Here is a 115,343-nt window from a genome sequence, read left to right as displayed (position 1 = left end):
GTACAATTCTATCAGCGAAGTTCGCTGACGTTTCCGCAAGAGTACAATTTCATCAGCGAAGTTCGCTGGCACTTTCGCAAACCAACAATAGGTTCGGCGAAGTTCGTGGAGGGGTTTTATCTTGGTATTCTTCTTTTTTGCTGTTGTTTTTAAGGAGTACTTGATGTGATAGTATCAAATCGTCATTGCGAACGGAATGAAATGAAGTGAAGCAATCTCAACTTCGAAAATGGAAGATTACTTCGTCGTACCTCCTCGTAATGACGTTATTATTGTTGTCATTGCGAATTGAATTCTGTCGATAATAAAACATCTTATTCATTCTTTTTTCTATTGATGAAAAATGAAATCGACGCAAGAAGATTCATGAACACTTAATCCAATAAAAATGAAGTGAACTAAACAAAAAAATCTAGTCTGCATAGATTTTCTCTCTTAAAAAACTCATCCTCGAAACGAAATGAAAAGAACTCACACTCCCCTTGGTCGTGTTCAAACAACTTTTCATTTTTTCCGTTCCTTGCGGTGGATTTTAAGGTTCAATCTCTGTATGACGTTTTATTCAGGTATTCGTCATTGCGAACGAAGTGAAGCAATCTTAACTTCGAAAACAAAAGATTACTTCGTCTTGTTACCAAACTAAATTTGGTACAAGCCTCGTAATGACAAATGATCATTCTTTTTTCCATTGATGAAAAAAGAACCAAAAAAATCTAGTCTTCATAGATTTTCTCTCTTAAAACCTCATCCTCGAAACGAAATGAAAAGAACTCATACTCCCGTTGGTCGCATTCAAACAGCTTTTCATTTTTTCCGTTTCTTGCGGTGGATTTTAAGGTTCAATCTCTATATGACGTTTTATTCAGGTATTCGTCATTGCGAACGAAGTGAAGCAATCTTAACTTCGAAAACAAAAGATTACTTCGTCTTGTTACCAAACTAAATTTGGTACAAGCCTCGTAATGACAAATGATCATTCTTTTTTCCATTGATGAAAAAAGAACCAAAAAAATCTAGTCTTCATAGATTTTCTCTCTTAAAACCTCATCCTCGAAACGAAATGAAAAGAACTCATACTCCCGTTGGTCGCATTCAAACAGCTTTTCATTTTTTCCGTTTCTTGCGGTGGATTTTAAGGTTCAATCTCTGTAGGACGGTTTCTACAGCTTCGTCATTGCGAGCGGAATGGAATGAAGTGAAGCAATCTTAACTTCGAAAACAAAAGATTACTTCGTCGTACCCTCCTCGTAATGACGTGTTCATTCGTAATTAAAAATTCATAATTGATTCTGAAAATCCCGAAACTTCGGGACAGAATGAATTTCCCTCAATGAAATGGAACATTTACTTTAAATATTGTATCGTTTACTTGCTTTTAGATTTTATTAACATTCTGTATATCATTTACTTGCTTATTTCTCCGTTATCTTAGTAGTGCTACAAAGTTGATTTTCAATCGGCTTTTGCAAAAAGAAAATGTTTAATTTAAAAAATTGTAATTATGACAACACCGTATGTAACGCGTTATCGCAATGGAGAATATCTACAATACATGAAAGATGTTCTAGAATTAGTAAACAAACAAGATGTTGATACCTTATTATTAACGAATCAACGTAATGCACTTACAGGCATTGTTTCCCAAATTGACAATGCTTTTCAGCAAAGTTTAGGAAGCTCTTTAACACAAGGAATTATTGAACTTGACGATAGAAGAGACAAGGCTTTTATGGGATTTAAATCGGTGATTAACGGGTTCAGCTATCATTACGATGCAGCAAAAAAAGTGCATGCTTTAAATGCGCTAAGCGCTATTGAGAAATATGGCAAAGATATTACCCGTAAAAGTTACCAAGAGGAAACGGCTATTATAAGCAGTTTAATTACCGATTTTGAGTCGCAACCCGAATTGGTCACTGCTGTAACCGAACTTAGTTTAACAGATTGGTTGACCGAATTAAAAACAGCAAATATTGCATTTGCTTCTAAGTATTTAGAACGAGTAGGAGATACTGCAGCAAATCCGCTTGCTAATTTAGTAGAGTTACGTTCGCAAGCTACTGTAGCATATAGAGTTTTAATTAGTCATATTCAAGCACATCAAGTTTTGAATACCAATGCTGCTTATAGTATTATTATTGATGAGATTGATGTATTAACAAAGCAGTATAATCTCGTAGTGGATAATCGTACTTCTTCTGGTACTGATAGTCCGATTGATTTACCTATTGATGATGATATTACTGGTGAAGCTGTGTAATCATATCAGTTCTTCTCGTTGTTTATATTGACCGTAGTGTAATGCTACGGTTTTTTGTTTTTTTTTATAATGATCCTAGTGTCAGTTCGAGTGAAATTGATTGGAACACAGTGGAAAACAATTTTGTATCGAGAACGAGTTTGGAGTTCCTAATTACATCTCGATACAATTCTTTTGCTGCTGTCGCACGTAAGAATCACTCAATGTGACAGTGGAGTTCAACTGTCAGTTCGAGTGAAATTGATTGGAACGCAATGGAAAACAATTTTGTATCGAGAACAAGTTTGGAGTTCCTAATTACATCTCGATACAATTCTTTGTTGCTATCGCATCTAAGAATCACTCGATGTGACAGTGGAGTTCAACTTTCAGTTCGAGTGAAATTGATTGGAACGCAATGGAAAACAATTTTGTATCGAGAACAAGTTTGGAGTTCCTAATTACATCTCGATACAATTCTTTGCTGCTATCGCATCAAAGAATCACTCGATGTGACATTGGGCTACTAAAACCCTCATAACAATCACTCGATGTGATATTAAATTAATAATAGTACTTTTGTTATGCTATGAAAAAATACTTTGTCTACATTTTAAAATGTTCTGATGACTCATATTATGTTGGAGTTACATCTAATTTATCTAGAAGAATTGAGGAGCATCAAATAGGAAAATATAAAAACAGTTATACTTTTAAACGGCGTCCTGTTGTTTTAGTTTTTTACACTGAATTTAAAGAGGTTGCTTTAGCAATTATAAAAGAAAAGCAAATCAAGAAATGGTCTAGAGCAAAAAAGGAAGCGTTGATTAATAATATGTTCGAGGAGTTGCCTAATTTATCGAAGAAATTGTTCAAATAGCATCTCGATACAAAATCATGATACATTTCATTTCTCATGATTTCACTCGATGTGACAAAGGAATTCAACTGTCAGTTCGAGTGAAATTGATTGGAACGCAGTGAAAACAATTTTGTATCGAGAACGAGTTTTGTATTCCAAATTACATCTCGATACAAAATCATGATACATTTCATTTCTCATGATTTAACTCGATGTGACAATTCGTAATTAAAAATTCATAATTGATACTGAAAATCCCGAAACTTCGGGACAGAATAAACCTATATCGTCATAGAAAACAACTTTGTCTCGGGTTGTTTACGTTGTAATCGCATATCAAAAGCCATGCAAATATTTCTTATAAATGGACGTGCTTCTTTTCGTACTTGAATGGAATCATTCTTGATATCAATAAGTTTATCTGCCGCGATTTCTTCCAATAAATTTAAAGATTTTGGTAGTTCTGTGAACATCTCATTTTCTTGTTTCCAATCTGTTTGAAAATGACACATAATGTTTAAAATATGCTTGCGAATTACTAAATCTTCCTCATTTAATATATGTCCACGAAATACAGGAATTTCTCCTTGTTCTACCAACGATTGATACTCCTTTACCGTTTTTACATTTTGAGCAAATCCGTACCAAGAATCGCTAATAGATGACATTCCTAAACCAATCATTAATTGCGTTTTGCTAGAGGTATATCCCATGAAATTACGATGCAAGGTTTGCTCTTCTGTAGCTTTGTATAAAGAATCCGATGGTAAGGCAAAATGATCCATTCCGATTTCGTGATAACCAATATCTGTTAACAGCTGTTTACCCAATTCATACAACGCACGTTTCTCATCATCTTTCGGTAAATGCTCTTCACTAAATCCGCGTTGCCCAACTCCTTTTACCCAAGGCACATGTGCGTAACTGTAAAACGAAATACGATCAGGTAATAATTCCTTGGTTTTTAAAATGGTATCGGTAATGCTTTCACGCGTTTGAAATGGTAATCCGAAGATTAAATCGTGACTTACCGAAGTATATCCAATTTCTCTTGCCCATTCTGTAACCAATTGCACTTGCTGGTAGGACTGAATCCTATGAATGGCTTTTTGAACTTGAGGATTGTAATCTTGTACTCCATAACTCACACGAGTGAATCCAACATCATACAAAGCTTGTAATTGTTCTTTGGTTGTGTTGTTCGGATGTCCTTCAAAACTAAATTCAAAATCTGGATGTTTGATACTTTCTTCTAACAATCCGTTCATTAATTTTTGCAGTTGACTGCTTGCAAAAAATGTCGGAGTTCCACCACCTAAATGAATTTCTTTAATTACAGGAGCTTCATTCATATAAGCTTTGTACAAATCCCATTCTTTTAACAGAGTGTTGATGTATGGTTCTTCTACTTCGTGGCGTTTGGTAATGTGTTTATGACAGGCACAAAACGTACATAAACTTTCGCAAAAAGGTAAATGAATATATAAACTAATTCCTTCTTTTGTATTGCTCTCTTTAAACGATAGTTTGAAACTTTCAATCCATTTTTCTTTTGAAAACGTAGTTTCATCCCAATAGGGAACGGTTGGATAACTAGTGTAACGTGGGCCTGGAATATTATATTTTTGAATTAGTGATTTCATGTGAATTATATCTTTTTGTTTGCTTTTTTGTTGAACTCACGCCAATTCCAAAGCAATCTCAATCATTTCTTTAAAGGTTTGTTCTCGTTCGTCTGCCGTGGTTCTTTCTTTTGTAACCAAGCTATCCGAAATTGTTAAAATACTAAGTGCATTTACTTTGTGTTTCGCCGCAACTGTGTATAATCCGTTGGTTTCCATTTCAACACACAACACACCATAAGCTGCCCACTTTTTATAGCTTTCAAATTCATCCGCGTAAAACTCATCTGAACTTAAAATATTCCCTGCTTTTAGGGGAATTCCTTTTTCTTTAGCTACTTCTATCGCTTTTTGAAACAATTCAAAACTAGCTGTTGGCGCAAAATCAGCTCCGTTAAATCGAATGGTGTTTAATCCGGAGTTTGTAGAAGCCGCCATGGCAATTACGATATCACGAATCTTAACTTCCTTTTGATACGAACCTGCCGAACCAACTCGAATTAAGTTTTTCACTCCGTAATCATTAATAAGTTCATGCGCATAAATTAAGGCAGAAGGAATTCCCATTCCTGTTCCTTGTACAGAAATTCGTTTTCCGTTATAGGTTCCTGTAAATCCTAACATTCCGCGTACATCATTATAGCAAACTGGATTTTCTAAAAAAGTTTCAGCAATCCATTTTGCTCTCATCGGATCACCTGGTAACAATACTGTTTCTGCGATGTCTCCTTTTTTTGCTTCTATATGTACGCTCATTTTTATTTGTTTTTTTGTTGGTTTATAGATTGCTCTTATTATGTCATTACGAATGAAATTGATAAGGAATACCGAAATCAATTTTATATCGAGAACTAATTCCGAAATCCTGAACACTTCTCGATACATTTTGCCTTTCAGTCAAAATACTCGAAGTGACAGAATCAAACTTAGATCCTTAGAATTCCTTATTGTTATCTAGAACACTTAAATGTCAGTTCGAGTGAAATTGATAAGGGTAACCGAAATCAATTTTATATCAGAAACTAGCTTCGAACTCCCAAACACTTCTCGATACATTTTGCCTTTCAGTCAAAATACTCGAAGTGACAAAATCAAACTTAAATCCTTCGAATTCCTTAGTATTATTTAGAAAACTTAAATGTCAGTTCGAGTGAAATTGATAAGGGTAACCGAAATCAATTTTATATCGAGAACTAATTCTGAACTCCTGAACACCTATCGATACAATCTTTATTCTCTTACGTTCATAAAACTCACTCGAGGTGACAATAAATTAATACCCTTTTGAATCCGAAACTCCTGAAGTAACTAACGCAACACCTGATGATGTTCCTAATCGAGTTACTCCCATTTCAATATACTTCTTAGCTGTAGCAATATCTCGTATGCCTCCAGCAGCTTTAATTTGAACTTTATCTTTTACTACCTCTTTCATTAATTGAACATCCTCGAAAATTGCGCCGCCAGTTCCAAATCCTGTGGATGTTTTGATAAAGTCTGCACCCGCATTTAAGGCTAATTCACTCACTTTTTTAATTTGTTCTTTCGATAGGTAACAGTTCTCAAAAATGACTTTCAGAATGTTCCCTCCAATTGCTTCTTTAATCAAATAAATTTCTTTTTCTACATACTCATAATCACCTTCTAGTAGTTTTCCTACATTGATAACCATATCAATTTCTGATGCCCCGTTTTCAATACAATTCTTTGCTTCAAACAACTTTGCCTCGGTAGTCATAGCTCCTAATGGGAAACCGATAACCGCGGCTACTTTCACGTTAGTTCCTGCTAATTCTTCAGCGGCTAATTCTACATAAGAACCGTTCACGCAAACTGCATAAAAATTATATTGTTTTGCTTCTGCGCAAAGTGTTATAATTTCTGATTCTGTTGCTGTAGCTTTAAGTAGCGTATGATCGATATATTTATGTATTTCCATATTCATTATTTGATTTTTCTTCCTAAAATATTTGTTGCAATGGTAGTAAATACTACAATACTAATTGAACTTAACGGCATTAAAATTGCCGCAATAACTGGAGATAATTGTCCGGTTACCGCAAAGTACAACCCGATAATATTGTAAAATATAGAAATAATAAAACAATAATGAATAATTTGAACAGCTTGTTTTGATGCTTTTATAAAAGCAGGCAATTGCTCAAATTTCTTCCCATCTAAAATAGCATCGCAAGCTGGTGAAAACACGTTGATATCTTCAGAAATAGCAATACCCACATCACTCTGTTGCAAAGCTCCTGCATCATTCAATCCATCACCAATCATGGCTACTTTCTTTTCATCTTGTTGCAACGCAGCGATGTATTTTAATTTATCTTCTGGTTTTTGATTGAAAACTAACTTGGTATCCTTTGTTAGCAATGCTCCTAATCGTTTTTGTTCTCCATCATTATCACCAGAAACAACTGACAAATCGTACGAAGAAAACTCATTAAACACTTTATCTACATCTTTTCGATAGCTATTCTTCAAAGTAAACTTTCCCTTGTATCCGTTTTGCATACTTACATGCACCGAAGTATCTGTATTCTGATTCCCTTCATTCTTCACAAAAGGAGCAGAACCAACTTTTACCAAGGTATGTTCTACAACCGCTTCAATTCCTTTTCCTACATGTTCTTTTACTATTTTTGGAACTACCGTTTCTACGGTGGTTAGAGAATTATATATCGTTCTACTTAACGGATGATTTGAGGTTCGTAAAGTCGATTTTAATTGTACTTTTTCTTCAGTATTCAATTCAGTTCCTTCATAACGAATTGCTGTATCTTTATTGGTTGTTAATGTTCCTGTTTTATCAAAAACCAACGCATTTATTTCTGCCAAACGTTCTATGACTGATGCATTTTTTAAATAGAACTTTCGCTTTCCGAAAATATGCAACATATTTCCTAATGTAAACGGAGCAGCCAAGGCAATTGCACAAGGACAAGCTATGATTAATACCGCCGTAAACACATTTAGTACTTTTGCAGAATCAACTACAAACCAATATAAACTCGCCAATAAAGCAATTGACAATACTATTATTGTAAAGTTTTTGCTGATTTTATTAGTAATACTTGTGTATGATGAAAGTTTGTCTTTTTTAAAAACATCGTTACTCCATAATTGCGTTAAGTAACTTTGTTCTACCGCATGCATGGCTTCAATTTCAATGGCACCTGAAACCTGTTTTCCACCTGCGAATAATTTATCTCCCGATTGTTTTGCTATCGGAACAGCTTCACCTGTTACAAAACTATAATCAATCTCGGTATGTTTACTCATTAGCACACTATCTACCGGAATGATTTCTTGATTACGGATTAACAATCGATCTCCTTTTTGAATATCAAAAATTTGAATATTCTCTTCCTTATTATTCCCAACAATTCTAGTTACTGCAATTGGGAAATATGATTTGTAATCACGTACAAACGATAAATAGCTGTAGGTTTTCTGTTGGAAGAATTTCCCTAGCAATAAAAAGAAAACCAACCCAGTTAAACTATCAAAAAAACCACTTCCAATATCTAGGATAATTTCCGCAGAACTTCGAACAAATAACACGATGATTCCCAAGGCAATTGGAATGTCTATATTCAATAATTTCGAACGAATTCCTTTATAAGCCGAGATAAAATAATCCTGAGCTGCATAAAATACTACTGGTAATGAAAAAGCAAACATCAACCATCGGAACATATGTTTGTACTGTTCTAACCAAAACTCGTTTACTTCAAAATATTCTGGAAACGACATTAACATCACATTCCCAAAGGCAAATCCAGCAACTCCTAATTTGTATATAATACTTCGGTCTACTTTCTTATTTTCTGCACTATAATCTTCTAAAGAAATGTATGGTTCATAACCAATAGAACTTAATAATTCTACCGTTTGCTTTAGAGAAATTTCATCTTTAGAAAAAGAGATTCTTACACTCTTTTTAGGGAAGTTTACTTGAGAGCTTTTAATGCCAGCATGCAATTTTTGCATGTTTTCTAAAATCCAAATACAAGAACTACAGTGAATGTGAGGAATGTACAAGTTTACAACTTGAATAGTAGCATCATTGAATTCTAGTAACTTCTCAATAATATCCTCATTATCTAAGTAATCGTACTTGCCTTTGATATCTTCAGGAGTTGCTCCAGGACTATTTTGTAAGTCGTAATAACAGGTTAAATCATTTGATGAAAAGATTTCATATACTGTTTTACAACCGTTACAACAAAAACTTTTTTCGTCAAAAGTAATTGTTGCTTTAGATTCACAATCGTCTCCACAATGGTAACAAGTTGATTTCATACTATCCGTTTAACCATGGCAAAGATTTGAATTGTTGCAATGATAAACTATGATATTTGTCAGGCTTCAAATTGAATTGAATTTTAGTTCGGTTTTAAGTGATGGAATTCGGTTGCTTGGTAATTGATTCTGAAATAAATTCAGAATGAAATACTTCTCGATACAACCTTTATTTACTTTAGGTTCATAAAGCTCACTCGAAGTGACAAATGAGAACTACAACTTGTCTTTAATTACGAATTCTATGTCCTTCAAAATAAATTCAGGATAAAGGTTCTCGGAATGATAGTTTCGCCTAATGCATCATTACAAATGAAATGATGTAATCTCGATAATTACCTTCTTGATTCTCAAATAAATTCAGCATGAAAAAAGGGTTTAACCCCTTCGATTAAACCCTTTCACTAACACAAAACTATGTTACTAACTATCAACTATTAAAAACTAATTACGTGTTGTCCTAACACTTAACTATACTTTTATTTCTTTTTTAAAAAAATCTTTTACATATGACTTAATTTGATTTTCAGTAATGTTATCTTCCTCTCTAATTGCAATAACTTTATTAAATAGGTTTTTATTGGTGCTTTCAATATGCTTATGAAAATGTTCTAGCATTTCTTCTTGACCAACAAGTACTAATTCTTCTGTGTTATCAACTTCATGTAGTATAGAATTAGAATACTCTTTTAACTGATTCAAATCCTTTTCGAAATCTTTATTATCTAATTCAGATTTTAGCACTACTAAACTCTCTACATCTTGGTCTATTTTTACAATGAATGCATTTTGCCTATCTAACCAAATTCCCGTTCTCATTTTTTATGCTTTAGATTAATTGTTTTGTGGAACTACCATTAATGGTATTTTTATAGTATGCCCAAGTTTTTCAATAACTGGCTCTCTAAAAATCTTTTCAATAAAGCTATGTTCATTTTTAGAGATGACTAATAAGTCTATTTCAACATCCTCAATAAAATCTAAAATCTCATCTGTAATTTTATTATACATCGGCATTACATGAAAATAATGATCTACTCCTTCAAACTCTTTCTTTAAATATTCTAACTTTTCAAATTGTTCTTCAGTTAAGTTTTCAGCATCTGTAATATGCATAATCATAATGGTAGCATTGTGTAATTCTGCTAAAAACTTTACCTCTTCAATAATTTTAGGAGATATTACTTTTAAATCGGTAGGAAAACCAATTTTTTTAATTTTTTGGAACTCTATTTCGTCTGGCACAATTAAAGTGGCACAATCTTCTGATTTATTTATAACATTTACCGCATTACTTCCAAAAAGCATAGTGCGCAAACCGGTCATTCCTTTAGTTCCCATGACTACTAAATCGATATTATGCTTTTTAGTATTTACTTTAACAGCATCTACCAAACTATCAAAGCTTAAAATTGTTTTTTGTCTATTAGTAAACTTACTATCTGTAATAGTGAAATACGATTTCAACTTATTTAACTTAATCAATGCTTCTTCTCTAATAGATTGTGTAAACTTATGAGTTAAGTTATTCAATTTAGATACTTCTACATCTACAGAATGAAGATGATAAAACTTACAGTTTTCATTTTCAAACAAGTTTAACGTGTATTTAGCTGCATCTGTGGCATTCTTTGAAAAATCGGTAGGTATTAAAATGTTTTTCATTTTTAGTAAGTTTTAATAGATGAGTAATTAAAATTAAGCTGCCTTATGTTTATCTAACTGTCTTTTAACTTGATCTACTGCTTTAGTAACAGCAACTTGATAATCTTCTTCATTTGCAGATGCAAATAAATGTAGTCCTGGTTGTTTCATTTCAACCTCACAAATCCTTCCTTTATTTTCTGAACTATTTTCGTATTTGATATATACATTAATATCAATAAGATTATTGTAAAACTTAGTAATCTTTTCTAGCTTTTTTAAAATGAAAATTTCCAAATTATCACTGGTTGTCATTTGAATGAACTGAATATTAATGTTTGCCATAACGTTTATCTTTTTGTTTTAAACAAAGCTATTGACAATTTGATTTTTGTGTAATGATATAAATCAGTTTATCGATTTTTTTAGTTTTTTTAATAAAAAAAGCAAGATGATAAACATCTTGCTTGGTATTTCTAGCTGTAGAATTTGAACAATGCTTATCAAACTCCTAGTTCTTCTATTATTTCCTTTTTTAGTATCGGTTTAAAACGTTCTAATGGAATTTCTATTTCATACGTTCCTACAAAAGCAGGGCACATAACACAATCGTTAAAATAAAATATGATGCTATTGTCTTTAAACACAAAATCGTTTTTTGCGTTTTCAAAATCTTCTTTACTTACTGTAAAACACTCGTAAAACATATCTCCATTTCTAATAGAAGTACTAATTTCCATATTGATAATATCTAGTGCTTCTTGGGTATCATCAGTATCAAAAAAATCCTCAAAGTTTAATAACTTCCCATTAACCATATCAAAATTTACCGTTTTAAAAGTATAGTAAGTAGACTTCGTATGGGTGTAATGATTTTCTAAATAAAACAACACACTTAACTCCTTTTCATTTTGGAGAAACACTTTATAATCTGCAACTCTGTGTTCGTTAGTTAATTTAACATTTAAAGTATCACATAACAATTCTTGACTCTCAATAATGTTTCTTTCAATCTCTGGTAACTTTAAAAGATCATTCTTAACATACTCATTAAAAAGCTTGAATTTAGGATTTACGTCTTCTTTTAAGTAAGGATAACAAAAATCAATTATATAAGTTTCTGTCTCTTTTCTAAAACGTCTGCTTTCAAGATATTTTTGAACTACTAATGCATCATCTTTTACTTCTTTAATTGGAATAACCTTTAATTCGTTTCCTTTTAAATATAGAGAATCGGTTTCCATCATTGGCGTATCTACATCATGTACTATAGAATCGTGCATAACCGAATTAACCTCATCTTTTTTTTCAGAATTTGGTTTACAAGAAAATATAACAGCTGAACCGAATAGAATTGAGAAAATTATTTTTGTGTTTTTCATTTTTAAACTTTATTGATGTAAAATTAGGATTGGCTTTAGTAAACTCTTACTAATTTTTGTAGTAGAATTATCTGTAAACAAACGCTCTAAAACCGATGATTCTTGTACCAACAGCACCGATAAATCGATACTTTTAGTTTGCATTTCATACGATTTCACATATTCCATTGGAATATTAGCGATTACCTTATAATCTACATTTGAATGCTCTTTTACTAAAAATTGATCTTTACTTGCTTCGCTATAATTACCATTGTTTACAATGCGAACAATGTTTAACTTTTTATCTTTTAAGAACGGTTTTTTTAAAACAATACGTAAATTATCTTGTTCATCTAACAAACAAAGCACTGAATTTGTTGTTGCATGGGTTACTTCTTGCGGTACGATTAATGTATCCGTCTCTAAAGAACGAATAAGATTAAGTGTATTGCTTCCAAATATTTTTTCTTCAATACTATTGGCTCCGTCAAAACCAGAAACAATTAAATCGATATTATGTTTCGAAACATACTCTTCAACCGCGTCAATAAAACTATTAAAACGGATACTTACTTTAAAGTTAGTTTTGTATTGCTCTTCTAGCGTATGTTTGATGATCTTTAACTTCTCCTTGTTATCTCGAATTACCGTATCATAAATACTCTCAGAACTCATCAAGCTTGATAAAGATAGACTTCCTGCTTTACTAACATTAAGTATAAAGTAGTTTTTATCTTCTTTAGAAAACATTGTACATACATAATGTATTGCTTCCATTGAAGATTCGGAAAAGTCGGTTAAAAAAAGAATGTTTTTCATGGTAAACACTTTTAATCACTTAAATATTACTAGGTAAAAGTATCCATCCAAGATAGGTTAAAAAATGACAAAAATCATCATTCAACTAATTTCAATGCTTCTAAATCTAAAATTTTAATATTTCGTCCTTCAATAGCTATTAATCCTTGTTTCTTTAATTTAGAGATACTTCTAATTAATGTTTCGGTAGCTATACCGGCAACACTTGCCAAGTCGTAACGTGAAATTTTTATTGGATCTTCTGGTTTTCTATTAATTCTCTCTGCAAACATTAATAAGGTATCTGCCGTTTTTTTATGAACGGAATTATACGCCATATCTAATAATTGATCTTTTACATCTGTTAAATTATCTGTAAGTAAATCGACTAATTCTAGTACAACTTTATGATTGTTTTGAAGTACGTTTACTAACTCAGACTTTTTAATTCCAACCAATTCTGTTTTACTAATGGCTATTGCCGTTTCTTGGTACGCTTGGTTTTGTAAAAAAGAAGTATATCCAAATAAATCGTCTTCTTTGTATAATGAGGTGGTTAAATTCTTTCCTTGCTCATTTAATTTTGAACATTTTACCGCTCCTTTTGTAACCAAATAAATGTAGTTTGAGTTATCTCCTTCCTTATAAACTAACTCATCTTCTTTAAATTCAAATACTTTTCCATTATCATCAAAGAAATTTTTTAAATCGTTTAAACTTCTTAAAACTCCTTCTTCTTCTGTAGGCTGAGACGACTCTCTTCTTTCTTGTAAAATTGACGACTTAGCCAATCTACTCTCAATTGCTTCTAATAGTTCTTCCTCTGTAAAAGGCTTAGTAATATAATCATCGGCACCCAAATTCATTCCTTTTCTAATATCACCTCTTTCCGTTTTGGCAGATAAAAAGATAAAAGGTATAAACTGCGTTGCTGCATTTTCAGATAAAGCTTCAAGAACTCCATAGCCATCTAACTCTGGCATCATAATATCACAAACAATAATATCAGGAACTTCTTCAATAGCTTTAGCAACACCTATTTTACCATTAGCAGCTGTAATGACTTTATAATACCCAGAAAGTTCTAGAAGTTCTTCCGTATTTTCTCTTAACGTAACATCATCTTCAATTAGTAAAATGGTTTTCATACTCGGGCTTTATTTGGTAGTTTTATAGAGAAGGCTGAACCTTTATTTTCTTCGCTTACAAATGTAATTGTTCCTCCTAAATTTTCTAAATGACTTTTTACGATATTCAATCCAATTCCTGTTCCTTGATTTAATAAGACATTCTCTGCTCTAAAATAGCGTTGGAAAATATTTTTTTGATCTTTTTCTGGAATACCAAATCCGTTATCAATAACTTGTATTAATGTTTCTTGTTCGTTTTGAGCTAACGTAATAGTAATTGTTGCGTTTTCAGGTGAATATTTGATAGCATTACTCACTAAGTTAGATAACGTAAGTTCCATAATCTTTTCATCATGATAAATTAGGGCTTCATCAGCTGTGCTTTCTACAACAATAATTTGTCCGCTTTTTCTTAATAATCCTAAGTTCTCAATTGTTTTTTCAATAGCGCCTTTTACGCTAAAACTAGAAAGATTGTAATTTACTTCTCCTTTTTCTAATTTTTCAATAGAAAGAAAATCATTTAAAATGTTATTTAAATAATGAACCTTATTGTTAATTACAGACAAATGCTTCTCTCTTTTATCTTGTTGCTCGGTAAGTTTATATTTTGCTAATAACATACTAGAAGTAAGTATACCACTTAGAGGCGTTTTAAACTCATGAGATACTAAAGACAAAAACTTAGTTTTTAATTCATTCAATTCTCGCTCTTTCTTTAATGCAACTTTAGCTTTTTGTTCAGCTTCTATCCTTCTTTTATTCTCTTTATCTAGCTCTATATTAATTTTTTCTAACTCTTCTACAGTTGTTTTTAAATTTCGTGTACGCTCTTTTACTTTGTTTTCTAGCTTCGTATTCAACTCTAAAATTTCAAGTTCTTGATGCTTTCTTAATGAAATATCTACCACTAACGCCATAATGTATTTTTCTCCTTGTATTTCAAGCGGATTTAAACCAACTTCAATGGGAAAAACATTTCCTTCTTTGTGAACTGCATATAAATCTCTACCTGTTCCCATTTGTCTTTTTTCTTTTGTACCAAGAAAACTTTTAAAATGAGTACCATGATGTTGTTTATACTTTTGAGGAATTAGTATTTCTAAATGCTCATTCAATAACTCTTCTTTTTTATAGCCAAACATTTGTTCGGCAGAGGAGTTAATTACTGTGATTTTCTGGAATTCATCTACTACAACTACAGCTTCAGAAACTGCTTCAAAAAGGGTATCAAAAACGACTTTATCTTCTTTTGAAAACATTAATTATTTGTATTTCCAGTAAAGATAAGTTCTTTCTAAAAAATACAAAACTGACTTTTATCATTTCTCATCCTTTAACCCTGCTTTAGTTTTGTAACTAAATATCTAGAAATGAATGCCAAAAACCTAAATATTACATTTTATCAAAATATTGCCAAAATATTTTATGCTGTTGCTAAGGCCGATAATATTGTTGCTCCTGAAGAGTTAAAGGTTTTAAAAAAAGTAGTAAAAGAAAATTGGTTACAAGTTGATGAAACGTTTGATGTTTTTGGTACGGACACAGTGTATCAAATAGAAATTGTTTTTGATTGGTTGTTTAGTAAAAATGCAACATCGGAAGATTGTTATAACGATTTTATAGAATACTATCAAAATCATTCGTATTTCTTTACACCAGACATTAAAGCTTTAATTATAGAAACCTCTGGTAAAATTGCAAGCTCTTTTTCTCAAAAAAATAAATCCGAACTCGTTTTACTTGCGAAACTCAGTGTAGAGTTTAACAAAGAAATCGCGTGATATTAATAAAACGACGTCATGATAAAATCAATTTTTAAAATTAGCTTATTATTATTATTTATTATTACAGGATGTACTTTAGAATCTAAATTTGGACTTCCTAAAAAAGATAAAATAGATAACGATTTATTAGGCACTTGGACAACTCCATGTATCATTAATCAAGATAGCGATACCTTAAAAATTAAAGCTCTTGACGATTTCAACTATCAACTGGTTTTCGATACGAACGAAGTACTAAAAGCGTATTCCCTAAAAATAAAAGAGTATAACATAATCAACATTATATCAACTACGGGAAGTAACAATCTTTTTTACGGATATGAAGTTGAAAAAGACACTTTACGTTTTTACGAGGTAAATCCTGAACTACTTAAAGGTGAGATTACATCTGAAAAAGAACTTAACGATTTCTTTATAGAAAATATTGACAAGGATAATTTCTTTATGAATGCTTGTATAATGGTAAAACCCTCTAATTAATTCTATTTACTAGAAATTAATTCAAGGGGTTAAATTATCATTTTCTTTTATTTTAGATAGCATTCTTATTCTAAAAATCTAAAATCCTTTTCAATCCTATTGCAATATTTCTTTCTACTATAGAAAAGTCTTTATCAGCATTAAAAACCTCTTCAACATCATAGAATAAATTTTGAATTTCATTTTTGGTAAGATTTAGACTTTTAATTGCTGCGTTAATTTTTTCTATTCTTTGATGATGTTTATCATTATCAAACTCATTATGCACCTTTATAAATGTTTTAGGACTCACATAACGTTTAATCACTTCTACTTCCTCTTGCGTTAATTTTTTATCTGCATTCATAGCATAAATAAGCAAGTATGCTTTAAGTTCTTCTAGTGTCCATTTATCTCTCATTTTTTTATTTATTTAGGTTCGCTAATCGATTTTTATTACAAGGCATAACAAAATTCACTTATTCATTTGGTAGAATTAAAAAAGGAAGTTTCGTACGATATCCTAATTTATTAATAACTGGTTCGTTGGTCCAGTTATAAAAATCATCATGTCCGTACTTAATCATAACCAAAAGATCAAAATCTAGACCTCCGACATACTCTCTAATATGTTTTTCTGTAGATTTAGTCTTATCTACAAACGTAAAGTTATAGTTAACACCATCTAAAGCTTTTTCTAAAGTCTTTTTATTTTCTGTTTCCTCTGAAGTTAATGGCTCTTGATTATCAAGATAAACTATGTCTAGTTCAGACTTAAATAGATCACAAAGCATGCTGAGAGTAGCTAATGAACTTTCTTTATACCCATTTTTAAAAGCTGTAGCAAATGCTATTTTATTTAATGTGAATTTATCAGCTTCCTCAGGAACGATTAATAATGGCGTATTATATATTGATTTTAATACTTTCACAGTATTACTACCAAATAATACTTCTTTTAATCCACTCGCTCCTTTGGTACCCATTATCACCAAATCAATATTTCTCATTTCTATTGTTTTATGAATAGTTTGTATTAATGGTTTAGTAATAGCTAAGGTTTTAAATGAGTGGTTTTCTGCTTCCGGAATTTCTGAAATATCCATCAATAAATCATTGAATTGATCCTCTACTGATTCTAGATTATTTTCATACGTTAATCTTCCTTTCTCCTTATTAAGTCTACTCGTAAAAAACGGTGTTTTTACTTCAAATGTGTGTAAAATATAAAAATTACAAGATCTATCTTTAAATAACTTTATTGTATAGAACAAAGCATCTAGAGAATTTTTTGAAAAGTCGACAGGTAGTAATATATTTTTCATTAATTAATGTGTTTGCTCTAATATAAGATAAAACTACTATAAACGACTTTTAGTAACAATGATTTATATCAGCAAAAAGGAAGCTAAAAACCTCTATATCAAAAGTGTTAATTTCTATAAAGCTGATAAATATCATTTTAAAAATAAGATTGTCAGGGTAATTTTATTACAAATATTATTCACAACTCCTAAATCTAAAACGTACTATTATGAAAACTTCTACATCAATAAAAACAAACTGGAATGGTCAAGAATTTAAAGCGTATTTGTTGATTTATGCGATGAATGCTGACTTAACCCAAAGAGAAGAGGAAATTGAACTAATTAAGAATCAAGTTTTCGAAGACATCTTTCTTAAAATGCAAGAGGAATTTAACAATGATAATGATTATGAAGCTATTACTAAAATTATAAGTACTATAAATGATTTTAACTATTCAGAAGAAGAAATCCAATCACTAACTAATCAAATGAAAGAAGTATTTAAAACAGATAACGATTTTTCGATAATGGAAAGAAATTTAGCTCTTGGTCTTAAAAGATTATTAAAACAATAAATGATTCATGAAAAATATCATATTAATTACCTTCGTTGCTCTTTTAACTACTAGCTGTGCTACTACGTATTTAATCCATCAGTATAAAGATCCAGAAACTGGTTTTTTCGAATCGAACAAACTTTTTATCATTGGGTTAGAAGGAGATTTTAAATTAAGAGAACAATTTGAAAAAAGTCTAGTACATGCTTTTGAAGAAGAAAATGTTAGAGCAGTAAAAAGTATCGACTTTTTTGAAGATTCTTTTACGAAGGAGAAGAAAACCATAGAAGAACTAAATGAAATTGAAAAGACCTTATTGAATGCCGAATTTGATGCCATTCTTCTTACCAAAGTTACTGGCACTGAGAAAAGATATTACACCGCCAGTATGCTTCATCAATTTATGACAAGTAATCAAACTTTTGAAGATTACTACTATGGTAATCAGTATGAATATTTACGTGAAAAAGGAAAAAAAGAAGACTATACGGTTTATACTGTCGAAACTTCATTGTATTGTATTTGTCCTGAAAAAGAAAGACAACTTCTTTGGAGAGGTGAAATAGAAGTTACAGATACAGACAATACTAAAAAGAACATTCATAATTTTATAAAAACATTATTCAAATCATTAAGAAACAATGATCTTATTTTAATTCATTAGTATATAAGTTATTCTAAAGGAAATGAGTTAACATTAATACTAAATGAACTAAAAAATAACATGTTAATGTGTAGATTATTAGAGAACAATTAATAATTTAAAAACACATTATATTATGAACGACATTAAAGATAGTTTTGAAAAAATAGTTGAATTTTTTGAAGAAATGGGAGAAGCAGCAAGCTATGCCATTAAACATTAATATATTATAAGAGAGAGCAACTTTACCAAGTTGCTCTTTTTATGATTTTTTTAAATTCGTTCTCAAATAAAAAACTGTACCTTTCGTTACATATTATTATAAACTCTAAAAACCAAACACATACCTATGAGAAAGCTTATGTTAGGGTTACTAGCCCTTAGTTTTGCTTCATGCAACAATACAGAGCCTGTTAATTACGCTTTATTTAAAGGAACCATTAAAAATCCAAATAGTAAGACTTTAGCTATTCTAGATGGATCAAATAATTTTATTAAAAAAATAGATGTTTCTGAAGAAGGAGTATTTTCTGATACTATTTTTAATGCTAATGGATACTATGCTTTTAACGATGGTAAAGAAAGCTCTGCCTTATACTTAAAAGACGGTTACGACATTAGTTTAGCTATGGATGCTAAAGAATTTGATGAAACGATAAAATACTCAGGAGAAGGTAGTGATGTAAATAACTACTTAGCTCAAAAATTCTTAATTAAAGAAAAAGCTGGATCTACTTTTCAATTATATGGTTTAGATGAACCGAAGTATTTAGAAACCATGAATGCTTTAAATGAAGAATTAAAAAAATCTTTAGACAATGTAGACACTCAATTTGCTGAAAAAGAGAAATTAAATTTAAACTATGAGCATATTGGAAACTTATCTAATTACGAATTGTATCATGGATATGCTACTAAAAATAAGGATTTTAAAGTATCGGATTCTTTCCCAAATGTATTAGAAGGATTAGATTTTTCTAATGAAGAACACTACAAGTTATACGATTCTTACAAAGGAATTGTTGGTGCTAACTTCTCAAAAATTGCTAGAGAAAATTCAAAAGAAAATGGCACTTCATATGAAGCCGCTGCAATTGAACAATTAAAAGGGTTAAAAAGTGAGGTGATTAAAAATGATATTCTACTAAATCTAGCTGACCAAGTTAGTGTGATGAATCCTAATGCTGAAGAATTATATAAAGGCATTATGGAAATTTCTAACGATGAAAAATTAAAAGAGCGTTTAACGGCGCAGTATAATATTGTTTTAAAGTTAGCACAAGGGAAAGACTCACCAGCTTTTGCTAATTATGAAAATCATGCTGGAGGAACAACTTCATTATCTGATTTAAAAGGAAAGTATATTTACATTGATGTTTGGGCTACATGGTGTAAGCCTTGTAAAGATGAAATTCCTTTTTTAAAGAAAGTAGAAGAGAAATATCATGATAAAAATATTGAGTTTGTAAGTATTTCTATTGATGAGCCAAAAGATCATGACCTTTGGAAGAAAATGGTAAGTGATGAAAATTTAGGAGGAACTCAATTAATGGCGGACAGTGCTTGGAGATCTCAATTTGTTCAAGAGTATCAAATTCAAGGGATTCCACGTTTTATTTTAATTGACCCTACAGGAAAAATTGTAAATTCATTTGCTCCAAGACCTTCAGACCCTAGATTAACTACCTTATTAGATGAATTAAAAATCTAGTATTTACACTATAGTATATACATAAAAACCACAGTAAAATTTACTGTGGTTTTTTATTTAAAACTTTTAATTTTATTTTAATTTTATTCAAAAATAAAATCTGAATCAGGAATTAAATAAACTCCTTCTTTATGATCTAATTTTACCAGAAATTTAGTTTTAATATTATTATTTCTGCTATATATTGGAGTTAATATATACAGAATTTCAGCTCTAAAATTATTTTTCAGTTTTGCTATTCCCTTAAGGATACAGTCTTTCTTGTAAACATATTCTTTGGTATATACGTTTAAATTATCGAATGAATCTCCCAAAACCGATTCTTCTAAAAACTCAAAATGTAATTGATCTATACTTTTTTTATAGCAGGGAAATTTTTCAATAAATAAGTGTATCCTATCGTAGTAGTCGATGCTGCAAATCATACTAATAGGATTTTTGGTTAATTACTTATAAATATAAAAAAGAAAATTAACTTAAATTAGCAAACAACCGTATTTACAAGCAATTAGGGTGTATTTCCTGTTGGGATTTTATTCGATTTTTGAAAGGATAAGTAATTACATTCTATTAAACTTTTCAATCAGCTCTTCTTTCTTACTAATGTGTAGTTTTTCGTAAATGTTTCGCGTGTGTGTTTTAATAGTATTTACAGATAAATTCAATTCTTCGGCAATGGTTGCATAACTTTTCCCCTTTGCTAATAACTTAACCACTTCATTCTCTCTGTCGGTTAACTCTTCTCGTTTAGGAATTTGAAAATATGAAATTACCTTACGTGCAATATTTCCACTCATTGGCGAACCACCATTTTTTACTTGTTCTAAAGCATTAATGAGTTCTTCTGGTTTTATGTTTTTAGTTAAATATCCAATGGCACCAGCCGAAAGAGCCTCGAAAATATAATCCGAATCCTCATAAACAGAGATCACAACACTTTTAGCTTTAGGGTTTTGATAATAAAATCTTTTAACTCCTTCAACTCCGTTAATTCCAGGTAGTTTTATATCTATTAAAATGATATCAGGATTCTTATGTTTACAGAACTCTAACGCATCTTCACAATTTAAAAATGCACCAATTACATTAAAATTATCCGAAGAATTTACAATCTCTTTGAATGAAATTAATAAACTCTCATTATCTTCTATTATTACAACTTTCTTCATCTTATTACGTAATCTTTCCTTTAAAATAAACTTTACATCCATTATTAGAACTAAAGTTCAATTCGCCATTAATAGTTTTTACTCTCTCTTTCATATTCAACAATCCATTTCTTCTTCCTTTCGCTTCAAAATCATAACCAATACCATTATCTTCTAAGGTAATTTCTAACAGTCCATCTTTATAAAAAACATAGAAAAAAACTTCTGTAGCCTTACTGTGTTTAAATGCATTTGTCATGGCTTCTTTAAATACCAAGACTAATTGTTTATTCCAATAATGCGGCAAAAACACTTCCGATTTAGATACGTTATTTTTGCTTTTAAAATTTATCTCTGAGAATTCAAATAATTTTTCTCCAAAATCATTAAGATATATTTGTACTTCCGATAAGCTATTGTTTTTATAATCTAGCGACCAAACAAAATCTCGCATACCACGATACAAAAAGTTAGCATCTTTATTTATTTGATACAAGTTATTGTATAATCCATCTTCCTTTTCGCTTTTCTTTAATGAGAGATTAGAAAGCATTGAAATACTAGCTAATTTATTTCCTAAATCATCGTGGAAATCTTGCGCTATTTGATGTCGCACATTTTTTAAATCTTCCTGAAGCTTCTCTCTTTCGGTAATTATTCTTTTAAAAACTTTATTTTTCTTTTTAACTCTTAAAAGCTGTTTGTAAACTATTAATAGTAAAATAGCCAGTGTAACTAAAATCAAACAAATGTAAATCCAAGTACTGTTATACCAAGGTTTAGTAACTTTAAAAGGATATTTTTCAGTATAACTCCAATTACTTAATCCATCTTTATATCTAAATGATAAGGTATAATTTCCTTCCTCTAAATTTTGTAAGTTAATTTTATCACTCAGAAGATCGGTCCAACTATCTTGGTTCAATTGAAATTGGATTTTTATGGTATTCGGATTGATATAGTTAATAGGTGTGACTAAAAAAGCGTCTTCTTGTTGATCTATCAGTAGCTTTGTATGAGAATTTACATCAAACGGCTTTTGGTTTTCGCAAATAAACATTCCTTTATTTCCGATAACATACAAATAATCGTTATACTCGGTAACTTTTTTTATTGATGAAGATCTTTGACCAAGGTTTTTATCAATATGATAAAAATGATCGTCTTTAAAAACGTTTAATCCTCTTTGAGTAGCAACCCATAAAACATCATGTTTATCTACAAATATTCCGTTGATGTGATTACTAATTAAACCGTCTTTAATTGTATAATGTTTAATACTCTCTTCATTTTCAATTTTATACAATCCGGTATTTGTTCCTAGCCAAATAGCATTCTTATAAATGAGAATATCAGTAAATGAATTGGCTGATATTCCTACTTTTTTATTCCATTTATAAAATTCATGAGTAGTAACATCAAAACAATACACTCCCATAGATTCAAAAATTGCGTAAATTTTATCCTTAAAAAGAAGTGCCTTTCTTACATTATTCCCTAATTCGTCAGGATTGAATTTTATAATTGTATCGGATTTTGTATTGGATATTTCAACTTTATTGTAGATTAGTTTAATCTTTTTATCATCCTTTACAATAAACTTAAACGCTTTTGACCCATCACTTCCAACCTCAATGTTTTTAAATTTGCAGTGAAAAGAAACCCTTGAGTTTGGAATAATTAGGTTCAATTGATTTCCTTTTATCTTTTGAAAACTCTCGGTATGAAAAGGAATTTTTTGATGTGATACTGAATTATGGTCATCTAGATAATATAAAATGTTTGGAGCCATAGTAACCACACCATTACTTAGAGAAGTAACGTCACTTAAATTATCTTTTTGAAAAGATGTATTATCTAGAAAAACATTCTTTGTGTTTAACAATTGATAGATTCCGGAACCATAAGTAGTAATCCATAAACTAGCATCTTTATCAAATAAAAAATCGGAAATAGAGTTTATAATTCCAATTTTATCAGAAATATTAGTAAGATAATTATTTTCTGTACTATAACTATAAAGTTGTCTTAAACCATCCTCTCTATTAATATGAACAAAAAATAGTTTGTTATTAAAAACCTGTATCTGTATTATTTTTCCTGGAGGTAATTTTAGTTTCTTTTTGTTTAAGAATCTTTGTTGATCATAAAAATACAGGGTATTGTATGAAGAAAAAATGGAGTAACTGTTTTCCTGAGTGAAACCATGAATCTGAAGTTTTAATGAATCTATTTCCTTTAACTGTAGTTTCTCTATTTTTTCAGTAGTAAACTTATAAATTCCATTAATAGCCTTTCCTAAAGATGTGTTTAATTCGGAATCATATAAAAATACCTCTCCATTTACTTGTTCTTGATTAACATCATGAAGATAAGAAGTATCATATCTATCAACCTCAACTAGCTCTCCTTTATCCTCTCCCATAATAACAGTTTTCATCGTATGAGATTTACTGTTATAGGAATACAAACCCCTTGTGTTGGTAAAACCTATAACGATACTATCGTTAACCCTATAGATTTTATTGATTTTTGACAAATCTTTTTTGTTAGGAGATTCATTTTTTAGAATGGTATCATTTTTTAAAATATGAATTCCTCTTCCCCAAGTTGCAATAAAATATTGATTGTTTTTAACGTCTTCTACAACATCTATTACATAATTCGATTTCAACCCTTTTTCGAAACCATAAGTTTTGAACTCTTTACCGTTAAATCGAACCAAACCATCATCAGTTCCAACCCAAATAAACCCTTTAGAATCTTGAATTATTTGATAGGTGATATCATGAGGTAAACCTTCTTCTGTAGTGTAATGCTTGTAAACTACATCTTGAGCCTTTACATTAAATAAGTAAAAGAATAGGGCTAAAAATATGGGATTATATGGAAGTGAACTTTTCAAAAAAAAAGGGACGAAAATATTGACAAATATCTTGAAATAAATTCATTTAAATAATTACTGATTAAATTTCTTCAAGCAAAATTAGTGTAGTAAAGAATTTTAAAATTCACCCAAAACGGGTGAATTATAATATGTTTTTTGAAGATATTTTTGCAACATCAATTTGAATATGATGAACAAGAAAGTGTAGTCTCTAACAAAATTACGTTAATTATAGTTTGTGAATAATTTTGTGATTTTTATAGAAGTAAAGTATTAGAGATGTTAACTACTATTTAGTAATACTTTTGGAAGGGGAAAGGTATTACAATTTTTAGAGCTCGCTACATAGGCGGGCTCTTTTTTGTAAAATTTCACCCTAAATAGGTGAATAAAATTATACAAACTACTACTACTTTCACCACAAATAAGTTATCATATGAAATTCCTAAAAATACATTTAGTTTTTTGTCTTTCAATTTGTTTCATAATTAGCTGCAAGCAAAAAACAATTCCTAAAAAAATAAACTACGCTTTACCTTATAAATTTAATTATGAGATAGAACAACAACTTGCAAAAGATTCCATGCCTTGGCGATTTCAAATTGCAGCTTCCGAATACACTTTGAAAGGAAACTATAAAGATGCTTTACGAATGTGGGATTCTGTATTTCCTCCTCGAGAACTTCTTTACTCATCAAGAGAAATAGATTCAGTAAGAAAAATTAAAACTAAAAGTGCTAGAGAAATAATCATTTCTGAAGCAAAAGAAAATAGAATTGTAATTATTAATGAAGCACATCATAGTTCAAAGCATAGGGTTTTTACAAAAGAATTACTAAACGATTTATATGTAAACGGCTACCGACATTTAGGTTTAGAAGCTCTAGGTAATGGAGCTAATTTAGACAGTTTATTAAACCAAAGAAAATACCCTATCCAAAACTCAGGTTATTATACGAAAGATCCTCAATTTGGAAATCTCATTCGAGAAGCACTTCGAATAGGTTTTCATGTATTTGCTTATGAAGATACTTTTTCAAACAATGGAAAAGAGAGAGAAATTACGCAAGCCAAAAATGTGCAAAAAGTTAGTTCGCAATTTCCTAAAGATAAAATACTATTACATTGTGGTTTTGATCATGCCCTTGAAGGTACTCATAAGAGTTGGGGAAAAGCTATGGCTGCGAGAATTAAAGAATTTACTTTTATTGATCCGTTAACTATAAATCAAGTTGTTTATGATGAAAAGAGTTATCCTAACTTTAATCATCCATTGATGAAAGCTTTAAACGTTGAAGAACCAACTGTATTGATTGATGAAAATAATAAGCCAATTCGCTATCATAGAGGTGATTCTTGGAATGATATTTTTGTGATACATCCAAATACTAAATTCACTGAAAATAAAGCCATTTGGGTAGAAAAACCAACAAAAATTAATCTTAGCACTTTTAAAGTAGCATATCCAATTATGGTACTTGCTTATTTAAAAAATGAAGATTTCTCCAATGCCATTCCAGTAGATATTAGTGAATTAAAAGATGAAAATGATACCTGCATATTAAATCTAGAAAAAGGAGCATATAATATAGTTGTTACAAATTCTTCCGAAAGTTATATTTTCACGAAAACAATATAATACACCTCAACAAAAACAAAAAACCGATTCAAATTTGAATCGGTTTCAGGGAAAGCGAAAGCACAATTTATTGCACTTTCTAGAGGGAAACATTAAAACTATAAGTGATTATTGTTTTACCCTGAAAATCTTTTTTAAGATATCTTCCATCAAACACCATTTAGTGATAGATGACTGTAATAAATTGGCTCCTACAAAAGCTGTAAACCATAACCAATTGATATTAACTTTTACTGCTAATAGAATACTTATTAAGATAAATGTACCAGCAATTGCTCTGATGATTCTTTCTATATCCATTTTATTTATAATTTTTACGTTCTATTAAATAATACACCAACGGTACAACCAATAATGTTAAGATTGTTGCTGTTATAGTTCCTCCCATTAATGAAATAGCTAAACCTTGGAAAATTGGATCAAAGAGAATTACAAATGCTCCAATTACAACAGTACCTGCTGTTAACAAAATAGGTGTAGTTCTTACGGCTCCTGCCTCAATTACAGCTTGTGCTAAAGGAACACCTTCTTTTAATCTTAAATTCACAAAGTCAATTAGTAATACCGAGTTTCGAACCATAATTCCCGCCAAGGCAATCATTCCGATAAAAGAGGTTGCCGTAAAATAAGCGCCCATCATCCAGTGTCCTAATACAATTCCGACCATCGATAATGGAATAGCCACCATCATTACTACAGGAGCTTTAAAGTTTTGGAACCAACCCACAATTAACATGTAGATGATAATAATTGCTCCTAAAAATGCGATTCCTAAGTCTCTAAAAACCTCTAACGTAATTTGCCATTCTCCATCCCATTTTACCGTATAATTGTCTTCAAATTCTGGTTGTCCTAAATACTTCTCTTCTAATTGATATCCTTTTGGTAATGGAATTTGTTTCAATTTTTCTTCCATTCCTAAAATTGCATACGCCGGACTTTCCAATGCTCCAGCCATATCAGCCATTACATACACAACTCTCTTTTGATTTTTACGATAAATACTCTTCTCGCTACTCTTTTCTTGAACATCCACTAAATCTCCAATTGAAACTGTTGTTCCTAATTTCGATTTGATTTGTAATTGAGAAATATCTGAGATTGTTGATTTTTCCTTTTCATCTAAGGCTAGTACAATTCCAATCTGTTTAGAAGCACTTTCATTGTACAATGTTGAAACTGCTCTGTTTGATAATGCAGTATTTAATGTATAAACTACTTGCTGTGGAGCAACTCCGTATAGCATTGCCTTTTCTTTATCTACTACAAACTCGTACTCAATTTTATCATCCTCTACCATCCAATCGATATCAACCACATCTTTTGTATCTCCTAAAATCTGTTGAACTCCTTCAGCTATTTCAATTTGCTTGTTATAATCCGGACCGTAAACTTCAGCTACAATCGTAGATAATACAGGTGGTCCTGGTGGAACTTCAACTAACTTTACATTTGCTCCAAAAGGTTTTGCAATTTTCTGAATTGCTTCTCGCATTGATTTTACGATACCATGACTTTGTTCACTTCTATCGTGTTTATCTGTTAAGTTTACTTGAATATCCGCCATATTACTTCCTCCACGTAAATCGTAATGACGAACTAATCCGTTAAACGTAATTGGTGCTGATGTGCCAACGTAACTTTGATAATTCACAACATCCGTTCGTGTTGATAAATACTGAGCTATTTCTTTTGTAACCGCAGCAGTTCTTTCTAAAGTTGTACCTTCAGGCATATCAATTACTACTTGGAACTCATTTTTATTATCGAATGGTAACATTTTTACAGCTACCGATTTGGTAAAAAACATTGCTAACGATCCAAACAACAATAAGGTGGTGATTCCTAAGAAAATCCATCTTTTAGTCGGACTTTCGATTAACGGACGCTCAAACTTTTCATACAACTTGTAAATTGCAGTTCCTTGCATTGCTTTTGTTTCATCTTCTTCAAAAGCTTCTTCTTTTCCATTATCTTTTTCACGTAAGAAAATGTATCCTAAATAAGGTGTAATTGTTAACGCTACAAATAAGGAAAGAATCATTGCAATAGAAGCTCCAATTGGCATCGGACTCATATATGGCCCCATCAATCCAGATACAAATGCCATTGGTAAAACCGAGGCAATTACCGTGAATGTTGCTAAGATTGTTGGATTTCCTACTTCGTTAATTGCATAAAGTGCCGCTTCTTTAAATGCAAGACGCTTCATTTTAAAATGCCTGTGCATATTTTCCGCAATAATGATACTATCATCAACCACAATTCCTGTAACAAAAACTAAAGCAAATAAGGTGATTCTATTCAACGTATAATCTAGCATGTAATAGCTTAACAATGTTAAAGCGAACGTAATTGGAACTGATAAGAATACTACCAATCCACCACGCCAGCCCATAGCTAACATTACTACTAACGTTACTGCGATAATAGCTCCGATTAAATGCATTAACAACTCAGAAACTTTTTGAGAAGCCGTTTCTCCATAATTTCTGGTTACTTCTACATGAACATCATCTGGAATTAAGTTCTTTCGTAAATGTTGAATTTTATCTAAAATAACATCTGCAATCTGCATTGCATCTGCCCCTTTTCTCTTCGCAACTGAAATCGTAACAGCTGGATATTCTGATTTAAACGTACTTGCTTTTTCACTTGCTTGTCCAAAACCAAGACTTACATAATTTTTAGGAATCTCTGCTCCATCAATAATTTTAGCAACTTGTTTTAAATAGATTGGTTGGTTTTGCTTTACACCAACTACTAAGTTTTTAACGTCTTCTGTAGTTTTTAGAAAACGACCTGTACTTACTAAAAATTCTTGGTCGTTACGATTGTATGTTCCAGCACTCATTTGTTGATTGCTAGCCTTTATCATTTCAGCAACCGAAAGAAAATCTAAACCACTTGCTGCTAATTTATCTTTATCTAAAACTACACGCAGTTCACGATTTCTACCACCAATTTTATTGGTTATTGCAACATCGTTCACTTTCTCAATTTCATCAGTTACTTCTTGCGCAATCTGCTTTAACTGATAATCGTCGTAATGCTCACTCCATAATGTTAAACCCAACATCGGAACATCATCAATAGCACGTGTTTTTACCAAAGGCATTGTTACACCTTTAGGCATTATATCCATGTGTTTGCTGATTTCGTTGTACAACTTTACAAATGAACGTTCAATATCTTCACCAACATAAAATTGCACAATTACCATTGCTTGTTCTTTCATAGAAGTTGAATACACATACTCAACTCCTTTGATGTTAGAAATGATTTTTTCTAATGGCTTTGCAATTCTTGATTCAACTTCCGTTGGACTTGCTCCCGGATAACCAACAAAGATATCCGCCATCGGAACATCAATTTGTGGCTCCTCTTCTCTCGGAATTAAAAACGATGTGTATACACCAATGACCATAAACACAATCATTAATAACACCGTGATTTTAGAACCGATAAAACCTTTTGCTATTTTTCCTGCTAAACCTTCTTTCATCTCTTTACTTATTGAATTGAAATGTTAGCTCCGTTATACAATTTACTTTCAGCTGAAATGATATACATTTCCTCTGCTGATAAACCTGATAAAACCTCTACTTCATTATCAAATGAACGACCTAAACGTAACCAACGTAATAATGCTTTATTATTTTGACTAACCGTGTAAACACCTTGTAATTGTCCTAGCTCAACAATAGCTGATTTTGGAATACGTATGCTGTTTTCAGTTGAGTTTGATTTTGCTACAGGAAATTGAACTGTGGCAAACATTCCAGATAAAATTGGTGTATCTGTTTTATCTAAACTGATTTTAACTACATATTGTCCGCCAGTGTTTTTTGCCGAAGAACTTACTTCGCTTACCTTTCCTTTTACTGTTTTATTGATGGATTTAACTAACACCTCTACAACAGTATTCTGTTTGATTTTAGAAATCTCACTTTCTGGAACCCTAGCAATTACTTCAAACCCTCCTTTTCCTTCTATAGAAATTAAAGGTATTCCTGGGTTTGCCATTGCTCCTTTATCAATAAATGTATTGGTGATTTCTCCAGCAAATGGTGCACGAATATTTGTGTATGCAAACTGAGCATTTATCTCGTTTCTCATTTGCTTTGCCGCTTGTAAACTTGCCTTTGCCATTTCGTAATGAGCTGTTATATCATCTACTTCTTTTTGAGAAGCACTATTTTGAGCCAATAAATTTTTAAAACGATTGTAATCTTTTTCAGCATTTTTAAATCCAGTTTCAGCTTTTATAATGTTTGCTTCTACTTGTGCTTTTTTGGCTTGAAGATCAGAATTGTTTATAGTTAGTAATAATTGTCCTTTTGAAACCTTATCTCCTACCTTTACATACATTTCATTTACAAACCCCATCATACGTGTACTTAAATCGGCACTTGCCTCAGCCTGAACAGTTCCGCTAACACTTATAAATGCTGTGTTGGAGTTTGGTGCAACTTTTTGAACCTTTACTGGTATTGCTGGATCATTATTTACTGAAGTTGTATCTTTCTTTTTACCACAACTTATTGCAAATGTTACCAGAATAAGAGCTATATATTTTTTCATTGTATACTTAATTATTTCGTTAAAAATTCAACGTAAGCTTTCGAATAATTAAACTCGAAAATTGTTTGATAATATTCTAATTGTTTTTGTATGTATTTTGTTTCTGCTATTAATAAATCAGTTGATTTTTCTAGACCTTCTTTAAATCTATTCTTACGAATTCGTAAAGCTTCTTTCGATTGTTGCATAGCTAATTCAGTTAACTTTAATTTGTTTTCTGCGTCATGTAACATTCGTAAAACCTTATTCAATTCTAATTCGCTTTTTGATTTGTATTGCTGATACTCTAGCACCGATTTTTCATATTCCGCTTTACTTTTTTGAACCTTGGCAAAACGCTTTGACCCTTGAAAAATATCCCAACTTAATTGCGCTCCCACCAAATATCCGCTAGCATCTACATTGAAAATATTGTTATCGAATAACTGATAACTTCCAAAAGCATTTAATCGAGGTAAAAAACTCATCTTTTCTGACTGATACATTTTTTTATAGGCTTCGGTTGATAATTCCATTGCTTTGATATCAGATCGATCATTAGATACCGCTTTTGATAATTCTTTAGAAATGTTAATCGTTAAACTATCTGCTGGCTGATAAACAACATCTCCCCTTTCATTCATTAAAAACGACAAGTAGTTCGAAGCATTCAATACATTGCTTTTAGCCGTTTGTAATTGATTTTTTACTTCTGTAACATGAACATCTACAGCCAATACATCTGATTCTTGTAAAAAACCTTGCTTAAAACTATTTTCTGCTAATTGTTTGTTTGCCTCGGCAGTTGTTAATGCTTTTTCTAAAACTTCAACTCCTCTGTAGCTTAACTGCAATTGCATATAGGCTTTGTTAACTTCAAGTGTTAAATACTCTTTAGTACGAGAAGTTTTTAACTCTATTGCTTCCATTTTAACTTTAGAAGCTTTTCGCTTATAAATACCATCTATGTTAATTAACGGTTGCTGAATTTCAAGTACTGTGGCGAAATTTCTTGTTTCATTTGGATCGTTTAATCTAGCCGGATCAAAATCATTTTGTGTTAAAATTTCTTGATTCAACTTTGAACCAAAAGCCATCAACGGATTGGTTGTTAAAATCCCCGTGTGAGAAGCTGTAATGTTTGGTAAAAAGACTGCACGACTTTGATTAAAATCAGCCTTTGCCATCAAGTATTCTTGATTGGTAATTTTTAAAGAACTATTTCCTTCATGAACTTTTTGTAGAACTTCCTTCTTAGAAATCATTGATTTTTGTTGAGAAAACCCAATCAAAAAAGAAAAGAGACTTATAAATACTATTGCTCGCATTGTTATTTTCTTATTTTGATACAAAATTAAATGAGAAGGAAGAACTGTACAGTAACTAATGTTACAATGCTGTTATATAAAAAAACACCTCCAAAAAATGAAGGTGTTTATAATTTAATTAAGATGTTTAAGTGTTTGTCTTTTAGCTCTGTTTTTCATAATCAACAAACATATTGCTCCATATAATTCTAGATAATTTCACTAAAAACGGCCCCAACAATAAGAGTAGAACTATTATTGATATAAAACTTTGTAAAAGCGACAAACCAATGAATACTTTTGTGATAATAAATAATGCAACAGCAATCGCAACAAATAAAGCATAACTAACATACATTGCGCCAAAGAAAAAAGAAGGTTCAATCATGTGTTTGAAACCACATTTCGGACAAGTATCATGTACTTTTCCAATTTTCACAGGATTAAAAGTAAAACGATGTGTGAAAAAATCAGCTTCCTGACACTTTGGACATTTAAAATTAATAACGCTGTAAGCTTTTGTTCCTTTCTTAAACATATACTTCCCTCTTGTGTTATTTAAATTTATTGATTAACTCAATTAGATCTTGTTTTTGTAACATTCCTGATTGTCTCCAAAGCATTTTTCCTTGTTTAAAAATCATAAATGTTGGAACTCCTTTGATCTGATATTTTGCAGCTATAGCGTTATTCTTATCTACATCAATCTTTAAAATAATTACCCCATCGCCCAAATCATCTTTTAAGTCTTTCAACACTGGTGTCATCATTTTACAAGGTCCGCACCATTCTGCAAAAAAATCGATTAATACAGGAGTGTCTCCGTTTAATATTTCTGTTAAATTACTCATATGCTATTTTTTAAAAGTTATACTCCAAATACCTCTAACTTCATTTTCAGTATATCCCACAGCTTCGTCTTCTGGATATAATTGGTTTAAAGCACCTAAAGTCTCAGGTTTAATTTGTGATTCAGTGTTCCCATGACATTGTAAACACATTCCGTTAGTAATAATTGGATAATAAAATTGAACCTGTTCGTTTTTTGTTTCTGTTATTGGATTGATATCTAACGAGTCTTTTAATGCTTTTTTATACATTTCAATAATTTCTATCTCTCGTTGATTTGCCGCATTCTCAGGATTTCTAGGTTTATCGGATACACGTTTCACTTTAGCATTGTACTTTGTTGCCATGCTATCTGTCAGATGAATTGCTTTCTCATTACAAAACTGTAAAGCTGCTAATGTTCCTTTTTTTTGAATCGTTCCCATTAGATTTTTGCCTAAGACTTTTTTGGTTCCTAAAGCAAACTCCAACCCTATTTCTTCATTAGATTTTTCTGTATTTTGAGCTGTAGATTTCTTCCCTTCATTATAATTAGTTGTTCCTTTCTTTTCTTGCCAATGTTCTTTAAACCAATCAGGTTCTTCAATTTGATAATCATACAGATATTCCGCAATTTTCTTTAAATGGTCTTCCTTGTAATATTGATAAGGCATTACTCCAAACCGTTTTACAGCACCTTTCAGTTTTGCTGTTTCGTTGTTTGGTTTCTTTATAAAATTGACGAACTCTTCTGTAAATTCTTCTTTAGTAGTATTACTATCAATATAATGTGCTTTTATGGCAACCATTGGAGGAGCTACACGACTATCATGACTAGCTTTTGGATTATGACAAACATAACATTGTTGTTTCAGAAGCTTCTCTCCTTCATGCTGACTAATCTCTTTTTTTATTGACTTTTTTGAATAATCAACATCAGTATTAGTCTTTTGTTTACAACTATAAATGAATATAATTGATACAAGTAGTAAAACGGCTTTTTTCATCGTTTGAAATTTTATGTAAAATTACGATGCCATTCTATTTTATACTGTAACGAATGTTACTTTAAATGTTATAATTCTAAAATTTTTATGCTATTTCTGTGAAGCTCTATTTTTTTCTCCTTTTCTAAAGCTTTTAAAAGTCGAGAAATTACAACTCTTGAAGTATGCAAATCATTCGCGATTTCTTGATGCGTTACTTGGATTATTTCATTGCGGTTAACTAGCGCTTTATCTTTTAAATATTTATACAATCGCTTGTCCATTTTTAAAAAAGCAATAGTATCAAATGCTTCAATAAACTCTTGCAAACGGTTATGATAACTTTGCAATACAAACTCTTGCCAGCTTTTATATTTCGTCAACCACTCTGCCATTTTCTGCTTCGGAATCATCAAAAGTTCCACATCCGTTTCTGTAATGGCACGAATTTTACTCTTCGTTCTTCCCATACAACAAGACAGCGTCATAGCACAGGTATCTCCTACTTCTAAGTAGTACAAAACTAGTTCGTCCCCATCATTATCTTCTCTTAAAATTTTAATCGCACCACTTAAAATCAAAGGCATTGAAGTGATGTAATTATCAATATCAATCACCGTGCTATTTGCTTCAATTTTTTTGTAAGTACTTACTTCTTCGATTTCTTTTATCAAAGCTTCCTCGAATAAATAGCCGTAATTCTGTTGTAATAATTCTAACAAAGTCTAGTTTTTGTGTAAAAATAACAAAAGTTGATTGCTTATTAGGAGAACCATTTCCTTTTATTTTAAATCATTCCTAACAAAATCTAAAGAATGGTAACCAACAAATATTTCACATTTATTTAATATAAAAATTAGATGAAGACTTTTGATACTAAAATCTAAAGAACTAATTTTGTTTAATGTTTTATTTGTAAACATTAAACATTTTTCACTCCTTATAAATCAATTATGAGAATTTACGTAATTATTTTGTTGCTTTTAACATCTTTTTTTGGTGTTGCTCAAAGCAAATTTACCATCAGTGGGACTTTAAAGGATAATGCCAATGGCGAAACCTTATTCGGCGCTACTGTCTTTTTAAAAGGAACTAGTTTAGGGACTACCACAAATGAATATGGTTTTTACTCACTTACTGCTCCCGAAGGAAATTATACTTTAGTGTTGTCCTATATTGGTTATGCTTCTATTGAGAAAGAAATTCAACTTTCGGAAAACATAAAATTTAATGCTTCTTTGGATGAAGACACCAATGTTTTAGAAGAAGTAGTTATTTCTGCTGAGGAAAGTAAAAAGGTAGATTTACGAAGTCCGCAAATGAGTGTAACTAAAATTAGTTCGCAAACTATTAAACAGATTCCTGTTGTTTTAGGAGAAGTAGATGTTATTAAGTCAATTCAATTATTACCCGGAGTTACCAACGCTGGTGAAGGAGCATCAGGTTTTAATGTGCGTGGTGGTGCAGAAGATCAAAATTTAATATTATTGGACGAAGCAATTATATACAATGCCTCTCATTTATTCGGATTCTTTTCTGTGTTTAATAATGACGCTATTAAAGATGTTAAATTATATAAAGGTGGAATTCCTGCTAGGTTTGGTGGACGAGTTTCATCGGTTTTAGACGTTCGTCAGAAAGATGGAAATAACAAAGAGTTTAAACTTACGGGTGGAATAGGTTTAATTTCAAGTAGATTAACAGCCGAAGCTCCTTTATTTGGTGATAAAGGCTCTTTCTTAGTCGCAGGTCGCGCCTCTTACGCCAATATATTCTTAGCATTAGCTAATAACGAAAATAGAGTTGGATTTTACGATTTAAACCTAAAAACCAATTATCAAATTAATGATAAAAACCGTTTGTATTTATCGGCTTATTTTGGAAATGATGATGTTAGTTTTACCAATTCGTTCTTTAATTCATACGGAAACTTATCAGGAAATCTTAGATGGAATCACATTTTCAGTGATAAATTATTCTCAAACTTATCAGCTATATACAGTCGATATAATTACGATTTGCAACTTGAATTTGTTGGTTTAGATTGGTTGTCTAGAATTGATAATTACAACTTAAAATACGATGTTGATTATTATTTGAATGACAAATTAAAGTTTGATTTTGGTGTAAGTGGAATTTACTACAAATTCAATCCAGGAGAAATTAGAAAACTAACTCCAGAATCTTCTATTAATGAAGATTTCTTAGATAAAAAGTTTGCGGTGGAAACTGGAATCTACGCTAGTTTAGAACATAAAATTTCAGACAAGTTAACCACCATGTATGGGATTCGTTACAGTTACTTCAATAGATTCGGAAGTCAGGTTTTAAACACCTATGCAAATAACTTACCTGTTGTGTATAACACTGATCTAGGTATTTATGAACGTGGTGATCCAACTGGACAAGTAAGTTATGGTGACAAAGAAAGCATCGCTAGTTTTGGTAATTTCGAACCACGTTTTGCCTTATCGTATCAAGTAAACGAAAAGTCATCTATCAAAACCAGTTATAATAGAATGGCGCAGTATTTACATTTAATTTCAAATACTACTTCTGCTACTCCTTTAGATATTTGGGCGCCAAGTGGTGAGTTTTTAAAACCACAAATTGCGGATCAATATGCAATAGGATATTTCAGAAACTTTAAAAACAATGCCTATTCTATTGAAACAGAAGCTTATTATAAAACCGTTAAAAATCGTGTAGATTATATTAATGGGGCTGAATTGATTGCACAAAACACCATTGAAAGAGAAATTTTAAATGGTAATGCTAGAGCCTATGGTTTAGAGTTTTTACTTCGTAAAAATGAAGGAGATTTAACAGGTTGGATTGCCTATACGCTTTCAAAATCTGAACAACGCACTTTAGGTGGTGCAGCTGGCGGACCAGGGTTAAACAATGGAGATTGGTATAACACTCCATTTGACAGAACACACGATTTATCGGTTACTGGTAATTACGAACTCAATGAAAAGTGGACATTCAATGCGAATTTTGTTTTTCAAACAGGTCGTCCTGTAACATATCCAAATGGACAATTTCAGTATAACGGATTGTCTATTCCTACATATTCTACTAGAAATGCCGATAGATTACCGTCCTATAATCGTTTAGATGTTTCTGCTACGCTAACACCAAGGAATAATAAAAATAGAAAGTGGCAAGCTGAATGGGTATTTGGTATTTATAACTTGTACTCACGTAGAAACGCGGCTTCTATTAGTTTTGGTGTAAATGATGAAACTGGAGTGAATGAGGCAGAAAGAACTTCAATTTTCGGAATTACTCCTTCAATAACCTATAATTTTAAATTCTAAAATCATGAAAAAATCAATATATATCTTGTTCGTAGCTATCAGTACTATTTTTTCATCTTGTACTGATGTAGTAGATGTTGACGTTCCAAATGGTGGAGCGCGCTTGGTTGTTGAAGCTTCTATCAATTGGGAAAAAGGAACTACAGGAAATGAGCAAACTATTAAATTAAGTACATCCACAGCATATTTTGATAGTAATGCAGTTATTCCTGCAACTGGAGCTACTGTTACCGTAACCAAAGAAAATGATGGAGCTCAATTTGTTTTTGCAGATCAAAATAACGGAGAATATACTACAACGAACTTTGTACCGGAAATTGGAGCAGTTTATACATTAAACATTGTTTATAATGGCGAAACCTATGCTGCAACTGAAACATTGATTGGTTTTACAGAAATTAATAGTGTATCGCAAGAGGAAGGTTTTAATGAAGGTGAGTATAGAGTTAGAGTTCTTTTTGATGATCCTGCGGATGAAGTAAACTACTACATGGGAGAATTTGTACAAGATAATTTAGCCGTACCCTCATTAGCTTCTATTCGTGATGAGTTTGTAAATGGAAACGAAGCCTTTGTTTTACACTTTGACGAAAAGAACGTTCCTGGAACTGATATTGATATTAAAGTATTTGGAATTTCTGAGCGCTTTTATTTTTACATTGAACAGTTAATACAACAATCTGGAACACAAGGAGGAGCAGGTGGGCCATTTCAAACAACTCCAGCTCAATTAAAAGGAAACTGTGTGAATGTAAATAATGCTAACGAAGAAGTTTTAGGCTATTTTCGTTTGAGTCAATTTGCTAGAACAAGTTATACTATACAATAGTTTATTTTTTCTATAAACTTACAAACAGTTATTCTAAAATTTACACCATAACTTCTTCAATTTGGTTACGTTTTGGAATAACTGTATTCCATTGGTATGTGTCTTTAATTTTTACTCGAAAAGCATCTAAAGCAGTAATTTCTCCATGAATTAAATACACCTTCTCAGGAACGTTTTTTATAGAGTCCATCCAATTTATCAAATCGTTCTGATCTGCATGAGCTGATAGACTTTCTATAACTTTAACAGTTGCTTTTACAGGGTTATACTTCCCAAAAAAGCGAATTTCATGAGCACCGTTTTGAAGCTGTCTACCTCTAGTTCCTTCAGCTTGATAACCCACTAAAAGAACCGTTGTAGAAGGTTCATCTATTAATTGACTAAGATATGTCAAGACTCTTCCGCCTGTTACCATTCCACTACCTGCAATTATTATTTTTGATCTCTTATCATCAATGGTTTCCCATGTTTCTTTGTAAGACTGAATAATGTTGACATGATTACACATTGCTTGATACTCTTCATCTGATAGTTTATGCCAATTTGAAAACCTTCTAAAAACTTCTAAAACATTATTTCCCATTGGACTATCGACAAAAATTGGAATATTTGGGATTTTGTTTTTCTTATATAATTTCCATAAAACAAACATTATCGTTTGTAAACGCTCAACGGCAAAACTCGGAATAATCAAGTTCCCCTTTTTCCAAATTACATCTTTAATAATTTCACTCAACGTTTCCTCTACATCTAATTCTGGATGCAATTTATCTCCATAGGTACTTTCAATAAATAAAAAATCTGCCCATTCGGGTTTCTTAGGATTATTCAATAAATAATCATTCTTTCTTCCAATGTCACCTGAAAAAACAAATCTCTTATTAAAAATGTCTAACTCAATAAATGTGGCGCCAATAATATGTCCGTTATACATAAAACGAAAACGAATTGTATCGGTAAGTAAAATCCATTTTTCTTCTGCTTCCTCTTTAAATAAACTAATCGTTTCTTCAACTTCCTTTTTGGTAAAAAAAGGTAATGCCGGTTCGTGTTTAGTATATTCTTCTTTATTCGCTTTTTCTGCTGATTCTTCATGAATCTTTGCGCTGTCATTCAAAATAATTTCAGCGATTGCAAGTGTTGGAGCGGTTCCTATAATTTCTCCTTTAAAACCTTGCATTATTAAACGAGGTAAATAACCAACATGATCTAAATGACCATGTGTTAGCAACACAACATCTATAGAAGATACATCTACAGGGAGATCTTCCCAATTACTTTCTCGCAACTCTTTAACTCCTTGAAAAACACCACAATCAATTAATATATTCCTTTCTGTGGTTTCAATTAAAAACTTTGATCCAGTAACTGTTTTAGCTCCCCCTAAAAAATGGATGTTGACGGTATTTACCATGTATTGCTTTTTAAAAGTTACACACTTCTTTAATTTCATTTAGAATTCTATTCTTTCTGGTTTCTGATATTCCAAGATGATCGAGAAAAAAAGCATCTTTAATTAACTCTCTATACAAAACAATTTTTCTGCTCAGCAAAAAATCTTTTTCTCTTTTTGTAAGTAAATTAGATACTGTTATTGGATACAAACCTAATCGATCTATACGATCTTTCAATCCATCATTTTCTGGGTAATCCCAACTCAATAAATACAATCCAGCACATTCTCCATATTGAATAGCATTTTCAGTAAAACGTGTATTGGTTACCACCCAACCTTGTGTAAGAACAATTTTCCTTTTTGAACTATTCCACTGTTTTTCAATATCTAAAAAACGAGAATGTATGTATAAAGGAACTTTAACGTTACTATTAAGACCTTGTTCTCCATGAAATTTGCATTCTATCATTACTGCTTGGTTATTCTTATAAGCTAATACATCAACTTCATGAGAAACACATTTGCCTTGAATAATTTTACCAACTTCTGTTGTATACCCAGAATATTCTAAAACTTTACTAATAAAGAGTTCAAACGGAAATCCTGTTGGTCCTAGTTCATAAATAGCTTTTTTGAGTTTGTATTTACTTGCTAAATAACTTTTCTCTTTTTTTAAAAGCGCATACGCTCTGTTATATATTTCTTGAGTAGATATTCCTTCGTAAAGTTCTTCCTGTACTTTATTTACAATATCAGAAATTGTTTGTTCATCTGCCCCAGTTCTATGTAACGATTTTCTGAGTTTTTGAATTGAAAATCGCATTTTTTGTCCTGATGATTTGGTGATATCTACTTCTTGAAATTTCATTAATTTAAAAAAGCTTAGTTTATTTATAAAAATCTCTTACCCAAGCAATCACTTGATTATTTGTCATACTATCAGCTGTTTCTACTTTAGCAACCTTATCATCTAACTTTTTATGATTCTCTTCAAGCTCTTTTTTAAACTTTATTTTTGCTTCTGCCGGCCCAAAAATTAAAATGTTTTCAGCATCTTGTATTTCAGGTATAATCTCGTTAAAATAATTTTTAAATTGATGCTTTTCTCTTTCTAAATATTTACTATCCTGAACTACATCTTGTGGTCCTCCTTTTAATCTTGTACCAGAACCTCCACGAACGTTGAAGTGCTCTATATTAGACGGAATTGTTTTTAACGTTTCGTTACTATTTTCAATTGTTACGACATGAGCTTGATTTTTATCTAGCCAAATACCTATGTTTTTCATAATTATATTAATTTTAAGTTGTTGAGAATTTAATTTTATGCTGGAATTACGAGGAAAGGAATTTTAACTTGAAAGCCAATTTGTTTTACTTTAGATTTTAAGAACAACTTTTCAAATAAGTCCTTTTTATTGTTTACCATAAGCAATAAATCAATTTTGTTGTTTGATTGAAAATTGGAAATTTCTTCTGTAACACTTTGATTGATTTTAAGGTGAAAATCTAAATTTACATTTTCAAATACTCTCTGTAATTTATCTTTATTCGATTCTTGAGTTTTAGATAAAAGATTTTCTTTTGAAACATGTAAAGAATGTACTTTCGCTTGATATCCTGTAACGAAATCTATAATGTATTGGAAATCGATTATTTGAAAATCAACTTCATAATCTGAAGGAAATAATACTTCATTTAAACCAGTGAATTTATAGTTATCAGGAACTGCCAAAACTGGACATTCTACATTTTTTATAACTTGTACAGTATTTGTTCCAAAAAGCACTTTTTCTAAACCCGATGCTCCTTTAGTTCCCATAATCACAAAGTCTATAACATTTCCTTTATATAGCTCATTAATTTCATTTGTAATGGTGTTAAAAGACACTATTGATGAGAAAACATGATTTGGATTATTATATAGACTGGTTACTTTTTCCATTAATTTTTCCATATTCTCCTCAGCTGTTTTTTTAAGAACATCTACAAAACCAACTTGTGCTGCTCCTACCTCAAAATATCCAGCATCATAAATTACAGGTGTGTATACGTGTAAAAAATTAAATACACACTTTTGATCTTTACATAATGCTAACGCATACTGTATTGCATTCCATGAATTATCGGAAAAATCGGTTGGTAAAAGAATTTTTTTCATTTTAAAAGAGTTTAATTTCTATTGGTAGTTTACGGAAATTCAATTGCTGTTTGCAATAGATTTATATTCTCTAAACAACAGCTACACTAAATTTTATAACCAAAGATTTTTAGCTGAATACGTTTTGGTTTTCCCAAAAATAATCTCAATAACATAAAACAGAAATGATAAATATCAACTTTACTGAATAAAAAAATAACTATAAGTAACTGATAACAAATAAAAAAAGAAAATGTTTTTCTTATCTGAATGCATGATGGATATCATTTCATCATAGAAGTTTCGATTCTAATTTTGAAGTATAAATCGAAAAACTTATAATCATGAAAAGACTTATAACATTCACCGTAATTTTATTATTAATTCCTACTATTAGTTTATCCCAAACCTCAGAGAGTTTTGATTATGTATCATCATTTCATGAAGGATACGCCGCAGTGAAAAAAGATAATCAATGGTCCTTTATAGATACAAATGGAAATTTAGTAATGAATTTTAGAAATGATTTAGTAGTGTCTGAAAATCCTAATGGCAATCAACCTATTTTAAGTAACAATAGGTGTTTAATTGTAAAAAAGGAAAATGGAATTTCATTTTTTGGTTTTATAAACGAAAAAGGAAATGTTGTTATTAAACCACAATATTTAAATGCTTCAAATTTTAATAACTCATTTGCCATTGTTCTAAAACTTCAAAAAGAAGTTGCTGGACACAATAATCTGTTTAAAAAAGATATTGTTTACTATACCTACACCGAAATTATAATTGACACATCTGAAAAAACCATCAAAAAACTATCTAAAGAACCTGTAAATGTTGTTTTAAGAAAAGATTTTTTACCTGCTCCTCCAAAAATTAGCTCTAAATTAATTTCTAAAAACTTAGTTGCTGTTCTAACTAAAAATCAAAAATGGGTAATTAAAAAGACATCACTTGATCAATAAAATGAAAGCTAATTTAAACTTAGGAAGCATCGCTGGTATTCATATTAAAATTCACTGGACTTTTGTTTTGCTTTTTGCTTGGATTGTTTTTAGTGAAATGAAAAGAGGCAATAGTACAGAACATATTTTTTACCACATTACTTTAATAATTGCTGTTTTTATTTGTGTTTTATTACATGAATTAGGACATGCTTTAATGGCTAAAAAATATAATATCTCTACAAAGAAGATTACATTATTACCAATTGGAGGGATTGCTAGTTTAGAAAAAATGCCTGAAAACCCTAAGGAAGAGTTCTTAGTTTCTTTAGCTGGTCCGTTTGTTAATTTTTTAATAGCTATAGTTTTATATTTCTGCATTCCTGTTAAAGAATTCCTTGACAAATATCTATTAGATAATGCTTTTTTAATGAGCGAATTAAACATACAGAGTTTTCTTTTTTACTTATTTTTTATAAATGTAGGTTTAATGCTTTTTAATTTAATCCCAGCTTTTCCAATGGATGGAGGAAGAATTTTACGTGCTCTTTTAACTTTAAAAACAAATCGTGTAAAGGCCACATATATTGCTTCTCTCATCGGTCAATTTTTTGCAGTTATTTTCCTATTAATAGGGTTAGTGTATAATCCTTTTCTGATATTTATTGCTCTCTTTATTTTTGTTGGAGCCTTTACAGAAAACAAAATAATTCAACAATTAAACTTGATAAAAGGGCATACAGTCAAGGAAGCAATGATGACTAACATCACTACTTTTAACCCAAGTGATTCTATTGACAAAGTAATTGATGCAATTCTAAAAGGAACTGAAAAAGATTTTGTAGTGGTACTAAATTCAAAAGTTGTTGGAATTATTCTCCATAATGATATTATTGAAAATTCGAGTAATCGTAATTGTTTGGTAAAAGATATAATGAAAGTAGCGTTTAAGTCTCTTAAAAGTAATGATGACTTAAAGCTATATTATGAATTCATCCAAACTAACTCTACGTTTTTTTTGCCAGTTATAGATAATAGCGAATTAGTTGGCGTACTTGACATTAATAATTTAAATGAATATTTACTTATTCAGGCTAAACTAACCTAAAACATGAAACTTTATCCTTTCTTCTTCTTAGTTCTATATATTCTTTTTTCCTGTGAAAGTAAACAAGACAAAACGCTACCTGTAAAAAGAGAATTAGTGGAATCAGTTTACTCATCAATAACAATTCAACCTGATAATGTTTATAAAGTTCATAGTATTGTTTCTGGAATAATAGATAAGGTTTTGGTTAAAGAAGGTTCTCAAGTAGCTAGGAATCAAGATATAATTCAAATAATAAATAATACGCCAAAACTGAACCTAAAAAACAGCGAATTATCTTTACAACTAGCACAAGAAAATTATTATGGAAAAGCTACTATACTAAAAACTATAAAAGACGAAATAGCTTCCGCTTATTTGAATTATAAAAATGACTCAATTAATTTTTTCAGACAAAAAAACTTGTGGCAACAAAAAATTGGCTCAAACGCTGAATATGATACACGAAAACTTAAATATGAATTATCAAAAAATAACCTATACCTACTAAAAAACAAATACAATCAAACTGAAAACCAATTAAAAACCACTCTAAAGCAGGCAGAAAACAGTTATCGTGTTTCTCAAATTAATACTAAAGATTTTACTGTAAAAAGCAAAATAACTGGAAAGGTGTATGCGATTTATAAAGAACCTGGCGAGCTAATCTCAATTCAGGAACCACTAGCTTTAATAGGAAGTTCGAATCGTTTTTTAATTGAAATGCTTGTTGATGAAGTTGATATTATTCGTATTACAGAAAATATGGATGTTATCATAAAATTAGATGCTTATAAAGAACAAACATTTAATGCTAAAGTTTCAAAAATTTACCCACAAAAAGATGAACGAAATCAAACTTTTAAAGTTGAAGCAACATTTATAAATACTCCTCAAGTTTTATATGCTGGTTTATCTGGCGAAGCTAATATTATTCTTAAAAAGAAAGAGAATGTGCTAACCATTCCAAAAAGTTATCTGACTCAAGGTAACCAAGTGCTTACAAAAAACGGGGTGGTTACTTTAAAACTTGGACTTGAAAATATTGAATTTATTGAGGTTTTATCAGGTATTGATGAAAACACATACATCTACAAAGAATAAACATGGTAAACTGGAGCGTTATATTAAGTATTGCTAAAACCCATTTGCTTTCAAAAATTAAGCAAACTTCTACGGCCGCCATGGGTGTTATGTTTGGTATAGGAGCGTATATTACGTTGGTTTCATTTATGACTGGATTAAATACTATGTTAGATGATCTTATCATAAATCAAACTCCACATATACATATTTACAACGAGATTAAGCCTTCAAAAAAGCAACCTGTAGACTTGTACAAAGAGACTCAAAATACATTTAACATTGTACATTCTATTAAACCCAAATTAAGCCAAAAGAAAATTCACAATGCCTTACCTATTATTCAATATTTAAAAACTAAAAAAAATATTCGAGGTGTAATACCTCAAGTTAAAGCCACTATATTTTACATAGCTGGATCTATAGAATTAGGCGGCAGTTTAAAAGGAATTCACCCTTTAGAAGAAGCTAAACTGTTCAACTTAGAAGACTATGTTGTAAAAGGAACTTTGCAAGGTTTACAACAAAACAATAACGGAATTATACTTGGAAAGGGAATTGCCGAAAAAATGTCATTAAAAGTGGGAAATCGAATACAAATTAGCACGATAAATGGTGATGTATTTCCTCTGAAAATAGTTGGATTTTATCAAAGTGGAATTGCCGAAATAGATAATATACAGAGTTTTGTTAATTTAAAAACTGCTCAAAGAATTATTGGAAAATCTGAAGATTATATCACCGATATTAATATTAAACTTCATGACATTAGCGAAGCCGTCTCTTTGTCAAAAAAAATTGAAAATCAGTTTCGAGTAACTGCAGTCGATATAGAAACAGCAAACGCTCAGTTTGAAACGGGTACTTCCATCAGAAACTTAATTACGTACGCAGTATCTATTACTCTTTTAATTGTTGCTGGATTCGGTATTTATAATATTTTAAACATGCTTATTTATGAAAAGATGAATGATATTGCCATATTAAAAGCAACTGGCTTTTCTGGTATTGATGTTCAACTAATTTTTATGAGTCAAGCTATGATAATTGGTATCGTTGGTGGAATATTAGGATTACTTGTTGGTTATTTACTAGCTAAGTTTATAAGTACTATACCTTTTGAAACAGAGGCCTTACCAACCATAAACACGTATCCTGTTAATTTAGATCCGATGTTCTTTATTATCGGAATTTCGTTTGCTTTAATTTCTACTTTTTTAGCTGGGTATTTACCTTCAAGAAAAGCTAAGAAAATAGATCCTGTAAAAATCATAAGAGGTCAATAAAATGGATATCGTTTTAGAAGCAAAAAATATAAACAAAAACTTTCAAAAACCTGTACCTTTTCATGTTTTAAAGGATATCAATTTCAAGATAAACAAAGGAGAATTTGCTTCAATAATGGGCAAATCTGGTTGTGGAAAATCTACTTTACTATACATACTTTCAACGCTAGATACCGATTACTCAGGAGAATTGTTTTTAAATAACGAACTGATTTCAAAAAAGAGTAGTGATTATCTATCCTATATACGAAACAAACATATAGGCTTTGTATTTCAATTTCACTATTTATTATCCGAGTTTTCAGTATTAGAAAATGTTATGCTTCCTGCAAAAAAACTAGCTGAAAAAACATTAAAAGAGATTGAATTTGACGCAATGAGTAAACTAAAAATGTTAAACATTGAACATTTAACTAAAAAACGAGCTTCTAGGATTTCTGGTGGAGAAAAACAAAGAGTTGCCATAGCTCGAGCACTTATTAATAATCCATCTTTAATTATAGGGGATGAACCTACCGGTAATTTAGATAGCCATAACTCTTCTAATGTGTTTAATATTTTCAGACAACTAAAAGAGGAAGAAGGATTATCATTATTAGTAGTAACTCACGATCATGAATTTGCCGAAAAAACAGATCGAATTATACAGATGGAAGACGGAAAAATAATTACTTAATAGTACTGACATTCATCATTTTGCCAAATAAAATCAAATGTTAAATTGCTGTACAATACATTTAATTTTAAGACTACATAATGCTTACGTTTAAAAACTTCAATATTGCCGATTGGTTTTCTTTTTATCGCATTTTTGCCGCTCCTTTTTTACTTGTTCTAATTTGGTATGATGTGCGGATTATTTTTACTTGGTTACTATTAATTAGTTATTCTACCGATGCCATAGACGGGTATTTAGCAAGAAAATTAAAAATTACGAGCCCAAGAGGTTCGCAACTCGATTCTTTTGGCGATCAAATAACGTTAATTGTTGGTTTAATCGGTTTGTTCTATTTTGAAAGTAGTTTTATCAAAGCAAATGTAATTCTGATTGCGATAACCTTTATCCCTTATATTATCCAAATGATAATAGCCTATTATAAGTATGGCAAAGCCACAGCGTTTCATACCTATTTAGCTAAATTATCGGCAGTTCTACAAAGTCTTTTTATTCTGTATGCGTTGTTTTTTACCCCAGATTATAATCTTTTCTACGTTATGATAGTTATCGGATTATTAGAAACAATAGAAGAAATAACGCTTATATTTTTATATGATAATTGGATTTCTGATGTAAAGGGAATTTACTGGGCTTTTAAAGACAAAAGACGTTTACATAAAGAAGTATAAGATGAAATCTTATTCACTTTTTAAAATATTACTCGTATGCATCGCTATTTTAATAGTTGATATTGCTGCTTTCTATTGGCTACAAAAAATTACACAATTAATAATTTCTGAAAAACTAGAATCACTAATAAATATTCTTTTCTGGACGTTTACTTTAGGTTTAATATCTGCCATAATTATTCTAAAACTTCGATTAGATAATTTAAATCCTCAAAAAAAATATTGGTTAGTTTCTTCACTATTTGGGTTAACAGTTTCGTCTTTCCTTCCGAAACTTATCTTTGTAATTTCAATTACTTTTCTATATTTCACTAATTACATTTTTACTGAAGAAGAGTCTAAAATAATTATCCCTTTAAGCGGACTACTCTCCGGATTCTTACCTTTTTTTGTAATTCTCTATGGAATTTTTAAAACTCGCTACAGATTTAAAGTATATCATGAAACAATTATGTTCAGTGAACTTCCAAAATCTTTTTACGGACTAAAAATCGTTCAAATTTCAGATATACATCTAGGAAGTTTGAATTATAAATACTCAATAATAGATAAAGCATTTCAAAAAATAAACGAGTTGAATCCTGATTTCATATTTATTACTGGTGATTTGGTAAATAATTATGCTTGGGAATTAAAAGGGTGGGAAAAATCATTTCTTGCACTAAAAGCTAACAAAGGAAAATATGCAATTTTAGGAAACCATGATTATGGTGATTACAGTGATTGGGATTCTGAAAGAGAAAAAAAGGAAAACTTTAATAGTATAAAGCAATTTTATGAAACCATCAATTTTAATCTTCTTTTAAATGATGCTGAAATCGTAACTCAACATAATGAGAAGATGGCAATAATTGGTGTTGAGAATTGGGGAAATCCTCCTTTTAAAAGATATGGCAACTTAAAAGAAGCTCATGAACTGGTTAAAAATATTCCTTTTAAAATATTATTAACTCATGATCCTAGTCACTGGGAAGAAGAAGTAGTTGCTAAAACAAACATAAACTTAACTCTATCTGGCCATACTCATGGAATGCAAGCTGGGTTTCAATACAAAAAATACTATTGGAGTCCGATACAATATAAATACAAACATTGGGCTGGCCTTTATCAAAAAGGAAAACAATTTTTGTATGTAAATAGAGGGTTAGGCTGGTTAAGTTTTCCTGGCAGATTAGGAATGCCTCCAGAAATTACTTGCATAACGCTGAGTAAGTGATAAATATCATAGTTTTTAAACACGATCTCGAGTAACTTACTGGTATCAAAAAAATAATAACCAAATGATTAGAGATTTAAACATAACCGAAAGTAAAGCTATTTTAGCTGAAAATTATATTGGCAACTTATCATACATTTATGATGATAAACCTTATATAGTTCCAATTACGTATTTTTTTAACTCTGAAAAAAATGCTTTTATTATTTATTCTTCCGTAGGTCATAAAACTCATGCTTTAGAGAAAAACAATGCAGTTTCAATAGGAGTAACAGAAATTGAAAATATTAACAACTGGAAATCTGTACTAGCACAAGGTGTTTATGAAAAACTTTCGAGTATTGATTCTAAAGCTTGTTTGAGAGAGTTTGCTACAGGAATAAAAGAACTAATTTCTAAAAAAGAAGAGAAAAACCCTCTGTTTATATCTGAGTTTTCAAGTAAAATGTATTACGATAAAGTTCCTATTGTCTTTAAAATAAAAATCGATTCAATAACTGGTAAATATAGAGAAGAATAGTAAAAACAGTTGGTAAAGTAAGTTAGTATTTAACTTATAGTAGAATAGAAGTATTCTCTTTTTTAGAATACTAAAAACTTGAGAATGCCTTACTTATGTAAGGCTTTTTTAGATACTTTACGTTTATATAAAAAACTTAAACTTTATAATATCACTATATAAAATCAACCTTCTTTTCTTACGAATCCTAAACTATTTTTATGTGTTGGTACTTCCCACTTAATCATTTCTTTTAAAAATTCATCTACTTTTTCAACAATTAATTTTTCTGTTATTTCCTGTGGTGAATAAAATCCTAATTCTAAACTGGTATTATCTAACTGTTCAACAAAAGGAAACATAATAAATACGTATACATCACCACTATACGATTCTGTAAAAACTAATGTGCCTCCTTGAATAAATTGATAAGACGGAATTTGATTAGTGCAATCTATTAATTCTGACGGAAAAGAATTGAATGTAATATTAACAGCTTCGTTATTGTTTATCCAGTTAAGCTCTTGTACTATCCAACCTATATCGTATTGTTTTACAATGTTTTTCAAGGTATTAACAATTAATTTTTTAGTTTCTATTTCCCATAACTTCTTCTTATCAACTACTGTTTTAATAGATTCTTTATAATCAATTACTCGTTCCTCTAAGTGCTGAATTTTCATTTTTTTCAATTTTAAATGTTTTTATAAAATAACGTACGATTTCATAAAATTGAAATGATTTCCATCATATAAACCTTAACTGAGAATTATCATTTCTCACAAATCATCATTTAATTAAATTTGATTAAAATCAGATACAAATGAAAACTATAATAGAAATACAAAACTTAAAATGTGGCGGATGTGAGAAAACAATTACAGATAATCTTTCAAAAATAGCAGGAGTTAGTGACGTGGTTGTTGATCATGAAACCAGCACAGTGAATTTAGAGTATGTAAGCGAAGACAGTTTAAGAAAAGTTATCGAAAAACTTTCTAAACTAGGTTATCCTGTAACTGGTGAGAAAAATGACATCGGAAAAAAAGCAACTTCCTACGTGAGTTGTATGATAGGAAAAATAACATCTTAAACTTTATTGTCATAAAATAGTATGAGAACACTTATTTACAGTGCCAAAGCATTTGAAATACCTTTTTTAAAAGCAGCTATACTAAAAACTCCACATAAGTTTGTATATACTAGTGAAAGATTAACAATAGCTACTGTAAATAAAGCGAAAGGTTTTGATGCTATCTCTATTTTTTCAGCAGACGATGCTTCAGAAAATATTTTAGCCATGTTAAAAAGTAATGGCGTAAAGTATATCACTTTACGATCAGTTGGTTATGACAACGTAAATTTAACAACAGCAACAAAATATGGTTTAAAAGTTGCTAATGTTCCTGAATATTCACCAAATGCGATTGCAGAACATGCTATTGCATTATTAATGGCGTTAAAACGACACATTATTACCGCAAATAAACAGGTGAAAAAGAATAATTTTTCATTAGATAACCTTGTTGGTTCAAATGTAGAAAACAAAACTATAGGTGTTTTAGGAGGTGGAAGAATTGGTAGTATTATCATAAAAATCTTACATGGTTTTGGCTGCGGAATTCTTGTAAATGATCGCCAAGAAAATGAAGAATTAATAAAAAAGTATGATGTAAAGTATACATCAATAGAGACTATTTGTGAACAAGCTAACATCATTATTATTAGTTTACCTCTTACTTCTGAAACTAAATATCTAATCAACGAAGATTTCTTTGAGAAAATCAAAAAAGATGATTTAATACTAGTAAACATTGCTAGAGGTAGCATTGTTAAAACCACTGCTATATTAGATGCTTTAGCATCAGGAAAACTTAAAGGATATGCTACAGATGTTTACGAAAAAGAAAGTGGTGTATTTTTCTACAATCATGATTCAGAAGCAATTGAAGATCCGTTGTTAAAAGAATTGATATATCATCCAAAAGTATTATTAACACCGCATCAAGCATTTGCTACAGAAGAAGCCATTACAAATATTTGTGAAACTACCGTTGAAAATCTAACTGCCTGGAAGAAAAATAAAAGATCAAAAAACCAGCTTAACTTATAAAAATCAATTTTATTGAAATGAGTCGTCCTAAAATAGTTTGATAGTTAAAAAAACTAAATCACTCTGTACTAAAAGTACAGAGGTTTATTATACTGGGGGCTAAAAGTCCCCTTTTTCATTCTAATATAAAATTAGAATTATCCGAGTTCGGTTTCCTATGATGTTCTAAATACTCATTAACCATTTCATCTGTGATATTACCTTTACTCCAAACACCATAGCCAACTCCCCAAAAATGTTTCACCCAGTAAAGATCACTTAATTTTCTAAATTCTTGTTGAAGGTTACGAGAACTTTTACCCTTAAGTTGCTTTACTAAACAGCTTACACTTTATTTAGGGACATATTCTATATGCATATGGATATGATCTGAACTAACTACTCCTTTTTAAATCGATACGTTCTCTGCATCGCAAATTTGCATCAGAAGTTCTCGACAACGAACCTGAATATCTCCTTTTCAATATCTGATAACGATATTTTGTAACCCAAACTATATGACAGGTTAACCTACTTACTGTATGAGAGCCTTTGCGTAGTGATCTTTCCATATCTGAAAGGTATTAATTTTTCATATAACTGAAAGTGCTGCAATAAAATTGCAGGGTTTTAGACCCTTAGTTGAGACCAATAAATATAAATTTGATTAAAAAAATCATATTTTTAAAAAGAAACTCCAAAAGGATGTTTGTTGAAAAACCTCTACTCTTTTCTTACTCAGACATACTCTAATTAAGAGAATCCGAAAACCTTTGTTCTTAGTTTAGTTAGAAAGGACTATCATATTAATATCTTACCGGAAGCTTATCTCAGCATTTTTTTTACTTTTGCCCAGAAATTAGAAATTTTAATCGCTATGAATTACTTAAGTTCAAGATTTTGCCTTGCGCAAACGCTAACATTATTATACTTTTTATTCTCAGTTACTGTAGCTACTTTTTCACAATCTAACGAAAATTACATTAAGCTAACTGAATACAATTCAGCAACAAGTAATTCTGTACCAGAACACTTAATCTTAAACGAACCTGTCTCTAATATTCATTATTCGGCATCCCAATCGATTACCCTTGAACCAGGTTTTTATGCCACTTCAAATGTTACCTTAAAAATAGGATCAAGTAATTTATTACCAAATCAAGAGAGTATAACCTATTTTGATGGTTTAGGAAAACCTATACAACAAATCGCAATAGGACAATCTCCCGATGGAAAAGACATTATACAACATATAGAATATGATGAATTTGGGAGAATATCAAAACAATTTTTACCCCACGAATACACTGGTGGAACCCCTGGAACATACAGGACAAACGCGGAATGGACTACTAAAACTTATTATAAAGACAATTATCCAGAAGATTTTTTGGGGATAACCGACATAAGTTTAATTAATCCATACTCTCAAAAAACCTATGAATTATCACCACTTAACCGTGTGGAAAAACAAAGTTCTCCAGGGGAACTTTTTAATATGGGCAGTGGTCATGAGTTAAAATTTGAGCATAAAGTAAATTCTTCCAACGAAGTAAGAAAATACACCATTAATTCAGATGGAACTTTGGGAGGAGGGAGCTTATTTTTTGATGAAGGAGAGCTTATTAAGAATGTTACTAAAGGACAAAATTGGAAGCCTTCGGATAATAAAAATTATACCACAGAGGAATTTAGAGATAAATTAGGAAAAATTATATTACGAAGAGTTTATAATGATAATGAGCCTCATGACACATATTTTGTTTACGATTACTTGGATAATTTGAAGTACGTACTTCCTCCAAAGTTAGTTGATGCCTATTCAAATACAATTTATAGTAATTATTCCAATAATTGGTCTTTAAATGATTTTTTACAAGAAGGATCCACTTCAAGTTCATTAAGTTTTGAAATCATTAATGATAATATTAGCATTAATGGAACTATATCTAGTACTAATTTCTCTTCTTTTAGATTAAATCCTTCAACATCTAAAAACATTAATAGTAACACAACTATTCCAAATATGTCTTTAGGAGTTATTAGAGGACATGTAGGTTGGCACTCATTAACAGTATCTCCTATATATGAAGACATTGGGGAGATTAAAATAGAAAATGGAAATTTAGTAATTAATAGAACTAATGATAAATCTTTTTTTAGTGCTACCATTAATGTTTCCCACGCATTATCAAACTCCAGTGCGATTCCTCAAGAAGTTCTAAATAATCTTGCATACCAATATAAATATGATGAATGGAATAGGTTAATAGAGAAAAAATTACCAGAGAAACAATGGGAGTATATAATTTATGACTCGCATGATAAACCTATTCTAACACAAGATGGCTCTTTAAGAGGAGAAAACTTTTGGGCTTTCACGAAATATGATACTTACGGCAGAACTGTTTATACTGGACTATATTCTAGCTCTAAAACAAGAAGTAACCTGCAGTTAGAGGTTGATAATTACATAAACGCTAGTAATAAAAATAATTCCGAAAGTAGAATTACGTCAACAAAAATAATAGGTCAAGTAGCTTTAAATTATGATAACAAAGCATTTCCTACAACAAATATTACTGAAGTATTAGCTGTAAATTACTATGATGATTACAGTTTTTCTGATTCGGATAAACCTTCTATTCCAACTGATGTTTTAAATCAAACAGTTACTACAAGAACAAATGGATTAGTTACTTCTTCATGGATTAAAACATTAAATCAAAATACATGGTCTAAAGCCTATACTTTTTATGATGAAAAAGCTAGAGAGCTGCGAGTATATTCTAAAAACCATCTCGGAGGATATACAATGGTTGATAGTCAAATTAATTTTGGAGGAACCATAAACAAAACTGTTTCAACTCATAAAAAAACAGCTTCAGATGCTTTAGTCACCATTATAGATGAATTTGAATATGACAATGCACTTAGATTAAAAAAACAAACACAACAAATTAACAATGCTCCTAAAGAAACAATTGTTGCTAACAATTATGATGGGACTGGAATGTTATTACAAAAAAAGGTGGGAGGAGCTAATACTTCATTGCAAACATTAGATTATAAGTATAATGTAAGAGGTGCTTTAACTGATATCAACGATGTAAACAGTGATTTATCAACAACTCCTGACAATGATGTTTTTGCATTTAAATTGAATTATGAAAATCCATTAGAAGGTACTGCCAATGTTCCTCAATTATTTAATGGAAATGTTACACAAACTATATGGAAAAACAGTATTGAAAATGACAAACAAAGTTATACATACAATTACGATGCCTTAAGCAGAATTACAAGAGCTAATTACCGAAAAGGAAGTTCTTTAAGTACAGATGCAGAGAAATTCGGACTTTCAAATGTAACATATGATAAAGGAGGGAATATCAATACATTACAACGATCAGGAACAAATGGCCAAATAGATAATTTAACATATTCATATGAAATAATAGATGAACAAACTACTAATAAATTAGTAGATATAACAGACACTACAAACAATCCAGAAGGATATAAAGACACCAATGCTACTGGTGAAAATTATGTATATGATTCTAATGGACGCTTAATTGCAGATAAAAATAAAGGCGTAACGAATATTCGATATAATTATTTAGATCTTCCTACTGAAATTACATTTTCTAATGGAAACAAAATTGAAGTTACGTATGATGCTTCAGGAAACAAATTAGAAAAACTGTTTATAACTTCTAGTGGGAACACAAAAACATTATATGTTAATGGCTTTCAATACCAAAATAATCAATTACAATTTTTTGGCCACTCTGAAGGCTATGCTTACAAAGAAGGAACTCAATTTAAATACGCTTATGTTTACAATGACCATTTAGGTAATAATCGTTTAAGTTATGCAGATGTTGATGGTAATGGAACTATAGATAATAATGAAATACTTACTAAAACTGATTACTATCCTTTTGGTTTAACGCATGAGGGAGAATATATTTCTAGTAGTGGAAGTAACTACAATTACAAATACCAAGGAAAAGAGTTACAACTAGAAAACAATTTACAACAATATGATTTTGGTTCAAGAATTTATGATGGTGCTACAGGTCGTTGGTTTGTAGTAGATCCTCAAGCTGAACAGTTTTATGGCATGTCTCCATATTTAGCAATGGGTAATAATCCTATTATTATTGTTGACCCTGATGGGGAATGGATTCATATACTTGTAGGCGCTGTAATTGGTGGAGTTGTAAATGTTGTTTCTAATTGGGATAATATTGAAAGTTTTGGTGATGGTTTGGCCTATTTTGGTGTAGGTGCTGCTTCTGGTGCGGTTACAGCTGCAACGGGTAACCCTGCTTTAGGAGGTGCTTTACTCGGGTTAGGAAATGGGCTTTATCAAGGGCAATCTGGTATGCAATTGGTCCAATCTACAATAGCAGGTGGTGTTATTTCTGGTGTAGGAGCAGGTTTAGGTAAACTAGTAAGCCCATTAGTTGGTAAATTGGGGGTTAACAAATTAACACAAAACATTACAAATACCTATCTAAAAAATGCTATTAATTACGGGGTTAATAATGCTATAACTGGAAGCGTGGTTGGCGGAACACTTTCTGTTGCTACAGGAGGAAACTTTTATGATGGTGCGAAGCAAGGTTTTGCTTACGGTTTAGGTACTGGTATTGCAGGGGGGCTCTATCAAGGACATAAGGAGTTTAAGCTTAATAAAGCGAGAGAAATAGAATTGGCTCTTGAGAAAGAACTTAAAACTAATCATAAAAACAAACTAATTCTTTTACCAGAAAGAAAGACTGGACATATGAAGCCTTGGAACGAAATGACTCTAAAAGAACAAGGAAAACTAAGACACACATACGATAGAAAACAAAAAGAATTTGGCTTGCCTAATTTTAGGGCCTCAAAGGGAGCACACCATCAAAAAATATTGAATGATAAAATAGCAGAGGTAAGAAATGCAGGAACAAAACAAGGCTTTTTTAGATCTACTGAATGGGTAAATGGTCAAATGACACCAGTTAATAGATCTAATCCAATAATAAATGGAGTAAGACATTATTATTACGAAACATTAGATGGTAAATTTGTTAGTTTTGGAATTATGAAATAATTTATAAAAGATAATTATGCCACAATATGTTGATTGTTACTTTTTAATGGATTCTAGAGATAAGAATATAGTAAAGAATTTTGTAGAACATATTTCTAATGAAACAGAAATAACTTGTGATGATTTTTTAGTAGCAAACGGTAAATTAATAATAGAAGATGTTTTTATTTTGATGAAATATCTAGAGCAAAATGAAAATGAAGTTCAATATTTATATTGGAGAAATAAAAATGAAAAAAGTCCTTACAAATATATCATGGCTTTTTATACAGATGATGGAAAAATAATATTTGGAGTCTCTATGGAAGGAAATTCTCCATTAGATAGTACATTAGAGAGATTATCATTACGAATTAAGTCTTATCTAAAATCAAGTATTGGTTGTATGACTGTAGAAGAGATGCCTCCAGCAAATTCTAGTGAATTTCTTGAGTTCTGTAAACAAAGATATACTTTAAGATAATTTATAAACTACGATAAAATAAAATTAATAATTAAAAACAATTCAAATTTAGTAGCGTTTAGTGAATTTGGAGATGGTACTTCAGATGTATGGATTAAAAAAGCAGAAGCTAGGCTAAAGGTTAAATTCCCTCCATCATATATTTGGTGGTTAAAAAATTATGGCGGTGGAGAAATTAATGGAGAAGAAATTTTTAGCATTTATGAATTAGATTTCGACACCGTTATTGGAGGTGATATTGTTTATATAAATGAATTAAATAGGAAAAATGGAATATCCGATATAAATAAGAACGACTAAGGAGAGATGTATTATTTCAATTCAAAAAATAGAGATACTCATGGAGAATATCCTGTTTTTTTTAGATATAACTGGTAAAAAATATGCAGAAAATTTTATTGATTTTCTAGCTAAAAAACTAAATGAATAAAATTAAAACTCTATTCTAAATTATGAAAAAGATTATTATAAATATATTAATGTTATGTACCTACATTCCGTTTTTTGGACAAACAGAAGCAATAGCTCCTGTTTTACCCGAAAACTCGCCATTTCATTTAGGAAAGGATATTGAAGGTTCTATTCAAAATTCTATCAATAAAGCTACAGGAAAGGTGGTTTTCTCAATTCCTATTTCCTCAGTCACTGCCAATACCGTTGGTACGAATGTATCATTGACATATAATGGTGGTTCAGCTCTAGAGGAAGCAAAAAACACTAATGAGTTCAATCCAACTGGTATCCTAGGAGTTGGATTTACTTTTTCTGTTCCTAAAATAGTTGCAGACCATAAAAATACAGCAACAAGAGAAGATGATACTTTTTACCTCATTGAGGGGAATAGCACTAAATTAATATGCACGGCAAAAACAGAAGAATATTTAGAGTTTAAGCCTGAAAAATATGCTCCTTGGAAGATTAAATATATTATAAAGAAAAGTACTGGCTTTACTCAACTTCCTTCTGGACAATGGGTTGAAACTTTTGCTTATCCTGATAATTGGGAAGTTACAAAGGAAGATGGAACTATATATCAATATGGAGAAGAAGGTACCTCGAAAGGGCATAATTCAAAAGTATATCTTTCAACTTGGGGAAATTGGATAGGAGATTCTAATCAAAGTCCAACAGGAGTAATTACAACACAATGGAATCTCACAGAAATAAGAGATCAGTGGTCGAATCAGATTACTTTTTCATATGAAAAAGTAAATGGAAAACAGAATAATAACCAATTTCAAGATTACCATACAGAAGCAATTTACCTTAAAGAAATAAGCTCTTCAGATAACTCTAAAGTAACTTTTACTTATGGAAATAAGATTCCACAGGAATATTTTGAACCTCATACTGAGCAATCTGAACCTGATGCATATCAAGAAAGATATGAAAAAAAATACTTACAAAACATTCAAACTTTTAATTCTTATGACGAATTAATTTTTAAATATAAGTTGGAATATGATTTAGTAGATATTTCAGATCCTACAAAACCATATATAGGAAAAAGATATTTAACAAAAATCATTCAAGAAAATAAAAATGGAGCTTCTATGCCTCCTCAAGAGTTTGAATATAACTTAACCGGCGATTTTAAAGGAAGTTTAAGTAAAATTATATACCCTACAGGTGGGTCTGTAACTTATAATTATAAGAAGAAAACATTATTCACCAATACAGCTAATAGGTTTACAGGAAACCAACCTAATGTTTCTGGCTATCAATTAAAAGGTTCTTTAAATGTTGGGGACTATGTTTTGGATTTATACAGAACAGATAACCCTGTTAGTGGTGGATTGTATAGATATAAAATAGTTCGTTATCACTGGACTGGATCAAATTGGGCTATGAACGAATATACATTTCCTCACTTATTAACTTGGGGATATGGGGATTTAACTTGGAGATTCGATGGTTTCAAAATGGTTGTTGGTTCTGATTATTATGGTTTTATGTATCATAATAGATCTACTAAAACTGCAAATTTGTATTTATTTCATTTGAAAAATGATGGCAAAACATGGGCCTATTCTTCTCTGTATAATTCATCCATTGAATCTAAAAATGAAAGTCCCTACACAGAAGATCCAAGTTTTTTAAGTGGTAATAATTTTGTTGCTCTAGGCACGAAGAAATCAGGAGAATTAAGGATTTATACATGGAATGGTGCAACTTGGAACTATAAATATATAGAACAAAATCCTGGAGAATATTATTACGCAGCAAGAAATAATTTTATTTTATCATTGAACGAAGATGGAGGAAGAGACCTATCCAATAATTTAACATATTCTGATAATTATTATATTCATTATTTGGATAATGAGAAAAATTGGCACAACAAATCATGGACACAAAATGCATTACAAAATATTAATACTATTGAAAAAGCGAGTTATTTCTATCCTAGTAACGCTTTTACAGCCTTTGTAGCTGATGATAATCCCGAGTATTTTTTTAGATGGGATAAAGATTATAATTTAGTTAATATTGATAATGTACTTGGTGCTTATGATGATCAATTTCCAATTTATAACGTGAATGGGCAGATGTTTGCTATTGATAATACATATAAGCAAGGTTTTAGAAGTCCGAGCAGTTATTTACACAAATTAGCTAGATTTAATGGAGTTAACTGGAGTGTATTAAGTTTGGATAAAGATACTAGGACAAGAGGGTATGCTAAAGATTTAATGTTTCAACAAAGATATCAAACAACTTCCTATTCATTATACAACCCAAATAATAATAACTGGTATACTGGTGATTTACCATATGCCACTAGCACAAGCATTACGGATTATAATCCAAGAACAAGTATTTTCGGAGATTACATTTTTATAGATAAATATTTATACAAATTAAATGAAAACCCTTATTCACCTATTAATTTAAGCCCTTTTACTTATCTTGAGACTACTCCCTTCGATGTCAGATTAGCTGTTTCAAATAAATTGAACAAAGCATACGTTTCATCAGCAGAATTATATCTAGCACCGGGATTTACAGAAACAATCAGGACTAGACTTTACTATATTAACAAAGGAAATGGAAATACCTCTCATATAAATTTAGATGGTAAATTTGGAATGAGCGGTCTTACAGATTTTGGAGGATATTTACAGTTTTTAAATGGTAATTCGATTTACCTGAGAAATAAAGGTACATTTAACCCTTCAGGGCCTAATTCTGATGTATCAACGTATCTGTATCATTTCATTGACAACCGACTTGATCAAAATGTAAATGATATTGTTATAGATTATATCCAAATTGATAATAAACTAGACTCATTGAGAAAAATACAATATTCATTTGATGAGTATTCCTATCTACCTAATGAATCTACTTTTTATGGCAAATCAGTAGTGGAACATAAAGGGTATGGAAATAGTAATAATGGAAAAGTTATTACTTATTTTAATACAGGTATTACTGATATGCGTCTTCTAGGAAGTCCTACCAAAACTGAAGTTAGAGACTCTAATAATTCTTTGCAAAGCGAAATTATATATGATTCTAATATTTTTTTGAAAAATTATACTAATTCCTCTAATATCTCTGTTGGTCAAGGATATTTTGTAAGAACAACGAAGAAAACAGAAAATATAGTACAAGAAAACGGAACATTATCCTCAATCGAAGAATATCAATATAATAGTATCGGGTTACTAGACAAAAAAACGGTAAAATATAGTAATACTGAAAATTCAGTGGTAACAACAACAGAATATGCAAATGAATTATTTCCGTTTTTAAATGAAAAAAATATTGTAAATCAACCCGCAAGATTGGCACAAAAAAGAGGTAATAACACGATTGGAATATCAGAAACAAAATGGAAAGAAGAAAACAATAGAGCTTTTCCATATCAAACTTTAGCCGGTGTTTCTTCAACTAAAATTTTAACTGAAATAACGAAAGTCAGTAATTTTGGTCTTGCTCAAGAGGAAAGTAATGGAAAAGGTATTTTTAATGTAAACTTATTAGGATATAATAATAAATATCAAGTAGCGAAGATTAATAACGCAACTTATAATCAAGTTATATCTAATTTAGATGTATCTTATACTGTGTTACAAACCTTAAATTCCAATTCTTTAAAAACTGAGTTATTAAAATTATATTCTAGGTTACCAAATGCATCTATAACACTATCCTTATATGACAATAATGGTAATTTAACTTCAAATATTGATGCAAGAAAAGAAGAAGTTCATTATTTTTATGATGATTATAACAGACTAATTTACACTACTGATTCTGATGGAAATAAATTAACCCTAAGAGAATATAACTTTAAACAATAATAGTACCCCAAAACAATAAAAGAGCTTAGTTTTAAGTTCTTTTATTGTTTTTATTTTGATATTAAACATTAGAAATAAATTACAAAAAACCTAAAAAAAGGACTTTACATAAACTAAAGATACCTTTCAATCAGATTTGGCTTTTTGAACCATCCTTATAAGGAATTTGCTTAGAATGTCTATTCTCTTTTTGTATTAGAGCAGATATTTATTGTTCTTCTATAAGTCCAAAAAATAAAGCATAAAAAAACTCATCAACAAAAAATGATGATGAGTATTATAGTAGCGGGAGCTGGACTCGAACCAGCGACCTTCGGGTTATGAGCCTTACGCTATATGGTTTTATATGGTTCTAAATGTATTTATTTAGCTAATCATCAGTAAACTAACTATTTCAAAAAACCACTTAAAACCATGTAAAACCACTAAATGTTTTACAAATGTTTTACAACAATTCAAAACCTTTGCGTATATTTATAGTTCCAAAACCACTATAAATATGGCAACAGTAAAGATACTCCTTTGGAAACACTACAAAAAGAAAGATGATAAATATCCTATTGCGCTCCGTATTACAAAAGACCGTAAACCGCGATATATATTTACAGGAAAGTATATCTTAGAGAAAGATTGGGATCCCATATTATGTAAAGTAAAAAAATCGCATCCCAACTCCGCAAGGCTCAATAACTATCTTTTAAAGAAACTCGCCGAAGCCGACGACACACTGCTTGAAGCCACTTCAAATAATGAGATGGTTTCAACAAAACAAATACAGAAGAAAGTAAAACGAAAAGGTAAGAATGTATCGTTCTTTCAGCACGGTGCTCAGCGAGTAAAAGATAAATATGATAAGGGTACATTTTCAGTTGCTCGATCTGAACTTTCAATCCTATATAACATTAAAGAATTTATGAACCTCAGCGAAACTGGTTCAAAACAAAGTATCATAGATGGCATAAAGGAGCGCAGAAAGTCTCGTCACAAAAAGGGCATGAACCCGAAGACCTCAATCATGTTAGGAATAAAGAGTTTTGAAAAAGATGAGACACTCTATTTTTCAGATGTAGATATGGCCTTTATTAATAAGTTTAAATCGTTTTGTAGTACCTACCTCAATCATAAAGAACGAACACTTACTAATCAATTAATTTTTATCCGAACACTCTACAACAATGCTATCAAAGAGGGAATAGCTAATGAAAAGTTCTATCCCTTTGCAGGAGACAAAGAAAAAATTAGAATTAAAAGCAGTCTCAAAATTGGATTAACCAAAGAAGAGGTTACTAAAATAGAAAACCTTGAAGCCGAAATAGACAGTACTATTTGGCACACAAGAAACGTTTGGCTCTTCTCCTACTATTTTGCAGGGATACGAATTTCAGATGTTCTTATGATGCGATGGTCAGATTTTGTTGATGAAAGACTTATGTACGTCATGAATAAAAATGATAAAACAGTAAGCCTTAAAATTCCAGACAAAGCTCAAACTATCATTGACCATTACAAGAACGATAAGCAATCGAAAAGTGATTTTGTTTTTCCGTTTCTCAAGAAAGCAAATCAAAAAGACCCAGAGGATGTTTTTGTAAAAGCACGAAACGCCACCAGTCTTTTTAATAAATACTTAAAGCGTATCGCATCACAATGCGAGATTGACAAGAACCTATCAAACCACATTGCAAGGCACACCTTTGGTAACATTGCTGGAGATAAGATTAATCCTTTGATGTTACAAAAGCTCTACCGCCACACGGATTTAAAAACAACAATTGGATATCAAGCCAACTTCATAAATAAGGATGCAGATGATGCACTTGATGCCGTTATCAATTAACAGAATTTTTTATCTTTAACACATGGAAGTAATTTGTTTACAAGATGAAGCCTTTTATAAGCTCATCGAAGATGTTGTAGAACGCTTAAAAGAAAAGCAAAATATCACACACGACAAGTGGATATCACCTGAACGTGCTATGGAGGTTCTCAATATTAAAAGTAAAACGACACTTCAAAAACTAAGAGACGAGGGGCAGATTACTTTTTCTCAGCCACAAAAGAAAATCATTCTCTATGATTATGACTCTATCTTGGATTACTTAAAATCACATTCTAAATCATCGTTCTAATGAATATGGAAAAATATATTAAAGGTTTCAACGATGGTTATCTTTTGAAAGAGCACAAACCAGAGCTTTTAGAGAACATTTTAAACACCACTTCTTCCAATGATTATATTCAAGGACTCAAGGATGGAGAGCGTGAGTTTAAGAAACAAAAAGTAAAATCAAGAACGCAAGAGTTAGATGATTTGAAAAGTTTGAAATCTAAAAAACGTGATCTTGATTTAGAGCGATAGTAGTCGTTCAAAATATTCTTTTCCCTAATTCAAAACTTAAGAACTAAGAATTTGTTAAAATTGGATATTTTCCTATCTTTAGGAATCTAAATTACTCCCTAATTTATAACGAATTATAGCTCTAAAAAAGAGGACTTTTGAGACAGTACTGTTTGGGCAATTAGTAAAACAATGTAAAATAAATATAAGCGTGTAATCGCATCTCTATATGGCAAAAAAAACAACAACCAAAAAACAAAAATCTATTGAAGAAACACTTTGGGATTCAGCAAATAAACTTCGTGGAACAGTAGAATCCTCGGAATACAAACATGTGGTACTAAGTCTAATTTTCTTAAAATTTGCGAGTGATAAATTTGAAGAACGCAAACAAGAATTAATCACTGAAGGAAAGGACAAATACCTTGAGATGAAAGAATTCTACAATATGAAGAATGTCTTTTTCTTACCTAAAGAATCAAGATGGAGCTACATTATAGAGAATGCCAAACAAGATGATATTGCTCTAAAAATAGATACTTCACTTCATACTGTAGAAAAAAATAATCCAGCTCTAAAAGGCGCCTTACCAGATAACTATTTCTCACGTTTAAATATGGACGTGAGTAAGTTAGCCGCACTACTCGACACCATCAACAATATAGATACGCTTAAAGACAAAGAACAAGATATTGTAGGGCGTGTTTACGAATATTTTTTAAGCAAGTTTGCACTTGCTGAAGGAAAAGGGAAAGGAGAATTCTATACACCTAAAAGTATTGTAAATCTCATTGCTGAAATGATAGAACCTTACAAGGGCATTATCTATGATCCTGCATGTGGTTCTGGTGGTATGTTTGTACAATCTATCAAGTTTATTGAAGCGCATAATGGCGACAAAAAAGCCATTTCTATTTACGGACAAGAGTACACTTCTACTACCTATAAACTAGCTAAAATGAACTTGGCAATAAGAGGTATCGCAGCAAATTTAGGAGATGTGCCTGCGGATACTTTTGCCAAAGACCAGCATAAAGATTTAAAAGCTGACTTTATTATGGCTAATCCGCCATTTAACCAAAAGGATTGGAGAGCCGATAATGAGCTTTTAGACGACCCACGTTGGAAAGGTTATGACGTACCACCAAAAAGCAACGCTAATTATGGGTGGATTTTAAACATGGCATCTAAACTCTCACAAAATGGTGTAGCTGGATTTATCTTGGCAAATGGTGCACTTTCTGGTGGTGGTGAAGAATATAAAATCAGAAAGAAACTCATTGAAAATAACCTTGTAGAAGCTATTGTTATTTTGCCTCAAAACATGTTTTATACTACTGGTATTTCTGTAACGCTTTGGATTTTAAATAACAACAAAAAAGAACGTGTAGTCAAACTTCCTGACGCCACGCGCAATTACAGAAACAGAGAGGATGAAATCCTATTTATGGATTTAAGAGAAATTGGTGAACCTTTTGAGAAAAAATTTATTCAATTCTCACCAGACCAGATAGAACAAATATCTAAAACTTACCACAACTGGCAACAAAAAGATTCTGACTATGAAGATGTACCTGAATTCTGTTACAGTGCAAAAAAAGATGAAGTAAATTCTAAAGACTACTCATTAGTACCAAGTAAATACATAGAATTTGTTAACAGAGATGAAAACATCAATTTTGATGACAAAATGAAAGCGTTACAAACTGATATCGCTGATTTATTAAAACAAGAAGCAGAATCGAAAGAAGACTTATTAGCTGTTTTTAAAGACTTAGGTTATGAGTTATAAAAACAGAGTAAACTTTAAACCTTTATCTGAATTTATTAAGAGAGTTAATATTAAAAATAAGGATGGTAAAGTTTCAGAACTAAAAGGTATTAATATAGATAAGTTCTTTATGCCTTCTGTTGCAAATGTTGTTGGTACAGATTTAACAAGATACAAAGTTGTAAAACCACAACAGTTTGCTTGTAATAGAATGCACGTCGGTAGAGATTATCGGTTACCAATAGCAGTTTCAAAATTTGATAAAAATATTATTGTTTCTCCTGCTTATGATGTTTTTGAAATTATAGATACGAATAAATTAAACCCTGAATATTTAATGATGTGGTTTTCTCGTTCTGAGTTTGATAGAAATTGTTGGTTTTATACTGATACAGATGTTAGAGGAAAATTAGGTTGGGATTCTTTTTGTGAAATTGAATTACCAATCCCATCTATAGAAAAACAAAACGAAATTGTAAAAGAATACAACATTGTTATAAATCGTATAAAACTGAATGAGCAACTCAACCAAAAACTAGAGAAAACCGCTCAAGCCTTATACAAATATTGGTTTGTGGATTTTGAGTTCCCAAATAAAGAAGGCAAACCTTATAAATCATCAGATGGTGAAATGGTTTATAATGAGGAGTTGGACAAGGAGATTCCTGTTGGGTGGGAAGTAAAGACATTTTCAGATGTAGCAGAAATTAGTGCTGGTGGAGATAAACCAAGAGTTTTTTCAGGGTTTAAAACCAAAGAATGTCATGTGCCAATATTCTCTAATGGTGTTACTGAAGAAGGGCTTTATGGCTTCACTAATGTAGCTAAAATTTTAAAAAATAGTATTACTATTTCCGCAAGAGGAACTATAGGTTATACCGTATTAAGAAATGAGCCGTTTGTTCCAATAGTAAGATTAATTGTATTAACACCAAAAAATGAAAATCATACAAGCTATATTTTTAAGTATATAGAAAACTTTGATTTCAACAGTTCAGGGTCTGTTCAAAAGCAACTTACAAAACCAGATTTATCTGTTTTAAAAATTCTTGTGCCGAAATTTTCTTTATTAAATTTATTCGAATCTCAATTCAATTCTATAAAAAAAGAAACAATTAAAAGAAAACAAGAAATAGAGTTATTAAATGAATTTGAATCTATAATACTTGCAAAAATGACCAAGGTTGAGGTTGAAAAAGAAATGATTAATTAAGAAACAAATTATGAGAATAATATCGTTTGGAGTAAACAATTTTAGAGGAATATCAGGAGGAATAGAAAATAATACTATTGAATTTAAAGATTCGAATACTATTTTTCTAATCGGGCAAAATAATGTTGGAAAATCTAGCTTTTTAAAAGCTTATGATTTTTTTTACAAAAACATAAGTGTAACACCTGAGGATATTTTTAGGATTGACCCAGAAAATCAAATAGAATTTGAACTTGTACTACAATTAGATGAATTTGATTTTAAAAAAGAAGCTATAAAAAATAAGAAAGAAGGATTAAAAAAATGGCTGAATGAAGATAATTTACTTAGAATAAGAAAAGTAATTAAACCAAAAGCAGGTAAAAAGATAACTTTTGAAAAAACTGAAAATTTAACTTGGGATTTTGAAAATGAAAAGTGGGAGAAAAAAAATTATGGAGGCATTGGGCTTGACAGTGTTTTTCAAGCTGCATTACCAACTCCTATTTTCATCAAGGCAATGCCAACTGAATCTGAAGTTGAACTAATTATTAATGAAATTTTAAAGCAAAAGGCAAAACTAAAGCTAGAAGATAAAGAAAGGCAAGAATTAAAAGAAGCACAAGAAAAAATTCAAGAACTTCAAGATAAGATATACAATCCAGAATCAATTTCTTCATATAAAGAAGAGGTTAATAAAAATTTTCAAGAACTGTTTCCAAATACAAAAATTGAACTTGAAGAAAAAGATAAAATTAAATGGACAGAAAATTCGATAGGTAAAAGTTTTTCAATTCATTTTGAAAAGAATAATGAAAATGGAGAAAAAGACGAATCTATTCCTACTAATTATGACAAAATAGGGCATGGTGCTGTCCGTTCAGCAATCTTTTCCTTGCTCTTAATGAAGGATATTGCTGAAGAGTTTGAAAGAGTTGAAAATAGAAAAGATTATATTGTTTTATTTGAAGAACCAGAACTTTTTCTTCATCCAAAACTAATGAAACAGTTAAGGTCTTTGATTTACAAAGTAAGCGAAACAGAATCTCCTTATCAAATTATTTGTGCTTCACATTCTCCACAAATGATTGATATCACAAAAGAAAAATCATCCTTAGTAAGGATGGTTAAGAGCAATTCTGAAACAAGGCTTTATCAAATAAATGATGAATTTTTAAAGCAATCAAAAAAGGTTCAAACCAAAGATGAATTAAAACAAGAAATGAATGAAGTTTTAAGGTTTAACCCTTTTATTTGTGAGTCGTTTTATGCAGATGAAGTCGTTTTAGTAGAAGGGCCTACAGAAGAAATTATTTTAAGAGGTTACTTGACTGAGACTAATCCTAATAAGGATTTGTTTATTGTTAATTGTGGTACTGTTAATAATATTCCTTTTTATCAAAAAGTATTTTCAAAATTTTCAATAAAATATCATGTTATCTGTGATACAGATGCTTCTGTACAAAATGGAAATGATGAAAATGGATTACCAATTTTTGATTCTGGTATTCAAAAAACTATCTACACTCAATTTAGCTCTGATTATATAAAAGAAAATTATGAAACAGGATTATTTTTACTACATAGAACAACTTTTGAACCTGCTCATCAAGATGTAAACGTAAATGAAGACTTAAGATATCCTGATGATTATAATGTTTCAGATGGGAAACCTTATAATGCTAATTTGTATTGGAAAAATAAGCTACAACCTAATTTAGATAGGAAAGAGATTTTAAGTGTTCCTATAATTAAATATATAAGAGATATAATTAACCTATAGTTTAACAAAATAAATTTGAAAGCAATAAATAAACAAAACTTCCTCATAGAAGAAATTTGGTTACTCACTTTTGGTGGTGCGTTTCAGCACAGCGGTATTTATAAAGCAAATACTAAAGAAAAAGAGCGTACCTATTTTAGAAACATGCTTAAGGGCTATATCGAGCAAATTGTTTTAAAAGAGTATAAACAGTATGTTTCAGATGAAGATCATTTGGAGAATATTATTAGTATTTCAAATTATACAGCATCCTTTAAAGACGTACCCAAGGCACCAATTAATGTTGGTATTAGCCAAAAACTGCTCAATCTAGCTTTAAAATACTACTGGTGTTTAGGGTTGTTGCCAGAGCCACCTCATTTTCCTATAGATAGAATTATTCAACAAAAAATATATAAACAACCGTTAATTAATTGGACTCAATTAGATGATATAAACATCTATATGCAAATAATTAACGATGCTAGGGTTTTGGCAAAGCAAAACAATTTGAGTTTGGCGCAATGGGAATTAGAGAATTTTAATAGACGATAATAGCGTAACGCCTATTAGTATAAATAAACAACATTATGAAAACCGAAATTATACATACACTCACTAATAATTTTGAGGCACATGCACATACTACAGACCAAGGTGTAGAGTTTTGGTTGGCTAGAGATGTACAACACTTATTGGATTATACAAAGTGGGATAATTTTCAGAATGTAATTTCTAAAGCAAAAACAGCTTGCGAAGTTTCTGGTCAAAACATCTCAGACCATTTTGCCGACGTCGGGAAAATGGTCACAATTGGTTCTGGTGCCGAAAAAGAAATTGCAGACATTATGCTCACACGTTTTGCTTGTTATTTAATAGCACAAAACGGAGACCCAAGAAAAGAAACCATTGCATTTGCACAACGTTATTTTGCTACACAAACACGTAAAGCAGAATTAATAGCTCAAAAAATGACAGAATTTGAGCGTATCCAAGCAAGAAACAAGCTAAAGCAAACAGAAAAAGAACTCTCTCAAGTAATTTTTGAACAAACAGGCGGCAACAAAAACTTTGCGCTTATAAGAAGTAAAGGTGATATGGCATTATTTGGGAGAAGTACCCAACAAATGAAAAATAAGTGGGATATTAAAAACAAACCATTGGCAGATTATATGCCTACCATTCTATTAAAAGCAAAAGATTTTGCTACTGAAATTACAATCTTCAACGCCAAGGATAAACAAATGAAAACTGAAGATGCTATTTCGCGAGAGCATATCACAAACAATAAAACAGTTCGTAAAACCTTATTATCTCGTGGTATTGTGCCTGAAAATCTTCCGCCTGAAGAAGATATTGCCAAAGTAGAACGAAAGTTAAAAAGCGAGGACAAGAAAAATTTAAAAAATCCTGATAAACTAAAATAGACCATCTTTTGTGCAGTCACAGAAGATATCTAAAAAAATAAAATTTAGAATTTTGAGATAGCCAAGAGGTATTTAAATCTCGATTATCGAGTAATCAGAAAGACTATGAAATTTACAGAATATCAACTAGAAAAAGCATTTATAGAATTACTCAAAGCGGAAGACATTCCGCATATTAATGGTGCAACAATTTCTCGGGATATTCAGGAGGTTCTTATTGAAGATGATTTAAAATCATTTTTACTATCTCAATATAAAAGTGATAATCTAACAATCGCTGAAGCAGATCAGATTGTAAGACGACTTAAAACCTACTCGGCTTCAGATTTATATGAAAGCAATAAGTCTATAATGAAATTGGTGGCAGATGGATTTTCATTTAAGCGAGAAGATCGAAGTCAAAAAGACATTTGGATTTACCTCATCGATTTTTCAGAAAGAAATCAAAATAGCTATAAATTCGTTAATCAATTAGAAATTGTTGGATACGAAAAAAGAATTCCAGACGGTATTTTATACATAAACGGATTACCGTTAGTAGTTTTTGAGTTCAAGACTGCTATAAGAGAAGAAACTTCTATTCATGAGGCCTATGTACAATTAACTACTCGTTACAAACGCGATATACCTGAACTATTTAAATACAATGCCTTTTGCGTGATTAGTGACGGCGTCAATACTAAAGCTGGGTCATTTTTTGCGCCTTATGAGTTCTTTTACGCTTGGCGCAGGGTATCTGGCCTTAATAAGGATGTAGATGGTATAGATGCGATGTACACCCTTGTTCATGGAATGTTTAATCATGATGACCTCAGAGGTATTATTCGTAATTTTATTTACATTCCAGATGCTTCAAAAAAAGATGAAAAAATTGTTTGTCGCTACCCACAATACTATGCGGCAACAAAATTATATGAAAATATAAAAGCACATCAAAAACCACTTGGCGACGGAAAGGGTGGTACTTATTTTGGTGCAACAGGATGTGGTAAAAGTTTTACCATGCTATTTTTAACACGTCTTTTAATGAAGAGCGTGCATTTTAGTAGTCCAACTATAGTGCTTATTACCGATAGAACTGATTTAGACGATCAATTATCTGGGCAATTTACTAATGCCAAAGGCTACATAGGAGATAATAATATTATAAGCGTAGAGAGCAGAGAACATCTACGCAAAGAAATACAAGGCAGACAAAGTGGTGGTGTGTTTTTAACCACCATCCATAAGTTTACAGAAGATACAGAACTACTTACTGACCGAACAAATGTTATTTGTATTTCAGATGAAGCACATCGAAGCCAAACTAACTTAGATCAAAAAGTGACCGTAACAGAAAATGGTGTAACTAAAACGTACGGCTTTGCAAAATACCTTCACGATTCTTTACCAAACGCTACCTATGTTGGATTCACAGGGACACCGATAGATTCTACCTTGGATGTCTTTGGAGAAATCGTAGACAGTTATACCATGAACGAATCTGTAAAAGACGAAATTACGGTACGATTAGTTTATGAAGGAAGAGCAGCCAAGGTGCTACTTCAAAATGAAAAATTAAATGAAATTGAAGCTTACTATGACCAATGTGCAGAAGAAGGTGCCAATGAATATCAGATAGAAGAAAGTAAAAAGGCTACGACCAATATGAATGTCATTATTGGCGATCCAGACCGCATAAAAGCAGTTGCTAAAGATTTTGTAAATCATTATCAAAATCGTGTTGATGAAGGTGCTACTGTTAAGGGAAAAGCCATGTTTGTGGCAAGTAGCCGACATATAGCTTATGACCTTTATAAAGAAATTATTGCCTTAAAACCAGAATGGGCTGAAATAAAAACACACGAAGAGGGAAGTCAGCTTACCGATAAAGAAAAGAAGGAAGTAAAACCTATTGAGCGGATTAAACTGATAATGACGCGCGGAAAAGATGATCCTAAAGAGTTGTACGATATGTTAGGAACAAAGGAATATCGAAAAGAATTAGATAGGCAATTTAAGAATGCGAAATCCAACTTTAAAATTGCTATTGTCGTTGATATGTGGCTCACAGGATTTGATGTTCCATTTTTAGATACTATTTACATTGACAAACCTATTAAGCGACATAACCTTATTCAAACCATCTCTCGCGTAAACAGAAAATTTGCAGGAAAAAATAAAGGGCTTGTTGTTGACTATATTGGTATTAAAAAACAGATGAACCTAGCCTTAGCGGAATTTGGAAAAGTCGATGGACAGGACATTGAAGAGGTTGAAAAATCAATAATAGTAGTCAAAGACCATATAAACTTATTACAAAAAATCTTTTATAAGTTTGACAGTTCTGGTTATTTTAAAGGTAATCCAATAACTCAATTACAAACTCTCAATAAGGGAGCTGAATTTGTACAACTTACCCAGGAGTTAGAACGTCGTTTTATGGATTTGGTAAAGCGTCTAAAAGCAGCTTATGATATATGTGCAGGTAGTGATGCCTTTACTGATAATGAAAGAGACCATATTCATTTTTATTTAGCCATTCGTTCAATTGTCTTCAAATTAACAAAAGGAAACGCACCAGATACTGCTCAAATGAATGCTAAGGTTCGTAATATGATAACTGAGGCACTGCAAAGCGATGGTGTAGAAGAAATTTTTAAAATGGGTGATGAATCTCAAACTGAAATAGACATTTTTGATGAAGATTATCTAGCTAAGATTGAAAAAATTAAGCTACCAAATACCAAAATTAAATTACTGCAACAGTTACTTGCAAAAGCTATTGGAGAACTGAAAAAAGTAAACAAAATTAAGGGAATTGATTTTTCTAAAAAGATGCAATCTTTAGTAGAAAAGTACAACGAACGCAAAGAAAGTGATGTTTTGCGAAGTGAGGTTTTAGAGGATTTTACCGATGAAATTATTGACTTGTTCTACGAGCTCAAAAAAGAGAAAGATTCCTTCAAAGATCTTGGAATTGATTTTGAAGAAAAAGCATTCTACGATATTTTAAAAGCACTAGCCGTAAAGTATGATTTTGAATATCCAGAAGAAAAACTTTTGCACCTTGCTAAAGAAGTGAAGCAAGTAGTAGATGACAAAGCAAAATATACCGACTGGAGTAAACGAAGTGATTTAAAGGCAGAACTGAAAGTAGATTTAATAATTCTTTTAGCAGAAAACGATTATCCACCAGTAGATAGGGATGAAGTTTATAAAGAAATTTTTGAGCAGGCAGAGAATTTTAAGAAATATAACAAGTAAAATGCACCAACTAACCAAAACAGACTTTATTCAATATCTCAATTGCCCTAAATCATTATGGCTTTTGAAAAACAAACCTGAAGACTTCCCGAAAGGTGAGTTTTCTTTGTTTTTGGAGAAATTGATTAAAGAAGGTTATGAAGTCGAAGAATACGCACAGAAACTCTTTCCAAGTGCTGTAAAGCTTCCTGATTTTGGTTCAGCAGAGTTAACCAAACAAGAGATAGAAAAAGGAAAAACACAATTTTTTCAAGCTACTTTTGAAACCCAAAAAGGCATTTTTGCTCGTATTGATATCCTTGAGAAAAAGCAGGATGATACTTGGCATATTTATGAAGTTAAGTCATCTACCAGTGTTAAAAAGGACAAAAAACATAACCATCTCAAAGATGCTTGTTTTCAAAAACATGCCATGATCGAGAATGGTTATAATGTTTCTCAAGTGTCTATAATTCATCTGAACAAAGACTATGTTAGACAAGGCGATATAAATCCACATCAGCTCTTAGAGATAGAAGATGTTACAGAGCAAATTAATGACCTCTACTCTAGTGTTGTAAATCAAATTAATGGTGCAGTAACCTTCATCAACAAAGAAACCATTAGCTTAAATACCTGTACTTGTCGAGAAGACACACGATCAAATCATTGTGACAGTTTCAAGTATTTTAACCCTGATATTCCAGATTATAGTATTTACGAGATTGGAAGAATTTCAGCCAAAAAAGTGATGGAACTCATCGATCAAGATATTTTAGCTATTTCGGATATTCCTAGCGATTATACGTTCAATGACAAACAGCAATTACAGGTTGAATCAGTGAGGCAAAATCAACCTATTATAGATCACAAGGAAATTCAAAATAAACTTTTAACATTAGAATTTCCACTTCATTTCATTGATTACGAAACCTATGCCAGCGCAATTCCTAGAATTGATGGTGTTAGACCACATCAACATATTCCATTTCAGGTATCTATTCACACGATGCAAACAGACGGCTCGATACAGCACTTTGAATTTTTAGCCAATGAACTAGAGCTACCAAATAAACTTAATGAGTTTATGGAATCTTCAACAGGGAAATCAGGTACTTTTATTTCATGGCATGCTAGTTTTGAAATGAGCAGAAACAGAGACATGATAACAATGCTTCCACAATGCGAAGACTATTTAACCTACATGAATAGTAATATGTTTGACCTTGAAGACATATTTAAAACTGATTATGTTGATTATCGATTCCATGGGTCAACCTCTATTAAAAAGGTATTGCCAGTGTTATTACCTGAATTAAGCTATGACTCCTTAGAAGTTCAAAATGGAACCATGGCTTTAGATATTTGGGGACGACTAGTTTTAGATAATGATTATATTGAAGACAAAGCAGAAGTTAGAAAAAATTTGCTTGAGTATTGTGAGTTGGATACTTTTGCGATGGTCGAGATTTATCGTTATTTACAGTAATATTACAGTCATGTTAGACCAAATCCAAAACTAAGGACATCAAGAACGTATCAAAAGAGATAAAAGTTTATTCATTTAATTAAATTAATGAACTTGTAACACTTTTAATTCCATATTATAATGTGTTCATAATATGAAATTAAGTAATTTTATTTTAGGGGTCATAGTTTTAATATTAGTATACTTTTCTTTTGCGTACTTAAATATTACTCAAGAAAAAAATGTACCAAGAGTTGATATTAATCCTGAATTAGAACTTTATAGTTACGGAACAAATATTTATTTTATTAATGACTATTTGGAAATTCTAAGTAATATGAAGATACAAACAAAAAATATATCAGAGAACAGCAATTCCACTGATGAAATATTTTTGGAATTAGGAAAGGTGGCTGCCATGAACAATATTAAGCTAAATAAATGGGAAAATGATGAAAATAAGATAATAAGGGAAACAGTTGAATCAACAAGAAAAGCACTAGTAGTTTATGATGAAATTTCTAGAATAAATCCTGGCTTGAGTGGATTTGAATCACAAATAAATACAAGTCATAAGTATTTAATAAATTCAGCAGAAAAAATTATTGAATTAAAACTTACCGAAACAGATAAGTCTGAAATCTTAAAAACTCTTAATGAAAATACATCATTTGATTTTGAAGAGATTAATTCAAAAATAGAAAGCGAACAACCTGTAAAGGGCTGGGATGTAGGTTATTTTCTACTAATGATGAAGGTAACTGGCAATATTTAAATATTGGCTTTTTTTGTGTTAACATATCCACATGATAGCATTAGTTTTAGAATTAGTAATCGCCTTTTTTATATCTTCTTGGGTCAATGATCAGTTTGGCATATTTTGGGCAATAGTAGTTTTTGTGATTATTATGGGAATATCTAATTCAGCATTTAAAAAGTAATTGATAACTTTTTTGCATTAGATATAATTATAATATATGAAATATTATGTCAAAAATGATAGAGAATTGTTTTCACAGCTAAATCTAGAATCAGGAGAAAAAATACTTATCTCTATTACAGATTCTGAAGTTGCTATTCTTAAACTTGGTTTTTTATCTATTCCAGTGAAAAAGATATGGTTTACTCCAAAGAAATCATTTATAAGTAAATTTAACATTACTGAATACCCTTCATTTGGACTATCAAAGAATAAATCGATAATTGATAAGATTAAAGAAATTATAAGCTTAGATGACTGTAAAAAGCTATCTGATATTTCTGTTGCATTAGATACTTAAGTACTATTATTTGCGCTTAAAAACACCCAAACTATTGAGTGTTTTTTAAAATAATTTCAAATTAGTTAGAGGGTAAACATTCTTTGTACAATTTCTCCAACATATCAAGAATAATCAAGGTGAAATTACCATACCCCTCTATAATAGCTACTAGTGGAAATAGGCTAATCGAAACTGCTTCGTGTATATTCATTATTAATTTGTTTTTGCCATGAATAATGTCCCCCAGGGCTAAGTATTCATCCATTTTTTCAGCCAATAATGTCTTTAATTGATCTCTATCTATCGAGGTATTATATTCAAAATTAAAATTATCAAGGATGTATCTATAAAATATCTTAATATTTTTTGGGTTATTAGATAAAATAGAATCACTTATTTCTAGACTAAAAAAAATTGGCATGAAATAAATTAAAAATTCAATAGATATTTTATTAAAATAGAATTGTTTATTTTTTTTATAATCACTTTTGAATTTCAATAAACTTTTAAGATGAATTTCAGGATTGTAACTTGGATCTGATCGAAAATCACTCTCAAGTTTGAAATAATTATCAATTAGTTCCTTCGTTTGTGATTTGCTCAATAGAATTAACATTTTAGCCATTTTTTCAATGTTATCTTTATTTTCCATAATATGACTTTATCATAATTTGAAATAAGCTAAAAGGTAAAACTAACTAAGCTAGTTGTGTTGCATATTTAAAAACACTCAAATCAATGAGTGTTTTATGTTATTCAATTTTCATAGCATACACAATAATCACAGTTTTCTTTTTAAGAAAAGTAACAGAAATTATAGTGTGCTTTTCGTCGTACAACAAACCTAATTCTAAGTTTACATAACATTGAAAACTTTTAGGCTCTTCGCCAAAATCCTTTAAATAATATTCATGGTCTTGCTTGGTTATGATTCGGACTTGGTGCAAGCTTCTCATTCTAACCAAATTTCACGAGACCTATCAAATCCGCACCAGCGATGATTTTTATCAAATCCTCGAAGTGCCAATTCATGGCGAATTATTTTATCAATAGGAATCTTTTGTTCCAAGATAAAACGTAAAATTTCGCCATCAATACCAGATATCATTCCGATAATGGATTCCCAAAAGGGAAGTGGTTCTTTATCTTGTCTAATAACATCTAGTTGCCTATAAGATAATTGAGAATGATTTTTTGGAAGAATATCCAAAAAATTCATTTCCATTTCTTGAGCTGTTGCTTCTTCACAAACTGCAAAATTATTATCAGGACCATTAATGACTCCAAATCGTATACCTGCAATGCGATACTTGAAATTGAGCCATAAGCAATGATCCACAGCCTTTTGCTCTTTATCAAAAAGATCTAAATAATTATCCTTTTGCATTAGCTGGCTTTTTATCTGTTTGACTTGCCTTTTTTACGTCCGTTTGTTTTGGAGCCGACTTATCATCTTCTTTTGACAATACACGTCCGTTTAAAGAAATGATATCATCACGTGAAGATTTTGGATCTGTACCTTTTTTACGAAGTAAACGTTGCGTATTAAACAGGGAACGACATTTAATGTTGAATTCTGTATAATTGAAGGCATCCTCTTTCTTTTTAAAGGTTTTTACATAGGCTTCGTATAGTTCAGCATTAGTCAGCTGATTATCCTCGGCCTTCATAACAATATCAAGAACAAGGGAAGCTACAGGATTGAGACCTCTCTCCGACTCCGAAAAGTCGAATCCAAGTTCTTCAATTCGTTTACGTTGTTCATCATCTGCATATTTAAGCAATACAGTAACATCACGTCTATAATCTTTGAGACGGTCTACGACCTGTCGTTTGCTTTCTTTTGCAGTTTCAATTTGCGCTTCTGTTTGCTCAAGAAGTCCTTGGTCTGTTCTGATGTTTTCTATTAAAACATCTACGATAGTTGCATTCATAGTATTGAATTTTAAATTAATATTTAGTTTTACGTTAATAGCCAAAGGCTATGCACCACGAGTTCGTCTCGGGTAAATTTCCCTTCAATAAGGATATTGTCAATTTCTTCTTCAGCTTCCGCTTTTGTATCAAAGAAGTAAGAAGGTTTGGTTGTGACTGCATAAACATCTTCTGCGAGTACGTCACTTGTGAAAATGGCAAAGACTTTTTTAGTAGTGCCTGTTTTCACTAAGAGGCTTCTATAGTTAGAAGTATCATACTCATCCCATTCTTCAACAGGCTTTGAAGCCAAATAATGAAGTTCATTTTGAGTTCTTTGAAAGAATGTATCAACATCACTTTGAGTGATATTTGGTGTGTCTGTCATAGATTTTTCTAAACTATGAATAGTCCAAAGTAAGATGCCATAATTGCTATTGATTAACTCAAGCAATTGTGGACGCTCCATAAATCCTAGGGCGTTTTTGCTCCACACGTCACGATATAACCAATGAATGATTTCTCGTAATTCACTATCCGTATAATAGCTCGTTAATTCAACAGATGTTTTCGCTTCTTTCTCTGACTCTAAAAAAGATTCAAGTCTATTGAGGAAGAATAGAATTCGTTTATAATTTCTTAATTTCATTCTTCTTCATTTAAAGGTTCACAATGATTTTCAATCGTAGCTAAGAGATGATAATAATCACCGCTTTTAGCCTCAGCCATAACATCCTCTATTTCTTCTGGTGTCCAGCCTTCTTTTTTAGCTTGTTTTCTAAATACACCCATAATCATAAAGGCGTTTCCGTTAACGCCAACCAAGTTGAGATTAACGGTTTTATCAATTACTTTTTTCATATTGAATTGTTTTAAGGTTTATAATTAATTATTATCTAAAGGGAAGTTTGCCGTAAGCACTTCTGTCTTTATTTTGTTTGTTTTAGATTTGGTTTGATTAGCTGTGACTAACTGGTCAAATGTTTTGGTATACCAACCAAACTCCTTTGTATAAAGCTTAAGTAGGTCTGACGGATACGAACTGAGGATAAATTTTCCTTTCAGCTTAGAAAGCACCTTCAGAAGTTCTATAAAGTCATCCTTAGAGTAGTTTCCATAGTGACCCATGTTAGAATTAAAATAAGGTGGATCTATGTAATGAAATGTTTCAGGACTGTCTCTTAGTGTCAGAATTTTTAAAGCATCCGTACACTCGATTTGAGTGCCTTTTAAGCGATCTTTAAGCTCTGGAGTAAAGAGTTCTTTTTTACGTTCCCAGCCCATCGCTTTGGTTCCTTTGGTATAACAACCAAAGGAACCAATGCGTCCAGAAAAGCCCATATTGGTTAATACAAAAAAGGCCCAGGCACGTTGTAAATCAGTGAAGAATACAGGATGCTTGTACATATTCAAAGCCACATTATATACCACACGGGAATATGCAGTGACCTTGATTTTTGACTTCAAAGCATCAAAATCTTCGTGTAACACTTTATAGAATACCGTTACAAAATTGTCAGTATCGTTAATGATTTCATTTTGAACTTTTTCTTTAAGGAAGAATACAGCTGCACCGCCAGCAAAAGCTTCGGTATATACTGTGTGTTTTGGAATGAGAGAAACGATGAGTTTAGCTAAATTCTGTTTTCCGCCGTAATAGGTAATTGGAGTTTTTATCATAAATAGATAAAAGGCTTACATCCAATTACTATCAGAAAAGGATACAAAACCTTCAGAGGTTAAAATAAGATGGTCGAGTAAGGTGATGTCTAAAAGCTTAGAAGCATCAGTAAGTTTTCTGGTTAGTTTTCTATCAGCCTCGGAGGGAACTAATTTTCCCGAAGGATGATTATGCGCAACGATAATTGCTGGTGCATTAGCTAAAAGTGCCAGTTGATATATCTCTTTGATATTAATCGATACACCTGTGGTATTACCAGCCGCAATCTCACTAATGCCGATAATTTGATTCGCATTAGTTAAGAGCATCACCCAAAAGAACTCTTTGTAATCAATTCGCTTTTCATCAATGAATGAACGAATGAATCGCTCCGAATCTTCTGATGATGCTACCTTGTTATGAGAATTAAAAATTGGGCGCTTGTAATGAATTTCAATTTCATTGCATTCTACGATTTTCTTCGTAGCAATTTCTTGTGTGTTCATGTTTCTATAAAATTTAAGGAAGGTTCCCTAAGAGTATTGCAGACATAGAATTCTAAGAATACTCATATTTTATTGTCATAAAACACTCTTGTAATACAAGGTTTTTGCGGTAAATGGCTTTGAGGGTTTACCATTGATCATAAGAGAAATAATTATGCTCCTATTAGGGAGATATACATAATCACCAACAGTAAGAGGACTATATTCCTTAAACTGTTGCTTAATCATAAACTCAGCATCGTTTGCTCCAATTCTAAAGCAAATAACAGTACCCACGTTACCAAGAATTCCATGCCTGAGATTATCAGAGATTTCTTGAAGGTAATGATGGGCGATATTGAGCGATACTTTGAACTTCCTGAGTTCTGAGAACATATCAGAAATATTGGTCGTGTAATATTGAAATTCATCAAGATAAACGTGAAAAGGTACTCTTTCTCTTTCTGGAAGAATTACTCTAGCTAGAGAGCTGTTATAAATACCTGAAATCAAGATTGAACCCAATACGTGAGTTACATCACCACCTAGTCGACCTTTATTTAAATTAACCAAGACAATTTTCTTTTCGTTCATAGCTTTAAATAGCGATAAGGAGTCTGGATTTTCAACTAAAAATCGATGTGCACTTGGATGTACCAAAAGTGCTCCTAGTTTACTTAAAATAGGATGCAGTACTGCGCTAGTTAGCTGTGGTAATTCTTTTGTGAAAAACCGTTTTACTTCGGGGTTAATAATGTTAACTAAGCAGGTCTTTTGATAATCCTGATCTTGAAGTATGCGCAAGACATCTTTTAAGTTCGCTTTAGGTTGATCTAGAAGTGCTAAGAGTGCCATTCTAAGCAGGTTTTCTAGGCGCAATCCCCAAGAGGAACTCCAGAGCTTTTTAAAACTCTCTAGGATTCCACTGGCAACCAATGAGCGCATTTCGTAAGGAACCTTTTTAATCGGATTATATCCAATCTTTAGGTTGGGATTTGGAATATCTAAATAGACCAGATCTTTCTTTCTGTGTTCGGGTATATGCCTAAGCAAAGTTTCAATAAGATCACCGTGAACATCACAGAGAAAAACGCCCGCAGAATTCCGCCGTATATCCTGAAGACATAAGGTCAATATTAGGTTGGATTTACCGCTGGTTGTTTTCCCTAGAATATAGGTATGCATAAATCGATCAGATTCTAATATTCCAAACCTATGACGGACATCTCGAAAATCTGTTATACCTATGTAGCTAATGATATTAGGATTATCCATTACACTAGTATGAGCTAATAGAAAACAAAAAAAACTCCTTCTTAATAGACACAAAAAAATAGCCTAAAAGCTAATTTTTTCTAACGGGTGTTTCAATAATACATTTCGTAAATGTTCTGCTGAGGCTGACAAGTAAAGCGTTGTCGTTTTAATATCGTTATGACCCATCATTTTAGAAAGGGAGTAAATATCACAGCCTCCTTCAAGCATCAACGTGGCGAAAGTGTGTCTTAGCACATGAGGCCTAAAATAAATACCAGAGCATTTTCGTATAGAACTTACTACTCTTCTTAGTCCAGCATCAGTATAAGGTTTATTTAAGCGAAAGGAGGTGAAAAAAGCAGGACAAGTTTTTTTAAGTTTTTGACGTTCCTTAAAATATCGTTCTAAGATTTCTGCTAATCTATAACTAATCGGGATGATTCGTTGCTTCTCTCCCTTACCATTAATAAATAAAGTCCGATTCTGAATATCAACATCATCAAGGGTGAGCTTGAAGAGTTCATCCTTACGAATGCCGGCAAAAACAAACGTAGATAATATGGCATGATTTCGATATCGAATGAAGCGATGAGAACAGGGGAAGTTTAGTGCAGTTTCAAGAATACGGTTCGTTTGTTGTTTTGATAAATTTTTTGGGAGTGCTTTAGGTATTTTAGGAAGTTCAATACCTTTAACGTAATTTGTCTCTAGATGATTATTAGCAATAGCCCAATCAAGGAAAACAACTAAAGTCATATAATAAGTTCTGTAGGTAGTTGCTTTCCATTTCTTCTCAACTCGACCTAGAAAGAAAAAGTTTAAAACTTTTTTTTCATCTAAGTCATCAAAATTTTCAATCTCAGTAATTGCAATAAAGTTTTGAATGTTCTCCTTATATCTTTTTATTGTATTGTCGGTAAGTCCTTTTATAAATTTGGAGTAATTACAAAAATTCTCCAGTAGTTGCTCGATGTGCATAATTATGATGCTTGCATCGATCTACTGGAGTGTTTAATGGGCGAGTATATTAGTGATGTGGTCGTAAAAGTGATTTTTTTAAGCTGTAAAAACAGCTGAAACCCTTTATAAACACAGTACTATTTGCCTCAGTATGTGGTCTAAAGTGCGCCTTCGAAATTATCAGTGAAGTACCCGCCATCTTTTGTTCCTAAAAACTCCTATTTTGTTTCCTTATAAGGCTTAAATAGAAATTATGAATTTTAGACCCCTTATTTTAGAGGGTCACATCACTTCTCTGTATTTAAACCTTTCTTTAGTAGTCGGATGCATTTTAAATTAATTTTAATAAAATGGTCGACATCATCTATATAACATATTTTTTCTGTTTAAAATACCCTGGCTAGTTTTATGGAAATCTTTTGATATAATTTAAACATATGAATATTGCTACATCTAATACATTTACCAAACACGTGATGTGGTCTTTTAAGACGGCTATTGTTTTAGCGGTCTTTTTTGTTGCCACATTTTTTACTCATCCATTATTCGCTCAAGAAAAAGAAGTTTTAAAAGAAACAACTAAAACTGAAAAAGTAGAGGCTATTTCTGAGGAAGAGATTAGTAAGGAAGAAGTTTCTATTTCTGAAGAAGTAAAACCTATTGAGGTTGAACTTTCAAAGGAACAATTAACTCAGATAGCTGAACTTGATGAACTTCTTAAAGCAGAAAAGATTTCTCAAGAGGAATATGATAAAAAGAAAGCTGAAATCATTGGAGTAAAGCCTGTAGAAGAAAAAGCTCTTGCGGCAAGATCAGCTCAAGTAGAACCAGAAGCTCAAACCTTAGGTAAATATATTGCCCCAACGGTATCAACAACTAATGGTTCATTAAACTATTCATATCCAATTGTTGTACCACCAGGAAGAAATGGATTAACTCCAGATATTGCACTGACATATAACAGTACTAATAAATCACAAAGCTCTCTCGTGGGAACAGGGTGGTCATTTAATATTCCATACATCCAACGAGTAAATAAGAAAGGTACTGACAAGTTATATACCGAAGATTACTTTATCTCATCACTTGATGGGGAATTGATTGACCAAGGAAACGGTATCTATACTCCACGAACAGAAAACGGTTCATTTTTGAAATATGAATATTCAAACGACACTTGGACAGTAACTGATAAAACAGGGACAACGTATGAGTTTGGTGCAACAGTGGCTGCTCGCCAAGATAATCCTAATGACAGTACACAAATATTTTCATGGATGCTTGAAACGGTAACAGATACGAATAGCAATACTATCTCTTATTCATATTTTAAAGACCAAGGGCAAATCTACCCTGATACTATTTCGTATAACCAATCAGGTCTTTTTAATGTGGTATTTAATCGTATGGCACGAACAAATCCATACACAGCAAACTCATCAGCTTTTGATGTTAATACCGCGTATCTTATTAACGAAGTTGAAGTTTTAATTGATAATTCAGCGGCATTTACTTATGAAATTTCAACAACAGATAACTTAGTAAATGATATTACAGTAACTGGTTTTGCAGGAACTAATACTTTTGAATTACCACCTGTTGAGTTTGAGTATAATAGTGAAACCGCAGATAAATCTTTCACTCACATCCAAGATTGGGATTTCCCAACTCGGCCAAATTCAACAATACTCGCTGGTTGTGTAAATTCAAATAATATTATTATTGACGTTAATGGAGATAGTCTTGCTGACTGCATATCAAGTAATGACACAAGTTCAATTACAACAAATTGGGTGGCAATTAATAATGGAAATGGTTGGGACTTAGATTTAAGTTGGGACTTACCAAAAAATTATAACAACTCAGAGTATCTTGATTTAACATATAGCGGTTCTTCTGATTATTCAACTTTTGGAGATGTAAACGGTGACGGTTTACCAGATGTTATTGCGTCAAAAGGAGGAAGTGATTTAAATCAACGTTATAATCGTGTTTATATCAACAATGGTAACGGATGGGACTTAGACTTAAGTTATGAGTTACCTAAAATAAGTGCAACAACATACTACCGTTGTGTCTACAACGAGACACGCATGATTGATCTAAATGGAGATGGATTGATTGACTGTGTTAAATCAGAAGGAGGATCAAATGCGGATAAGGTCTATCTCAATAATGGGGATAAAACATGGTCCCTTAAGTCTGACTGGCAATTCCCCTTAAAACCAGGAACTAGTACTAAAAGAGGTTGTACTAATACAAATAATTCACTTGTAGATGTGAATGGTGACGGATTGGTTGATTGTATAGCCACCAATGATAATAACTATGCTAACAGTAATTGGATTGCAATTAACAACGGTAATGGTTGGGTGTCAAATACAAGTTGGGAAATTCCTAAAAATTATAATGGATCTGAATATTTAGATCTTAATTATGATGAATCAACTGATTATTCAACTTTTGCTGAAGTCAACGGAGATAATTTAATTGATATTGTTGCTTCTGCTGGAGGTTCATCTCAATATTACAATAGAGCCTTTATTAACAAAGGAAATGGTTGGGACCTAGATTTAAGTTATGAACTACCTAAGGTGAACTCATCAAGCCCTTCGCAATACTATGAATGCGTTGGAAGTAAGGAGTTAATTATAGATTTGGACGGTGATGGTTTAAGTGACTGTGTTTATTCTGAAGGGGGTTCTCACTATGATCGAGTATATCTATCAAATCATGATACTTTTGGAAATATTTCAAAACTAACAAATTCTCATCAAGGGGAAACAGATTTTGAATATTCTCATGTAAAACATCAAGATAATTCAAACCATATTCATTTCCCAGTTGAAGTTATCGAATCAATAGCAACTGACGACAATAACGGTAACACCGCAACGACATCATATGAATACCGTGATGCTGAATATTACTTCAACACTCCACACGACAAGAAATTTACAGGGTTTGGAGAAGTTATCAAAACCACTGATGATGGAACCATTCACACGGCAAAATATCACCAAGCAAACGGAGAAACAGGAAATGAACCAACTGATTCATATACAAAGATTGGAAAGGTATTTGAACAAACAATAGAAGATTCTTCAAATAACTTATTCTCAAGAACTCGAACAGAATATATTGAAACTGCACTAGGTAATGATGCCTATTCAATTCAAAAAGAATCTGAACTTTCTATGCAATATGATGGAGCAAGTTCACATACTGACACGGCAACAGAATATGAATATGATTCATATGGAAATATAGAGAAACAAACTCAATATGGAGAAGTAGATGGAAATATCGACGGAACTTTTACTGATACAGGATCAGACAAACGAACAGTTGAGTATACCTATACCAATGATACCGCAAACTATATTGTGGGATTACCGACCAATCAAACATTAAAGAATAATAGTGGAACAAAAGAAGCTGAAACTAATTACAACTATGATACTAGTGGGAATCTTCTAACAGAATCAAAATGGATTTCAGGTTCAGATTATTCGGATACTATCTACACTTACAACGGATATGGTCTTCCTCTTACCGAAACTGATGCACTAAGCAATACAACGACATATGCATACGATACAGAAAATATGTACCCATCGTCAGTAGTTAATGCACTGTCTCAGGTAACAAGTTATCTCTACGATTACTCTTCAGGAAAAGTAACTCAAATCACTGAACCAAATGGAAAAGTAACTGGATATGACTATGATGGACTTGATCGATTGATTGAAATTGTGGGAACGGTTGGTAATGGAGCAACAGAGGTATTAAAAGATATTAGCTACAACACAACAGCCAGTCCTCAGTATTCAAAATCAACAACCTACACAGGTACAGAATTTCAAGATGTATATACTTACACTGATGGATTTGGAAAAACAATCCAAACGAAATCAGAAATGGATAATGATTGGCTAACACTTGATACGGTATATGACGATATGGGACGAGTAGAGAAACAATCACTTCCATACGAAACATCATCTTCAAGTAACTCAAATCCAACATCCAACAATGATCTACTAACATCATTTACCTATGATGCACTTGGACGTGTTCTCTCTACATCAAATACAAAGGGAACAACAACAACAGATTATGATGGATTTGAAACAGCAATTGTTGATGCAGAAAACAATGAAAAAGATCTCATTACTGATGCTTTTGGAAATCTAGTAACGGTAAAAGAATATAATGCAGGTTCAATCTATACAACAAATTACGATTACAATGCACAAAATCTCCTAACCAAGATTACTGACGCAGAATCAAATGTACGAAATATTGATTATGACGGACTAGGACGAAGAACTTCACTCGAAGACCTCCATAATTCATCTGATACGACATTTGGAACATGGAACTTTAATTACGATGATATTAATCTGATATCACAAACTGATCCAAACGGAACCACAACTTCATATACTTATGATGACCTGAATCGAGTAGTAACTGAAAATAACTCAGGAATAGCTGGAGTTGATGTCACCTATACCTACGATTCATGTACCAATGGAACAGGGTACTTGTGTTCAGTAATCACACCAGATGTCACAACTAATCACACTTACCTAAAACAAGGATTGGTAGACACAACATCACGTACTATTGATGGTACAAGTTACACAACTAATACTGATTACGATAGACAAGGAAATGTTACTAAGGTAACGCACCCAAATGCTTCATACACTGAATATGGTCACAATACTAGAGGACTAGTAGATGAAGTTAAATACAATGGAACATCACTTGTCACCGCTGACTATGGAGTCCATGGACGACTAACATCATATACTCATGCAAATGGAGTAAGTTCAACACTTATCTACGATGAAAATGAACTCTATGAATTAACGAGCAAGGTAACAACTGATGGTACAACCGATTTCCAAAATCTAAGTTACAGCTACGATAATGTTGGAAACATTACTCAAATCATAGATATTTCAAATACTGATACAGCAAAGACACAATCATTCAACTATGATGACCTCTATCGATTAACAGGAACAACGGTTACAGGTTCAGCAAATACTGCTGACTACACACGTAGCTATTCATATTCTCCAATTGGAAACATCACAGCATTTGATGGAGTAAACTATTCATACACTGATACTGGATATTCAAATCCACATGCGGTGACGAATATTGGAGGAACATCATATTCATATGACAACAACGGAAACCTTACAACAGATGGTACATGGACACACTCTTGGGATTATCGAAACCGATTAACTAGCTCAAGTGATGGAACAGCTACTTCAAGTTACGAATATGATTCAAACAATCAACGGATTAAATTAGTTGAAGGGTCCGATACAACCATTTACCCAACTGGAGATTACGAAATCAAAAATGGAGACATAAAGGTGTCACTAAGTCTCGGTGAATCACTAGTTGCCACTGATGATAACGGAACGATTAATCATGTTCATACTGATCACCTAGGCGGAACTAACATTACAACCGATACAACAGGAACTATTACACAGACACTTGATTATTATCCATATGGAGATACGAGAATTGATACAGGGACAGATAATGAAACAAAACAATTCACAGGATACGTAAAAGATAGCTCTACGGGATTGAATTATGCCGGTCAGCGATATTACGCGGGCAACATTGGTAGATTTATATCTCAAGATCCCGTAGCATTATTTGATCCTGGTGCATTCTTAAGTGACCCACAACAATTAAACAGTTATACTTACGCAAGGAATAATCCAGTTATTTTTGTAGATCCAAATGGTGAGTCAGCATTACTTGCAAGTGCATTAATGATTACAAGCATGCTTATTTCACCAAGAACAGCAAATACTCCAAGTGAATCTTCGTATACTATGTATGCAAGTCCTATTGGGCCACAACAACAAAGAAACACTGCACTTGATTCTCCTGTGGGGAATATACGTATAAGTTCTGGGTATTTAGACGATAGAAGTGGATGTGATAAGTGTAGTAATACTCACGGAGGAACTGACTATGCAACTCCTATTGGAACACCTATTAAGGCTACTGCAAACGGAGAAGTAGCTAGATCTAGTTGGTCAAATAGTTATGGTAATGTTGTTATTTTAAACCATGGGGAAAGTTCTATCCAAAATGAACAAGTATTTACACTTTATGGTCATGGATCAGAGCGTCTTGTTAATAAAGGTGATTCAGTCAGTATAGGTGATACAATTATGTCGTCAGGAAATACAGGTAATAGTACTGGACCTCATTTGCACTATGAAGTAATTTCATCACCTTATGATCCAAATACTTCACCTAGCGAATTCTATGGTAAGGATAAATATGACCATAGATATTCACCAAAAAGTTTGTCTAATTTAACTTCAGGTCAAAAAAAGAAACAAGAATCTAATAAAGACTAAAATATATATGAAAAAAATACTTGAAAAAAAACACATACGTAACATATTGATTATTGTAATAATCTTAATTATTTCTATATTTCTTATAAATTTATCAAAAAAACAAAAATCTCAAGTTGATAAAAACATAATTACTGAAATTCCTAAAACAGAAATAAACATCAAAAATACTTATGAAATAGAGAAGCAAAATTCTACTGACTACTCACATTTAAATTTAAGTGATGATATCGAAAATACTTTTTATGTAGCGAATGATAATTTTATAGATGAAGGCCTTAATTCACTAAGTTTTGAAAATATAAAAGAGTTATATCCGTTAATCAATGAAGAAATGATTTCTTTAAAATATGGCAACAATGAATTAGTTCTTGTTGCTACTTATGGCGACGATTTATCTTGGTTTAAGTATGTAATAGGCGAAGGAAAAACTATTCTTTGGCAGGCAGAGATAAGTTCTGATCATGTTATTTTTGACAGTATTAGAGTAAATGATCACTATTCAAAAATTTATCGTTTATTAGGTATTGAAAAATATAATAAAGGATATCTTTCGGTAAGTAATTTGGAGGGAGGATTAGAGTTTCTACTTTCTTTTGATATAAATGGACTATTAGAAAAAATTGAGTATCAAGATACTTATTTACATTAAAAATACAAAAAACCACATAGTGGTTTTTTGTTTAGGACTTTCCATTGGTTTTTCATCGGTAGTCTTTTAGGTTGCTAAATTTTATGACCACATCTTTTAGAGACATGGTCACAGGATGATTATTTCTTAGCCATACGCAGGATCTTAAAAGGTTATAGAAAAATAGGTAATGACCACATCTTTTATGATGATGAGGTCATATAAGGCTTGAATAAGAATCTAAATAATTTATGTATAACAAAGACCCTTATATTATAAGGGTCTTTGTTGTTTTGGTGCGCATGCTAGGACTTGAACCTAGGACCTCGTCATTATCAGTGACGCGCTCTAACCACCTGAGCTACACGCGCAAGAATAATGTTATTTTATAAGGGTTTTAGCCCTATGTCATCCAAAAACAAAGGTTTTAGGATGGATCACATCACCACTAGGGCTTCTGCGAAAAAAAACAGCATTATGTTGCAGTAGTCGATGCATTAGCGTTTGATTAACGTTTAATGTTTACGACACTTGGAATATTACACGAGCTTTCAAAAAAAATCAATATGATAGTTTATCAATATAGTTTCGTGCGTGCTCAGGCGTAATAGAGCGCAGATAGCGTTCTGTCATTTGAGTGGTTGAATGTCCTAGAGCTTTCATTATTGTTGCAATATCAGCTCCTGACTTTGCTAATGAACAGGCGAAGGTATGCCTTGTTTGATGAATGTGGAATCTTACTCCCGATAGCTTTCTATATCGCTTTACCCAGTGTATTAAACCGTGAACAGTTAGTTGTTCATCTTTGCGTGTTGAAGTCACTATATAGGGGCATTTTAGCCCTCTGAGACGTCGTTCTTTCAGATGAGTGTCTAGTTGTTGAAGGAGTTGAGGATGCAAAGGTATATAGCGATCCTTTTTGCTTTTTGAGGTTGAAGCATTTACTTTAATCGTTCTGCTTACTAAATCCACATCTTGAACTTTTAAGGACAATAATTCGTTCCTTCGAAGTCCAGAATAAATACAGAAATTGAGAATAAGCATATCTCTTTGATACATCAAAACATCATCCATGGTGTGAAGACATATCGTTGCCATGAGCTTTGATATTTCAATATCAGTTAAGGCTTTCTCGTCGGTGTATTTTGGTTCTGGTGGTTTTACAATTGCATCAGAAAATCCTACGTCAAGATAGTTATTACGCTCCATCCATCTAAAGAATGCAACGAGCTTACTGTAATACGTTTTTATGGTTGATTGCTTTAGCTTACCACTGACTATATTCTTTCCTACAACACGCTCTCTTGTTCCGAGACGTTCATAAAAAAGATTAAGAGAGTGTTTCGTTAAATACTCTGGTGCGCTTATTTCAGGCATTACCTTATTAAAGGCATTAAATACATGTGTGTAGCTTTTAATAGTTTCAGGACTAAGAGCTCGAGTATAGTTGCATTCTAAAACATATTCCTTGAAAAGTTTTTCTAATTGATTGCTTTGCATATTAGTACCCTACGTCACTACAAAAGCTTTAATACTCATATTAAATTGTCAATCATATTTCAAAAATTAAGTATAAAAAAAATGCCTCCAGTAAAATGAAGGCACACCGAGTTCAAAGTACCAGTTTGAACCGATTAATCAGCAGGAAAACCAACAACGTTTTCAAGCCAACTATAAATACTATAAGTAATATAGTTTTTTTGTCAAATAGATTGATCATTCTCAAAATAACTATGACAATTTTATAGGTCTATATTCAGGGTTTAAACTCGTTATACTTTTTCTATGAACTATAAAGAGACCACACAATTACCTAATTCTTTGATAGATATTCATCTCAAAAATCTTTCAGAGAAAGAGCTCAAGATTCTTCTCCTCATCATAAGACAGACAATAGGTTTTACGGATGGAAAGGGAGGTAGAAAAAAGAGGGAATGGTTATCGCAGAAATTTATAGCCAACCGTACTGGTCTTAGCTACAAATCTATTTCATTGGGAATCCATCAGCTTATTAGTAAGAAGCTCATAATTGCCACAAATAAAAAAGGCGCCATTCTAAGTGAACCAGAGGCGCGTAAGGGTTGCCTGCGTATATTCTACGCTTCAACCTATTTTGAAATAAATCCTAGTGTAGAATCATCCAAAAATCCTATTACAAAAGGTAATACTATAAAACTAACATATAAAAAACTAAGTGATTCAAACTCATTAAAAAAGATAAACAAACGACTTTCCGATTGGGAGCGTTACTGTCAGCTTACTGGACGTAATAGTAATTAACGTTGTATAATAAATACTTTATGTATTTCTATTCTGTTCCTTCTTCCTTTTATGAAAGCTTTGCTTTCTTCATCAAAAGTAAGTGGTAACTGAACTATGATGCATTCTTCTGTATTCATTAATACAGGCAATTATTAACTCTTACTCCATAAATGTTGTTTAAGGCGAAAATTTTTTGTCATATAGACAACTCTTTATGAGTATTATCTAATTAATATGTCACGTACATTATAAAAGCGTTGAGCTCTAACCTTCAACGCTCTTATTATTTATGCCTACAAAATCAAAATTATTATCCCATTATCGAAAAGATGCGAACTTGCCACTTCATGACGTTGCTTTTCTTCTCGGTATTGATAAAGGGAACCTTTCAAAAGTAGAAAGGGGAATGCGCCAAGCAAATCCAAACATTTATCTTTTATATCACATGCTCTTCGGAGTACCGCTTAATGAATTATTTGATGAACAGATGAGTCTGCTCAAGGACAATATAAGCAAGCAAAGTCAAAAACTAGTTGAAGAACTCAAGGCTCATCAACCACCAAAGAGTAATCAAAGAATACAATTTATAGAGTCATTTGTAAATAATTTAAACCAAAACTGTCATGACTCATAATCCGATGGAAGAAAACCATGAACGAATTTTGAGTATCTATCCAAACTCATATGGATTTGGATTTGCTCTAATGCAAGGAGCTCTAACAGTAATTGATAAGGGTGTTGTTAGAATAACTCCAATGAGCAATACAGAGTCAATAATTGAAATAAAAAAGCTCATTAAAAAGTATGATCCCGAGCGAGTTATCCTTGAAGATTTTAAAGGAAATTCAAGCTTCAAATGTGCACGAGTGAAGCAACTTATCAGAAGTATAAGTGCTTACCTTAAAATGAATGAAATCAACTATTCTTTATACTCTAGAGAACAAATTCGGATTGTATTTGATATCTGGAATGCCAAAACTCGTTATGAAATCGCAGAGGTAATAGTTCGTAATATCCCAAAATTAAGAATGTTATTTTTTGAGAAGCCCAAGTATCCACGAACAGAAACATATCACTTTGGCTTATTTGATGCAGTATCTCTCTGTATTTGTCATTATTACTTAAGTACTTGACTTAGCAAATATAAATTATATGATAATTAAGAATTTAAAACTTAATTACTATGCCAAAAACAAATCCTAAGTTTGCCTTTGAGCACGATATCGACATAAGTAAAATTGAAATTGGACTTGAAAATTTCATCAAAAAAATTAATGAAAAGAACGAAGAGTATAGAAATATCTGTACGAATGTTACTCACGATGTCATTCAATACGAAGTAAGGGAAGCTAGTAAAGAAAATCCTCGTATTATTATCCTGAAATTGTTTCACTCTTATTCCACATCAGGTTTTCATTTTTTAGTTCAACTCATATATGGTTACTGTAATGGAGAAGTTATAGCCAGGAGGTACGATACAAATTAATAATGCAAAAACTATGACCAATTTTGATATATCAAAATTGGTCTTTTTAATTTCTAGGCTTAATAGAATTTGATAGGTTATAAAAAACACTTCAGTTTCTGAGGTGTTTTGCTCTGGTTAATCTTGACAAATCAATCAATAATTATATGATAATTAAGAATTTAAAACTTAATTACTATGCCAAAAACAAATCCTAAGTTTGCCTTTGAGTACGATATCGACATAAGTAAAATTGAAATTGGACTTGAGAATTTCATCGAAAAAATTAATGAAAAGAACGAAGAGTATAGAAATATCTGTACGAATGTTACTCACGATGTCATTCAATACGAAGTAAGGGAAGCTAGTAAAGAAAATCCTCGTATTATTATCCTGAAATTGTTTCACTCTTATTCCATATCAGGATACTATTTTATACTTGAGCTTTTAGGTGATTACTGCAATGGAGAACACTTAGCGAGAAGATATGATACAAATTAATAATGCAAAAACTATGACCAATTTTGATATATCAAAATTGGTCATTTAAATTTGTAGGTTTAATAGAATTTAATAGGTCATAGAAGACTCCTATCCTAAGATTCGCCTTGTTAATTATATAGCTTGCTAAGCTAAAATATTCAACAATTGACTTCAGAATTACTAAAGAACAATATTCATTAAATAGCCTTTGATGTTTTTCGGGAATTACTTTTTTTTGAATGAGATACGGGTATATGATATCTATCATAATGCTCCTACTGTCTTTGATAAACAAATTAATGCGGTTGGAATCTAAGGATCTTCTATAATTTTCTTCGTTATCTCCTCCTAAAATAATAATATTACTACCACTACAAATACAATAAAAGAGCTTATCAAATGTTGGAAATTTCGTTTTGAGTATTGTAGTTATTGAATTCTGCAATTTAATCGCCTTATCATCTATGTCCTTATAAAAATGTCTCTTGTCTATATAGTGAGTATTCTTAATCTGCAAATAAAACTGCTCAGCGCCAAAGGGTAAGCTAATAGTATCTCGAAAAGAACCAAAGGAAACAATACTAATTTCGGTTGTTCCTCCACCTACATCAATATTCAATCCCTTATTAAACATAAAAAAGTTATCGTGTGTTGATGGATCACTTTCAGTTTCCGATGTAGTTTCAAACCAAGACATAAAACTAAGCTGAGATTCTTCCTCTGGCGACATTAATTGTATGGAAATAGGTTGTACTCGTTTTAATTTAGCTATCTCAGTTGTTAAGAGATTCTCAAGATCATTCCAATTGATAATGGTTCTGTAAAGTCCAGTTAAAACTATCTGATAGATTTGAGGAGCTTTGTTCTGGATATACTTTATTGATTCCATAATATATGGCATTACTCCTTTTTTATATTCAACTACATTCAAAGAGTTTGAATCATCAATATATTTTGCAACATCTACATACATAACATTATCATTAAAACGTCTCAAATCATTGGTATTACCTAAGCATTCTTTAGGTACACCAGTCAATCTTTTTATTGCTGTAGAACTTAACTCTAATACGGCAATTCCTTTTTTTCCATTATAATTTCTTAACATTTTTCAAAGATATTAATTTCTGTATGTAATTATTTTGTATATTTACAGCAGTAGATATAAAGGCGCCGTGGCACATTCACGGATTGGTAGGGAAAATAGCATTCTTGTTATTTTTGCCTCTTCCAATTTTTACACCTCATATATCTTCACTTAAAGCCCAAAAATTGGAAAGCAAATTTTCAGTTTTGGGCTTTTTTTTGTCTTCAATTTTTCCTCTTCTCATATATTTTTTAAACAAAGAATCTCTCATTTCTACCAATTTCTGGAAGTTCTTCTGGTGTCTTTATGTCAAACATTTTTGTTTAACTATAAACATTTTCAGCATGAAAATAGAGATACCACAAACAACAAAAACCTTGCAACAGTATCTGTTGAGTCAAGGGTATCATGCAACCTATTGGAAGGGTGATAGTAGAGGTTTTTACAATCCAAGGAACAGACAAACTTTACTTGTTCCAGTTGAGAATTCTACACTTAGCAAAGCACAAATTCTGGCACTATTTCAAAATAGCCAAGCTACTGATTTACCACCGCAACTCGAGTGGTATCAATTTCAATTATTCATTCACGTAACACTTAAAAACTAAATATTATGAGACCGTTTAAAAAAAACAGAATTGACAATGACTTGTCACAAATTGTAGATACCGACTTATCTACTTTTATCGAAAAGAAAGCCACTGAATATACAGCTAAGCATATTCAAACAGCTCAAAAGCTGGCAACACTTGATTTCAAGGGGATGCCTAAAACAACCAGTATTAAAGACTTTCTGGGTGCTAAAAAAGCTGATTTTCAGTTTTTGGTGGATCATATCGAAAAGAGCTGTAACGGTAGTTTACAAAAGGTAAAAGGGCAATCACATATTTCTAAAGCTAGTGAGGATGACCTTGATATCAATCGTAAAATCGAAAGCCTAGATTTAAAGCTGACTCCACTTAAAGGAAAACTTGATGAGTCTGGAAAGAAACTTAAGCCAGAAGTGAGAAATTGGTTTTACGTTTTTATACCACTTTTAATATTTATAGGTGGAATAGAGTTAATAGGAAATTTTGATGTCTTCAGTAGTCTAGGAGGCTCCATGATTAGTTCTCTTGGAATAGCCATCTTAACCTTAATCATCACCTTTTGGTATGCCCATTTTATTCCAGATAAAATAAGAAGATATGCACCTAATAGCGCAAAAAAACAAATAATCCTATTTACCATATCTATTATTCCAATTGCAGTAGTCTATTACTATTTCTCCAGTCAACGTATTGCATTCTTACTAGCGATGAATCCAGACCTTGAGGGAATTATTAGTAGCTCTCCATGGGTATTTACCGTCATTAATTGCTTTGCTTATGTTATCTCTTGCTGGATTATCTGGGCGTATAAGCCTAGTAAGGAAACCATTTTAGCTTATAAAAAGTATCGAAATGACACCCGTGAAATTAAAAAGCTAGAAATAGAACGAGAACAACTCTGCCTGCAAAAAACTGAATTACCATCAAACCTTCGCGGGAAGTTAACGAAACATTACAACGTTCTTATTCTAGGAAAACAGTTCGAGCAAGAAGTTGTAACACGATACCATCGTTGCTTTGAGGAAATGAAGATGGAGCTCTACATGCGAACCAATGGTGCCTGCGCACCTCTTTTCACTGGTAATATTAATCAAGACTTACCACCACTTCAACTCAATTTTAGCGATAAGGATATTCATAAGCCACTACAATCTAGTATGACTCAATTTATGGGCATAGTACTACTCCTACTAACATTGACTTCATGTACATCTAAAATTCAACCTTCATTGAGTTTAAGCGTTATGGATGACTATACCGACAAACATATTCCAAAGCCAGATATCGATGGTATTCAACCATTAATAAAAAACACCGTAGATAAGGATGGGAGATGTGATTTTCGTTATACCTCAATAACTGATGCTAGTTTTAATCCTATTTATGATGCAACAATTAAGGCAAAATCAAGATTTGGAAATACGCTAGAGCATCTTTCAAAAAAGAGAAAATTCTATCGCACTATTGAAGGGTTTTTGAGTAGTACAGGAGATACGCTTCAATCATATCCTCATTCAAGTATTCTCACTCCTGTTTTACGGGAATTAGAATTACTCAAACGTAGTAAATCAGACACCAAGATCTTACTCCTTTATAGTGATCTACTCGAATCTTCCAGTCTTTATAATGTTTATGACACATATCAGTTACGACGACTGCTTAAGAATTATAATAAGGTTGTAGAAATAATAACGAATAAAATTGAGGTACCTAAAAATCTCAATGGGCTAACGCTACATATCATTTACTACCCAAAGAATGCACAAGACGACCAGTTGTTTAAAGAGATGCTTAAGGTATGGAAAGGTATTTTAGAGCCTTCAGGTTTACACATTCAACTAGGTATAGCCAAGCCTATTTCAACTGTTTCTATGGATAATCATAAAAAGAAGCAGACATGAAGCTAGTCCTTACATTTCTCCAATTCATATTCAAGATTGTTCTGATCTGCGTGTACGTCATAACACGCGGATTAGAACTATTTCTTGGCGCAACGAATAACCTCTTTCAAAAACTATTAGGAAAATGAACATTCAAAACAACATAACGTTTGCTTTAGAAAAGGGCGGCGAATTCCTAGACGGAATACTTCAAAACCTTGTAGGTAATAAACATAATTTATCGGCCAAATTCGGAAAAGAGAGTCAACTCATTTCTGCAACTCACGATGGCTTATCCATTACAGGCACTAAGTTTTTATCAGCTAAAAAATCAAAAGAACATTTACTTTGTTTTGCACCAAGTGGTGTAGGGAAGTCTACCGTTTTTTTAATACCTAGTGCGCTTCGAATTGCGAATGCTAAAAAGCCAGCCAGTATGATTATCAATAATCCATCTGGTGAGCTTTCAAAAATGACAAATTACTTTCTGAATCAAGGGTATAAGGTGTATAGCTTTGGCCCTGATAATAAGGAGCAGTCTATGTATTACAATCCACTGCACCGCATACAATCACCATCAGACATTACCAAGGTTGCAACTATGTTAGTACAGAAGAATGGTAAAAAGTCCTCAGACTTTTGGGACTTAAAATCTATAGAACTCATTAGTCTTTTAATTGAATTTCTTCTTGAAAACACCTCGAAGATTTATCAAAATATCGGAAACGTATATTACTTACTCGAGAATCTTGCAGGAAATGAAGACCTTGTTAATGGTCTGTTTGCAGATAAGGCTACCGAGAGTCAATGGCGTGCTTACAAGAGTGTTATCGCTAACAGCGAAAAGACCAAGTCAAATATCCTAAGCTCAGCTATTTCACATCTATCCTTTATCGGAAAAGATCCAAATCTATTGGATATAACCAGTGTAGATACTTTTGATTTTGCCCGCATGAGAAAAGAAAAAATAGTCCTTTTTCTTAATTGTAATATCACGAACATGAATTATTACAGTCCTTTGTTTGGCTTGTTTTTCGAACAACTCTTTAGCGAAGTATTTAGGTCAATTCCTCAAGCAAAGGATAATGATCTCTACCTTCTTATTGATGAGCTCTCAAGTATTCCACTTCCAAGCCTTTCAAATGTCATTGCAAATGCGAGAAAGTATATGTCCATTCTTGGAGTACTTCAGAGCGAAAACCAACTGTATGAGAACTATGGCCAGTACAATGCCAAAAGTATTCTTAACAACGCTTGCAAGGTCTATATGACGGGACTGAACGATGAGTGTGACCGCATTTCAAAAGCTTTAGGAGACTATCAATACTATGAGGATAAGGATAAGAAAATCGTCAGAAACAGACCACTTATGACAGGTTCAGAAATTAGAACTATGCCGAAAGACAAAGTAATAGTCATTCCCAACGGCGGTATGAAGCCATTGCTCTGCAAGGTTAAGCCTTATTACAAAATCAAAGCCTTTGTAAAAGCCATGGATATGGAACTACCTGAAGATTACAGTCCTGAAAATAATCCAAGTTATCGTATTCAATATCTACCGCTTGATACCTACAGTAAGAAAAAAACTGCCACAGGAGCAGCAAACAATAATCTAAAAACAAAGCAAGATGAAGTTAATGACTAAGGAACTCGAAAAAAGGTTTGCTCAAGTCGGCGACCAGTCAGAAAAAGAAAATCCAACCTTTATTGCCAAGTTCTTTGATCCAGTCGGTTCTGGAACATGGTACGCAACGGAATATAATCCCGAATCAAAAATTTGTAATGGGTATGTTACGGGACTTGCCTTTGATGAATGGGGTTCTTTTTCAATTACAGAATTAGAATCTATTGTAAGACCCTTTGGATTAGGAATAGAGAGAGATATCCATTTTACCGAGATGAGCTATCACGACCTCGTTCCGCCAAAACCGAAGAAGCGTAAGCTTGAGCTCCAAGAACTTAAAGAAAGTAAAGAACAAGAAAGCGATAAAGAGCGCTAATGGAACCGTTTAGCTTTTCATCACTCCATGAGTATTTGGATTGTGCTTTTAAGGACAATCCAAATCCTTCATGGGATGAAATTAAAAATGCTAAAAAAGAGTATTGGAAAATCTATTACAAACATTACCGAAGAGAAAAGAGAATTAAGAGGAAAGAATTCTCACTTGGCTTTTATCCAAAACAGCTACAACTAATACACCAAAAAAGAGGAGATAAAAGCGTATCACAATTCTTATATGATGCTGTTAACAGACAACTCACATCTCAAGAAGCACCTCAAGTAAATAAAGAAGTCTTTAGCGAAGTACACCAACAGTTACGGACACTCATTAACCTGATGGAAGAATCTTTAGATAGTGAAGCTTCAGATGCTCTTGAAGAGTTACTAGAACGATTTGAGAAACTTGAAGAGAACTTCATACAATTAATAAATCCATAAATCATGATAATCAAAAGTAAATCCATAAAGTCTAAAAAAGCACTTGAAAATACTATCCGCTATATTCTTACTAAAGAAAATCAGAAGCAACTCGGCTTTATTATCAACCGCTACATTAAAGGTGATAGAAACTTTGATAAAGAAATGCAGGAAGCACAAAGTGATCTTATCAAAGAACAAAAATTACTGGAGAAGCGCATTAAAAATATGGTGAGTCAATTCAGTGAGAATGAATCGAAACGCAGTATTGAAAGGCGCAATAAAAATATTGCATATCACGAAATCATATCTTTTCACAAAGCGGACACTGATAAACTACCAAAGAAAGTGCTCCTTAAAATTGCTCGAAAATATGCCAAGGAACGTTCGCCGAATTCTATGGTGATAAGTACGATGCATTCAGACAAAGACCATTTACATATTCACAATGTTATTTCAGCACTTGAATTTGCTACAGGGAAACCAGTGCGCCTATCTCGAAAAGAATTTAAAGAGGTTAAAATCCGTATGGAGCAATTTCAAGAAAAAGAACTTGGACTTACCTTCAGTAAAGTAAATCATTCTAAAAAAAAAGAAGCGATGCTTCAGCTTGATATTGAACGAGAGTTAAATCTTCGAGGTAAACAAAGCGAACGTCAAGAATTACGTGATGTTCTGGTTGAAGTATTTGCTCGTGTCCGCACTGAACAGGTAGATAAGAGAGAATTTGAAAAAGCAGGAATCCAATTTTATTCAAGAGCTGGTAAAATTGTCGGCGTCCAAGGTTTCAAAAGACGTTACCGACTCAAAACATTAGGCTTTGATCCTGTACGAATATCTATGGAAAAAGAGCAAAAACGAATGAACGAGTTACAGAAATTAAAATCTCGCAAGGACAAAGACCAAGAACAGGAGCGTTAATGCTATGATACAATTGAATATATACACCGAGCACTATGATGAACAAAAACATATTTTTTAATACCATAAAGAAAGTCTTAGAACAAACATCTTTTGAAGACATCATTAATTATGATGAAACACTTATTAAGGAACTCAGGAAAAAGACTAACAGAGAAATTGCTCAATTTCATTTGTGTATGCTAGAACTCAGAAGGGAACTTGATACTTTTGAAATTAACAAAATTGCGCGTTCACAGGGCCTTGCTCCTCATCGAGAAATATTTAATAGATTTTGCAATGGCATCATTGCTTCTGGAGAAGAGTTTTACAATCAGGCAAAAGAAGGAAAAGGCTTTTTAGAGACAAAACTTCAGAATAATCCTGAAGAAATTAAGCAACTCTATTACGAAGGTTTAAGCCTAGTATCATCAGCTGCTTATTATAATAAGAAAGGACTCGATGCAGATTGGGATGTATTATTACGTAATGAAAAACGACGAGTGGAGTTAGAACAACAAGTACATAACAAAGACGAATTAGAGCGATAAGACTATCGCAACAAACAAAAATACAAGACAGGACGAAGCAATTCTCCTGTCTTCTTTTTTTGGATAAAAACGGATTCCAAAGGTGTCCTTTGGCAAGATCGCTTTTGAAAAAGGTCGTTAGAACTGTTCAAAAGCAATCTTGCCCAGCTATGTCTTAAAAGTTTCAACGACTTAAGTCATCGCTGGTTAAATGTCCAAAAAGTCCGCAGACGACTTTGGATATTTTTTATAAAAGACACACATATTCCATACGGAAATTTTCACTAAAACGATTTAAAATATAAATCACGTAAGATATCAACCTAGAAATTCTTCACTAAATTTGTGTTAAAATTTGAATATGAGCGAACTAATCAACTGGAATAAACTTAAAACATATGCAACTAATCAAAATAAAAGCTTCGAAGAATTATGTTATCAATTGGCTTTTGAAGAATATTCTTCTCAAGGTGAATTAACATCTATTGATGATAGTGGTGGTGGCGATGGTGTAGAGTTCTATTTAGAATTTCCAAACGGAGATATTTGGGGTTGGCAATGTAAGTTTTTCGGTAGATTTGATGAAGGTGGCAGGAAAGAACAAATTAAAAGTTCTTTACAAAGAGCTTATGATAAACACGGAAGCAGATTAAAAAAATGGGTACTATCAAGTCAGTTATCATTAACTCCAACAGAAAAAACGTGGTTTGAATCATCTTTAGCAGAAAGCATTCGTAACGGAAGAACAGTTTTGCCTAAAAATCACACAGTTGACTTAGAACATTGGGGCGATAGTAAAATTCTTAACTTACTTAGAAAACATCAAGATATTCATAATTATTTTTTTGCTGAAAAAATACTAAGTAATGATTGGTATAAGACCAAATTTGAATTGGTGTCTAATTCAAGTGTTTTAAAGAGTAAATACTTAAATGGGTTGCACGTATCAGGAGAAGCAGATGATAAGGTCATTCAAGTTCTATGCGATAAGAGGCTGGCAGATTTGATAGATAAAAGCAAAGAAATTCTCGATGTAGATAGATTTCTTGATGAGTATGAAGAAAAAGTAGATGATATTAGAAAGGAGGAGAATATTCATGAGTTTACAGAAGATTATTATAAAATAAAGAACTTTGTACTCAATAAAGATTACCCAAATATTGTCCGAATGGGTAATGACCTTTTGGATAAATCTCAAGAATTTCTTCGCGATGAAGATTTAAAATCGTTCACTCTTTTAATAGAAGAAATGATTTCTTACAAAAAGGAATTAGATGATTTTTATATTGAATATTCAGATTTAAGAACACCTGAATCAATTCCTTCTGTTCATTGGGATGCTGAAGAAGTAGAAAAAGACAATAGTAAAAAGAGAAGAATAAAATCGTGTCGAGAGACTATACTTGGACCTTATTTCACCTTAAGAAACTTTATTGATGCATATCTAAATATTTTTCAATGTTTTGAATATAGAAACTTAAATGAGCTTCATATTTCTGGACATGCCTCAAAAGGAAAGACACATTTAGCTACAAATATTGTTGAATACCAAATAAATGAAAACAAGCCAGCAATTTTTCTTTTTGGTAAAGATTTCAGGACTAACTTACCATTAAGAGAGCAATTAAAGTCATTATTAGATTTGCCAGCAGACTGGAGTGTTTCTGATTTTTTAGGGGCTTTGAATATTTCAGGAAGAGTTAATAAAACAAAGGCAATATTATTAATTGATGGACTTAATGAGTCTATTCATTGGAAACAGATTTGGGGTACAAGTTTAGAAACACTAATAACTGAGATAAATCAAAAATATTCGAATATTCTCATTATTACTACCTACCGAAAATCCTATGAAAAACAATTATTTCCAAAAGATTATTTTCATTATTCAACGAGTGGATGGATAAAAAAAGCAACTGTACAAGGCTTTGATAGAGAAAATATAGATGAAGCTATCGATAAGTATTTTGATTATTATGACATAGAAATAGTAAATAGTTCTGGTGCTATGAACCATTTTTCAGAACCATTGTACTTAAAAATATTTTGTGAAGCTAAGCGTGGTCAAAAAGTATCATTTCAAAATGAAGATTTATTTGATGTCTTTGATGAGTATTTAACAAAAGCTAATACTCGAATTGTTCATAATCTTGGTATGGAGGCTAGGTATAATAGGACTTTTTCAAAAGATATTCTTGAGAAAATATCTAATTACTTTTGGGAACATAGTCGTCGTGATATTGACTTAAAAGATTTAATGCCTTCTGTTGTTAATGAAAAACAACTTACAGTATTTGAAGGAGAAGATTTATTAATATTTAGGGATTGGGGAAAAGAAGAAGTAGTAACATTTACTTACGATCTTTTAAGTGGCTACCTCGTTGCAAAGATAATTCTTGAAAATATTAGCAATATTGAAGAATTACAAACTTTTCTTATTAGTGATAAATTCAAAAAAGAACTGTTAACAGAGGAAACTTTGCATCCTCTTTATAATGATATTCTTCGATGTTTTTCTGTACTAGCAATTAAAAAATTCGGATTATCTTTTTATAATGACAGTTTACACAAAACATTAAAAGAGTATCTGCTTAGGTCGATTTTTGAAGTTAACACTAATACTGTAATTGATAATAAAGATATTGTTCTCAGTATTATTCGTGAAGCCTTCAACAGAGTAACAAACAAAGATGTTATATACAGACTATTTAAAAATACAGAACTTGACCATAGTCATCCTTTAAATTTTGAATTGCTTTCAGAGCTTTTATATGGAATGACAATGTCAGACAGGGATGTGTCTTGGACAGAATATATACGCAAAGAATATGGGTATTATTCTCTCGGAAGGATAAAAAACTTCATTGAACATTTTGAAGAGGCATGTATTGAAAGAGAAAATTTATCTGACCGAGTTCACTTAGCTGCAAAAAAAATAATGTGGTTTTTAACTTCTTCAAACCTTGAAATGAGAGATAAGTCTACAAAGGCTTTATATCACTATGGTAGGCGTTACCCTAAATTATTTTTTGAATTAGTTGAATATTCATTAAAAGTAAATGATCCTTATGTATGGCAACGAACTCTGGCTAGTCTTTACGGTGTTGTTTTAGCAAAACATAATGATTGGAAATCATCTGAATTTAAAGATAAACTTATGCCAATCATTGCTAAAAAACTTTATGAATTAGTATTCTCAAAAGGTGCTCCACACGGAACAACAAATATTATTGCTAGAGATTATGTAAGAAGAACAATTGAGGTATGCTTACAGCATCATCCTAAGATTCTTAACAAAAAGGAAATTGACAATACTGTTCCGCCATATAAATTCGGGGGTATTAGAGAATGGGGAGAGCATGATTATGGAGATGGAGATTACGGTAATAATGAACCTATGAGAATGGATTTTAGCAACTATACTATTGGTGCTATTGTTCCTAATGGACATTCATATTCAAACCCTCCAGAAAAACAGCAAGTCAGAAGGCAAATTTACTGGAGAATCTATGATTTAGGATGGGAATCCGAAAAGTTTGCTGATGCTGAAAAAAATATTGGAAATGAAAGCCATTATAATTCAAGAACTAAAAAGCCTAAGATTGAGAGGTACGGAAAAAAATATTCATGGATAGCATATTATGAAATATATGGTTATCGTGAAGACAATGACCTTGTTAAAGAAGAATGGCCAGATTTTAGAGCTTCAGAATCAGACATTGACCCGAGTTTTCCAATATTACCAGAAAATAAACCATTTATAGAGGATGATATATTAGGAAATAGAGAAATGTCTTTACTTGATTGGTATAATGACGATGCGCTTCCTAGTTTAAATGATTATTTAGTAGCTAACAACTTAAATGAAGCAAATAATGATTGGGTTTGTTTGGATGGGTTCATTTCTCAAGAAGATAAAAAGTATAATCGAGAAACTTTTGTTTTCATTCGTGGGATGATAGTCAAAATGGATGATTATAATGAATTTTCAAATTTAATAGAAGCTAAAGATTTTAGGAGTAATAGAATACCTAGTGTTTCCGAAAACTACTATACTTATGCAAGTGAGATGAATACGTTGCATGAGGCTACTTATGACAATTTTAGAACTATAGAATTTGAAATAGAAAGAAAAAAGAAAGTTATTAAAAAAGGGGAGTCTGGTTATTACCCAAGAGTTTTTTTCGATAAAGAAGGTATTACTGAAAGTCAACCTGATGAAATAATTGTTGATGAAATTCAAACAAAAGAGTTTGAGATTTTAATGCCCGTAGCTCAATATAATTGGGAAACTTATCACAGTTCTCTTAATCAAGCAGGGCATCAATACGTTGTTTCAAAAGAACTGTCTTTTCATTTAAATTTAATAGACGCTCCTCAAACGTTTAATCTCTTTGAGAAAAATGGAGAGCTAGCTTCAATCAATCTTAGGTATCGTAAAGATTATAATACGAATCAGCATTTCGTGTATATTAGAAAAGATTTGTTTGATAAGTTTCTCGAAGAAAATGGTTACAAATTTATTTGGGGGTTATGGGGAGAAAAACAATTCTCTTTTGAAGGACATAATACAATTCGTCAGTTTATTTCAGAAAACAGTATTGAAGGTTATAAAACTTTCAAACAGGTAGTGCCCTATGATAAATTGATATAATTTGTTTTACAAATGTTTTACATGAAATAAAAAAAGTAGCTCCATTTTTATGAAACTACCTTATTTAAATGCAAAAAGCACTGAAAATCAGTGCTTTTACTCAGTAGCGGGAACTGGACTCGAACCAGTGACCTTCGGGTTATGAGCCCGACGAGCTGCCTACTGCTCTATCCCGCGATATTGGACGGCAAAGATACAAATATTTTTCTCTTCTTTCCAAATTAAAGTTCAACTTTTTTTAAAAAACTATATAACCCTTTTTATAATCAGCAGAATAAAAAACACTTACCTTTGCCTTTATGACACATAAAGCAGGATTTGTAAACATTATCGGGAACCCGAACGTTGGAAAATCAACCTTAATGAATGCTTTAGTGGGTGAAAAATTATCAATTATTACCTCTAAAGCCCAAACAACCAGACACAGAATTCTGGGAATTGTTAATGGAGAAGATTATCAAATTGTATTTTCGGATACACCGGGAATCATAAAACCAGCTTATGAATTACAAGATTCTATGATGGATTTTGTGAAAGCTGCTTTTGATGATGCTGACGTTTTAATATATATGGTAGAAATTGGAGAAACTGAATTAAAGAATGAAGCGTTCTTCAATAAAATAATCAATAGTAAAATTCCTGTTATTTTATTATTGAATAAAATCGACAAGTCTACACAAGATCAAGTTGAAGAAAAAATAAATTATTGGAAGAAAAAAGTTCCAAACTCATTTGTATATGTAATATCAGCTTTGGAAAAATTCAATGTAGAAACTGTTTTCTATAAAATTATTGAATTATTACCCGACTCTCCTCCATTTTATCCAAAAGATCAATTGACAGATAAACCAGAGCGTTTTTTTGTTAATGAAACCATTCGTGAAAAAATCTTACAACATTATAAAAAGGAAATTCCTTATTCTGTAGAAGTAGAAACGGAAAGTTTTGTTGAAGAAGATAACATTATCAAAATTCGTTCGGTAATTATGGTTGAACGCGAAACTCAAAAAGGTATAATTATTGGGCATCGTGGAACAGCTATCAAAAGAGTAGGAACAGAAGCTCGTAAAAGTTTACAACAATTTTTTGATAAAAAAATATTCTTAGATCTTTATGTTAAGGTAAATAAAAACTGGAGATCTAACGACAAGCAACTTCGCAGGTTTGGTTATAAAGAATAATTTAACATTAACCACTAATCGCTAACAAACTCTTTTTGTTTACATAACTTTTGAATAAAGTTTTACATGAAGTTTTGTCAAAACTATCAACCATGAAAATTTTATTTAAAACTTTATCACTAGCATTAGTGGTTTCTTTCCTTAGTTGCAACGACGACAATAATGGAACTACTCCAATAAACACTGAAGTCAACTTTCAATATGTTAACACCATTAATGTTGGAGGTGAAGGTGCTGCTGAAATTTCAGCATACGACACCAAAACTCAAAAGCTCTTTGTTGTAAATTCAGACGCAAAGGAAATTTCTGTTTACGATTTAAAAGATATTGATGCTCCATTAAAAGTTAATTCAATTCCAGTTATGAGTGGAGCTCCAAACAGCATTAGTACATATAACGGAAAAGTTGCTGTGGCATTAGAAGATGCCGTTAAACAAAATAATGGAAAAATTGCTTTATATAACGCTGAAAACAATGCCCTAATTAATTCTTACACTGTAGGTTCTTTGCCTGACATGGTAACATTTTCCAAAGACGGTAAATTAATCATCTGTGCAAATGAGGGAGAACCAAATAGTTTATATACAAATGATCCAGAAGGAAGTGTAAGTATTATTACGGTTGAAACTGGTAATGTTACTACTTTAAATTTCTCTGCTTTTAACAATCAAGAAGCTTCTTTAGAAAGTAACGGATTTAGAGTGTTTGGACCTAATGCTGATGTAGCTAAAGATATAGAACCTGAATATATTGCTGTTTCTGACGATTCTAAAACTGCTTGGGTTTCTTTACAAGAAAATAATGGAATTGCTAAAATTAATTTAGTTACAAAAACTATTGACGCCATTTATCCTTTAGGTTTTAAAGATTACAATGCTGCGGGCAATGCAATTGACCCGAGTAATGAAGACGGTAAAAAAGAATTACGTAACATTCCTGTTTACGGTATCTATCAACCAGATGCTATTACGTATGTAAAAATTAACGGTATTGGTTACATTATCTCAGCAAACGAAGGAGACGCTAGAGAATATATTGATGACAAAGGAACAGAAACCGAAGATGATGATGAAGACGTTTTTGTTAACGAAGAAAGAATCAAAAAAATTGATTTAGACCCTACAGCATTTCCAAATGCTGTTGAATTACAAAAAGAAGAAAATTTAGGTCGTTTGAAAATAGCTTTAGATTTAGGAGATACCGATAATGATGGAGATTATGATAAATTATATGCTTACGGTGGAAGATCTTTTTCTATTTGGTCTGAAAATGGAGCGTTAATTTATGATAGTGGAAATAGTATTTCTGAAAAAACATTAGAGTTAACTCCTGCTACTTTTAATGATGATGATGGAAGAAGTGATGACAAAGGTGCTGAGCCTGAAGCAGTGGAAGTTTTAAACCTAAACAACGAACGTTATATTTTATTTGTAGGATTAGAGCGTACAGATCAAGTTATGGTATATGATATTACGAATCCTGCTGCTCCAATGTTCTTGAGTATTTTATCTCATAGTGGTGATGAAGCTCCTGAAGGATTATTAGTTATTCCTGCTAAAGATAGCCCTAATGGAAAAGATTTATTATTAGTTTCTAATGAAGATAGCGGTACAGTGAGCATTTATCAAAATGTTCAATAACTATTGCTTTCTTCTATAAAAAACAACCACTGCTTTCCAAAAACAGTGGTTGTTTCTATTGTATCTTCCTTAAAATTGATTCTGTAAAATTTTTAAGTTCATCCATTTGATGTTGTCCAAAAGATTTTCCTACTCTACCAATCCAATATAAAGTAACCCATAAAATAGGCAGTACTATCAGCATTATAACAGGAAACGTAATGCTATTGCCTAAAGAATGATTTGTGTAAGCAATTACTGCAAAAATAAAAAAAGCCAATGCTACTCCGAAATGAATAAACATAAATAGTGTCCAAACATGTGGCTTTGGCCCAAATAACCCTCTAATTTTTGCTTTTCCTTCCTCCTCTTCCTCTACTTCCATATGTAATTGTGGTGACCAAAAATGACTTTCTTTTTCTGGTATATCTATAATCACATGATGATCTACCAATCTAATTATATACTTTTCTTCTAGTGAAATAATTTCTGAAATTTTAGACAATACCTTAGCAGCAGAACTATCTATTTCTAACTGAAATCGAGGTTTTAAAAAAATCTGATTATATAACTGATCATCCATGTTTATAAGGTTAATATCATACAAGTTAGCAAAAAAAGCATAGTATTTAAAAATACTGCACGTTTACTTACTGTAAATTGTATCTTTGCACAAATTTATTTTTGAATGAGTAGTATTGTTGCCATTGTCGGAAGACCGAATGTAGGTAAATCAACCCTTTTCAATAGATTAATTAAACGTAGAGAAGCTATTGTTGACTCTGTAAGTGGAGTTACAAGAGATCGTCACTACGGTAAATCTGAGTGGAATGGAAAAGAATTTTCTGTTATTGATACAGGAGGATATGTAGTAGGATCAGATGATATTTTTGAAGAAGAAATTAGAAAACAAGTACAACTTGCTTTAGATGAAGCAGATATTATTCTGTTTGTTGTAGATGTAGAGCAAGGAATTACGCCAATGGATGAAGCTGTAGCAAAAATTTTACGTCAAGTAGAAAAACCTTTGTTTATGGCTGTTAACAAAGTAGACAATGCAATGCGTGCAGCAGATGCTGTTGAGTTTTATAATTTAGGATTAGGAGATTATCATACTATTTCTTCTGTAAATGGTAGTGGAACCGGTGATTTATTAGATGCCATTGTTGATATAATTCCTGAACCTGTTGAGGATGAACAAGAAAACGAGTTACCTCGTTTTGCTGTTGTTGGAAGGCCAAATGCTGGAAAATCTTCTTTTATCAATGCCTTAATTGGTGAAGATAGAAACATCGTAACAAATATTGCAGGAACTACAAGAGATTCTATCGATACTAAATACAATCGTTTTGGTTTTGAGTTTAACCTAGTAGATACTGCTGGTATTCGTAAAAAGTCAAAAGTAAAAGAAGATTTAGAATTCTATTCTGTAATGAGAGCAGTTCGTGCCATTGAACATTGTGATGTTGCTGTCGTTGTAGTTGATGCCACTCGTGGTTTTGAAGGACAGGACGAAAAAATATTTTGGCTAGCTGAAAAAAACAGAAAAGGAATCGTAATTCTTGTAAATAAGTGGGATTTAGTTGAAAAAGAAACAAATACTATGCGTGATTTTGAAAGAAAAATCCGAGAAACAGTAGCTCCTTTCACTGACATTCCAATCATATTTATATCTGCATTAACAAAGCAAAGAATATTCAAAGCAATAGAAACAGCAGTTGAAGTTTTTGAAAATAGAAAACGTAAAATTCAAACGAGCAAATTAAACGAAACAATGTTGGAGATTATGCAACAAACACCACCTCCAGCAACAAAAGGAAAGTTTATAAAAATAAAATACTGTATGCAATTACCAACGCATACACCTCAGTTTGCTTTCTTTGCTAATTTACCGCAATACATTAAAGACCCGTATAGAAGATTTGTAGAAAATAAATTACGTGAACATTATGATTTCACAGGTGTTCCAATCACTATTTATTTTAGGCAGAAATAATATTATATACTTTTAAATTACACCCGTAATTGATAAAGTCATAAAAATCAGTCTTTCAAAAAATAACATAAATTAACTTTTATTAACTTTTTGAAAGGTTGATTTTTTCGTTTTTTTGCGCCTACAATCAAAAACAACAATAATTTCTATGAAAAAAGCATTGATAATAATCGCTTTAATTTCATCTGTTGCATTAAACGCGCAATCCTATAAATTTAGTATTACTGGAAAAATAGTATCAGAAAAAGAAAAAACGCCTATTGAGGCAGCTACAATTCACTTAGAAAAAGAAAAAGACAGTTCAATAGTTTCTTATACAATTTCAGATGATAAGGGAAGTTTTTCTCTAGAAGGAAAATCATTCCATAAAAAAGCTAAATTATTCATTTCCTTTATCGGAATGGATAACTACACCAAAGTTATTTCTTTAGATAAAACTCCGAATCTAAATTTAGGAACTATATCGTTAAAAGAACAATCAAATCTACTTAATGAGGTAGTAATAAAATCAAGAGCTCCAATTACTATAAAAAAAGATACTCTTGAGTTTAACGTAAAATCTTTTAAAACCAGAAAAGATGCAAATGTTGAAGATTTACTAAAAAAACTACCGGGTGTTGAAGTTGATGAAGAAGGTAAAATTACGGTAAACGGAAAACCTGTTAATAAGATTTTGGTTAATGGAAAACCTTTCTTTGGAAACGATCCAACGATTACTACTACAAACTTGGCAAAAGAAATAATTGAGAAAGTTCAAATTACCGATACTAAATCAAAGTCTGAAGCTTTCTCTGGTGAAAAAGGAGATGCGAACAATAAAACAATTAACCTAACCATTAAGAAAGAAAATAACAAAGGTTGGTTTGGACGAGTTTCTGCTGGTGGTGGAACGGATGACCGTTATGAAGGAGCTACCATGGTAAATCGTTTTGATAATAATACTCGCTTTAGTGTATTAGCAAGTGCTAATAATATCAATTCGCCAGGTTTTAGTTTTGGCGAAATTCAAAAAATGTTTGGTAATGGAAGCGGGGTATGGTTCGGCGGAAATGGCTCTTTTGGTGTTGGCGGTAGAAATTTTGGTGGTGGTAGCGGAATTATTACTTCTAAAACTGCTGGAGCAACGTATGCTGATGAATACAAAAAAGGATTTGATGTTAATGCTGACTATTTTTATTCTGGTAGTAATTCTAAAGATGTTTCAAGAAACAATAGAGAGTATACGCTTCCAGACAGACGTTATTTTACAAATTCTAATTCTAATTCTGACAATGAAAACCATAACCATAGTTTCAACGCAGAACTAGATATAGAAATTGATTCTACTTTTTTAATTAATGTGAATCCTTCTTTTGTATTTAATCGACGAGAAAGTATCTTTAACAGGTTTGAAGAGTCTTTAGATGAAAACCAAGTATTGACCAACGAATTCTCAAGCAGCTCTTTTTCTAAGTTTGATGCTAAGAATTTTCAAAATACTATCGATATTACAAAACGATTTGGAAAAAAAGGTTCTTTTATTAAGGCCTCTATAGAAAACCAAGTTGATCAGTCTGATGGTGAAGATTTTAATAACTCTACAATTAACATTTTTGGCACAAACCCTAGTTCTGAAATTAGAGATCAAAAAAGTATTGTGGATAACGATTTAAACAGTATTCGCTCTCGCATTTCGTATCGAATTCCTTTAATCGCAAATAAATTATTTATTGATACTAAATATCGTTTTAGAAGAGACGAAAGAACCAATATTGAAAGTACTTTTGATTTTGAAAATACTACCCAAGATTACACAAGCTTTAATACTGATTTAAGCACAAACTTTACTTATAACGATATTACTAAAACCCCATCTATTGACTTAGTATACAATGTAAAAAAATGGCGTTTTAATTTTGAAGTTGGACAAGTAAATAGAACTTTAGAAAATATCGACTTATTACGCCCTAATTTAAGTCTCGAAAAAGATTTCAATAATATCACTTTAGATGGTACTTTTAGATATAGCTTTGATTCAAAAGCTTCTGTGTATTTAAATTATTCGTTAGATAATAATGCACCGAGTATTAATCAGTTGCAACCTTTTAGCGATGTAACAAATCCATCAAATATTATTACAGGTAATCCAAACTTACAACCTAGTCAAACACATAGAGTGTATGCCAACTTTAATAAGTATAATTGGCAAAAAAGAACTGGATTCTTTTTTTACATGGGCGGAAGTTTAACGAACAATCAAATTGTTAGCAAAACAAGTATTGATGATAATTTAGTAAGAACCTCTACCTATGATAACGCTGATGGTGTGTACGATTTTTGGAGTGGAACTACTTACAATAAAAATGTAAAATTAGATTCTATTACAACTATTAACTTTAGGTTAGGAGCTAGATTAAACGGTAACAGAAGTGTTAACATTTTAAACAATGTAGATAATATTGCTGAAACGTTCTCTGTTACACCAAACTTTGGATTCTCTTTTAATTGGAATAAAATAGTGTCTATTGAGCCGAGATATGATATTACATTTTCTAAAACTTCGTACAATGTAAACTCTTTCTTAGATCAAGAATTTACAAGTCATCGTTTGCGTATAAGAACCAAAACCAATTTTCCTAAAAAATTAGAATGGAGAAATGATGTAAATTATACTTACAATCCTAATGTAATTGGGTTTAATCAATCTGCTTGGTTCTGGAACTCAACATTAGCATATTCAATTTTAAATGATAAAGCAACTATTACTTTAAAAGCATATGACGTGTTAAATCAAAATACAAATGCTAGAAGAGTTGCAACTTCTAACTATATTGAAGATTCAGAAAGTACCGTTTTACAACAATACTTTATGTTAGGATTTAGCTGGAAGTTTAATAGTTTAGGTCAGAAAGGAAAAATAAGAGATTACGATATGCATTTTTAAAATATAAGCCGTCAAGTTTGACGGCTTTTTTTATATATTAATGTAAGGTTTCATCTAATAAACTGACTAAACCAAACATTTCGTAATTTTGCAGTTACAAAAAGAAGGTAAAAAATGACCATCCGAAATTTTCATAGTAGTTCTGACCTAGAATTACCTTTGCATATAAACATTAGTTTCAAAGTGATTTATGATCATTTTAAAAAGTTTACTAATGATGAATACAAAGGACACCCTTATCATATTTCTGCTAAACATATGGTTGAAGAAATTGATAAAGTTCCTGAGTTAATTGAAGGCTTTTCGGATTTTTCTTTACTTGAAAAACACGAGGAAATAATCAACTTACTATTAGAACCTTTATTTCCCGAAATACTAACTTCAAATGAAATTAAAGCCGCTACGGTTCCTTTTTCTTTTACGTGCTTTAAGTTTACAAATCGATTTGAAAAAATTTTAGAAAATGCTGGTGATGATTATCTTTTTGAAGTAAGAAACTTTGAGCCTGATGCTATGTACATTTATGCCTGTACATTAATTTTAGCTGCCGTATATAATTATAATGTAGATTTAAAACGTCCGTTTTATTTTGATATTCCCGACTTAAATAGTGGTTTTACAAGACATTATCGCGTGGCTTTTAATGGCGATTTTATGGACATCACTAAAACCGAAAATGCTCCAGAAATTACGGAAGACGATATAAAGTTACTATTAGATAATTTCAATAATATTGATATTTGGAGAGAAAAGTTTCCTCCTAACTCATATATCTTTAAAGGTTTCGGTATCATGAACCTTTTTGATGTTACTACTGATGAAACTATCAACTCTCTACAAAACAACTTAATTGGTCGTGAAGATGAATCTATGACTGAAAAAATCAGAAACAATCTTAGAGATTTCTTCGGGATTATAGATTTAAAAGTTGGTTACTCTGTTTATGATATCAGTCATTTAGAAGAAGGGTACGTTAAGGTAAAACGATCAGAAAGCATCATATTAACTGATGAGAAAAAAATTATTTGTGAAAAGTACTTTTGTAATCATATAATAAACAAGTTATTTATTGAAAATGAGAGTTTAGTAGTTTCCGATGTGGATTACTACAAAAAACAATCCAGCGGAAATACATTTTCAATAAACCTTGTTAATAATGAAATTAAGAGTATTATTCTTATACCTATTAAAACTTCTAATAATAAGGATTTATTACTGCTTGAAATGGCTTCTCCTAGAGCTTACGAATTAAATTCAGTAAACAAACAAAAGCTTAAAGATATTATTCCAATGTTTAGAGCTGCGGCTGAACGAAATTCAGAAGAATATTTAAACATTTTAGAAGCTACAATTCAAGAATTTTATACTTCTATACATCCATCGGTAAAATGGCGTTTTTATGAAGCTGCAGAGAACTATCAAAATGCTATTTTAGATAAAGATGAAGATGCTAAAATTGAAAAAATCGCTTTTCATGATGTGTATCCTCTTTTTGGGCAATCAGATATTAAAGGTTCTTCCTTAGCCAGAAATAAAGCAATTAAAGAAGATTTAACCAAACAGTTAAGCGCTGCTATTCATGTTTTACGCGAAGCTTGTAAAAAAGAAACATTACCAATTTATGATGAATTAATGTATCGTGTTGAGGAATATTTGGTTGATGTTGAAAAAGGTATGAAAGCCGGTGATGAAGTAGCTATTCTCGACTTTTTAAAACGTGAAATTTATCCTGTTTTTAATCATATCAAAGAAATTAACGATGAACTTAGCAAGGTAGTTAATTGCTATTTAGACTTGTTGGATGAAAACCTTCAAGTTGTGTATGAGAAACGAAAAGATTATGAAAATAGTGTTACTAAGTTAAACGATAAACTTGCTAAGTTTATTGACAAAAAACAGGAAGAAGCACAAAAAATATTCCCACATTATTTTGAACGATACAAAACAGATGGTGTGGAATACAACATGTATATTGGTCAGTCTATAACCAAAGAGCACAAATACGATTCGCTTTATTTATATAATCTTCGTTTATGGCAATTACAAACCACCTATGAAATGGAAAACGTTGCCTTTAAACTTAGAAAGAATTTAGATCATGATTTACGTGTAGCATCGTTAATTTTAGTGCATAGCAATCCACTTTCTATTGAATTTAGAATGGATGAAAAACAATTTGATGTTGATGGCGCTTATAATATTCGTTATGAAATCATTAAAAAAAGAATTGATAAAGCACATATAAAAGGAACTACTGAGCGTTTAACAGTTCCAGGAAAGATTTCAATAGTATACTCTCAAGATAAAGATGCTGATGAGTATTTAAAATACATTAAGTTTCTTCAATCTAAAAATCAACTAGGAAAAGTTGAGCTATTAGAACTTGAGGATTTACAAGGTGTTTCAGGATTAAAAGCTATTCGAGTAGAAGTGATTTATGAGACTGAAACTAATGAAAAGTCTTCTTTATCAATAGAAGAGTTGATTAAAGACATGAAATAGAATTTCTATAATAAACAAAATGGTAGTCGAGCAGTGTCGAAGCCGAATCTTATTTAAGAGTGTAATTTCGACTTCGCTCAATTACCATCATATTGGTAATTGAGCGGAGTCGAAGCTAGAAATCATTTTAAAAACACAATTAACACTTCGATTAATCTCCATCATCA

The 115,343-nt window shown here is 31.5% G+C and carries 99 protein-coding genes, 2 tRNA genes and 1 pseudogene; 56 read left to right on the top strand and 46 right to left on the bottom strand.

The features are described from left to right. Nucleotides 1-1,501: 1,501 nt before the first annotated feature. Both EV195_RS08820 and EV195_RS08815 read left to right on the top strand, forming a co-directional pair. Entirely contained in the window at nucleotides 1,502-2,260 is a 759-nt protein-coding gene (locus tag EV195_RS08820; RefSeq protein ID WP_132794584.1) for a DUF6261 family protein, read from the top strand. 568 nt (nucleotides 2,261-2,828) lie between these two features. After that, on the top strand, nucleotides 2,829-3,119 hold the full coding sequence (locus EV195_RS08815; RefSeq protein ID WP_132794583.1) for a GIY-YIG nuclease family protein: 291 nt from the start codon (nucleotides 2,829-2,831) through the stop codon (nucleotides 3,117-3,119). 263 nt (nucleotides 3,120-3,382) lie between these two features. Here the strand turns inward: EV195_RS08815 and hemN are convergent, their stop codons facing one another. The 11 genes from hemN to EV195_RS08760 form a co-directional block, all read right to left on the bottom strand. Next, nucleotides 3,383-4,744, bottom strand: a complete 1,362-nt coding sequence (gene hemN, locus EV195_RS08810; protein ID WP_132794582.1) for an oxygen-independent coproporphyrinogen III oxidase — start codon at nucleotides 4,742-4,744, stop codon at nucleotides 3,383-3,385. A gap of 36 nt (nucleotides 4,745-4,780) precedes the next feature. Then, nucleotides 4,781-5,479, bottom strand: coding sequence for a purine-nucleoside phosphorylase (gene deoD / locus EV195_RS08805; RefSeq protein WP_132794581.1), 699 nt, complete (start codon nucleotides 5,477-5,479; stop codon nucleotides 4,781-4,783). A gap of 517 nt (nucleotides 5,480-5,996) precedes the next feature. Further along, complete coding sequence (gene deoC / locus EV195_RS08800; protein WP_132794580.1) at nucleotides 5,997-6,662, bottom strand: deoxyribose-phosphate aldolase; 666 nt, start codon at nucleotides 6,660-6,662, stop codon at nucleotides 5,997-5,999. Between the two features lie 5 nt (nucleotides 6,663-6,667). Next, nucleotides 6,668-9,037 (bottom strand): heavy metal translocating P-type ATPase, encoded by a 2,370-nt coding sequence (locus EV195_RS08795; RefSeq protein WP_132794579.1) that lies wholly within the window; start codon nucleotides 9,035-9,037, stop codon nucleotides 6,668-6,670. A gap of 471 nt (nucleotides 9,038-9,508) precedes the next feature. Further along, nucleotides 9,509-9,856, bottom strand: coding sequence for a hypothetical protein (locus EV195_RS08790; protein ID WP_132794578.1), 348 nt, complete (start codon nucleotides 9,854-9,856; stop codon nucleotides 9,509-9,511). A gap of 15 nt (nucleotides 9,857-9,871) precedes the next feature. Then, nucleotides 9,872-10,702, bottom strand: coding sequence for a universal stress protein (locus tag EV195_RS08785; protein WP_132794577.1), 831 nt, complete (start codon nucleotides 10,700-10,702; stop codon nucleotides 9,872-9,874). 33 nt (nucleotides 10,703-10,735) lie between these two features. Beyond that, entirely contained in the window at nucleotides 10,736-11,026 is a 291-nt protein-coding gene (gene hpf, locus EV195_RS08780; protein ID WP_132794576.1) for a ribosome hibernation-promoting factor, HPF/YfiA family, read from the bottom strand. A 158-nt stretch (nucleotides 11,027-11,184) separates the two neighbouring features. Further along, nucleotides 11,185-12,063, bottom strand: a complete 879-nt coding sequence (locus EV195_RS08775) for an RsiV family protein (RefSeq protein WP_132794575.1) — start codon at nucleotides 12,061-12,063, stop codon at nucleotides 11,185-11,187. Between the two features lie 9 nt (nucleotides 12,064-12,072). Then, nucleotides 12,073-12,864 (bottom strand): universal stress protein, encoded by a 792-nt coding sequence (locus EV195_RS08770; RefSeq protein ID WP_132794574.1) that lies wholly within the window; start codon nucleotides 12,862-12,864, stop codon nucleotides 12,073-12,075. A gap of 77 nt (nucleotides 12,865-12,941) precedes the next feature. Beyond that, nucleotides 12,942-13,991, bottom strand: coding sequence for a response regulator (locus tag EV195_RS08765; RefSeq protein WP_132794573.1), 1,050 nt, complete (start codon nucleotides 13,989-13,991; stop codon nucleotides 12,942-12,944). Continuing rightward, nucleotides 13,988-15,235 (bottom strand): PAS domain-containing sensor histidine kinase, encoded by a 1,248-nt coding sequence (locus EV195_RS08760; RefSeq protein ID WP_132794572.1) that lies wholly within the window; start codon nucleotides 15,233-15,235, stop codon nucleotides 13,988-13,990. Before EV195_RS08760 ends, EV195_RS08765 begins: the two co-directional genes overlap by 4 nt. A 111-nt stretch (nucleotides 15,236-15,346) precedes the next feature. Here EV195_RS08760 and EV195_RS08755 point away from each other — a divergent pair, with 111 nt between their 5' ends. Both EV195_RS08755 and EV195_RS08750 read left to right on the top strand, forming a co-directional pair. After that, nucleotides 15,347-15,757, top strand: coding sequence for a hypothetical protein (locus EV195_RS08755; RefSeq protein WP_132794571.1), 411 nt, complete (start codon nucleotides 15,347-15,349; stop codon nucleotides 15,755-15,757). A gap of 18 nt (nucleotides 15,758-15,775) precedes the next feature. Continuing rightward, nucleotides 15,776-16,240, top strand: a complete 465-nt coding sequence (locus EV195_RS08750; protein WP_132794570.1) for a hypothetical protein — start codon at nucleotides 15,776-15,778, stop codon at nucleotides 16,238-16,240. A 70-nt stretch (nucleotides 16,241-16,310) separates the two neighbouring features. Here EV195_RS08750 and EV195_RS08745 read toward each other — a convergent pair whose 3' ends face one another. After that, complete coding sequence (locus EV195_RS08745; RefSeq protein ID WP_132794569.1) at nucleotides 16,311-16,640, bottom strand: hypothetical protein; 330 nt, start codon at nucleotides 16,638-16,640, stop codon at nucleotides 16,311-16,313. 58 nt (nucleotides 16,641-16,698) lie between these two features. Beyond that, a complete protein-coding gene (locus EV195_RS08740; protein ID WP_132794568.1) occupies nucleotides 16,699-17,544 on the bottom strand; it encodes a universal stress protein in 846 nt (281 codons plus the stop codon). A 209-nt stretch (nucleotides 17,545-17,753) separates the two neighbouring features. Between EV195_RS08740 and EV195_RS08735 the strand changes: the two genes are divergently transcribed. The 3 genes from EV195_RS08735 (at nucleotide 17,754) to EV195_RS08725 (ending at nucleotide 20,437) form a co-directional block, all read left to right on the top strand. After that, complete coding sequence (locus EV195_RS08735; protein WP_132794567.1) at nucleotides 17,754-18,101, top strand: hypothetical protein; 348 nt, start codon at nucleotides 17,754-17,756, stop codon at nucleotides 18,099-18,101. A 7-nt stretch (nucleotides 18,102-18,108) separates the two neighbouring features. Next, nucleotides 18,109-18,747: a hypothetical protein gene (locus EV195_RS08730; protein WP_132794566.1), complete on the top strand. Its 639-nt coding sequence runs from the start codon at nucleotides 18,109-18,111 to the stop codon at nucleotides 18,745-18,747. 328 nt (nucleotides 18,748-19,075) lie between these two features. After that, nucleotides 19,076-20,437, top strand: coding sequence for a TlpA family protein disulfide reductase (locus EV195_RS08725; protein ID WP_132794565.1), 1,362 nt, complete (start codon nucleotides 19,076-19,078; stop codon nucleotides 20,435-20,437). Between the two features lie 83 nt (nucleotides 20,438-20,520). Here the strand turns inward: EV195_RS08725 and EV195_RS08720 are convergent, their stop codons facing one another. The 3 genes from EV195_RS08720 to EV195_RS08710 all read right to left on the bottom strand — a co-directional run bounded on the left by EV195_RS08720 (nucleotide 20,521) and on the right by EV195_RS08710 (nucleotide 24,490). Next, on the bottom strand, nucleotides 20,521-20,862 hold the full coding sequence (locus tag EV195_RS08720) for a hypothetical protein (protein WP_132794564.1): 342 nt from the start codon (nucleotides 20,860-20,862) through the stop codon (nucleotides 20,521-20,523). A gap of 135 nt (nucleotides 20,863-20,997) precedes the next feature. Next, nucleotides 20,998-21,606, bottom strand: a complete 609-nt coding sequence (locus EV195_RS08715; RefSeq protein WP_132794563.1) for a response regulator — start codon at nucleotides 21,604-21,606, stop codon at nucleotides 20,998-21,000. A 4-nt stretch (nucleotides 21,607-21,610) separates the two neighbouring features. Then, nucleotides 21,611-24,490, bottom strand: coding sequence for a ligand-binding sensor domain-containing protein (locus EV195_RS08710; protein ID WP_132794562.1), 2,880 nt, complete (start codon nucleotides 24,488-24,490; stop codon nucleotides 21,611-21,613). 418 nt (nucleotides 24,491-24,908) lie between these two features. Here EV195_RS08710 and EV195_RS08705 point away from each other — a divergent pair, with 418 nt between their 5' ends. After that, nucleotides 24,909-26,111 (top strand): hypothetical protein, encoded by a 1,203-nt coding sequence (locus EV195_RS08705; RefSeq protein WP_132794561.1) that lies wholly within the window; start codon nucleotides 24,909-24,911, stop codon nucleotides 26,109-26,111. A gap of 108 nt (nucleotides 26,112-26,219) precedes the next feature. On the opposite strand, the gene EV195_RS08700 is transcribed toward EV195_RS08705, so the two are convergent. The 8 genes from EV195_RS08700 to EV195_RS08665 all read right to left on the bottom strand — a co-directional run bounded on the left by EV195_RS08700 (nucleotide 26,220) and on the right by EV195_RS08665 (nucleotide 34,517). Then, the gene (locus EV195_RS08700) at nucleotides 26,220-26,411 is read right to left on the bottom strand and encodes a YgaP family membrane protein (RefSeq protein WP_132794560.1); all 192 of its coding nucleotides are present in this window, start codon (nucleotides 26,409-26,411) and stop codon (nucleotides 26,220-26,222) included. Between the two features lies 1 nt (nucleotide 26,412). Continuing rightward, nucleotides 26,413-29,616, bottom strand: a complete 3,204-nt coding sequence (locus tag EV195_RS08695; protein WP_132794559.1) for an efflux RND transporter permease subunit — start codon at nucleotides 29,614-29,616, stop codon at nucleotides 26,413-26,415. 8 nt (nucleotides 29,617-29,624) lie between these two features. Beyond that, the gene (locus EV195_RS08690; RefSeq protein ID WP_132794558.1) at nucleotides 29,625-30,695 is read right to left on the bottom strand and encodes an efflux RND transporter periplasmic adaptor subunit; all 1,071 of its coding nucleotides are present in this window, start codon (nucleotides 30,693-30,695) and stop codon (nucleotides 29,625-29,627) included. An 11-nt stretch (nucleotides 30,696-30,706) separates the two neighbouring features. Beyond that, nucleotides 30,707-32,002 carry a TolC family protein gene (locus tag EV195_RS08685; RefSeq protein ID WP_132794557.1) on the bottom strand — a complete coding sequence of 432 codons (1,296 nt, stop codon included), beginning with the start codon at nucleotides 32,000-32,002 and terminating at the stop codon, nucleotides 30,707-30,709. Between the two features lie 142 nt (nucleotides 32,003-32,144). After that, nucleotides 32,145-32,519, bottom strand: a complete 375-nt coding sequence (locus EV195_RS08680) for a DUF983 domain-containing protein (protein WP_132794556.1) — start codon at nucleotides 32,517-32,519, stop codon at nucleotides 32,145-32,147. Between the two features lie 16 nt (nucleotides 32,520-32,535). Next, nucleotides 32,536-32,832 (bottom strand): thioredoxin, encoded by a 297-nt coding sequence (trxA, locus tag EV195_RS08675; RefSeq protein ID WP_132794555.1) that lies wholly within the window; start codon nucleotides 32,830-32,832, stop codon nucleotides 32,536-32,538. A gap of 3 nt (nucleotides 32,833-32,835) precedes the next feature. After that, nucleotides 32,836-33,816: a Tll0287-like domain-containing protein gene (locus EV195_RS08670; RefSeq protein WP_132794554.1), complete on the bottom strand. Its 981-nt coding sequence runs from the start codon at nucleotides 33,814-33,816 to the stop codon at nucleotides 32,836-32,838. 68 nt (nucleotides 33,817-33,884) lie between these two features. Continuing rightward, nucleotides 33,885-34,517 carry a Crp/Fnr family transcriptional regulator gene (locus EV195_RS08665; RefSeq protein WP_132794553.1) on the bottom strand — a complete coding sequence of 211 codons (633 nt, stop codon included), beginning with the start codon at nucleotides 34,515-34,517 and terminating at the stop codon, nucleotides 33,885-33,887. Between the two features lie 231 nt (nucleotides 34,518-34,748). Between EV195_RS08665 and EV195_RS08660 the strand changes: the two genes are divergently transcribed. Together EV195_RS08660 and EV195_RS08655 are read left to right on the top strand one after the other, a co-directional pair. Continuing rightward, nucleotides 34,749-37,118: a TonB-dependent receptor gene (locus tag EV195_RS08660; RefSeq protein WP_132794552.1), complete on the top strand. Its 2,370-nt coding sequence runs from the start codon at nucleotides 34,749-34,751 to the stop codon at nucleotides 37,116-37,118. Nucleotides 37,119-37,122: 4 nt separating this feature from the next. After that, entirely contained in the window at nucleotides 37,123-37,947 is an 825-nt protein-coding gene (locus EV195_RS08655) for a DUF4249 domain-containing protein (RefSeq protein ID WP_132794551.1), read from the top strand. Between the two features lie 40 nt (nucleotides 37,948-37,987). Here EV195_RS08655 and EV195_RS08650 read toward each other — a convergent pair whose 3' ends face one another. The 4 genes from EV195_RS08650 to EV195_RS08635 are packed head-to-tail and all read right to left on the bottom strand — an operon-like array spanning nucleotide 37,988 to nucleotide 41,504. Next, a complete protein-coding gene (locus EV195_RS08650) occupies nucleotides 37,988-39,361 on the bottom strand; it encodes an MBL fold metallo-hydrolase RNA specificity domain-containing protein (RefSeq protein ID WP_132794550.1) in 1,374 nt (457 codons plus the stop codon). A gap of 10 nt (nucleotides 39,362-39,371) precedes the next feature. Beyond that, nucleotides 39,372-40,211 (bottom strand): ATP cone domain-containing protein, encoded by an 840-nt coding sequence (locus tag EV195_RS08645; RefSeq protein WP_132794549.1) that lies wholly within the window; start codon nucleotides 40,209-40,211, stop codon nucleotides 39,372-39,374. 19 nt (nucleotides 40,212-40,230) lie between these two features. Continuing rightward, complete coding sequence (locus EV195_RS08640) at nucleotides 40,231-40,632, bottom strand: hypothetical protein (RefSeq protein ID WP_132794548.1); 402 nt, start codon at nucleotides 40,630-40,632, stop codon at nucleotides 40,231-40,233. Nucleotides 40,633-40,667: 35 nt separating this feature from the next. Further along, on the bottom strand, nucleotides 40,668-41,504 hold the full coding sequence (locus EV195_RS08635; protein ID WP_132794547.1) for a universal stress protein: 837 nt from the start codon (nucleotides 41,502-41,504) through the stop codon (nucleotides 40,668-40,670). Nucleotides 41,505-41,827: 323 nt separating this feature from the next. On the opposite strand from EV195_RS08635, the gene EV195_RS08630 reads away from it, so the two are divergent. The 8 genes from EV195_RS08630 (at nucleotide 41,828) to EV195_RS08595 (ending at nucleotide 48,966) form a co-directional block, all read left to right on the top strand. Continuing rightward, a complete protein-coding gene (locus EV195_RS08630) occupies nucleotides 41,828-42,448 on the top strand; it encodes a WG repeat-containing protein (protein ID WP_132794546.1) in 621 nt (206 codons plus the stop codon). Between the two features lies 1 nt (nucleotide 42,449). Beyond that, nucleotides 42,450-43,535 (top strand): site-2 protease family protein, encoded by a 1,086-nt coding sequence (locus EV195_RS08625; RefSeq protein ID WP_132794545.1) that lies wholly within the window; start codon nucleotides 42,450-42,452, stop codon nucleotides 43,533-43,535. A gap of 3 nt (nucleotides 43,536-43,538) precedes the next feature. Continuing rightward, nucleotides 43,539-44,618 carry an efflux RND transporter periplasmic adaptor subunit gene (locus tag EV195_RS08620; protein ID WP_132794544.1) on the top strand — a complete coding sequence of 360 codons (1,080 nt, stop codon included), beginning with the start codon at nucleotides 43,539-43,541 and terminating at the stop codon, nucleotides 44,616-44,618. Nucleotides 44,619-44,620: 2 nt separating this feature from the next. Then, nucleotides 44,621-45,883 (top strand): ABC transporter permease, encoded by a 1,263-nt coding sequence (locus tag EV195_RS08615; protein ID WP_132794543.1) that lies wholly within the window; start codon nucleotides 44,621-44,623, stop codon nucleotides 45,881-45,883. 1 nt (nucleotide 45,884) lies between these two features. Further along, nucleotides 45,885-46,559 carry an ABC transporter ATP-binding protein gene (locus tag EV195_RS08610; RefSeq protein WP_132794542.1) on the top strand — a complete coding sequence of 225 codons (675 nt, stop codon included), beginning with the start codon at nucleotides 45,885-45,887 and terminating at the stop codon, nucleotides 46,557-46,559. Nucleotides 46,560-46,639: 80 nt separating this feature from the next. Further along, entirely contained in the window at nucleotides 46,640-47,230 is a 591-nt protein-coding gene (locus EV195_RS08605) for a CDP-alcohol phosphatidyltransferase family protein (protein ID WP_132794541.1), read from the top strand. 1 nt (nucleotide 47,231) lies between these two features. Beyond that, complete coding sequence (locus EV195_RS08600; protein WP_132794540.1) at nucleotides 47,232-48,446, top strand: metallophosphoesterase; 1,215 nt, start codon at nucleotides 47,232-47,234, stop codon at nucleotides 48,444-48,446. Nucleotides 48,447-48,510: 64 nt separating this feature from the next. Continuing rightward, nucleotides 48,511-48,966 (top strand): pyridoxamine 5'-phosphate oxidase family protein, encoded by a 456-nt coding sequence (locus EV195_RS08595; protein WP_132794539.1) that lies wholly within the window; start codon nucleotides 48,511-48,513, stop codon nucleotides 48,964-48,966. 164 nt (nucleotides 48,967-49,130) lie between these two features. Here EV195_RS08595 and EV195_RS08590 read toward each other — a convergent pair whose 3' ends face one another. Then, the gene (locus EV195_RS08590; protein WP_132794538.1) at nucleotides 49,131-49,628 is read right to left on the bottom strand and encodes a hypothetical protein; all 498 of its coding nucleotides are present in this window, start codon (nucleotides 49,626-49,628) and stop codon (nucleotides 49,131-49,133) included. A gap of 140 nt (nucleotides 49,629-49,768) precedes the next feature. Between EV195_RS08590 and EV195_RS08585 the strand changes: the two genes are divergently transcribed. Together EV195_RS08585 and EV195_RS08580 are read left to right on the top strand one after the other, a co-directional pair. After that, nucleotides 49,769-50,038, top strand: coding sequence for a heavy-metal-associated domain-containing protein (locus tag EV195_RS08585; RefSeq protein ID WP_132794537.1), 270 nt, complete (start codon nucleotides 49,769-49,771; stop codon nucleotides 50,036-50,038). Nucleotides 50,039-50,059: 21 nt separating this feature from the next. Next, nucleotides 50,060-51,058, top strand: a complete 999-nt coding sequence (locus EV195_RS08580; protein WP_132794536.1) for an NAD(P)-dependent oxidoreductase — start codon at nucleotides 50,060-50,062, stop codon at nucleotides 51,056-51,058. 115 nt (nucleotides 51,059-51,173) lie between these two features. Here the strand turns inward: EV195_RS08580 and tnpA are convergent. Further along, nucleotides 51,174-51,609: pseudogene (gene tnpA / locus EV195_RS08575) on the bottom strand (IS200/IS605 family transposase). A gap of 305 nt (nucleotides 51,610-51,914) precedes the next feature. Between tnpA and EV195_RS08570 the strand changes: the two are divergent. The 16 genes from EV195_RS08570 to EV195_RS08495 all read left to right on the top strand — a co-directional run bounded on the left by EV195_RS08570 (nucleotide 51,915) and on the right by EV195_RS08495 (nucleotide 75,380). Beyond that, on the top strand, nucleotides 51,915-56,144 hold the full coding sequence (locus EV195_RS08570; RefSeq protein WP_132794535.1) for a DUF6443 domain-containing protein: 4,230 nt from the start codon (nucleotides 51,915-51,917) through the stop codon (nucleotides 56,142-56,144). Nucleotides 56,145-56,160: 16 nt separating this feature from the next. Then, nucleotides 56,161-56,607, top strand: a complete 447-nt coding sequence (locus tag EV195_RS08565) for a hypothetical protein (protein ID WP_132794534.1) — start codon at nucleotides 56,161-56,163, stop codon at nucleotides 56,605-56,607. Between the two features lie 3 nt (nucleotides 56,608-56,610). Beyond that, entirely contained in the window at nucleotides 56,611-56,907 is a 297-nt protein-coding gene (locus EV195_RS16940) for an SMI1/KNR4 family protein (RefSeq protein ID WP_132794633.1), read from the top strand. A gap of 152 nt (nucleotides 56,908-57,059) precedes the next feature. Next, nucleotides 57,060-60,917 (top strand): RHS repeat domain-containing protein, encoded by a 3,858-nt coding sequence (locus EV195_RS08555; protein WP_132794533.1) that lies wholly within the window; start codon nucleotides 57,060-57,062, stop codon nucleotides 60,915-60,917. A 499-nt stretch (nucleotides 60,918-61,416) separates the two neighbouring features. After that, complete coding sequence (locus EV195_RS08550; protein WP_132794532.1) at nucleotides 61,417-62,754, top strand: tyrosine-type recombinase/integrase; 1,338 nt, start codon at nucleotides 61,417-61,419, stop codon at nucleotides 62,752-62,754. A gap of 22 nt (nucleotides 62,755-62,776) precedes the next feature. Next, nucleotides 62,777-63,046 (top strand): helix-turn-helix domain-containing protein, encoded by a 270-nt coding sequence (locus EV195_RS08545; RefSeq protein WP_132794531.1) that lies wholly within the window; start codon nucleotides 62,777-62,779, stop codon nucleotides 63,044-63,046. Then, nucleotides 63,046-63,276 (top strand): hypothetical protein, encoded by a 231-nt coding sequence (locus EV195_RS08540; RefSeq protein WP_132794530.1) that lies wholly within the window; start codon nucleotides 63,046-63,048, stop codon nucleotides 63,274-63,276. Before EV195_RS08545 ends, EV195_RS08540 begins: the two co-directional genes overlap by 1 nt. Nucleotides 63,277-63,484: 208 nt before the next feature. Further along, nucleotides 63,485-65,047 carry a type I restriction-modification system subunit M gene (locus tag EV195_RS08535; RefSeq protein ID WP_132794529.1) on the top strand — a complete coding sequence of 521 codons (1,563 nt, stop codon included), beginning with the start codon at nucleotides 63,485-63,487 and terminating at the stop codon, nucleotides 65,045-65,047. Then, complete coding sequence (locus EV195_RS08530; protein WP_132794528.1) at nucleotides 65,037-66,239, top strand: restriction endonuclease subunit S; 1,203 nt, start codon at nucleotides 65,037-65,039, stop codon at nucleotides 66,237-66,239. The genes EV195_RS08535 and EV195_RS08530 overlap by 11 nt, the downstream gene beginning before the upstream one ends. Nucleotides 66,240-66,249: 10 nt before the next feature. Then, complete coding sequence (locus tag EV195_RS08525) at nucleotides 66,250-68,001, top strand: ATP-dependent nuclease (protein WP_132794527.1); 1,752 nt, start codon at nucleotides 66,250-66,252, stop codon at nucleotides 67,999-68,001. A 15-nt stretch (nucleotides 68,002-68,016) separates the two neighbouring features. Further along, complete coding sequence (locus tag EV195_RS08520) at nucleotides 68,017-68,535, top strand: hypothetical protein (RefSeq protein WP_132794526.1); 519 nt, start codon at nucleotides 68,017-68,019, stop codon at nucleotides 68,533-68,535. 35 nt (nucleotides 68,536-68,570) lie between these two features. Continuing rightward, nucleotides 68,571-69,407, top strand: a complete 837-nt coding sequence (gene dinD, locus EV195_RS08515) for a DNA damage-inducible protein D (RefSeq protein WP_132794525.1) — start codon at nucleotides 68,571-68,573, stop codon at nucleotides 69,405-69,407. A gap of 105 nt (nucleotides 69,408-69,512) precedes the next feature. After that, nucleotides 69,513-72,653, top strand: coding sequence for a type I restriction endonuclease subunit R (locus EV195_RS08510; protein WP_132794524.1), 3,141 nt, complete (start codon nucleotides 69,513-69,515; stop codon nucleotides 72,651-72,653). A 1-nt stretch (nucleotide 72,654) separates the two neighbouring features. Then, the gene (locus EV195_RS08505) at nucleotides 72,655-74,121 is read left to right on the top strand and encodes a DUF2779 domain-containing protein (protein WP_165915704.1); all 1,467 of its coding nucleotides are present in this window, start codon (nucleotides 72,655-72,657) and stop codon (nucleotides 74,119-74,121) included. A gap of 133 nt (nucleotides 74,122-74,254) precedes the next feature. Then, entirely contained in the window at nucleotides 74,255-74,875 is a 621-nt protein-coding gene (locus EV195_RS08500; RefSeq protein WP_132794522.1) for a hypothetical protein, read from the top strand. A gap of 202 nt (nucleotides 74,876-75,077) precedes the next feature. Then, on the top strand, nucleotides 75,078-75,380 hold the full coding sequence (locus EV195_RS08495; protein ID WP_132794521.1) for a hypothetical protein: 303 nt from the start codon (nucleotides 75,078-75,080) through the stop codon (nucleotides 75,378-75,380). 61 nt (nucleotides 75,381-75,441) lie between these two features. Here EV195_RS08495 and EV195_RS08490 read toward each other — a convergent pair whose 3' ends face one another. The 10 genes from EV195_RS08490 to EV195_RS08445 all read right to left on the bottom strand — a co-directional run bounded on the left by EV195_RS08490 (nucleotide 75,442) and on the right by EV195_RS08445 (nucleotide 81,656). Further along, nucleotides 75,442-76,014 carry a hypothetical protein gene (locus EV195_RS08490; protein WP_132794520.1) on the bottom strand — a complete coding sequence of 191 codons (573 nt, stop codon included), beginning with the start codon at nucleotides 76,012-76,014 and terminating at the stop codon, nucleotides 75,442-75,444. Between the two features lie 100 nt (nucleotides 76,015-76,114). Further along, nucleotides 76,115-76,318, bottom strand: a complete 204-nt coding sequence (locus EV195_RS08485; RefSeq protein WP_132794519.1) for a hypothetical protein — start codon at nucleotides 76,316-76,318, stop codon at nucleotides 76,115-76,117. Further along, on the bottom strand, nucleotides 76,315-76,749 hold the full coding sequence (locus EV195_RS08480; RefSeq protein WP_132794518.1) for a hypothetical protein: 435 nt from the start codon (nucleotides 76,747-76,749) through the stop codon (nucleotides 76,315-76,317). The genes EV195_RS08485 and EV195_RS08480 overlap by 4 nt, the downstream gene beginning before the upstream one ends. Beyond that, nucleotides 76,736-77,296: a hypothetical protein gene (locus EV195_RS08475; RefSeq protein ID WP_132794517.1), complete on the bottom strand. Its 561-nt coding sequence runs from the start codon at nucleotides 77,294-77,296 to the stop codon at nucleotides 76,736-76,738. Before EV195_RS08475 ends, EV195_RS08480 begins: the two co-directional genes overlap by 14 nt. A 29-nt stretch (nucleotides 77,297-77,325) precedes the next feature. Next, the gene (locus EV195_RS08470) at nucleotides 77,326-77,925 is read right to left on the bottom strand and encodes a hypothetical protein (protein WP_132794516.1); all 600 of its coding nucleotides are present in this window, start codon (nucleotides 77,923-77,925) and stop codon (nucleotides 77,326-77,328) included. Then, nucleotides 77,922-78,137, bottom strand: a complete 216-nt coding sequence (locus EV195_RS08465; RefSeq protein WP_132794515.1) for a hypothetical protein — start codon at nucleotides 78,135-78,137, stop codon at nucleotides 77,922-77,924. Before EV195_RS08465 ends, EV195_RS08470 begins: the two co-directional genes overlap by 4 nt. A 24-nt stretch (nucleotides 78,138-78,161) precedes the next feature. Next, entirely contained in the window at nucleotides 78,162-78,956 is a 795-nt protein-coding gene (locus EV195_RS08460) for a DNA adenine methylase (RefSeq protein WP_132794514.1), read from the bottom strand. Between the two features lie 15 nt (nucleotides 78,957-78,971). Continuing rightward, complete coding sequence (locus EV195_RS08455; protein WP_132794513.1) at nucleotides 78,972-79,442, bottom strand: JAB domain-containing protein; 471 nt, start codon at nucleotides 79,440-79,442, stop codon at nucleotides 78,972-78,974. A 75-nt stretch (nucleotides 79,443-79,517) separates the two neighbouring features. After that, nucleotides 79,518-80,696, bottom strand: a complete 1,179-nt coding sequence (locus EV195_RS08450) for a type IV secretory system conjugative DNA transfer family protein (protein WP_132794512.1) — start codon at nucleotides 80,694-80,696, stop codon at nucleotides 79,518-79,520. Between the two features lie 63 nt (nucleotides 80,697-80,759). Then, on the bottom strand, nucleotides 80,760-81,656 hold the full coding sequence (locus EV195_RS08445) for a tyrosine-type recombinase/integrase (RefSeq protein WP_132794511.1): 897 nt from the start codon (nucleotides 81,654-81,656) through the stop codon (nucleotides 80,760-80,762). A gap of 419 nt (nucleotides 81,657-82,075) precedes the next feature. On the opposite strand from EV195_RS08445, the gene EV195_RS08440 reads away from it, so the two are divergent. Together EV195_RS08440 and EV195_RS08435 are read left to right on the top strand one after the other, a co-directional pair. Continuing rightward, complete coding sequence (locus EV195_RS08440; RefSeq protein ID WP_132794510.1) at nucleotides 82,076-88,054, top strand: peptidoglycan DD-metalloendopeptidase family protein; 5,979 nt, start codon at nucleotides 82,076-82,078, stop codon at nucleotides 88,052-88,054. Nucleotides 88,055-88,061: 7 nt separating this feature from the next. Continuing rightward, nucleotides 88,062-88,706: a hypothetical protein gene (locus EV195_RS08435; RefSeq protein ID WP_132794509.1), complete on the top strand. Its 645-nt coding sequence runs from the start codon at nucleotides 88,062-88,064 to the stop codon at nucleotides 88,704-88,706. Nucleotides 88,707-88,979: 273 nt separating this feature from the next. Here EV195_RS08435 and EV195_RS08430 read toward each other — a convergent pair. Continuing rightward, nucleotides 88,980-89,056: transfer RNA gene (locus EV195_RS08430), tRNA-Ile, on the bottom strand. A gap of 190 nt (nucleotides 89,057-89,246) precedes the next feature. Next, a complete protein-coding gene (locus tag EV195_RS08425) occupies nucleotides 89,247-90,185 on the bottom strand; it encodes a tyrosine-type recombinase/integrase (RefSeq protein WP_132794508.1) in 939 nt (312 codons plus the stop codon). 285 nt (nucleotides 90,186-90,470) lie between these two features. On the opposite strand from EV195_RS08425, the gene EV195_RS08420 reads away from it, so the two are divergent. Continuing rightward, nucleotides 90,471-90,965, top strand: coding sequence for a replication protein (locus EV195_RS08420; RefSeq protein ID WP_132794507.1), 495 nt, complete (start codon nucleotides 90,471-90,473; stop codon nucleotides 90,963-90,965). Here EV195_RS08420 and EV195_RS16900 read toward each other — a convergent pair. Next, nucleotides 90,962-91,084: a hypothetical protein gene (locus tag EV195_RS16900; protein WP_262708534.1), complete on the bottom strand. Its 123-nt coding sequence runs from the start codon at nucleotides 91,082-91,084 to the stop codon at nucleotides 90,962-90,964. The two genes, EV195_RS08420 and EV195_RS16900, sit on opposite strands and share 4 nt — an antisense overlap. Nucleotides 91,085-91,236: 152 nt before the next feature. On the opposite strand from EV195_RS16900, the gene EV195_RS08415 reads away from it, so the two are divergent. The 4 genes from EV195_RS08415 (at nucleotide 91,237) to EV195_RS08400 (ending at nucleotide 92,913) form a co-directional block, all read left to right on the top strand. Next, nucleotides 91,237-91,581, top strand: a complete 345-nt coding sequence (locus EV195_RS08415; RefSeq protein ID WP_132794506.1) for a helix-turn-helix domain-containing protein — start codon at nucleotides 91,237-91,239, stop codon at nucleotides 91,579-91,581. Beyond that, nucleotides 91,571-92,080, top strand: coding sequence for a hypothetical protein (locus EV195_RS08410; protein WP_132794505.1), 510 nt, complete (start codon nucleotides 91,571-91,573; stop codon nucleotides 92,078-92,080). The genes EV195_RS08415 and EV195_RS08410 overlap by 11 nt, the downstream gene beginning before the upstream one ends. A 50-nt stretch (nucleotides 92,081-92,130) precedes the next feature. Further along, nucleotides 92,131-92,433 (top strand): hypothetical protein, encoded by a 303-nt coding sequence (locus EV195_RS08405; protein WP_132794504.1) that lies wholly within the window; start codon nucleotides 92,131-92,133, stop codon nucleotides 92,431-92,433. Between the two features lie 177 nt (nucleotides 92,434-92,610). Continuing rightward, a complete protein-coding gene (locus EV195_RS08400) occupies nucleotides 92,611-92,913 on the top strand; it encodes a hypothetical protein (protein ID WP_132794503.1) in 303 nt (100 codons plus the stop codon). 31 nt (nucleotides 92,914-92,944) lie between these two features. Here EV195_RS08400 and EV195_RS08395 read toward each other — a convergent pair whose 3' ends face one another. Continuing rightward, entirely contained in the window at nucleotides 92,945-94,003 is a 1,059-nt protein-coding gene (locus tag EV195_RS08395) for a Ppx/GppA phosphatase family protein (RefSeq protein ID WP_132794502.1), read from the bottom strand. A gap of 323 nt (nucleotides 94,004-94,326) precedes the next feature. Here EV195_RS08395 and EV195_RS08390 point away from each other — a divergent pair, with 323 nt between their 5' ends. From EV195_RS08390 to EV195_RS08355, 8 genes are all read left to right on the top strand, one after another. Next, complete coding sequence (locus tag EV195_RS08390) at nucleotides 94,327-94,590, top strand: hypothetical protein (RefSeq protein WP_132794501.1); 264 nt, start codon at nucleotides 94,327-94,329, stop codon at nucleotides 94,588-94,590. A gap of 5 nt (nucleotides 94,591-94,595) precedes the next feature. Next, a complete protein-coding gene (locus tag EV195_RS08385; RefSeq protein WP_132794500.1) occupies nucleotides 94,596-96,473 on the top strand; it encodes a hypothetical protein in 1,878 nt (625 codons plus the stop codon). 124 nt (nucleotides 96,474-96,597) lie between these two features. Further along, nucleotides 96,598-98,097, top strand: a complete 1,500-nt coding sequence (locus EV195_RS08380) for a type IV secretory system conjugative DNA transfer family protein (RefSeq protein WP_132794499.1) — start codon at nucleotides 96,598-96,600, stop codon at nucleotides 98,095-98,097. Then, nucleotides 98,081-98,452 carry a DUF2958 domain-containing protein gene (locus EV195_RS08375; RefSeq protein ID WP_132794498.1) on the top strand — a complete coding sequence of 124 codons (372 nt, stop codon included), beginning with the start codon at nucleotides 98,081-98,083 and terminating at the stop codon, nucleotides 98,450-98,452. Before EV195_RS08380 ends, EV195_RS08375 begins: the two co-directional genes overlap by 17 nt. Further along, the gene (locus EV195_RS08370) at nucleotides 98,452-98,892 is read left to right on the top strand and encodes a hypothetical protein (RefSeq protein ID WP_132794497.1); all 441 of its coding nucleotides are present in this window, start codon (nucleotides 98,452-98,454) and stop codon (nucleotides 98,890-98,892) included. The genes EV195_RS08375 and EV195_RS08370 overlap by 1 nt, the downstream gene beginning before the upstream one ends. Before the next feature lie 3 nt (nucleotides 98,893-98,895). Next, a complete protein-coding gene (locus EV195_RS08365) occupies nucleotides 98,896-99,792 on the top strand; it encodes a relaxase/mobilization nuclease domain-containing protein (protein ID WP_132794496.1) in 897 nt (298 codons plus the stop codon). Nucleotides 99,793-99,827: 35 nt separating this feature from the next. Next, nucleotides 99,828-100,322 (top strand): DUF4240 domain-containing protein, encoded by a 495-nt coding sequence (locus EV195_RS08360; protein ID WP_132794495.1) that lies wholly within the window; start codon nucleotides 99,828-99,830, stop codon nucleotides 100,320-100,322. Between the two features lie 340 nt (nucleotides 100,323-100,662). Beyond that, nucleotides 100,663-104,955 (top strand): NACHT domain-containing protein, encoded by a 4,293-nt coding sequence (locus EV195_RS08355; RefSeq protein WP_132794494.1) that lies wholly within the window; start codon nucleotides 100,663-100,665, stop codon nucleotides 104,953-104,955. Between the two features lie 104 nt (nucleotides 104,956-105,059). Here EV195_RS08355 and EV195_RS08350 read toward each other — a convergent pair. Further along, nucleotides 105,060-105,132 (bottom strand) — tRNA-Met (locus EV195_RS08350). 122 nt (nucleotides 105,133-105,254) lie between these two features. Here EV195_RS08350 and era point away from each other — a divergent pair. Both era and EV195_RS08340 read left to right on the top strand, forming a co-directional pair. Then, nucleotides 105,255-106,136 (top strand): GTPase Era, encoded by an 882-nt coding sequence (gene era / locus EV195_RS08345; protein WP_132794493.1) that lies wholly within the window; start codon nucleotides 105,255-105,257, stop codon nucleotides 106,134-106,136. Between the two features lie 92 nt (nucleotides 106,137-106,228). Then, nucleotides 106,229-107,776: a choice-of-anchor I family protein gene (locus EV195_RS08340; RefSeq protein ID WP_132794492.1), complete on the top strand. Its 1,548-nt coding sequence runs from the start codon at nucleotides 106,229-106,231 to the stop codon at nucleotides 107,774-107,776. Nucleotides 107,777-107,831: 55 nt separating this feature from the next. On the opposite strand, the gene EV195_RS08335 is transcribed toward EV195_RS08340, so the two are convergent. After that, complete coding sequence (locus tag EV195_RS08335; RefSeq protein WP_132794491.1) at nucleotides 107,832-108,338, bottom strand: GTP-binding protein; 507 nt, start codon at nucleotides 108,336-108,338, stop codon at nucleotides 107,832-107,834. Between the two features lie 105 nt (nucleotides 108,339-108,443). Here EV195_RS08335 and der point away from each other — a divergent pair, with 105 nt between their 5' ends. The 3 genes from der to EV195_RS08320 all read left to right on the top strand — a co-directional run bounded on the left by der (nucleotide 108,444) and on the right by EV195_RS08320 (nucleotide 115,176). After that, nucleotides 108,444-109,751: a ribosome biogenesis GTPase Der gene (gene der, locus EV195_RS08330; RefSeq protein WP_132794490.1), complete on the top strand. Its 1,308-nt coding sequence runs from the start codon at nucleotides 108,444-108,446 to the stop codon at nucleotides 109,749-109,751. 148 nt (nucleotides 109,752-109,899) lie between these two features. Beyond that, nucleotides 109,900-112,674 carry an outer membrane beta-barrel protein gene (locus tag EV195_RS08325; protein WP_132794489.1) on the top strand — a complete coding sequence of 925 codons (2,775 nt, stop codon included), beginning with the start codon at nucleotides 109,900-109,902 and terminating at the stop codon, nucleotides 112,672-112,674. A 114-nt stretch (nucleotides 112,675-112,788) separates the two neighbouring features. After that, nucleotides 112,789-115,176: a GAF domain-containing protein gene (locus EV195_RS08320; protein ID WP_132794488.1), complete on the top strand. Its 2,388-nt coding sequence runs from the start codon at nucleotides 112,789-112,791 to the stop codon at nucleotides 115,174-115,176. Nucleotides 115,177-115,343: the final 167 nt, after the last annotated feature.

It is taken from the genome of Tenacibaculum skagerrakense (assembly GCF_004345825.1).
Taxonomy (GTDB): domain Bacteria; phylum Bacteroidota; class Bacteroidia; order Flavobacteriales; family Flavobacteriaceae; genus Polaribacter; species Polaribacter skagerrakensis.
Note: the sequence above shows the minus strand (reverse complement) of the source record. Positions and strands in the feature narration are given on the sequence as shown.

What these genes read in the sequence shown, in the direction of transcription:
- EV195_RS08745 (WP_132794569.1), bottom strand. Translation starts at nt 16,640, where the DNA reads ATGAGAGATAAATGGACACTAGAAGAACTTAAAGCATACTTGCTTATT.
- EV195_RS08440 (WP_132794510.1), top strand. Translation starts at nt 82,076, where the DNA reads ATGAATATTGCTACATCTAATACATTTACCAAACACGTGATGTGGTCT.
- EV195_RS08450 (WP_132794512.1), bottom strand. Translation starts at nt 80,696, where the DNA reads ATGGATAATCCTAATATCATTAGCTACATAGGTATAACAGATTTTCGA.
- EV195_RS08690 (WP_132794558.1), bottom strand. Translation starts at nt 30,695, where the DNA reads ATGAAAAAATATATAGCTCTTATTCTGGTAACATTTGCAATAAGTTGT.
- EV195_RS08640 (WP_132794548.1), bottom strand. Translation starts at nt 40,632, where the DNA reads ATGAAAAACATAGGTATTTGGCTAGATAAAAATCAAGCTCATGTCGTA.
- EV195_RS08385 (WP_132794500.1), top strand. Translation starts at nt 94,596, where the DNA reads ATGAGACCGTTTAAAAAAAACAGAATTGACAATGACTTGTCACAAATT.
- EV195_RS08615 (WP_132794543.1), top strand. Translation starts at nt 44,621, where the DNA reads ATGGTAAACTGGAGCGTTATATTAAGTATTGCTAAAACCCATTTGCTT.
- EV195_RS08655 (WP_132794551.1), top strand. Translation starts at nt 37,123, where the DNA reads ATGAAAAAATCAATATATATCTTGTTCGTAGCTATCAGTACTATTTTT.
- EV195_RS08680 (WP_132794556.1), bottom strand. Translation starts at nt 32,519, where the DNA reads ATGTTTAAGAAAGGAACAAAAGCTTACAGCGTTATTAATTTTAAATGT.
- EV195_RS08605 (WP_132794541.1), top strand. Translation starts at nt 46,640, where the DNA reads ATGCTTACGTTTAAAAACTTCAATATTGCCGATTGGTTTTCTTTTTAT.
- EV195_RS08390 (WP_132794501.1), top strand. Translation starts at nt 94,327, where the DNA reads ATGAAAATAGAGATACCACAAACAACAAAAACCTTGCAACAGTATCTG.
- EV195_RS08635 (WP_132794547.1), bottom strand. Translation starts at nt 41,504, where the DNA reads ATGAAAAAAATTCTTTTACCAACCGATTTTTCCGATAATTCATGGAAT.
- EV195_RS08510 (WP_132794524.1), top strand. Translation starts at nt 69,513, where the DNA reads ATGAAATTTACAGAATATCAACTAGAAAAAGCATTTATAGAATTACTC.
- EV195_RS08720 (WP_132794564.1), bottom strand. Translation starts at nt 20,862, where the DNA reads ATGATTTGCAGCATCGACTACTACGATAGGATACACTTATTTATTGAA.
- EV195_RS08550 (WP_132794532.1), top strand. Translation starts at nt 61,417, where the DNA reads ATGGCAACAGTAAAGATACTCCTTTGGAAACACTACAAAAAGAAAGAT.
- EV195_RS08630 (WP_132794546.1), top strand. Translation starts at nt 41,828, where the DNA reads ATGAAAAGACTTATAACATTCACCGTAATTTTATTATTAATTCCTACT.
- EV195_RS08505 (WP_165915704.1), top strand. Translation starts at nt 72,655, where the DNA reads ATGCACCAACTAACCAAAACAGACTTTATTCAATATCTCAATTGCCCT.
- deoC (WP_132794580.1), bottom strand. Translation starts at nt 6,662, where the DNA reads ATGGAAATACATAAATATATCGATCATACGCTACTTAAAGCTACAGCA.
- EV195_RS08580 (WP_132794536.1), top strand. Translation starts at nt 50,060, where the DNA reads ATGAGAACACTTATTTACAGTGCCAAAGCATTTGAAATACCTTTTTTA.
- EV195_RS08760 (WP_132794572.1), bottom strand. Translation starts at nt 15,235, where the DNA reads ATGTTTTCAAAAGAAGATAAAGTCGTTTTTGATACCCTTTTTGAAGCA.
- EV195_RS08425 (WP_132794508.1), bottom strand. Translation starts at nt 90,185, where the DNA reads ATGCAAAGCAATCAATTAGAAAAACTTTTCAAGGAATATGTTTTAGAA.
- EV195_RS08420 (WP_132794507.1), top strand. Translation starts at nt 90,471, where the DNA reads ATGAACTATAAAGAGACCACACAATTACCTAATTCTTTGATAGATATT.
- EV195_RS08340 (WP_132794492.1), top strand. Translation starts at nt 106,229, where the DNA reads ATGAAAATTTTATTTAAAACTTTATCACTAGCATTAGTGGTTTCTTTC.
- EV195_RS08435 (WP_132794509.1), top strand. Translation starts at nt 88,062, where the DNA reads ATGAAAAAAATACTTGAAAAAAAACACATACGTAACATATTGATTATT.
- EV195_RS08585 (WP_132794537.1), top strand. Translation starts at nt 49,769, where the DNA reads ATGAAAACTATAATAGAAATACAAAACTTAAAATGTGGCGGATGTGAG.
- EV195_RS08490 (WP_132794520.1), bottom strand. Translation starts at nt 76,014, where the DNA reads ATGGAAAATAAAGATAACATTGAAAAAATGGCTAAAATGTTAATTCTA.
- EV195_RS08670 (WP_132794554.1), bottom strand. Translation starts at nt 33,816, where the DNA reads ATGAAAAAAGCCGTTTTACTACTTGTATCAATTATATTCATTTATAGT.
- EV195_RS08470 (WP_132794516.1), bottom strand. Translation starts at nt 77,925, where the DNA reads ATGAAATTAAGAAATTATAAACGAATTCTATTCTTCCTCAATAGACTT.
- dinD (WP_132794525.1), top strand. Translation starts at nt 68,571, where the DNA reads ATGAAAACCGAAATTATACATACACTCACTAATAATTTTGAGGCACAT.
- EV195_RS08455 (WP_132794513.1), bottom strand. Translation starts at nt 79,442, where the DNA reads ATGAACACACAAGAAATTGCTACGAAGAAAATCGTAGAATGCAATGAA.
- EV195_RS08600 (WP_132794540.1), top strand. Translation starts at nt 47,232, where the DNA reads ATGAAATCTTATTCACTTTTTAAAATATTACTCGTATGCATCGCTATT.
- EV195_RS08570 (WP_132794535.1), top strand. Translation starts at nt 51,915, where the DNA reads ATGAATTACTTAAGTTCAAGATTTTGCCTTGCGCAAACGCTAACATTA.
- EV195_RS08755 (WP_132794571.1), top strand. Translation starts at nt 15,347, where the DNA reads ATGAATGCCAAAAACCTAAATATTACATTTTATCAAAATATTGCCAAA.
- EV195_RS08590 (WP_132794538.1), bottom strand. Translation starts at nt 49,628, where the DNA reads ATGAAAATTCAGCACTTAGAGGAACGAGTAATTGATTATAAAGAATCT.
- EV195_RS08500 (WP_132794522.1), top strand. Translation starts at nt 74,255, where the DNA reads ATGAAATTAAGTAATTTTATTTTAGGGGTCATAGTTTTAATATTAGTA.
- EV195_RS08685 (WP_132794557.1), bottom strand. Translation starts at nt 32,002, where the DNA reads ATGCGAGCAATAGTATTTATAAGTCTCTTTTCTTTTTTGATTGGGTTT.
- EV195_RS08785 (WP_132794577.1), bottom strand. Translation starts at nt 10,702, where the DNA reads ATGAAAAACATTTTAATACCTACCGATTTTTCAAAGAATGCCACAGAT.
- EV195_RS08465 (WP_132794515.1), bottom strand. Translation starts at nt 78,137, where the DNA reads ATGAAAAAAGTAATTGATAAAACCGTTAATCTCAACTTGGTTGGCGTT.
- EV195_RS08750 (WP_132794570.1), top strand. Translation starts at nt 15,776, where the DNA reads ATGATAAAATCAATTTTTAAAATTAGCTTATTATTATTATTTATTATT.
- EV195_RS08415 (WP_132794506.1), top strand. Translation starts at nt 91,237, where the DNA reads ATGCCTACAAAATCAAAATTATTATCCCATTATCGAAAAGATGCGAAC.
- trxA (WP_132794555.1), bottom strand. Translation starts at nt 32,832, where the DNA reads ATGAGTAATTTAACAGAAATATTAAACGGAGACACTCCTGTATTAATC.
- EV195_RS08715 (WP_132794563.1), bottom strand. Translation starts at nt 21,606, where the DNA reads ATGAAGAAAGTTGTAATAATAGAAGATAATGAGAGTTTATTAATTTCA.
- EV195_RS08360 (WP_132794495.1), top strand. Translation starts at nt 99,828, where the DNA reads ATGATGAACAAAAACATATTTTTTAATACCATAAAGAAAGTCTTAGAA.
- era (WP_132794493.1), top strand. Translation starts at nt 105,255, where the DNA reads ATGACACATAAAGCAGGATTTGTAAACATTATCGGGAACCCGAACGTT.
- EV195_RS08765 (WP_132794573.1), bottom strand. Translation starts at nt 13,991, where the DNA reads ATGAAAACCATTTTACTAATTGAAGATGATGTTACGTTAAGAGAAAAT.
- EV195_RS08325 (WP_132794489.1), top strand. Translation starts at nt 109,900, where the DNA reads ATGAAAAAAGCATTGATAATAATCGCTTTAATTTCATCTGTTGCATTA.
- EV195_RS08660 (WP_132794552.1), top strand. Translation starts at nt 34,749, where the DNA reads ATGAGAATTTACGTAATTATTTTGTTGCTTTTAACATCTTTTTTTGGT.
- EV195_RS08370 (WP_132794497.1), top strand. Translation starts at nt 98,452, where the DNA reads ATGGAACCGTTTAGCTTTTCATCACTCCATGAGTATTTGGATTGTGCT.
- EV195_RS08405 (WP_132794504.1), top strand. Translation starts at nt 92,131, where the DNA reads ATGCCAAAAACAAATCCTAAGTTTGCCTTTGAGCACGATATCGACATA.
- EV195_RS08460 (WP_132794514.1), bottom strand. Translation starts at nt 78,956, where the DNA reads ATGATAAAAACTCCAATTACCTATTACGGCGGAAAACAGAATTTAGCT.
- deoD (WP_132794581.1), bottom strand. Translation starts at nt 5,479, where the DNA reads ATGAGCGTACATATAGAAGCAAAAAAAGGAGACATCGCAGAAACAGTA.
- EV195_RS08320 (WP_132794488.1), top strand. Translation starts at nt 112,789, where the DNA reads ATGACCATCCGAAATTTTCATAGTAGTTCTGACCTAGAATTACCTTTG.
- EV195_RS08645 (WP_132794549.1), bottom strand. Translation starts at nt 40,211, where the DNA reads ATGAAATTTCAAGAAGTAGATATCACCAAATCATCAGGACAAAAAATG.
- EV195_RS08555 (WP_132794533.1), top strand. Translation starts at nt 57,060, where the DNA reads ATGAAAAAGATTATTATAAATATATTAATGTTATGTACCTACATTCCG.
- EV195_RS08375 (WP_132794498.1), top strand. Translation starts at nt 98,081, where the DNA reads ATGAAGTTAATGACTAAGGAACTCGAAAAAAGGTTTGCTCAAGTCGGC.
- EV195_RS08380 (WP_132794499.1), top strand. Translation starts at nt 96,598, where the DNA reads ATGAACATTCAAAACAACATAACGTTTGCTTTAGAAAAGGGCGGCGAA.
- EV195_RS08775 (WP_132794575.1), bottom strand. Translation starts at nt 12,063, where the DNA reads ATGAAAAACACAAAAATAATTTTCTCAATTCTATTCGGTTCAGCTGTT.
- hemN (WP_132794582.1), bottom strand. Translation starts at nt 4,744, where the DNA reads ATGAAATCACTAATTCAAAAATATAATATTCCAGGCCCACGTTACACT.
- EV195_RS08495 (WP_132794521.1), top strand. Translation starts at nt 75,078, where the DNA reads ATGAAATATTATGTCAAAAATGATAGAGAATTGTTTTCACAGCTAAAT.
- EV195_RS08625 (WP_132794545.1), top strand. Translation starts at nt 42,450, where the DNA reads ATGAAAGCTAATTTAAACTTAGGAAGCATCGCTGGTATTCATATTAAA.
- EV195_RS08650 (WP_132794550.1), bottom strand. Translation starts at nt 39,361, where the DNA reads ATGGTAAATACCGTCAACATCCATTTTTTAGGGGGAGCTAAAACAGTT.
- EV195_RS08595 (WP_132794539.1), top strand. Translation starts at nt 48,511, where the DNA reads ATGATTAGAGATTTAAACATAACCGAAAGTAAAGCTATTTTAGCTGAA.
- EV195_RS08620 (WP_132794544.1), top strand. Translation starts at nt 43,539, where the DNA reads ATGAAACTTTATCCTTTCTTCTTCTTAGTTCTATATATTCTTTTTTCC.
- EV195_RS08545 (WP_132794531.1), top strand. Translation starts at nt 62,777, where the DNA reads ATGGAAGTAATTTGTTTACAAGATGAAGCCTTTTATAAGCTCATCGAA.
- EV195_RS08365 (WP_132794496.1), top strand. Translation starts at nt 98,896, where the DNA reads ATGATAATCAAAAGTAAATCCATAAAGTCTAAAAAAGCACTTGAAAAT.
- EV195_RS08610 (WP_132794542.1), top strand. Translation starts at nt 45,885, where the DNA reads ATGGATATCGTTTTAGAAGCAAAAAATATAAACAAAAACTTTCAAAAA.
- EV195_RS08475 (WP_132794517.1), bottom strand. Translation starts at nt 77,296, where the DNA reads ATGAATGCAACTATCGTAGATGTTTTAATAGAAAACATCAGAACAGAC.
- EV195_RS08485 (WP_132794519.1), bottom strand. Translation starts at nt 76,318, where the DNA reads ATGAGAAGCTTGCACCAAGTCCGAATCATAACCAAGCAAGACCATGAA.
- EV195_RS08795 (WP_132794579.1), bottom strand. Translation starts at nt 9,037, where the DNA reads ATGAAATCAACTTGTTACCATTGTGGAGACGATTGTGAATCTAAAGCA.
- EV195_RS08770 (WP_132794574.1), bottom strand. Translation starts at nt 12,864, where the DNA reads ATGAAAAACATTCTTTTTTTAACCGACTTTTCCGAATCTTCAATGGAA.
- EV195_RS08725 (WP_132794565.1), top strand. Translation starts at nt 19,076, where the DNA reads ATGAGAAAGCTTATGTTAGGGTTACTAGCCCTTAGTTTTGCTTCATGC.
- EV195_RS08565 (WP_132794534.1), top strand. Translation starts at nt 56,161, where the DNA reads ATGCCACAATATGTTGATTGTTACTTTTTAATGGATTCTAGAGATAAG.
- EV195_RS08525 (WP_132794527.1), top strand. Translation starts at nt 66,250, where the DNA reads ATGAGAATAATATCGTTTGGAGTAAACAATTTTAGAGGAATATCAGGA.
- EV195_RS16900 (WP_262708534.1), bottom strand. Translation starts at nt 91,084, where the DNA reads ATGAATACAGAAGAATGCATCATAGTTCAGTTACCACTTACTTTTGAT.
- EV195_RS08730 (WP_132794566.1), top strand. Translation starts at nt 18,109, where the DNA reads ATGAAAAATATCATATTAATTACCTTCGTTGCTCTTTTAACTACTAGC.
- EV195_RS08445 (WP_132794511.1), bottom strand. Translation starts at nt 81,656, where the DNA reads ATGCACATCGAGCAACTACTGGAGAATTTTTGTAATTACTCCAAATTT.
- EV195_RS08400 (WP_132794503.1), top strand. Translation starts at nt 92,611, where the DNA reads ATGCCAAAAACAAATCCTAAGTTTGCCTTTGAGTACGATATCGACATA.
- EV195_RS08355 (WP_132794494.1), top strand. Translation starts at nt 100,663, where the DNA reads ATGAGCGAACTAATCAACTGGAATAAACTTAAAACATATGCAACTAAT.
- EV195_RS08820 (WP_132794584.1), top strand. Translation starts at nt 1,502, where the DNA reads ATGACAACACCGTATGTAACGCGTTATCGCAATGGAGAATATCTACAA.
- EV195_RS08540 (WP_132794530.1), top strand. Translation starts at nt 63,046, where the DNA reads ATGAATATGGAAAAATATATTAAAGGTTTCAACGATGGTTATCTTTTG.
- EV195_RS08790 (WP_132794578.1), bottom strand. Translation starts at nt 9,856, where the DNA reads ATGAGAACGGGAATTTGGTTAGATAGGCAAAATGCATTCATTGTAAAA.
- hpf (WP_132794576.1), bottom strand. Translation starts at nt 11,026, where the DNA reads ATGGCAAACATTAATATTCAGTTCATTCAAATGACAACCAGTGATAAT.
- EV195_RS08705 (WP_132794561.1), top strand. Translation starts at nt 24,909, where the DNA reads ATGAAATTCCTAAAAATACATTTAGTTTTTTGTCTTTCAATTTGTTTC.
- EV195_RS08410 (WP_132794505.1), top strand. Translation starts at nt 91,571, where the DNA reads ATGACTCATAATCCGATGGAAGAAAACCATGAACGAATTTTGAGTATC.
- EV195_RS08395 (WP_132794502.1), bottom strand. Translation starts at nt 94,003, where the DNA reads ATGTTAAGAAATTATAATGGAAAAAAAGGAATTGCCGTATTAGAGTTA.
- EV195_RS08530 (WP_132794528.1), top strand. Translation starts at nt 65,037, where the DNA reads ATGAGTTATAAAAACAGAGTAAACTTTAAACCTTTATCTGAATTTATT.
- EV195_RS08735 (WP_132794567.1), top strand. Translation starts at nt 17,754, where the DNA reads ATGAAAACTTCTACATCAATAAAAACAAACTGGAATGGTCAAGAATTT.
- EV195_RS08480 (WP_132794518.1), bottom strand. Translation starts at nt 76,749, where the DNA reads ATGCAAAAGGATAATTATTTAGATCTTTTTGATAAAGAGCAAAAGGCT.
- EV195_RS08700 (WP_132794560.1), bottom strand. Translation starts at nt 26,411, where the DNA reads ATGGATATAGAAAGAATCATCAGAGCAATTGCTGGTACATTTATCTTA.
- der (WP_132794490.1), top strand. Translation starts at nt 108,444, where the DNA reads ATGAGTAGTATTGTTGCCATTGTCGGAAGACCGAATGTAGGTAAATCA.
- EV195_RS08815 (WP_132794583.1), top strand. Translation starts at nt 2,829, where the DNA reads ATGAAAAAATACTTTGTCTACATTTTAAAATGTTCTGATGACTCATAT.
- EV195_RS08740 (WP_132794568.1), bottom strand. Translation starts at nt 17,544, where the DNA reads ATGAAAAATATATTACTACCTGTCGACTTTTCAAAAAATTCTCTAGAT.
- EV195_RS08695 (WP_132794559.1), bottom strand. Translation starts at nt 29,616, where the DNA reads ATGAAAGAAGGTTTAGCAGGAAAAATAGCAAAAGGTTTTATCGGTTCT.
- EV195_RS08535 (WP_132794529.1), top strand. Translation starts at nt 63,485, where the DNA reads ATGGCAAAAAAAACAACAACCAAAAAACAAAAATCTATTGAAGAAACA.
- EV195_RS08335 (WP_132794491.1), bottom strand. Translation starts at nt 108,338, where the DNA reads ATGGATGATCAGTTATATAATCAGATTTTTTTAAAACCTCGATTTCAG.